Origin of the sequence: Furfurilactobacillus curtus (assembly GCF_045862785.1) — a bacterium.
Taxonomy (GTDB): Bacteria; Bacillota; Bacilli; order Lactobacillales; family Lactobacillaceae; genus Furfurilactobacillus; species Furfurilactobacillus curtus.
In genome coordinates, this window is the sequence record NZ_BQXO01000002.1 from 188,199 (window position 1) to 303,541 (window position 115,343).

At 43.7% G+C, this 115,343-nt stretch carries 99 protein-coding genes (2 of these 99 cut by a window edge); 55 read left to right on the top strand and 44 right to left on the bottom strand.

Going from position 1 to position 115,343, the window contains the following annotated elements:
- Both ACKTR2_RS03965 and ACKTR2_RS03970 read right to left on the bottom strand, forming a co-directional pair.
- Nucleotides 1-296 carry the 5' end (the start) of an amino acid ABC transporter permease gene (locus ACKTR2_RS03965; RefSeq protein WP_407882743.1) on the bottom strand. The gene continues 400 nt to the left of window position 1, outside the view, so 296 of the gene's 696 nt are visible here — the first part of the coding sequence; its start codon is at nt 294-296; its stop codon lies beyond the left edge, outside the window.
- A gap of 8 nt (nt 297-304) precedes the next feature.
- Nucleotides 305-1,171 carry a transporter substrate-binding domain-containing protein gene (locus ACKTR2_RS03970; RefSeq protein WP_407882745.1) on the bottom strand — a complete coding sequence of 289 codons (867 nt, stop codon included), beginning with the start codon at nt 1,169-1,171 and terminating at the stop codon, nt 305-307.
- A 238-nt stretch (nt 1,172-1,409) separates the two neighbouring features.
- On the opposite strand from ACKTR2_RS03970, the gene ACKTR2_RS03975 reads away from it, so the two are divergent.
- Together ACKTR2_RS03975 and ACKTR2_RS03980 are read left to right on the top strand one after the other, a co-directional pair.
- Nucleotides 1,410-2,624: an MFS transporter gene (locus ACKTR2_RS03975; protein WP_407882747.1), complete on the top strand. Its 1,215-nt coding sequence runs from the start codon at nt 1,410-1,412 to the stop codon at nt 2,622-2,624.
- Between the two features lie 414 nt (nt 2,625-3,038).
- Entirely contained in the window at nt 3,039-4,361 is a 1,323-nt protein-coding gene (locus ACKTR2_RS03980) for an ammonium transporter (RefSeq protein ID WP_407882749.1), read from the top strand.
- On the opposite strand, the gene ACKTR2_RS03985 is transcribed toward ACKTR2_RS03980, so the two are convergent.
- Together ACKTR2_RS03985 and ACKTR2_RS03990 are read right to left on the bottom strand one after the other, a co-directional pair.
- Nucleotides 4,339-4,926, bottom strand: coding sequence for a TMEM175 family protein (locus ACKTR2_RS03985; protein WP_407882751.1), 588 nt, complete (start codon nt 4,924-4,926; stop codon nt 4,339-4,341). The two genes, ACKTR2_RS03980 and ACKTR2_RS03985, sit on opposite strands and share 23 nt — an antisense overlap.
- A gap of 153 nt (nt 4,927-5,079) precedes the next feature.
- The gene (locus tag ACKTR2_RS03990) at nt 5,080-5,442 is read right to left on the bottom strand and encodes a RepB family plasmid replication initiator protein (protein ID WP_407882753.1); all 363 of its coding nucleotides are present in this window, start codon (nt 5,440-5,442) and stop codon (nt 5,080-5,082) included.
- Between the two features lie 204 nt (nt 5,443-5,646).
- Between ACKTR2_RS03990 and ACKTR2_RS03995 the strand changes: the two genes are divergently transcribed.
- Entirely contained in the window at nt 5,647-5,793 is a 147-nt protein-coding gene (locus tag ACKTR2_RS03995; RefSeq protein WP_407882755.1) for a hypothetical protein, read from the top strand.
- A 173-nt stretch (nt 5,794-5,966) separates the two neighbouring features.
- Here ACKTR2_RS03995 and ACKTR2_RS04000 read toward each other — a convergent pair whose 3' ends face one another.
- A complete protein-coding gene (locus ACKTR2_RS04000; protein WP_407882756.1) occupies nt 5,967-7,325 on the bottom strand; it encodes a DUF2252 domain-containing protein in 1,359 nt (452 codons plus the stop codon).
- A 93-nt stretch (nt 7,326-7,418) separates the two neighbouring features.
- A complete protein-coding gene (gene map / locus ACKTR2_RS04005) occupies nt 7,419-8,201 on the bottom strand; it encodes a type I methionyl aminopeptidase (RefSeq protein ID WP_407882758.1) in 783 nt (260 codons plus the stop codon).
- Nucleotides 8,202-8,504: 303 nt separating this feature from the next.
- Here map and ACKTR2_RS04010 point away from each other — a divergent pair, with 303 nt between their 5' ends.
- From ACKTR2_RS04010 to ACKTR2_RS04035, 6 genes are all read left to right on the top strand, one after another.
- Nucleotides 8,505-9,296, top strand: coding sequence for an alpha/beta hydrolase (locus ACKTR2_RS04010; RefSeq protein ID WP_407882760.1), 792 nt, complete (start codon nt 8,505-8,507; stop codon nt 9,294-9,296).
- A 276-nt stretch (nt 9,297-9,572) separates the two neighbouring features.
- Nucleotides 9,573-10,523: an L-lactate dehydrogenase gene (locus ACKTR2_RS04015; protein WP_407882762.1), complete on the top strand. Its 951-nt coding sequence runs from the start codon at nt 9,573-9,575 to the stop codon at nt 10,521-10,523.
- 210 nt (nt 10,524-10,733) lie between these two features.
- Complete coding sequence (locus tag ACKTR2_RS04020; protein WP_407882764.1) at nt 10,734-12,116, top strand: class II fumarate hydratase; 1,383 nt, start codon at nt 10,734-10,736, stop codon at nt 12,114-12,116.
- Nucleotides 12,117-12,139: 23 nt separating this feature from the next.
- Nucleotides 12,140-12,271, top strand: coding sequence for a hypothetical protein (locus tag ACKTR2_RS04025; protein ID WP_407882766.1), 132 nt, complete (start codon nt 12,140-12,142; stop codon nt 12,269-12,271).
- Nucleotides 12,272-12,282: 11 nt separating this feature from the next.
- Nucleotides 12,283-13,701, top strand: coding sequence for an anion permease (locus tag ACKTR2_RS04030; RefSeq protein WP_407882768.1), 1,419 nt, complete (start codon nt 12,283-12,285; stop codon nt 13,699-13,701).
- Nucleotides 13,702-13,873: 172 nt separating this feature from the next.
- Nucleotides 13,874-14,803, top strand: a complete 930-nt coding sequence (locus tag ACKTR2_RS04035; RefSeq protein WP_407882769.1) for an aldo/keto reductase — start codon at nt 13,874-13,876, stop codon at nt 14,801-14,803.
- 82 nt (nt 14,804-14,885) lie between these two features.
- Here ACKTR2_RS04035 and ACKTR2_RS04040 read toward each other — a convergent pair whose 3' ends face one another.
- Entirely contained in the window at nt 14,886-15,830 is a 945-nt protein-coding gene (locus ACKTR2_RS04040; protein ID WP_407882771.1) for a sugar-binding transcriptional regulator, read from the bottom strand.
- 243 nt (nt 15,831-16,073) lie between these two features.
- On the opposite strand from ACKTR2_RS04040, the gene citC reads away from it, so the two are divergent.
- From citC to ACKTR2_RS04065, 5 genes are all read left to right on the top strand, one after another.
- A complete protein-coding gene (citC, locus tag ACKTR2_RS04045; protein ID WP_407882773.1) occupies nt 16,074-17,132 on the top strand; it encodes a [citrate (pro-3S)-lyase] ligase in 1,059 nt (352 codons plus the stop codon).
- Nucleotides 17,122-17,415: a citrate lyase acyl carrier protein gene (gene citD / locus ACKTR2_RS04050; RefSeq protein ID WP_407882775.1), complete on the top strand. Its 294-nt coding sequence runs from the start codon at nt 17,122-17,124 to the stop codon at nt 17,413-17,415. Before citC ends, citD begins: the two co-directional genes overlap by 11 nt.
- Before the next feature lie 2 nt (nt 17,416-17,417).
- The gene (gene citE / locus ACKTR2_RS04055) at nt 17,418-18,332 is read left to right on the top strand and encodes a citrate (pro-3S)-lyase subunit beta (protein WP_407882777.1); all 915 of its coding nucleotides are present in this window, start codon (nt 17,418-17,420) and stop codon (nt 18,330-18,332) included.
- Nucleotides 18,322-19,860, top strand: coding sequence for a citrate lyase subunit alpha (gene citF / locus ACKTR2_RS04060; protein WP_407882779.1), 1,539 nt, complete (start codon nt 18,322-18,324; stop codon nt 19,858-19,860). Before citE ends, citF begins: the two co-directional genes overlap by 11 nt.
- Before the next feature lie 261 nt (nt 19,861-20,121).
- A complete protein-coding gene (locus ACKTR2_RS04065; protein WP_407882781.1) occupies nt 20,122-21,018 on the top strand; it encodes a LysR family transcriptional regulator in 897 nt (298 codons plus the stop codon).
- 94 nt (nt 21,019-21,112) lie between these two features.
- Here ACKTR2_RS04065 and ACKTR2_RS04070 read toward each other — a convergent pair whose 3' ends face one another.
- Entirely contained in the window at nt 21,113-22,981 is a 1,869-nt protein-coding gene (locus tag ACKTR2_RS04070) for an FAD-binding protein (RefSeq protein ID WP_407882783.1), read from the bottom strand.
- Between the two features lie 185 nt (nt 22,982-23,166).
- On the opposite strand from ACKTR2_RS04070, the gene ACKTR2_RS04075 reads away from it, so the two are divergent.
- Together ACKTR2_RS04075 and ACKTR2_RS04080 are read left to right on the top strand one after the other, a co-directional pair.
- Nucleotides 23,167-24,093, top strand: a complete 927-nt coding sequence (locus ACKTR2_RS04075; protein ID WP_407882784.1) for a LysR family transcriptional regulator — start codon at nt 23,167-23,169, stop codon at nt 24,091-24,093.
- A 71-nt stretch (nt 24,094-24,164) separates the two neighbouring features.
- Complete coding sequence (locus ACKTR2_RS04080; protein ID WP_407882786.1) at nt 24,165-25,166, top strand: tRNA dihydrouridine synthase; 1,002 nt, start codon at nt 24,165-24,167, stop codon at nt 25,164-25,166.
- A 102-nt stretch (nt 25,167-25,268) separates the two neighbouring features.
- Here the strand turns inward: ACKTR2_RS04080 and ACKTR2_RS04085 are convergent, their stop codons facing one another.
- Both ACKTR2_RS04085 and ACKTR2_RS04090 read right to left on the bottom strand, forming a co-directional pair.
- Entirely contained in the window at nt 25,269-26,498 is a 1,230-nt protein-coding gene (locus ACKTR2_RS04085) for an ABC transporter permease (RefSeq protein WP_407882788.1), read from the bottom strand.
- Nucleotides 26,495-27,388, bottom strand: coding sequence for an ABC transporter ATP-binding protein (locus tag ACKTR2_RS04090; protein WP_407882789.1), 894 nt, complete (start codon nt 27,386-27,388; stop codon nt 26,495-26,497). The genes ACKTR2_RS04085 and ACKTR2_RS04090 overlap by 4 nt, the downstream gene beginning before the upstream one ends.
- Nucleotides 27,389-27,664: 276 nt before the next feature.
- Between ACKTR2_RS04090 and ACKTR2_RS04095 the strand changes: the two genes are divergently transcribed.
- The 5 genes from ACKTR2_RS04095 (at nt 27,665) to ACKTR2_RS04115 (ending at nt 32,555) form a co-directional block, all read left to right on the top strand.
- Entirely contained in the window at nt 27,665-28,057 is a 393-nt protein-coding gene (locus ACKTR2_RS04095; protein WP_407882791.1) for a tautomerase family protein, read from the top strand.
- Nucleotides 28,058-28,363: 306 nt separating this feature from the next.
- Nucleotides 28,364-29,212, top strand: a complete 849-nt coding sequence (locus tag ACKTR2_RS04100; protein WP_407882793.1) for an aldo/keto reductase — start codon at nt 28,364-28,366, stop codon at nt 29,210-29,212.
- A 476-nt stretch (nt 29,213-29,688) separates the two neighbouring features.
- The gene (locus ACKTR2_RS04105) at nt 29,689-30,489 is read left to right on the top strand and encodes an alpha/beta hydrolase (protein ID WP_407882795.1); all 801 of its coding nucleotides are present in this window, start codon (nt 29,689-29,691) and stop codon (nt 30,487-30,489) included.
- A 284-nt stretch (nt 30,490-30,773) separates the two neighbouring features.
- Nucleotides 30,774-32,123 carry an MFS transporter gene (locus ACKTR2_RS04110; protein ID WP_407882797.1) on the top strand — a complete coding sequence of 450 codons (1,350 nt, stop codon included), beginning with the start codon at nt 30,774-30,776 and terminating at the stop codon, nt 32,121-32,123.
- Between the two features lie 3 nt (nt 32,124-32,126).
- A complete protein-coding gene (locus tag ACKTR2_RS04115) occupies nt 32,127-32,555 on the top strand; it encodes a MarR family winged helix-turn-helix transcriptional regulator (protein ID WP_407882799.1) in 429 nt (142 codons plus the stop codon).
- Nucleotides 32,556-32,682: 127 nt separating this feature from the next.
- On the opposite strand, the gene ACKTR2_RS04120 is transcribed toward ACKTR2_RS04115, so the two are convergent.
- The gene (locus ACKTR2_RS04120) at nt 32,683-34,089 is read right to left on the bottom strand and encodes a DHA2 family efflux MFS transporter permease subunit (RefSeq protein WP_407882801.1); all 1,407 of its coding nucleotides are present in this window, start codon (nt 34,087-34,089) and stop codon (nt 32,683-32,685) included.
- Between the two features lie 373 nt (nt 34,090-34,462).
- On the opposite strand from ACKTR2_RS04120, the gene ACKTR2_RS04125 reads away from it, so the two are divergent.
- The 5 genes from ACKTR2_RS04125 to ACKTR2_RS04145 all read left to right on the top strand — a co-directional run bounded on the left by ACKTR2_RS04125 (nt 34,463) and on the right by ACKTR2_RS04145 (nt 42,451).
- Entirely contained in the window at nt 34,463-35,761 is a 1,299-nt protein-coding gene (locus ACKTR2_RS04125) for an amino acid permease (RefSeq protein ID WP_407883442.1), read from the top strand.
- A gap of 288 nt (nt 35,762-36,049) precedes the next feature.
- Complete coding sequence (locus ACKTR2_RS04130) at nt 36,050-38,662, top strand: cation-translocating P-type ATPase (RefSeq protein ID WP_407883444.1); 2,613 nt, start codon at nt 36,050-36,052, stop codon at nt 38,660-38,662.
- A gap of 157 nt (nt 38,663-38,819) precedes the next feature.
- Complete coding sequence (locus ACKTR2_RS04135) at nt 38,820-39,527, top strand: response regulator transcription factor (protein ID WP_407882803.1); 708 nt, start codon at nt 38,820-38,822, stop codon at nt 39,525-39,527.
- Entirely contained in the window at nt 39,514-40,557 is a 1,044-nt protein-coding gene (locus ACKTR2_RS04140; RefSeq protein ID WP_407882805.1) for a sensor histidine kinase, read from the top strand. The genes ACKTR2_RS04135 and ACKTR2_RS04140 overlap by 14 nt, the downstream gene beginning before the upstream one ends.
- Nucleotides 40,558-40,858: 301 nt before the next feature.
- Nucleotides 40,859-42,451: an SSURE domain-containing protein gene (locus tag ACKTR2_RS04145; RefSeq protein ID WP_407882807.1), complete on the top strand. Its 1,593-nt coding sequence runs from the start codon at nt 40,859-40,861 to the stop codon at nt 42,449-42,451.
- Nucleotides 42,452-42,575: 124 nt separating this feature from the next.
- Here the strand turns inward: ACKTR2_RS04145 and ACKTR2_RS04150 are convergent, their stop codons facing one another.
- The 3 genes from ACKTR2_RS04150 to ACKTR2_RS04160 all read right to left on the bottom strand — a co-directional run bounded on the left by ACKTR2_RS04150 (nt 42,576) and on the right by ACKTR2_RS04160 (nt 46,228).
- Nucleotides 42,576-44,696, bottom strand: a complete 2,121-nt coding sequence (locus ACKTR2_RS04150) for an ATP-dependent Clp protease ATP-binding subunit (RefSeq protein WP_407882809.1) — start codon at nt 44,694-44,696, stop codon at nt 42,576-42,578.
- A 72-nt stretch (nt 44,697-44,768) separates the two neighbouring features.
- Nucleotides 44,769-44,990, bottom strand: a complete 222-nt coding sequence (locus ACKTR2_RS04155; RefSeq protein ID WP_407883446.1) for a helix-turn-helix domain-containing protein — start codon at nt 44,988-44,990, stop codon at nt 44,769-44,771.
- A gap of 176 nt (nt 44,991-45,166) precedes the next feature.
- A complete protein-coding gene (locus ACKTR2_RS04160) occupies nt 45,167-46,228 on the bottom strand; it encodes a TMEM175 family protein (protein ID WP_407882811.1) in 1,062 nt (353 codons plus the stop codon).
- Between the two features lie 143 nt (nt 46,229-46,371).
- On the opposite strand from ACKTR2_RS04160, the gene ACKTR2_RS04165 reads away from it, so the two are divergent.
- Nucleotides 46,372-47,766: an FAD-binding oxidoreductase gene (locus ACKTR2_RS04165; protein ID WP_407882813.1), complete on the top strand. Its 1,395-nt coding sequence runs from the start codon at nt 46,372-46,374 to the stop codon at nt 47,764-47,766.
- Between the two features lie 120 nt (nt 47,767-47,886).
- Here ACKTR2_RS04165 and ACKTR2_RS04170 read toward each other — a convergent pair whose 3' ends face one another.
- Complete coding sequence (locus ACKTR2_RS04170; RefSeq protein ID WP_407882815.1) at nt 47,887-48,801, bottom strand: DNA/RNA non-specific endonuclease; 915 nt, start codon at nt 48,799-48,801, stop codon at nt 47,887-47,889.
- A 258-nt stretch (nt 48,802-49,059) separates the two neighbouring features.
- Here ACKTR2_RS04170 and ACKTR2_RS04175 point away from each other — a divergent pair, with 258 nt between their 5' ends.
- The 6 genes from ACKTR2_RS04175 (at nt 49,060) to ACKTR2_RS04200 (ending at nt 54,876) form a co-directional block, all read left to right on the top strand.
- Nucleotides 49,060-49,929 carry a COG4705 family protein gene (locus ACKTR2_RS04175; RefSeq protein WP_407882817.1) on the top strand — a complete coding sequence of 290 codons (870 nt, stop codon included), beginning with the start codon at nt 49,060-49,062 and terminating at the stop codon, nt 49,927-49,929.
- A 90-nt stretch (nt 49,930-50,019) separates the two neighbouring features.
- Nucleotides 50,020-51,705 (top strand): hypothetical protein, encoded by a 1,686-nt coding sequence (locus ACKTR2_RS04180; RefSeq protein WP_407882819.1) that lies wholly within the window; start codon nt 50,020-50,022, stop codon nt 51,703-51,705.
- Nucleotides 51,706-51,740: 35 nt separating this feature from the next.
- Complete coding sequence (locus ACKTR2_RS04185; protein WP_407882821.1) at nt 51,741-52,442, top strand: response regulator transcription factor; 702 nt, start codon at nt 51,741-51,743, stop codon at nt 52,440-52,442.
- Nucleotides 52,432-53,817 carry a sensor histidine kinase gene (locus ACKTR2_RS04190; protein WP_407882823.1) on the top strand — a complete coding sequence of 462 codons (1,386 nt, stop codon included), beginning with the start codon at nt 52,432-52,434 and terminating at the stop codon, nt 53,815-53,817. The genes ACKTR2_RS04185 and ACKTR2_RS04190 overlap by 11 nt, the downstream gene beginning before the upstream one ends.
- 90 nt (nt 53,818-53,907) lie before the next feature.
- The gene (locus ACKTR2_RS04195; RefSeq protein ID WP_407882824.1) at nt 53,908-54,549 is read left to right on the top strand and encodes a DedA family protein; all 642 of its coding nucleotides are present in this window, start codon (nt 53,908-53,910) and stop codon (nt 54,547-54,549) included.
- 42 nt (nt 54,550-54,591) lie between these two features.
- Nucleotides 54,592-54,876 carry a hypothetical protein gene (locus ACKTR2_RS04200; RefSeq protein ID WP_407882826.1) on the top strand — a complete coding sequence of 95 codons (285 nt, stop codon included), beginning with the start codon at nt 54,592-54,594 and terminating at the stop codon, nt 54,874-54,876.
- Nucleotides 54,877-55,076: 200 nt separating this feature from the next.
- On the opposite strand, the gene ACKTR2_RS04205 is transcribed toward ACKTR2_RS04200, so the two are convergent.
- Nucleotides 55,077-57,806, bottom strand: a complete 2,730-nt coding sequence (locus tag ACKTR2_RS04205) for an HAD-IC family P-type ATPase (protein ID WP_407882828.1) — start codon at nt 57,804-57,806, stop codon at nt 55,077-55,079.
- Nucleotides 57,807-58,068: 262 nt separating this feature from the next.
- Between ACKTR2_RS04205 and ACKTR2_RS04210 the strand changes: the two genes are divergently transcribed.
- Nucleotides 58,069-59,439 (top strand): FAD-dependent oxidoreductase, encoded by a 1,371-nt coding sequence (locus tag ACKTR2_RS04210; protein ID WP_407882830.1) that lies wholly within the window; start codon nt 58,069-58,071, stop codon nt 59,437-59,439.
- A gap of 84 nt (nt 59,440-59,523) precedes the next feature.
- On the opposite strand, the gene ACKTR2_RS04215 is transcribed toward ACKTR2_RS04210, so the two are convergent.
- From ACKTR2_RS04215 to ACKTR2_RS04230, 4 genes are all read right to left on the bottom strand, one after another.
- Nucleotides 59,524-59,844, bottom strand: coding sequence for a DMT family transporter (locus ACKTR2_RS04215; RefSeq protein WP_407882832.1), 321 nt, complete (start codon nt 59,842-59,844; stop codon nt 59,524-59,526).
- A gap of 171 nt (nt 59,845-60,015) precedes the next feature.
- Nucleotides 60,016-60,465 (bottom strand): transcription elongation factor GreA, encoded by a 450-nt coding sequence (gene greA, locus ACKTR2_RS04220; RefSeq protein WP_407883448.1) that lies wholly within the window; start codon nt 60,463-60,465, stop codon nt 60,016-60,018.
- 112 nt (nt 60,466-60,577) lie between these two features.
- A complete protein-coding gene (locus ACKTR2_RS04225) occupies nt 60,578-61,324 on the bottom strand; it encodes a glycosyltransferase family 2 protein (RefSeq protein ID WP_407882833.1) in 747 nt (248 codons plus the stop codon).
- Between the two features lie 220 nt (nt 61,325-61,544).
- Nucleotides 61,545-62,393 carry an alpha/beta hydrolase gene (locus tag ACKTR2_RS04230; RefSeq protein ID WP_407882835.1) on the bottom strand — a complete coding sequence of 283 codons (849 nt, stop codon included), beginning with the start codon at nt 62,391-62,393 and terminating at the stop codon, nt 61,545-61,547.
- Nucleotides 62,394-62,541: 148 nt separating this feature from the next.
- Here ACKTR2_RS04230 and ACKTR2_RS04235 point away from each other — a divergent pair, with 148 nt between their 5' ends.
- The 4 genes from ACKTR2_RS04235 (at nt 62,542) to ACKTR2_RS04250 (ending at nt 70,976) form a co-directional block, all read left to right on the top strand.
- Nucleotides 62,542-63,648 carry an acyltransferase gene (locus ACKTR2_RS04235; RefSeq protein ID WP_407882837.1) on the top strand — a complete coding sequence of 369 codons (1,107 nt, stop codon included), beginning with the start codon at nt 62,542-62,544 and terminating at the stop codon, nt 63,646-63,648.
- Nucleotides 63,649-63,790: 142 nt separating this feature from the next.
- On the top strand, nt 63,791-66,583 hold the full coding sequence (locus ACKTR2_RS04240; RefSeq protein WP_407882839.1) for a type I restriction-modification system subunit M: 2,793 nt from the start codon (nt 63,791-63,793) through the stop codon (nt 66,581-66,583).
- Nucleotides 66,573-67,760, top strand: coding sequence for a restriction endonuclease subunit S (locus ACKTR2_RS04245; protein WP_407882841.1), 1,188 nt, complete (start codon nt 66,573-66,575; stop codon nt 67,758-67,760). The genes ACKTR2_RS04240 and ACKTR2_RS04245 overlap by 11 nt, the downstream gene beginning before the upstream one ends.
- 63 nt (nt 67,761-67,823) lie before the next feature.
- Nucleotides 67,824-70,976 carry a type I restriction endonuclease subunit R gene (locus ACKTR2_RS04250; protein ID WP_407882843.1) on the top strand — a complete coding sequence of 1,051 codons (3,153 nt, stop codon included), beginning with the start codon at nt 67,824-67,826 and terminating at the stop codon, nt 70,974-70,976.
- A 44-nt stretch (nt 70,977-71,020) separates the two neighbouring features.
- On the opposite strand, the gene ACKTR2_RS04255 is transcribed toward ACKTR2_RS04250, so the two are convergent.
- Both ACKTR2_RS04255 and ACKTR2_RS04260 read right to left on the bottom strand, forming a co-directional pair.
- Nucleotides 71,021-71,938 carry a site-specific integrase gene (locus ACKTR2_RS04255; protein ID WP_407882845.1) on the bottom strand — a complete coding sequence of 306 codons (918 nt, stop codon included), beginning with the start codon at nt 71,936-71,938 and terminating at the stop codon, nt 71,021-71,023.
- 58 nt (nt 71,939-71,996) lie between these two features.
- A complete protein-coding gene (locus ACKTR2_RS04260) occupies nt 71,997-72,596 on the bottom strand; it encodes a restriction endonuclease subunit S (RefSeq protein ID WP_407882847.1) in 600 nt (199 codons plus the stop codon).
- 10 nt (nt 72,597-72,606) lie between these two features.
- Here ACKTR2_RS04260 and ACKTR2_RS04265 point away from each other — a divergent pair, with 10 nt between their 5' ends.
- Nucleotides 72,607-73,071 carry a restriction endonuclease subunit S domain-containing protein gene (locus ACKTR2_RS04265; protein WP_407882849.1) on the top strand — a complete coding sequence of 155 codons (465 nt, stop codon included), beginning with the start codon at nt 72,607-72,609 and terminating at the stop codon, nt 73,069-73,071.
- Nucleotides 73,072-73,176: 105 nt separating this feature from the next.
- Here the strand turns inward: ACKTR2_RS04265 and ACKTR2_RS04270 are convergent, their stop codons facing one another.
- Nucleotides 73,177-74,073: an AraC family transcriptional regulator gene (locus ACKTR2_RS04270; protein WP_407882851.1), complete on the bottom strand. Its 897-nt coding sequence runs from the start codon at nt 74,071-74,073 to the stop codon at nt 73,177-73,179.
- 157 nt (nt 74,074-74,230) lie between these two features.
- Between ACKTR2_RS04270 and ACKTR2_RS04275 the strand changes: the two genes are divergently transcribed.
- From ACKTR2_RS04275 to ACKTR2_RS04290, 4 genes are all read left to right on the top strand, one after another.
- Complete coding sequence (locus tag ACKTR2_RS04275) at nt 74,231-75,553, top strand: MFS transporter (protein ID WP_407882853.1); 1,323 nt, start codon at nt 74,231-74,233, stop codon at nt 75,551-75,553.
- Between the two features lie 36 nt (nt 75,554-75,589).
- On the top strand, nt 75,590-76,021 hold the full coding sequence (locus ACKTR2_RS04280; RefSeq protein ID WP_407882855.1) for an HIT family protein: 432 nt from the start codon (nt 75,590-75,592) through the stop codon (nt 76,019-76,021).
- A 20-nt stretch (nt 76,022-76,041) separates the two neighbouring features.
- The gene (locus tag ACKTR2_RS04285; RefSeq protein WP_407882857.1) at nt 76,042-76,782 is read left to right on the top strand and encodes an SDR family oxidoreductase; all 741 of its coding nucleotides are present in this window, start codon (nt 76,042-76,044) and stop codon (nt 76,780-76,782) included.
- 129 nt (nt 76,783-76,911) lie between these two features.
- On the top strand, nt 76,912-77,622 hold the full coding sequence (locus tag ACKTR2_RS04290) for an N-acetylmannosamine-6-phosphate 2-epimerase (protein ID WP_407882859.1): 711 nt from the start codon (nt 76,912-76,914) through the stop codon (nt 77,620-77,622).
- A gap of 36 nt (nt 77,623-77,658) precedes the next feature.
- Here ACKTR2_RS04290 and ACKTR2_RS04295 read toward each other — a convergent pair whose 3' ends face one another.
- The 4 genes from ACKTR2_RS04295 to ACKTR2_RS04310 all read right to left on the bottom strand — a co-directional run bounded on the left by ACKTR2_RS04295 (nt 77,659) and on the right by ACKTR2_RS04310 (nt 83,580).
- Complete coding sequence (locus ACKTR2_RS04295; RefSeq protein WP_407882861.1) at nt 77,659-79,344, bottom strand: glycoside hydrolase family 43 protein; 1,686 nt, start codon at nt 79,342-79,344, stop codon at nt 77,659-77,661.
- Between the two features lie 45 nt (nt 79,345-79,389).
- Complete coding sequence (locus ACKTR2_RS04300) at nt 79,390-80,871, bottom strand: MFS transporter (protein WP_407882863.1); 1,482 nt, start codon at nt 80,869-80,871, stop codon at nt 79,390-79,392.
- A gap of 63 nt (nt 80,872-80,934) precedes the next feature.
- Nucleotides 80,935-82,005, bottom strand: coding sequence for an aldose epimerase family protein (locus ACKTR2_RS04305; RefSeq protein ID WP_407882865.1), 1,071 nt, complete (start codon nt 82,003-82,005; stop codon nt 80,935-80,937).
- 183 nt (nt 82,006-82,188) lie between these two features.
- On the bottom strand, nt 82,189-83,580 hold the full coding sequence (locus tag ACKTR2_RS04310) for a sugar porter family MFS transporter (protein WP_407882867.1): 1,392 nt from the start codon (nt 83,578-83,580) through the stop codon (nt 82,189-82,191).
- 403 nt (nt 83,581-83,983) lie between these two features.
- On the opposite strand from ACKTR2_RS04310, the gene xylA reads away from it, so the two are divergent.
- From xylA to ACKTR2_RS04325, 3 genes are all read left to right on the top strand, one after another.
- A complete protein-coding gene (gene xylA / locus ACKTR2_RS04315) occupies nt 83,984-85,324 on the top strand; it encodes a xylose isomerase (RefSeq protein ID WP_407882869.1) in 1,341 nt (446 codons plus the stop codon).
- A 68-nt stretch (nt 85,325-85,392) separates the two neighbouring features.
- Nucleotides 85,393-86,895 carry a xylulokinase gene (gene xylB, locus ACKTR2_RS04320; RefSeq protein ID WP_407882871.1) on the top strand — a complete coding sequence of 501 codons (1,503 nt, stop codon included), beginning with the start codon at nt 85,393-85,395 and terminating at the stop codon, nt 86,893-86,895.
- 125 nt (nt 86,896-87,020) lie between these two features.
- Nucleotides 87,021-88,181 (top strand): ROK family transcriptional regulator, encoded by a 1,161-nt coding sequence (locus ACKTR2_RS04325; RefSeq protein WP_407882873.1) that lies wholly within the window; start codon nt 87,021-87,023, stop codon nt 88,179-88,181.
- A gap of 276 nt (nt 88,182-88,457) precedes the next feature.
- On the opposite strand, the gene ACKTR2_RS04330 is transcribed toward ACKTR2_RS04325, so the two are convergent.
- The 4 genes from ACKTR2_RS04330 to ACKTR2_RS04345 all read right to left on the bottom strand — a co-directional run bounded on the left by ACKTR2_RS04330 (nt 88,458) and on the right by ACKTR2_RS04345 (nt 91,257).
- Nucleotides 88,458-89,243: a CPBP family intramembrane glutamic endopeptidase gene (locus ACKTR2_RS04330; protein ID WP_407882875.1), complete on the bottom strand. Its 786-nt coding sequence runs from the start codon at nt 89,241-89,243 to the stop codon at nt 88,458-88,460.
- A gap of 354 nt (nt 89,244-89,597) precedes the next feature.
- Nucleotides 89,598-90,122, bottom strand: coding sequence for a DUF1440 domain-containing protein (locus ACKTR2_RS04335; RefSeq protein ID WP_407882877.1), 525 nt, complete (start codon nt 90,120-90,122; stop codon nt 89,598-89,600).
- A 198-nt stretch (nt 90,123-90,320) separates the two neighbouring features.
- Nucleotides 90,321-90,935, bottom strand: a complete 615-nt coding sequence (locus tag ACKTR2_RS04340; RefSeq protein WP_407882879.1) for a cation transporter — start codon at nt 90,933-90,935, stop codon at nt 90,321-90,323.
- Nucleotides 90,925-91,257, bottom strand: a complete 333-nt coding sequence (locus ACKTR2_RS04345; RefSeq protein ID WP_407882881.1) for an ArsR/SmtB family transcription factor — start codon at nt 91,255-91,257, stop codon at nt 90,925-90,927. The genes ACKTR2_RS04340 and ACKTR2_RS04345 overlap by 11 nt, the downstream gene beginning before the upstream one ends.
- A 154-nt stretch (nt 91,258-91,411) precedes the next feature.
- On the opposite strand from ACKTR2_RS04345, the gene rihA reads away from it, so the two are divergent.
- Nucleotides 91,412-92,344 (top strand): pyrimidine-specific ribonucleoside hydrolase RihA, encoded by a 933-nt coding sequence (gene rihA / locus ACKTR2_RS04350; protein WP_407882883.1) that lies wholly within the window; start codon nt 91,412-91,414, stop codon nt 92,342-92,344.
- A 66-nt stretch (nt 92,345-92,410) separates the two neighbouring features.
- Here the strand turns inward: rihA and ACKTR2_RS04355 are convergent, their stop codons facing one another.
- From ACKTR2_RS04355 to ACKTR2_RS04365, 3 genes are all read right to left on the bottom strand, one after another.
- Nucleotides 92,411-93,184: a (S)-acetoin forming diacetyl reductase gene (locus ACKTR2_RS04355; RefSeq protein ID WP_407882885.1), complete on the bottom strand. Its 774-nt coding sequence runs from the start codon at nt 93,182-93,184 to the stop codon at nt 92,411-92,413.
- A 168-nt stretch (nt 93,185-93,352) separates the two neighbouring features.
- Complete coding sequence (locus tag ACKTR2_RS04360) at nt 93,353-94,042, bottom strand: ABC transporter ATP-binding protein (RefSeq protein WP_407882887.1); 690 nt, start codon at nt 94,040-94,042, stop codon at nt 93,353-93,355.
- A gap of 9 nt (nt 94,043-94,051) precedes the next feature.
- On the bottom strand, nt 94,052-95,119 hold the full coding sequence (locus ACKTR2_RS04365) for an ABC transporter permease (protein WP_407882889.1): 1,068 nt from the start codon (nt 95,117-95,119) through the stop codon (nt 94,052-94,054).
- Between the two features lie 267 nt (nt 95,120-95,386).
- On the opposite strand from ACKTR2_RS04365, the gene ACKTR2_RS04370 reads away from it, so the two are divergent.
- The 5 genes from ACKTR2_RS04370 to ACKTR2_RS04390 all read left to right on the top strand — a co-directional run bounded on the left by ACKTR2_RS04370 (nt 95,387) and on the right by ACKTR2_RS04390 (nt 99,819).
- Entirely contained in the window at nt 95,387-96,373 is a 987-nt protein-coding gene (locus tag ACKTR2_RS04370) for an aldo/keto reductase (protein WP_407882891.1), read from the top strand.
- A gap of 179 nt (nt 96,374-96,552) precedes the next feature.
- Entirely contained in the window at nt 96,553-98,010 is a 1,458-nt protein-coding gene (locus tag ACKTR2_RS04375) for an NCS2 family permease (RefSeq protein WP_407882893.1), read from the top strand.
- 493 nt (nt 98,011-98,503) lie between these two features.
- Nucleotides 98,504-99,013: a helix-turn-helix domain-containing protein gene (locus tag ACKTR2_RS04380; RefSeq protein WP_407882895.1), complete on the top strand. Its 510-nt coding sequence runs from the start codon at nt 98,504-98,506 to the stop codon at nt 99,011-99,013.
- A gap of 2 nt (nt 99,014-99,015) precedes the next feature.
- Nucleotides 99,016-99,195: a PspC domain-containing protein gene (locus tag ACKTR2_RS04385; protein WP_407882897.1), complete on the top strand. Its 180-nt coding sequence runs from the start codon at nt 99,016-99,018 to the stop codon at nt 99,193-99,195.
- A gap of 393 nt (nt 99,196-99,588) precedes the next feature.
- Nucleotides 99,589-99,819 carry a hypothetical protein gene (locus ACKTR2_RS04390; protein WP_407882899.1) on the top strand — a complete coding sequence of 77 codons (231 nt, stop codon included), beginning with the start codon at nt 99,589-99,591 and terminating at the stop codon, nt 99,817-99,819.
- Nucleotides 99,820-100,181: 362 nt separating this feature from the next.
- On the opposite strand, the gene ACKTR2_RS04395 is transcribed toward ACKTR2_RS04390, so the two are convergent.
- Complete coding sequence (locus ACKTR2_RS04395) at nt 100,182-100,865, bottom strand: TetR/AcrR family transcriptional regulator (protein ID WP_407882901.1); 684 nt, start codon at nt 100,863-100,865, stop codon at nt 100,182-100,184.
- A gap of 103 nt (nt 100,866-100,968) precedes the next feature.
- Here ACKTR2_RS04395 and ACKTR2_RS04400 point away from each other — a divergent pair, with 103 nt between their 5' ends.
- A complete protein-coding gene (locus ACKTR2_RS04400) occupies nt 100,969-102,396 on the top strand; it encodes an MDR family MFS transporter (protein ID WP_407883450.1) in 1,428 nt (475 codons plus the stop codon).
- Complete coding sequence (locus tag ACKTR2_RS04405) at nt 102,396-103,106, top strand: DUF4811 domain-containing protein (protein ID WP_407882903.1); 711 nt, start codon at nt 102,396-102,398, stop codon at nt 103,104-103,106. The genes ACKTR2_RS04400 and ACKTR2_RS04405 overlap by 1 nt, the downstream gene beginning before the upstream one ends.
- 270 nt (nt 103,107-103,376) lie before the next feature.
- Here ACKTR2_RS04405 and ACKTR2_RS04410 read toward each other — a convergent pair whose 3' ends face one another.
- Nucleotides 103,377-103,778, bottom strand: coding sequence for a MerR family transcriptional regulator (locus ACKTR2_RS04410; RefSeq protein ID WP_407882905.1), 402 nt, complete (start codon nt 103,776-103,778; stop codon nt 103,377-103,379).
- Nucleotides 103,779-103,878: 100 nt separating this feature from the next.
- Here ACKTR2_RS04410 and ACKTR2_RS04415 point away from each other — a divergent pair, with 100 nt between their 5' ends.
- Complete coding sequence (locus ACKTR2_RS04415) at nt 103,879-104,637, top strand: SDR family NAD(P)-dependent oxidoreductase (RefSeq protein WP_407882907.1); 759 nt, start codon at nt 103,879-103,881, stop codon at nt 104,635-104,637.
- Nucleotides 104,638-104,655: 18 nt separating this feature from the next.
- On the opposite strand, the gene wecB is transcribed toward ACKTR2_RS04415, so the two are convergent.
- The 8 genes from wecB to ACKTR2_RS04455 form a co-directional block, all read right to left on the bottom strand.
- Nucleotides 104,656-105,798 carry a non-hydrolyzing UDP-N-acetylglucosamine 2-epimerase gene (gene wecB, locus ACKTR2_RS04420; RefSeq protein WP_407882909.1) on the bottom strand — a complete coding sequence of 381 codons (1,143 nt, stop codon included), beginning with the start codon at nt 105,796-105,798 and terminating at the stop codon, nt 104,656-104,658.
- A gap of 337 nt (nt 105,799-106,135) precedes the next feature.
- Complete coding sequence (locus ACKTR2_RS04425) at nt 106,136-108,025, bottom strand: SpaA isopeptide-forming pilin-related protein (RefSeq protein WP_407882911.1); 1,890 nt, start codon at nt 108,023-108,025, stop codon at nt 106,136-106,138.
- Between the two features lie 138 nt (nt 108,026-108,163).
- On the bottom strand, nt 108,164-109,033 hold the full coding sequence (locus ACKTR2_RS04430) for a helix-turn-helix domain-containing protein (RefSeq protein WP_407882913.1): 870 nt from the start codon (nt 109,031-109,033) through the stop codon (nt 108,164-108,166).
- Between the two features lie 701 nt (nt 109,034-109,734).
- Complete coding sequence (locus ACKTR2_RS04435; RefSeq protein WP_407882914.1) at nt 109,735-110,964, bottom strand: hypothetical protein; 1,230 nt, start codon at nt 110,962-110,964, stop codon at nt 109,735-109,737.
- Nucleotides 110,965-111,099: 135 nt separating this feature from the next.
- Nucleotides 111,100-111,642: a hypothetical protein gene (locus ACKTR2_RS04440; protein WP_407882916.1), complete on the bottom strand. Its 543-nt coding sequence runs from the start codon at nt 111,640-111,642 to the stop codon at nt 111,100-111,102.
- A 160-nt stretch (nt 111,643-111,802) separates the two neighbouring features.
- Nucleotides 111,803-113,575 (bottom strand): ABC transporter ATP-binding protein, encoded by a 1,773-nt coding sequence (locus ACKTR2_RS04445; protein ID WP_407882918.1) that lies wholly within the window; start codon nt 113,573-113,575, stop codon nt 111,803-111,805.
- A gap of 130 nt (nt 113,576-113,705) precedes the next feature.
- Nucleotides 113,706-113,834, bottom strand: a complete 129-nt coding sequence (locus ACKTR2_RS04450) for a hypothetical protein (protein WP_407882920.1) — start codon at nt 113,832-113,834, stop codon at nt 113,706-113,708.
- Between the two features lie 816 nt (nt 113,835-114,650).
- A protein-coding gene (locus tag ACKTR2_RS04455; protein WP_407882922.1) for a helix-turn-helix domain-containing protein crosses the window boundary here: on the bottom strand, nt 114,651-115,343 show its 3' portion. It continues 102 nt past the right edge of the window; 693 of the gene's 795 nt are visible here — the last part of the coding sequence; its start codon lies off the right edge, out of view; its stop codon occupies nt 114,651-114,653.

Genomic DNA, 115,343 nt, shown 5'->3' on the forward strand with positions numbered 1-115,343 from the left:
AAGGCGTTTAGCTGAATACCAGCGTATGGTAAGCCAAAGTATAGAATGAATAGGAGGACCAACGCTGGCACACCACGCATAAAGGAAATGTAGGTGCGCGTTAACCAATGAATGATCCGCCGTGAACTGAGTTGGCCCAACGTTAAAATGAGTCCCCAAATAAGCGCACCGATAAAACTGACCGCTGTTAACTCAATGGTTAGTGGTAGCCCACCTAAAATAAAAGGTAACGCGTGCCAAGCAAAACGGGCATTAAAAAAATTAGGGATGGTTAGCCAGGATAGTAATTGATTCATGAGCGAACTCACTTAATCTTGATGTAGGTTGTTTTAACGGTTGGACGTTTAGAGACATTTTGACCACCGTAAAATTTTTTAGATAGCTTAGCAATCGTGCCATCAGCTTTCAGCTTTTTGATTTCACGATTAACTTCTTTTTGTAACTTTGAGTTACTCTTTTTCATCAAAATACCCGTACCATTTTTATCATCTTGTGTGGTGAAATAAAGGTTCTTCGGGATGGTTAATGGTAAGTTTGGCAAGGCTTTTAGGGCCATGGACTGAAGGTAATAATCATTTAAAATCACATCAGTACGACCATTGGCAACATCACGAAGATAGACGTCATTAGAGACATTATCGTAATTGACCTGTTTGGCACCCAATTGACTGGCCAGTTTTTGATAATTTGTGCCGGCTTCCCCAGCGGCCTTTTTTCCCTTAAGATCAGCAAAGCGATGGATGCCTGAGTCGTCATCTTTTCGTACAATCATGCTATCAAAGCTATATTTATAAGGGGTCGATAGTGCGAACTGCTTCTCACGCTGTTTGCTGATGCCGAAATCGTTGGCGGCCATTTGAACAGTGCCGTTATTAACGGCCGTCAGCATCCCATCAACGTCCATTTCCTTGAATTTAACTTGTTTATGTAGTCCTTTAGCAACGGCCTTAACGACGGCAACGTCGTATCCGGTCAATGCACTGCCTTTACTTTCGTGATATGAAGTTGGATATAAGGTACCTGAAGTGGCGACCGTCCATGTTTTTTGGGTTGCGACCTTGTCATTTGTTGTCGCTGCTGACTTACCACAACCGGTGAGAACAAACACTAGCAATAATGAACCGATCAATAATAAACCATGAATTGTCCTTAATCTGCGTCGCTGAATCACAAATAAAACTCCCTTTCAGAATAAGATGGGTTAAGCATAGACTTTATTGTGAAAAATGTAAACGCCTTCTTTTTACATCTTAATCCCTATAAATCAAAATGTTAGTAATGCGGATTATCTTGTTTTCACAAGCGGTTTTATAACAAATCGTTAGATGACGTGACAGTTTGTTTCAATTAATGAACTGGGGACGCGTGGTATAGTATTCATTATCAATGAAAATCGGGTGGCGAACGAAATGCAACATAAGCAAATGGCACAATGGCAAAAAAATATGTACGCACTATGGATCGGTAACTTTGTAACCGGTGCAGGTGCTAGCATGAGCTTGCCATTTTTGCCATTATTTATTAGTCAGATGGGTCACTATCCAAAATGGGAGTTAACGCTTTATGCAGGACTAGCTTTTTCGGTCACGTTTTTAAGTCAAGCTGTTGTTTCGCCGTTATGGGGTAAATTGGCCGACCGAACTGGCCGTAAACCGATGCTCCTGCGAGCGGCCGTGGGAATGACGATTACCGCAACCCTCACTGGATTTTCAACTAATGTTTGGATTTTAATTGGGCTGCGTTTAATTCAGGGGGCGTTTTCCGGTTATGTTAACAATGCCTATGCGCTAATTGCTAGCGAGGTGCCAATGGAACAAAGTGGCAAGACAATGGGCACATTGACGACTGGCTCAGTAGGTGGTCAACTGATTGGCCCAATTATTGGCGGATATATCGCTGGATTATTTGGGTTTCGAATTCCCTTTTTTATCTTTGGCTTACTAATGTTAATCGCCTCAGTCGTCACTGGTCTGTTTGTAAAGGAAGACTTTGTGCCGGCCGATCCAAGAAAGGCCGGGGCGAAAGCCAGTGCTTTTGCTGGGATCAAACATGTCCGAATCGTGTGGGCAATGATCGTTTCCTCGATGCTCATTCAAGGGGCGACGACCTCCATTAATCCGATTATCAGTCTATTTGTTAAGGAACTCATGCATGCGCAAGGAAATATTGCCTTGGCCAGTGGGGTAATTGCGGCCTTGCCAGGGATTGCGACGCTTATTGCTGCGCCACGACTGGGGGCTTTGGGCGATCGCATTGGTCCGCAACGGGTATTGGTGGCCGGTTTGATTTTTTGTGGGTGTGTTTTCTTGCCGATGTTCTTTGTAACAACGGTAATGATGTTAGGAATTCTCCGCTTTTTGGTAGGCATTTCCGATGCCGCTTTATTGCCAGTGACACAAACGGTGATGACGCTCAATACACCACAAGAAGCGGTTAGTCGAATCTTTAGCTACAATCAGTCAGCACAAGCTATCGGTTCGGTAATTGGGCCAATGCTAGCTTCTGGAGTAGCCGGAGTTTTAGATTATCGATATGTATTTTTGATGACGACTGGGTTAGTTTTAATTAATCTGGCAGTGGTGGTGTGGGCCTATCGAACCGATCCAGTGGCGTCAGTTAATTGATTGAGATAAAGAGATGTCTTGTAGGATTTGTGGGTGGGATATACGTCGGGAACTTCGCTTTAAGCGAGGTGCACACGAGGTATATCCCATCTTTTTGCCTGAGCCAGTCTGGCATGGGCTCGAGCAACAATGGACGATTGAAGTTAATGAGAATAAAACTGTGGTGTCGGGATTTCATGTACCAGACAGTTATTTTCGAAGTGACTTTGTTTCTCGACAAACTTGATAAGTTTTTCTAAAGCGGTTTTGATGGAAAAACTAGTATAGCAACCAATGGTGAATTAAAAGACCGTAACATGTGTCATAAAAGCTAACATTCACCTATACCAATTAGAGAATTTACCTTTACAGGTCGCAAAGCGACTTCTATACTGCTCAACCATAGGCAAAGAGAGATTAGAAAAGGGTGGTTAGATGAATGCAGCCAACACGGCCTTTATGGCCTTAGCAACCATTTTAGTGTTATTCATGACGCCGGGATTAGCCTTTTACTATGGCGGATTAGTCAGCAAACGTAATGTTGTGAATACGATGCTATCCGTATTTGTTATCTGTGGAATCGCAATCTTATTATTTATTGTCGTGGGCTATGAATTGGCGTTCAACGGTGACCTTGCTGGTGTGATTGGACACGTCAATCACTTCTTTCTACATGGCGTATCTTTAACTAAGCTCACCGCGACCGGAATTCCAGAAGGGTTATACTTCCTCTTTGAAATGATGTTTGCCATCATTACGCCAGCCCTATTTGTTGGTGCGGTAGTCGGTCGAATTCGCTTTAACTTTCTTCTTGCTTTTATCATCTGCTGGAGCTTATTGGTTTATTACCCAATGGTGCATCTAGTCTGGAGTACACATGGGTGGTTAGCTCGCTTAGGAGTGCTTGATTTTGCTGGTGGTACGGTTGTCCATATTAATGCCGGGGTCACAGCTTATGTCTTGTCGGCTTTTTTAGGACGTCGACTAAAAACGACTCAATCAACAGATGAGTCGCATCCGTACAATTTGCCGTGGGTATTGTGTGGAACAGCGATTTTATGGGTTGGCTGGTATGGGTTCAATGCAGGTAGCGCATTAGCCATTAATCAGATAGCTGTGACCGCCATGCTAACGACAACTGTGGCAACTGCGAGCGCAATGGTTGTGTGGCTGATACTTGAAATGACATTGCGAGGTAAAGTATCGCTCCCCGGAATTTGTACGGGAACATTGTGTGGTCTGGTAGGGATCACGCCGGCAGCTGGCTATGTTACGGTGGCTGGGGCCTTTTGGATCGGGATGTTGGCCACGCTAGCTAGTTATGGATTTGTCCATTATTTAAAGGCTAAAATTGGGATTGATGATGTGTTAGATGCTTTTGGATGCCATGGCGTTGCTGGTATTACCGGTTCAATTTTAACTGGTGTTTTTGCCACTCGGCAGGTCAATCATTCAATTTTGCGCAACGGGTTATTATATGGTGGTGGTTGGCAGCTATTTGGTCGTCAGTTGATAGGCACTGGGTTGACAGTTGTCATAGTTGCAGTGGCGAGCACGGTAGTCGTGATGGGTTTGCGACTGGTTATTTCAATGCGAGTATCACCCGCGGCCGAACGTCTGGGCCTAGATGAGAGTGAACATGGTGAACATGTTGACGATAGTGAAAATTCAATGCGTGAAATTGCCCAACATCAAACGGAATTCGCTGGTCAATTAGCCCGGTTGAACACAGAACCTAATCATGATTCGGACGATTAAGTTCTTCTTCCACCCGCCGTTCAGGAATAAACCAAATGAGGATGGCTAAGAAGGTACTGATTAAAATCATCGGTGACCACCAAAAGCCGATTCCAATTCCGATCAGTGGAATGAGAATGTAAGTCGTAATTTTACCAGGCCGTGAGATGGCGTAGCGCAATTTCTTGTTTTCAGGATCTGCTAAAACCAAGGTCCACTCTAAGGCAAAGTAGCCAATGGACAACAAAATGAAGACGACACCGTAAAAAAGTTCGGCCGGGAAAGCGTTGAAGTGTTCATCCACGAATTTACTGGCATACGGGAAAAATGAGGCGCTGAACAGCATGAACCCATTGGCCCACAAGACACTACCGTTAATTCTGCGAACAAGTTGGAAAATGTGATGTTGATTATTCCACATCACCAGCAAGGCGATAAATGAAATAAAATAGGCGATAAAACTTTGCTTTAATGCCCAAATTGCGGCCCAAGTTGCTGCGTCGGGTTGCTTAAGTTCTAAGACCAAAATAGTCATAGCAATGGCAAGAACTGCGTCTGTAAACGCGGTTAAACGTTCCTTATTCAATTTTAACTGCCTCCAATTTGATTTTTGAATTTATTATGACATAACTTATAGGACGGATTGCTGTCTAGGATGTTTCCATAAAAAAATGCTGACTTGAGCACCTTCAGGCACGAAATCAGCAGGGTGAATCTTAATTGTTATTAAGCTTAAAATTTATTTTTTCCAGTGCGCTTCGTCAATCTGCACTAGAAATTCAAAATCAGGATTAAGTTGAACCGAGACGATTTGTTGGTCATTAACTAGACCAATTTTACTGAAAAAGTCGTGTTTCACTGGTCCATCACCAAGATCGTAAGTCGTGCTGGTCTGACTGATGTGATCGATGACCGTAGTTAACAGTTGGTTAAAGTCGGTTGTAGTACCGCCAGTTAACCATTGCAGTTCGTCATAGTTAAAAACAACAGAAGTGGTTCGTAAGTGGTGCATTCGCGTCAAAATCGCAAAAAAGAGATTCAACTCATTTTTTGATAAATTGGCAAACGCTACCCCCTCAATGTGCATGTCATTATTTGCCATAATTACAGCTCCTTTCAAACATCTGCATTGCCATACTGTTACCATACGCTAGCCTAGTCGTTTTAATCAATTATTTATGACCATAATCGGTAATTATAAAGTTTTGCCATGCTTTGAGCACGATTACTGACGAATTGCCGTTTGAACCTGTATAATTACTTTTGTTGACTAGAACTCTGACAAGACTGAAGGAGTGAGCCACAAATGAGTAAGAGTAATGAACCACATAAACGCATCGACTTTGATAGTCCGAAGATGGATTGGGTTGTGGATCAGTTGTTTACTGATCCAACGGACAGTGAGACGAGTACCCCGCACAGTTTTGAAATTTGGATTAGTCCAGAAAAATAATGCGTGTTTCACGTGAAACAAGTTTCGATTAAACAGGCAATAGCATGCTGATTGGTAAGGAATACCAACAAAAAATGGCCATCTCAAGGGATGGCCATTTTTTGTTGGAAAATAAAGTTATTGAAGTTGATCCGGATAATCATGGAATTGCTACAACGAAAGAGATATTTTGGTTAGTGGTTAGGATGCTCCTTCAAAAATGCAGCGTAATCAGCTTCCACCTGTGGTACATAGGCTTCTGCCCATTGCGTCATCGCTAAATCAAAATCTTTGTCGTTATCAATGTACCCATCAATCATGGGAGCAGTTGGTGTTTGACAGTGATCGATAGCTAGCAAACGACCACAAGCTTCAGCGTAGAGGTGAAATTGCTGCCAATTTAGACTATGCAAATCAACGGATGTTTTCATATCCCGAAACTGACGAACATAAAAGCTATGATGACGACTTTGAAAGTAGCCGAGAAACGGGTCGGAAGCAGACTGGAGAATTTTTTGCGACTCAATAATCCGTTGACCTTCACTCTCTTCAAAAGTTGCGCTCAGATTCAATTGACGTTCTGCGCCTGTTTTGCGTGTGGGCAGAGCTTCCTTGATTTGTAGGACTAAATGGCTACCATCATTACTGGTGAGGAGTACTAAATAGCACCGTGAGCCAAAGCTGCCGACGCCGACACAGTGACGGGCTACATCAGTTAGTTCATATTGTGACAGCAATAATGCCACGTCGGATCGTACCGTGGTTCGATAGGCCGCTAAGTAATCGCTGATATGGCGAGTTACGTCATCATCGGTATGCCGAGTAATCTTGGCATTGTCGATAAAGCGTCGACCATGAGCGGTTAGTGAAGTGAACTTGTTAACGACTTGTTCGGAGTTACGTTTCTGGGCTTTGTCAATAAATGTTTGCATGAGTGAGCGAGCTGGGCTGGTCGGTGCCGCCGATAAAACGCTCTCCACATCATTTGCTGGATAGAATCGATCTAGTGTTGATCGTTGGCAACTAAAGTGAATCCCTTTACGATAACTTTTAGCGACATGGCGAACAGCTTTGTGGATCTTTTTTGCGGAGAAACCATTTTCTTGACCAGCTAAACTGACACTGACAAGTAGTCGTTTGACATCGCGTTCCCACGAGTTCACGCCAGCTTCGTCAAAATCGTTGAGGTCGAATACTAAGCGACGTTCCGGCGAGGCAAAAAAGCCAAAATTGCCTAAGTGGGCATCGCCAGAGATAACCACAGGAATGTGGGTACTGGCTTGATGATTTAGGTCATAAGCCATCAGTTCAGCGGTCCCCCGAAAAAAGGTAAATGATGAGACACCCATCCGCCGATAGCGTTCCGGTAATAATTCGGGGACTAGCATGTCAGCGATGCGTGACATGAGCAGGGTGGGGTCTCGTTGTTGGGGAACAAAACGGCCCAACTGAGCAAAGGAAACTTGTTGGCGTAGTTGCTGGCCTTGTTGATGTAACGCTTGTTGAGATTGTGTGACTTGAATGTTTGTGAGATTGAGTCCGGTCTTTGGCATGACCCTGCACTCCCTTAATTAGTTAGTGTAAACGCCTTGGTTCCATAACTTGTGAACCAAGGCGTTTGTGTGCTTTGCGCAAAATAGCAAAGCTTATAAATATTTAGCGTCAAATTCAGGATCTTGACTGGTTAAAATCTTGGGACCATCTTTAGTGACAACGAGTGTGTGTTCATATTGACAACTCAGGCTGCCATCTAATGTGCGAACGGTCCAACCGTCATCGGCCACCGGTGCACATCGCCAATCACCAATGTTGACCATGGGTTCGATGGTAATCGTCATTCCTTCACGTAATCGCAAACCTTTACCAGGTTCACCGTAAGCGGGTACCATCGGATCTTCGTGCATCGTTGGCTGAATACCATGGCCTACGTACTCACGCACATCTCCGTAGCCCATTTCATCTTCGACATAATGTTGAATCGCCCAACCAATATCGCCAATTCGATTGCCAATTACAGCCTGATCAATGCCGAGATAGAGCCCTTTTTTAGTGACGTCCATCAGTTTTTTGACTTCATCACTGACATCGCCAACGGCAAATGCCCAGCAAGAATCAGACATGTAGCCATCGACACTGATCACTGTATCCACTTTAACTAAATCGCCGTTTTTTAGGAGTAAGGCTTTTCTTGGGAAGGCATGACAAACTTCTTCGTTCACACTGACACAAGTCGCGTAGTCGTAGCCCTCGAATCCTTTCTCTTCTGCTTTTGCATGGTGATCGTCTAAATAGCGGAGCGCATAGCGTTCAATTTCCCAACTAGAAATGCCTGGTTTGATGATGTCGCGCAAACCGATATGCATGCCGGCTAAAATAGCGCCAGCCTTGCGCATCCCTTCAATTTCACGGGGTGATTTTAAAGTAATCATGACTAATTTTCTTCTCTTTTCTACAAGACTTAGTTACTCACTCGTCTAGTATACCCATTTATGGTAAAAAATGCAGGGTCGAGAAAGCCAGCGTACGTGTGAGAATGCTTTGAGCCTAAGTAGCCGTGCGAACAATCGCATTTTCGACAGGAAACCAAGCGTGAAGGCGATCATGTTCTTCGTGCAAGCATAGCCTGATACTTCCTTGAGTAAAGTTGTTACCCTTAGTGACTTATCTGGTGGTAGGCTAATTCTAGATTAGAATCCCAATGATGAAATGATAAGAAAGCATGGGTGAGATAAATGGCAAAAATTTCGCAAACGTTAGATGTCGTCTATGATGCGACTTTAGATTTGAAATTAGATGTTTATTATCCAGAAAATCAATCATTACTTGGTGGCATTATTGATGTTCATGGTGGCGGCTGGTTTCGTGGTGACAAGGCTAAAGATGCCGATTGGGCCACCCGATTAGCGAATGAAGGCTTTCTAGTGGTGGTGCCCAATTATCGGATTACGCCAGCTGGATATTATCCAGATCCGTTGACGGATATGGACCACGTATACGATTGGCTGAAACACAGCGATTACGACTTTGATAAAAGCAAAATTGCCGCTGTTGGTTCCTCAGCAGGTGGGAATATGACGGTTGAAATGGGGATTAAATTTGGCATTCCGATTGTCTCACTTTCTGGAATTATCGACATTGAAGATTGGTTACAGCATCATGAAGCAGTCGTTGCTAAACCGGACACGACGCAAGACTTTAATGCAGCTAGTGCTCAAATCGATCAAACCGGTGCGAATGATTCCTTCTATAAATGGTTCGTGACAAATTACTTTAATGGTCGAACTGATCAGTACAAGGATGCAACGCCATATTTACATGTGACGGATCAAACTGGACCAATGTATTTAGCTAATTCGCTCAATGAATTTGTGCCAACGTCTGGCGTAATTAGCTTGGCAGAAACGTTGAACGTGCATCAAATTCCGTCCACTAGTCGTTTCTTGACTGGTTCACGTCACGCTAAAGGTTACTTAGATGATGTGTATGACGAAACGGTGGCCTTTTTAAAACGAAATTTAGCCTAAAATTGGGCGGTATGTTACTTAAAACAACCATGATTGCCAAAGGGTGATCGTGGTTTTTTGTTGTCTTGATTGTTTGAAAAAATATTCACATAGATTATTTTAATGGTGACTACCTCGTTTGACTATAATTCGAGTCAACGGTTACGGTTACACCATCAGAATTGTGATGTTATCGCTACCAATGTTTCCGATGAGGTTCATTGCACATCCGTGAATTCTACGATTTATTTTTGTGCATAAATTCATTTATAGACAGCTACGGAAAGGAAGTTTACTTTGGCAAATCAAACCATACATCAAAAAGTTGTTTTGATCGGCGACGGGGCAGTGGGTTCTTCATATGCCTTTGCAATGTTGCAGCAGCAAATTGCTGACGAGTTGGTCATAGTTGATATTCAAACTGATCATGTTAGCGGGGACGCCTTAGATTTAGAGGATGTTCAGCCCCTAACAGGGCCATTAAATGTGCATCCAGGAACCTATCAAGATGCAACTGATGCTGACTTGGTGGTTATCACAGCTGGTGTGCCCCGCAAACCTGGCGAAACACGCCTCGATTTAGTTAATAAGAATTTAAATATTTTGAAAACAATTGTAAAGCCCATTGTCGAGAGTGGCTTTGCTGGCATTTTCATCGTCGCAGCTAATCCAGTTGATATTTTGACGATGGCGACCCAGAAATTATCAGGTTTTCCACGGGAGCGGGTGATTGGTACTGGAACCTCATTAGATTCCAGTCGATGGCAAGTAGCATTGGCTAACCGTTTATCAGTTGATTTGCGCACTGTGGACGCCTATATCTTAGGTGAACATGGTGATGGCCAATTTGCCGCCTATCAAGCAGCGGCAATTGCTGGACAGCCTTTGCTCGCAGTGGCCGCCAAACAAGGTGTTAGCCAACTGCAATTAACAGATTTAGAGACTACAACCCGCAAAAAAGGTGGATCAATCATTGGACTAAAAGGGGCCACCTTTTACGGCGTAGCGACAAGTCTGATGCGTTTGAGTCGTGCAGTGCTACATAACGAGAATATCGTGTTACCGATTGGTGCACCAGTTGATGGACAATACGGCCTGCATGACTTATACATTGGCACGCCAGCAGTGATTAACGCGCAAGGGATTGCGCAGATCTTAGAAGTGCCGTTATCTGCGGATGAGCAAGCAAAAATGGTCGCGTCAGCCAAGTCTCTACAGGCCATTGCGGCTGATGCCTTAGGGGATTAAAACTTCTAGAGATAGATATTTCAGCCCGGTTGAATCAGTGGTGATATTAAGATTTTTAATCAGTCGTGTAGGGTTTGACTATCGAGCTAAACGCGCGCTATCTTAGGCATAACAAAAATATCGTGATTCATTGAACAACGATAGAACGTTCAAAGCTGTTTTTTTAGCAGCTATTGTTAATAATTACACAAGAAAGTGGAGGGACCACTAATGTCAGATTTTCGTGTAGAAGAAGATACAATCGGGCCAGTTGAAATTCCTACTGACGCGCTGTGGGGACCGCAGACGGAACGAAGCCGAAATAACTTTCCAACTGGGCAGTTTATGCCAATTGCCATTATTCGCGCGTTATTGCAAATCAAAAAAGCTGCTGCAGAAGCGAACTTAGAGTTAGAGCAGATTGATGCTGCAAAGGGCAAATTGATTGTGCGTGCGATTGAGACGCTATTGGCCCTCAATGACGAAGAACTGCGGAAGGACTTTCCATTGCGAGTCTACCAGACAGGCTCTGGCACACAAACGAACATGAACACCAATGAAGTTGTCGCTCATCAAGCCGCAAAAATAGACCCAACAATTGAAATTTTACCTAATGATGATGTTAACAAGGGCCAAAGTTCCAATGATATTTTTCCAACAGCGATGAACATTACAGCAAGTGTTGCGATTGCCAATTTGGAGGAAGCAGCCCAACATCTGATCGATGAACTCAAGGTAAAGCAGGATCAGTATTGGCGAACGGTTAAAATTGGCCGAACTCATTTGCAAGATGCGACGCCATTGACGTTTGGCCAAGAAATTAGTGGCTGGGTCAGTGCATTGGAACATGATCGCGATTATTTGAAGTCTTTGGATCACACGTTATTGGAATTGGCGATGGGTGGAACTGCTGTTGGCACTGGTTTAAACGCGGCACCAGGTTTTGCTGATGATATTGCTAACCGGATGAAGCACGTTTACGGGCAATCCTTCACTGCGGATACCAACAAATTCTACGGTTTGGCGCATCATTCTAATTTAGATGTGGTTCACGGTGCTATGAAGACACTAGCGGCCGATTTAATGAAGATCGCTAACGATGTCCGTTTCTTGGCTAGTGGTCCACGGGCGGCTTATGCAGAATTAAACATTCCAGCCAATGAACCAGGCTCTTCAATTATGCCTGGGAAAGTTAACCCCACGCAAGCCGAGGCAATTACGATGGCAGCTGTGCGGGTGATGGGCAATGATGTGGTGGTTACGATGGCCTCCTCACAAGGGAATTTCGAAATGAACGTCTATAAACCTGTGCTCATCGATGCCTTTCTCGAATCGGCTGAATTGTTGCGGGGCACGATGATTGGTTTTGCGGATAAGATGATTCATGGATTGACCGTTAATGAAACACGAATGCAAGAACTCGTCGACAATTCCCTGATGACGGTAACAGCTTTATCGCCACACATCGGCTATCATGATAGTGCAAAAATTGCCCAAGAAGCTGATCAGGCGGGCACCACCTTGCGCGAGGCTGCCCTGAAATCTGGGAAGGTTTCCGCTGCGCAATTTGATGAATGGGTTGATCCGTTGAAGATGACGAACATCGATCGATAATCAGTCCAAATGGAGGAGTTAGCATGGCATTTCTATTCCTAAGTGGTCTAGGTCTGACATCTTTGCTCGTTGGGGTGATATTAGCGGCCTTACCAAGTGAGACAATGCGCTATCGTGATGTAGCAGTGTCTGACATACCGATGGACGAAAAATAAGGGGAATAATTATGGGTTTAGAAAAGGTGAATTATAAAAAATTTCTTTGGCCGATCATCATTGGTTTGATCATCTGGTTTATCGCGCCTGTTCGCCCAGCAGGAATTTCGCTGGCGGCGTGGCATGTACTAGCTATTTTTGTTGCTACAATCGTTGGTTGTATTACACAGCCACTGCCGATCGCTGGGGTTGCTTTATTGGGCATGACTTTAACCGTTCTGTTGGGACTTGTCCCGATGGAAAAAGCCGTGACCGCCTTTGGCACGAATGTGGTCTGGTTAATCGCCATGGCGTACTTTCTTTCCCGTGGCTTCATTAAAACTGGCTTTGGTCGCCGTGTCGCGTTAAATTTTGTGCGGTTGTTTGGTCGGCGGACGCTTGGACTAGCCTATGCCTTGATTGGCGTAGATTTAGTAACTGCACCGGCAACCCCGAGTAACACGGCTCGTGCCGGGGGAATCGTCTTTCCGATCATTGATTCATTGGCGACAACTTTTGGCTCAAATCCTAAAGACGGGACTGAACGAAAAATTGGCTCATTCTTGATGTTCTCAGAATTCCAGGGAGACATTATCACATCGGGGATGTTTATGACCGCGATGGCACCAAACTTAGTTGCTGTTGCAATGGCCAAAGCCGCCCACGTTAACATTACCTGGGTCGGCTGGTTCTTAGCAGCTTTGGTGCCAGGGATTATCAGCTTGATTGCGGTGCCATGGATCATTTATAAATTGTATCCACCAGAGGTCAAAGAAACGCCAAATGCAAAAGAGTGGGCGGAAAAAGAACTGGCTGAAATGGGTCCGATGAGCGTGGCTGAAAAGATCATGTGTGGTGTTTTCTTGCTCGCATTGTTCCTTTGGGTTATTTCTAGTTTTATCGGTTTAGATGCAACATTGGTGGCCTTCATTGCTGTGACGCTCTTATTAATTACCGGTGTTTTATCCGTTCAAGATGTCTTAAAAGAAACTGGGGCATGGAACACAGTGCTGTGGTTCTCAATTCTGATTTTCTTAGCGAACCAATTGACAGCTATGGGGTTAATTCCGTGGCTATCTAAGTCAATCGGAGTTGCGCTTCACGGTGTCAGTTGGTTGCTAGTGCTCGTTGTTTTATTCCTGTTTTACTTCTACACCCATTATTTATTTGCAAGTGGGACAGCGCATGTTAGTGCGATGTATGCGGCCTTGCTGGCGGTGGCCATTTCAGCACATGTACCGGCAATGCTAGCTGCAATCATGTTAGCTTTATGTGGTCCGTTGTTTAGTTCCACAACCCACTATGCAAGTGGTCCAGCGACTGTTATTTTCGGGGCTGGCTATGTCAAACAGTCTGATTGGTGGCGTCTAAATGCCATCTTAGGTGTCTTTTACATTATCGTTTGGCTTGGCGGTGGTCTACTCTGGACCAAAGTATTAGGGATGTGGTAAAAGCTTCCATTTGATAATTCAGTTAAACAAACCATTTTTTGAGTCTTTGAAAATGGCTTGTTTTTTAGTTAGCTTATTCGTTTGCTTGTTAACGGTGGACAGATTGTTTTACTTTTTTGTTGAAACTCCTATGATGAATTTAAAATGGTAAATCAACGAGGAGGATAACTAAATGACAACAAAAGTGACGATTGGGAAGAGTTCAGTGATGACCACTAAGTTAGGTTTAGGGACGAATAAAGTTGGTGGTCATAACTTGTTTAAGGATTTAGTTGATGAGGATGGCGCTGCGGTTGTGAAAAAAGCTTTGGATCAAGGAATTCAACTACTGGACACGGCATATATGTATGGCCTTGGTCGTTCAGAAGAAATCATTGGATCAGTGTTGAAAAAATATGATCGCGATCAAATCGTGTTAGCGACCAAGGCAGCCCAGGACCCGGAAGATGATCTAAAGCCCAATAATGATCCAGACTTTTTGACTAAAGCGGTGGATGACGCGTTGAAACGACTGCAGACCGATTACTTAGACATCTTTTACATTCATTTCCCAGATGACAAGACGCCTAAAGCGGAGGCAGTGGCAGCGTTGGCTAAATTGAAACAGGCAGGTAAGATTCGTGCGATTGGCGTGTCGAACTTTAGCCTGACTCAGATTAAGGAAGCCAATCGTGATGGACAGGTTGATATTGTAGAAGATAATTATAGTTTAGTTCATCGACAACCAGAACAGGATCTGTTTCCTTACCTCCGCGAGCAGGATATTTCGTTTGTACCTTATTTCCCATTAGCGTCTGGATTATTGACCGGGAAATATTCTGACAAGGATGCAGATAAGTTCGGACAGTTCACATCGACAGAATTTAAAACAATAATGACAGCGGTAACTGTCGTGCGTAATTTAGCCGAACAACATGAAGCAACAGTCGCGCAAGTCGTCTTAGCATGGTACTTAGCAAACCCAGATGTGGCGGTCGTTATTCCTGGCGCCCGTAAGCCAGCGCAGGTAGAAAGCAACGTTCAGGCGTTAAATGTGCAGCTTTCAGATGTTGAATATGCGGAGATCGATCAAGCATTTGCTGCATTTAAAACTAGAAAATGATGTTGAACACTTTTGTTGAATATTAATAACAGGGTGGTCCAAACCATTTTTATGGTTTAGACCACCCTGTTATTTTTTTGACTTATTCCGCAGCTTCCAATAGAACCCGATTGGCCACCGCTTCATCCGTAATGATATCCGTTAAAAAGCCACCACGTAGGGCACCTAATAGTGCACGACTCTTGAATTTGCTTTTAACGATAGCGACACGGCGTGGAATGGCTAATAAATCGGTCATGGACTGACCCATCGTTTTATCTTGGCGGTTAAGTAGTTGACCATTAATGTCGTATGGCCGGCCAAATAGGACTCCGGCAATGGCCTGACTGGAGACATCTGGAAACAAATCAGCAAAGTGCTGCTTCCAAACAGGAATACTATTGATTGACGCTAAAGTACCAATACCAGCAAAGATGAGATCCAACCGGTTAGCGGATGTGAAGGCCTCTTGAAAGGCTGGTTCTGAAGCCAATTGCTCGCGGACGTGGTCATTTTTAATATAGAGTGGCGCTGGCATGGTGACAAAATGAGCATCAAATTTGGCAGCTGCTTTTTGAACCAAAGGGACCGTGCTGGCCGCCGTGTTGAGCTTTAAATTATCCCCGATAAACTGGGTAAAGACGAGGTTTTCTTGAACCTCAGCTTGAAAATGATCAATGATGTTCCAAACGGTCCCACCCCAAGTCATCCCGACTGTACGACTGTGGTGGATTAATTCTTGAATTTCGCTAGCGGCAAAGTCAATGATGTTAGCCGAATCCTTATCTGGCGATTCACTATCACGTAGGATAAACATATGGTCCAATTTAAATTGACGTTTGAATTGTAATTCTAATTCCAAATTTCGGGAGACTGGCGCATCAATACTGATTTTAACCAGTCCAGTGGCAAGTGCTTCGTCCAAAGCCTTGCTGAGCAAATAACGACTCAATTGGTATTTTTTTGACAGATCGGTAATTGGTAATTTAGATAGGTAATAATCTTGGGCAATACTAGCCAGTAAAGCCCGATGTTTCACGTCATCCATGAATTATGCCTCATTCTTTTTGTTCATTTATATACATTTCATCACAAGTTTTAACAAATGACAAGTCAATTCGTATATTTTAAAAATAAGCTGATAATATTTTTATGAATTAAAAATAATTGACTATTATTTGCAAAATTTAGACAGAGGAATTACACTGTGATTGTAGAATTCACTGAGTGGAACGTTGAATTATCAGTTCAATGTGATTATTTGCACGATAAGCGAGGAGATGGTGCGTCGATGGCAGCAACGGTTGTGGATCTGCATCTGCACGATCCACAAGTACGGCAGACGTGGATGACATTTTTAACGTCATTGGGCATTACAGATTTTGATAATAGTGAAACCGCGCAAATCGACTTTACGCTAGGTATCTATGAAGGTAATCGGTTGGTAGCGACTGGCTCGGCGGCAGGAAACGTCTTGAAATACGTGGGCGTTTGCAATGAAGGAGAAACCAATGGTGCTCGCTTCAACACGATTGTTTCCGCATTGATCAACCGCTTAGCTCAAGCACAGATTTTTCATCTATTTGTGTTTACTAAGCGACAGTATCAACAGAGCTTTCAACATGTCGGCTTTAAGGAATTGGCCCACAGTGACGTGGCTGCTTTGTTAGAAACAGGCGATATAGGTGTCGATGACTTTTTAGCAGCTGTACCCCGGATCGCTGATCAGCAGACCAAACAAGTTGCTGGTATTGTGATGAACGCTAATCCATTTACCAACGGACATCGTTATTTAGTCGAAACAGCGGCTAAGGAAAATGACCTCGTATACGTGTTTGTTGTGAACACTGATGTTTCTTTATTTGGCACCGAACAACGTGTTCAGTTGGTCAAAGCTGGTACTGCTGATTTGAAGAATGTCAAAGTCATCAATGGTGGTGACTACATGGTCAGCTATGCGACTTTTCCAGCCTATTTTTTGCCGACGCCGGATCAACAGATTGACTACCAAACAACTTTAGACGCCCGGTTATTTCGCGAACAGATTGCACCAGCTCTGGCTATTTCAAGACGTTACGTGGGTAGCGAACCGCGCTCACATACGACAAATATCTACAATCAAGTACTCCAGCGAGAATTACCGCCTGCCGTAAAGGTTAAAGTGGTTGAACGTAATCACACGCCAAGTGGTGCATTGATTACCGCCACCGCTGTGCGCCAGGCAATTGCCGAAAATGCGCTGGAGTCCGTGCGTTCATTTGTACCAACAACAACCTTTACCTTTATTGAGCAACATCTTGATGAGCTGCAAGCTCGCATTCAGAAAGGAATGAACATTAATGGAAATTAAACAAACCGCGTTGGCGGGAACTGTGGAATCCTCTGACATTCAAATCATGCTTTCAAAAGGTAACGATGGGATTCAGATTGACTTAGAGTCAGATGTTGAAAAACAATTTGGCAAACAAATCCGCCAGGTGATCACCCAGACGTTACAAGCATTTGAGCTAACTGATGTGAAAGTCAAGGCAGTTGATAAAGGCGCGTTGGATTGTGTTATTAAAGCACGCACCATCGCGGCTGCGCAACGTGCTTTATCAACTCAGGATCAACCTGCGTGGGAGGTATTATAGACATGGCGGAGACAGAAGAACGATTACGAAGAACCATGATGTTTGTCCCAGGAAATAACCCGGCGATGGTTAAAGATGCGGGAATTTACGGGGCAGACTCGATCATGTTTGACCTAGAAGATGCCGTTTCATTAGCGGAAAAAGACGCGGCTCGTGATTTGGTTTACGAAGCCCTGAGCAGCCAAGACTACGGTGAAGCAGAACTGGTTGTGCGGATCAACGGGGATGATACACCGTTTTATCAAAATGATGTTCGTGCGATGGTTAAGGCCGGTATCGATGTCATTCGCTTGCCGAAGACGGAAACGGCTGAAATGATCACCAGCCTTGAAGCGGATGTCTTAGCAGCTGAAAAAGAATTTGGTCGCGAAGTGGGCTCCACACATTTAATGGCTGCTATTGAAAGTGCCAAGGGAGTTCTCAACGCGCCAGAAATTGCCGCTGCTTCTGACCGCATGATTGGGATTGCACTATCTGCTGAAGACTACACCACAGATATGAAAACCCATCGCTATCCAGATGGTGCCGAACTCGAATTTGCCCGAAACATGGTGCTCCACGCCGCTCGAGCAGCTGGGATTGCGGCGTTTGACACAGTCTTTACCAATATGGATGATACGGATGGTTTCTATCGTGAAACTCGCTATATTCATCAACTTGGCTTTGATGGAAAATCCTTGGTTAACCCGCGGCAAATTGCGATGGTTAATGAAGTCTATCAACCCACCCAAGCGGAAATTGATAACGCTCGTAATGTGATTAATGCGATTGAAGAAGCCCGTTTGAAGGGTTCTGGTGTTATCTCAATGAATGGGCAAATGGTAGATCGCCCCGTTGTCTTGCGTGCTCAACGGGTGATGCGCTTGGCAAAAGCATCTCACTTAGTGGATGAGGAGGGTAATGACCTTGAAAAATAATGTAAATCGTGACTTACCAGACGAATTGATGACGCAATTGCAATATCAGCCTTATCAAACGACCGAGATTGGTCATCCAGAAATTCAGCGGGTGGCACCTAAGGTTCGGGCCCAAACTGGTGACGATAAGCTAGTAAACTCGATTGAAGATGTTGTTAAAGCAACGGTTAAAGATGGGATGACCATCTCTTTTCATCACCACTTTCGTAATGGCGATTTTGTCTTTAATCAAGTGATGCGGGTGATTATTGATGCAGGGATTAAGAATTTAACACTGGCACCCTCGTCATTGACTGGGGTGATGAACGATATGGTGATCGAAGCAATCAAAGCCGGTACTGTCACGAATATTACCAGTTCTGGCATGCGGGGTTCATTAGGCGACTTTGTGTCTCATGGTGGTTTGAAGAACCCAGTCATTTTTCGTTCTCACGGTGATCGGGCGCGTGCCATTGAACATGGTGATATTAAAATTGACGTGGCTTTTCTTGGGGTGCCAAATGCTGATAAATTAGGCAACGCGAATGGGATGGATGGTAAGGCGGTCTTTGGTTCATTGGGCTATGCGTTAATGGACGCTCAATATGCGGATCAAGTGGTTTTGCTGACAGATAATCTCATGCCATATCCGAATACACCGGCTTCCATCAAACAGACGCAGGTGGACTATGTGGTTCAAGTTGATAAAGTTGGTGACCCTGACAAGATTGGTTCAGGAGCGACGCGGTTTACCAAAGACCCTAAGGAATTGAAGATTGCCGAAACGGTGAACAACGTCATTGTAAATTCCCCGTACTTCAAAGATGGCTTCTCATTCCAGACTGGTTCCGGCGGAGCAGCCTTGGCAGTTACCCGGTACTTGCGCCAGTCGATGTTAGATAATCAAATTAAAGCATCGTTTGCGCTAGGTGGGATTACCAAGCCAACGACCGATTTATTAAATGAAGGTTTGATCGACAAAGTGATGGACGTGCAAGACTTTGATAAGGGTGCGGCCGATTCGATGCACACCAACCCTAACCAACAAGAAATTGACGCCTCCTGGTATGCAGATCCCGATAACAAGGGCGCCATGGTTGATCAACTGGATGTTGTCATTTTAAGTGCGCTAGAAATTGATACCAAATTCAATGTCAACGTAATGACGGGTTCTGATGGCGTTATTCGTGGGGCCATTGGCGGGCACCAGGATGCGGCGACTGCTAAACTGACCATTATTTCTGCGCCCCTAGTTCGTGGACGGATTGCGACAGTGGTCCCAGATGTGACAACGGTAATTACGCCAGGGGACTCGATTGACGTTTTAGTCACTGAATATGGGATTGCGATCAATCCTAAACGTCAAGATTTGCAGCAAGTGTTAGCAAACATTCCGGGTGTGCCAGTTTATACGATTGAACAGTTACAACAGATGGCTGCGGATAAAGTAGGCCATCCTGAACCATTGCAATTTACGGATCGAGTTGTTGCGTTGGCCGAATATCGAGATGGCACGATTATTGATGCTATCCACGAAGTTAAAGATTAGTGTCGAATGGTTACGGCAGGAGCTGACTGAAAGTGGCCTCATGTGGTATGAGTGATATCAATTAAGGTATCGAATACTAAAGGTTCCGCCGTTCCAGTAAAAATCACCTATCTCCTGAAAATGGAAAATAGGTGATTTTTAATTGTCTGGATCATTGATACGGCCTTGAACGACGCCATTTTTGAAACAACGGACGGCCTGCATGGAAAATATGGTAATCTTACATTAATTAAAAAATTAGCTTGGTCAAAGGGGTGCCCCATGAATACACGTGATTTGGCTTATTTCTCGGCGTTAGTGACGCAAAAAAATTATACAGTGGTCGCCAGTCAGTTTAAAGTGAGTCAACCAACGATTACAGTGGCTATCCAGCGTTTAGAAAATGAGTTTGGGGCACCACTCGTTCAGCGTGATCGGGCCCATAATAAATTAGTCATCACTCGTGCGGGGCAACTTTTATATCAACGAGCACAACGTATCTTAAAGGATTTAGACCTGGCCTACCTTGAAGTTGAACAAGCGGAACAATCGACAATTCGTTTCGGCATGCCACCGATTATCGGGACAATGTGGTTTCCACTGATTGCCGGCGAATTATTTTCCAAGGGCTTGCTTCACTATTTGGAAACGCTGGAGGTTGGTTCTGATCAACTGTTAAAGGAATTAGAAGCTGGTAAGATTGACGTCGCTTTGTTAGGTTCAGTGCGACCGATGCATGAAGCTAATTTAGGTAGCACGTTGCTGGCAGCTCATCCATTTCGAGCCGTTGTCAGCAAGCAACATCCCTTAGCTGACCAATCGGCCATTGCGTTTGAACAACTCGCTAATGATAATTTTGTGACGATGACTGGTAAATTTGTTCATCCACAAGCGCTTAAAGCGTACAGCGATTATGCGGGCTTTACGCCCAATGTCGTCTATAGCACGCCGGTGTTGTCACTGATTAAGGGGCTTGTGCGCGCCAATCTAGGTGTTAGCTTATTGGTTGACGATGCCATTCAGCCCAGCGATGATGTGGTTGCGTTGCCGCTAACCGATCCATTGCCCGAACGTTTTAACATGTCATTAGTGATTCGCAAAGCATTCATGCCGAACCCGGTTCAACAGGAGTTTATTAACGTGTTGACTGGATTGAAAGATGCGGTGGGAAAGAAGTAGCGACTAAAATCAGCCGTCACTAGCCAATTTGGTTAGTGACGGCTGATTTTTATATTATCTCTTAAAGGACTAGAAGGGCTCCTCAGGAGATCAATTAGGCAACTGTGTTTGTTGCTTTATTGATGGCATCTTTGACGGCATCTTTAATCGCATGGCTAGTAACGGAGGCACCGGATACGGCGTCAACTTCATACGTATTCGCGCTAACTATACGATCCGGCATTTCTTTGACCGCACGACCACCAACTTCACTGGTTTCGCTTTGTGAAACAATGTCGACATTGATTAACTGCCCAGCTTTATACGTGATTCGAACGATAATTTGGCCACCGATACCGTTATCACTGATACCTAAATATTGATCTGGACCAAGTGGAATTTGATCAAGATCTGGTTGAGCAGTAATCAAGTCGTTATCGTTAGTTGCCACTGTTGTTGAATGCTGACTAGCCCCAGTGGTTGCGTCAGTCTCAGCCGATTCAACCGTGTTAACGTTGTCTGATTTTGGCTTTGCAGCATTTTCACCAGCAATTTTTCCGAAGATTAAGCATTCAGCCAAATTGCCACCACCTTGGTACTGATTGGCAGAGATGCCACCTAATTCGCCAGCACCATAGAGATGCGGAATTGGTTGACGATTGGCATCAAGGATTTCTGCTTGTGCATTGCGTCGTGGACCACCCTGAGTGTTAAGTACATCATGAGTGAGTTCGACTGCATAAAACGGTCCTTGGCTGAAGGCACGCATCGTTGTTGGATTCCGATGGAAGGCGACGTCACGGGCAGTTTGAGCAGCGATGTTAAAGTCAGTTACTGTTTCGGAAAGAATTGTAGGATCGGCTTCAATCCTAGTTGCTAACTCGGTTAATGAATCAGCCGTAATCAGGTCATCTAAAAAGGCTGGGTAAGGCAAGGCTTTAGCTGCCTTAAAATCCGCTAATTGGTCCTGATCAAAGACTAGGTGTGGATGGACATTGGTTTGTGGGACGCGCCACATGCCATGGTCATAAATATGGCCATGACGATTCAGCTCGTCCTCCTTAAAGTAACGGCTACCATCATCAGCGACGGTGATGACACTACCGGAGTACATGGCTGCACCTGGATTAAGCAATAATTGAGCTCGTTCACCATCTTTTGGCTTGAAGGCTAGTCCATGAAGAAAGCCCAATGCCTCGTAATTATGCATATGCCACATATCTGCGCCGACTTCTTCAGCCATCCGAATACCATCGCCTTTGTTGTAGAGACTGCCTAAGACGGCCAAATGATCTGCACCAAGATAATCTTGAATAGCTTGATGATCGTTTTCGAACCCCCCTACTGCTAGCACAACGCCGTTTTTAGCTTGAACATAACGTGTCTGACCGTTTCGTTCGATTGAGACACCAAGAATCACTTTGCTTTCTGGATCTTGGATTAAATGTTTAGCTGGTGAATTTAACCACACATCGATTGAATCAGAACGATCCAGCACCTTTTGACGTAAAATTTGCCAAAGAGCGGCGTCAAAGAGGCCTTTATGAACGGTTGTAAAGTCATAAGATTGGACACCGGGGAATTCTGGATATTCATGAACTGCGGGTTCAAGCGGTATTGGGGCAACGGGAGCTAGGTCTTTAACGCCACTTACTGGCACGACACCTAAATATCGTCGAACATAATCAGGAATGTCGACCATCCCTTGCACGTATGTGTCAATCATCGATTCATCAAGGTCCATCGGTGCAGTGAGCGCCTGATAGTATTGTTTAAGTCCATTAAAATCAGTGCCGGTACCAATTAATTGTGCGGAATACCGTGTGTTACCACCTTCATGGCCATTGGGTGCGGCATCAGTCAATAAAACCTTAGTGTCTGCATCGGCGGCAAATCGAGCAGCAGTTGCGCCAGCTCCGCCGAATCCAAGTACAATCACGTCATAAGTTGCATCCCAAGTGGGAGAGGTAAATTTTTCATTCATGAGAAAGGATCCTTTCTGCGTAATAAGATTCAAGTTAATTGTTGAGCAAGTCCTTGCATAGATTATGTAACCGCTGTCAATAAAAGTGAAATTCGAATTCGCATCAACGATCATGACCAAATTGTCATGATTTGTAATGCGGTAAAATAGGGATAGCACACTAAAGATCACGGAGGAAAGGGATCATGACAGAACGTTTAACCGAATTTCTGACTGCGATTAACCAATTTGACACGTTAACAGCCGCTGCTCAAAGTTTGTATGTTAGCCAATCTTACATCAGTCGCCGACTTAACAATGCTGAAAAAGAATATGGCGTTCGACTAGTTGAACGGCAGCGAATCCCGGTTCATTTAACTTATGCAGGTGAGCGCTTGCTGTCCTATCTACAGCGGGAACAACAGTTGCAACAAGCCAAATTAACTGAAATGAACCGATTAGGAGAATTTAAATTTGGATCCATTAGCATTGGGATTAACCAGCCCTTAGCCGCCACTTGGCTTCCACAATTACTGCCGGACTTTTATCAAGTTTATCCGCAAATTCACACTGATTTACGAGAGGTGACAACTTCTAAAGCTGAAGGTATGTTACTGGATGGACAATTAGACGTGTTTATCGGTAAGACGATCTATCATCCTCAGTTGGAATCTAATCCTTTGGGGGTGATGCCATTGTCATTATTAGTCCCACAAAATTCACGTTTATATCGAGCGGGAATGTTTCAGCGAACAGCAACGATCCAAACGATTAGCCAGTTAAACGGTGAAAATTTTATTGCAATAGGTAATGAATCTCGTTTCCAAGAAGTGGTTAATCATCATTTTCATGATAGTGGTATTCATGTTAACTCGCGAATTGAAGCGAGTGATTCACGCGTGGCAATTCAGCTTGCACTAAAACAGCTTGGCTGTGTTATCGTTTCTCAAAATATGGTTGCCTCACTAGATCAAAAACTACCGATCAATATTTTTAACTTTGATGAATCATTGCTAAGCCTGGATTTTAGTGTCGCTTATCGATTGGCAGAAATGCCTTCGCAAACAACGGCAAGGTTTGTCGAGCTTTGTGTGGAAAAGGCTCAGCGCCTCATCAATACCGTGCCAATGTAATCACGTGCACATCCTCCCAAAATCGTGGTAAGATACCCGATGTTACTAAACAAAGGTAAGGAGATCTTTTCGTGATTCAATCAAACTACTGGCAGACGATTGCGGCGCAGGCGCGTCAGGAACATCGGCCAATCTTACAGCTAGCGCCCATGGAAGCAGTGACCAATGCGGTGTTTCGACGGGTAGTTGCGCAAGCCGGCGCTCCCGATGTTTTTTATACCGAGTTTGTCAACGCTAAGAGTATTACACATGCACAAGCAAAATTTTCAGCGCAGGGTCGATTATATGTGGCTGATGATGAAGCGTCCACACCGATTGTTCAATTATGGGGCGATGAGGGGGAAGACTTTGTCAAAGCCGCTGCAGCTGTTAAACAGCGTGGATATGAGGCCATTGATATCAATACAGGCTGTCCAGATGCCACGGTAATTAAGAATCATGGCGGCAGTGACTTAATTCGACACCCGCAAGTTGCTGCAGAGGTGATCGCAGCTGCCAAGACGGCGGGGTTGCCGGTCTCAGTTAAAACACGATTGGGTTTTAGTAAAATCGATGAATTTAGGACTTGGATTCCATTCTTACTCGAACAAGATGTGCCCATGCTGACGATTCATTTGCGGACGCGACAAGAAATGAGTAAGGTGCCTGCACATTATGAATTAATTGATGAATTGGTCAAAATGCGCGATCAGATTGCGCCACAAACGCTTCTTGCCATCAATGGTGATGTTGCCGATCGTACGCAAGCCACTGAATTAGCCAATGCGCACCCTGGGCTAGACGGCGTCATGATCGGTCGGGGAATTTTTACCAATCCATTTGCGTTTGAAGCAAATCCGCAACCACATTCCACGACTGAATTGATTCAGCTATTGGAAACGCAACTGGATCTATTTGATGATTTTTCTGCTCGTTATGACAATCCACGCTTCCCGTCACTCAAGCGTTTTTTCAAGATTTATATTCGCAATGTACCTCACTCAGCTGATTTGCGTAACCAATTAATGGAAACGAAGAGTACTGATGAGGTTCGGGAAATTTTAGCTGCAAGTCCAATCATTCATGCATCATGAATTTTACTCTAAAAAAGACCTTCTTTGCCGCCTTTACCCCCTCAAAAAGCTGAAACATCTTTTGGGGCAAAGGTTGTTGAGAAAGTCTTTTTTAATAAGAATTTAAGCCTGTTTTTGACGTCGAAAATTAAACCAACGGCGACGCGTGCTGTAGTCTAGGACATGACGACGATATTCACGTAACGCAACCCATGTGAGTGCGATCAATGCCATAAAGGCTAAGCCGACGCTAATCCAAACCTCAGTTAGCGAAGCGTTGCCAACTGCATAGCGTACAGGCATCAGACTTTGGGAGAGAAATGGCACAAATGAGCCAATCCGAATGAGGAGACTGTTACTGTTCACTGCGATAAAGGAAATGATGTAGGCAATCATGCCAATAGTGGTGAGCGGTGAGAGCACTTGACCAACTTCTTCTTGGCGAGTGACCATTGCTCCTAGCATGGCCGCAATGACGGTATACAACATGATGCCAACTAAAAAGTAAGCAATTAGGACACTGATCATACCTGGCTGAATTTGTTCAAAAGAGAACTGTTTCAGTGCACCAACATTCTGATGAAGGATTTTGACACCAATCAGACCAGCAATACCAGTAACCATCACCTGAAGTACAATTAATGCCAACATACCAGTAATCTTGCCGAAAAATTGAATGTCTGGACTGACCGAGCTAACCAGAATTTCCATAATATGGGAACCTTTTTCAGTAGCAGTCTCCTGGGCAATTAAACTAGCATATAGATTAATAAACATGTAAATCAGTAGCGTGACTGCAAAAGCCACTGCTGTGTTGGTTCCCTGCTGGTTGGAACGTTGACGTCGAACGTGGCCGTTTTGATAAGCGACGTTTTGAGTATGATAACTGCTTGGCGTGAATAATTCCTGTAGTTGCTTGGCGGTTAAACCTAAGCGAATAGCTGTTTGACGAATTTTAAGTGTGTTCAAATTATTCTTGAGGGTCGATCCATTCAAGGAGTTCCCATTTGTACGTTGACGATAGGTGGCTGAAACATTGGTATCAGTAATTTTTACCACAAGGTAACCATCAATTTTTTCGTTGGCCAGTTGCTTTTCGGCCGCAGTTCGTGACGTCAGTTGACGATTAACGTGATAGTCCCCATGGGTAGGCGCGTTGATTAAAGCCTTACGAAAAGTACTATGATTACTAATCACAGCAATTTGCGGTGTTTTTTGCGTTTGCTGATTGATGAAGACGAACAATGCGACTAAGGCAATTAGAATCACCGGGAATAACAAGGAAATAATGTAGGCCCGTGATTTTAAATTTTTGCGGATGACTTGCCGGGCGACAATTAATAGTTTATTCATTGTGTAGCACCTGCCTCAATGCGGAAAATTTCATCTAAAGTCGGTGGTTCTTGGGAGAATTCCGGAATGTAGCCTTGAGCCGTGGCAGCCGTAAATATTTTTTTGCCCACTGATTCTTCAGCCAACGTGAGATAAAGGGCATTTCCCTGTGAGGTGATATGAGTAACTCCAGGGAAGGTTGCTAGCTGTTCTTTAGTTAATGGGGAACGTAAGCGAAGTCGGGTATTACCAAATTGTTCCCGAATACTGATGGGAGTCCCCTGTAATACTGTGTTGCCATTACGCAACATGAGCAAGGTGTCACTGACTCGTTCTACATTGGCCATATCATGGGAAGAAAAAATAATACTAGCCCCCTGTTGTTTCATTTGTAAGATACTATTCTCTAATAATTGGGCATTAACGGGATCGAGACCGCTAAAGGGTTCATCTAGAATAATAAGTTTTGGTTCATGAATAAGGGTAGCAATCAATTGAACCTTCTGTTGATTGCCCTTGGATAGGTCTTTGATTTTATCAGTTAAATTTCCTTTCACATTGAAGCGATCCATCCATTGGGGTAATTTTTGTTTGGTAATGCCTGCTGCTTGTCCGCGTAAGGCGGCGAAGTAAACAACTTGTTCTTGAATGGTCATCTGCGTGTATAAGCCTCGTTCTTCGGGTAAAAAGCCCACTGTATTATAGTCAGCAGGAGTTAAGGGATGACCGTTCCATAGTACAGTCCCTGAATCTTCTGGTAACAGATTAAGAATCATCCGAAAGGTGGTCGTTTTACCAGCGCCATTTTGGCCAATGAGCCCCATAATTTGCCCATCTGCGATGGTGAAGGATTCATCGGTGACCCCCCGATTTTGACCAAATTGTTTAGTTAAATGACTGACTTTTAGCATTGTGTGTACCTCACTAGAGATTAATCATGACAATTTTAGTATACGGGTTCAGGCTTGATAAACCAACAAAGTTCGGCACTACAGTTCCATGCATTGATGACGGATGGGCCAAGCTGAAAAAGGGCGGATTGTGTTCAGTAAACGTTCAAAGGGGCACTGGTACTACAGAACTATTCTATATTTTGAACCAAGTTTCGATGACAAACAGCTGTTCTTGTTTGCGAATTGAGTAGACCTGGCCTAGACTGAGCTCAACTAACTCATGGAGGGCTTAACATGCCATTAATGAAATTTGATTTAATCAAGGGACAGCGTTCAGAGACAGAAATAGATCAGTTACTAGAGATTACTTATGAAGTTATGTTGTCAACATTTGGAGCGCCAGTGGGGGACCAATATCAAGTCGTCAACCAACATGATTCTTACGAAATGAAGATTAAGGACACCGGTTTGGGTATCAAGCGGACGGCTCAAGTGATGGTTTTAACATTAGTTACACGGCCAAGAACGACCCAACAGAAGCAAGCCTTTTATCGACAGTTAGTTGACCGATTACATAGTGAAATGGCGATACGCCCTGAAGATGTGGTGATTAGTCTAGTGGTCAATCAGGATGAGGACTGGAGCTTTGGTAATGGTGAAGCACAGTTTTTGACTGGCGAACTTTAAGGCCCGGTATTGTACGATCCATTTTATAGTCAGATGGTGAACCTAAAGATTATTACCTGCTTAGCGTCAGGCCTGTTAAAGAATTTAGACGAGTTTAAAAGTGTGCTGACTGGGTCTAATCAATAATCTGTACTATTGTCAGTGTAACAATTAAGCAAGGCTAACTAACGTAATTTAACTTGGCATATGCAGCAGGAGGTCTAATTTGAGTAAAGTTAATCATTACCGTTCTCAGTAAAGAGGACAATAATCAGTAATAGAAATTTTGATAAAAATCACACAATTATAATAGGTGGAGGTTTTAAAATGGCAGTTTTAACAGATCCTTTTATGCTAAGTAACGGGCATCAAATTCCAAAAGTCGGGTTTGGTACCTGGCAAATTCCAGATGGAGATGCGGCGTATCAGGCAGTCAGCAATGCGTTATCTGTTGGGTATCGGCACATTGATACGGCCCGAAATTATCAAAATGAAGCGAGTGTTGGTCGGGCGATTCATGATGCCAAGGTCGACCGGAAAGATTTATTTGTCACTTCAAAATTGCCAGCGGACATTAAGACATATGATGGGGTGATGGCATCGTTTGAGGAGACATTTACGGCGTTAGATGTTGACTACTTGGACTTGTATCTCATCCATGCACCATGGCCATGGTCTAAAATCGGTCAAAGTGACGATGAAGGTAACATTGAGGCATGGTATGCCATGGAAGCGTTGTATCAAAGTGGTCGCGTCAAAGCGATTGGTGTGTCAAACTTTAATGTTCATGACTTAGAGAACCTCTTTACTAAGGCAACGGTTAAACCAATGGTGGACCAAATTCAATACTATGTTGGATTTACAGAACCCAAAATCACGACATTTGCTAAAGACAATGATTTACTGGTGGAAGCCTATTCGCCATTAGCTACTGGTGATTTGCTGAAAAATGAGATGGCCATCACAATGGCGCAAAAATATGGTGTTAGCGTGGCGCAACTCGCCTTGCGTTTCTGTATTCAAAACGAAGTCCTACCACTCCCTAAAGCGACGAGTTTGGCACATATTGAGGCCAATACAGAATTAGATTTTGAAATTCAACCCGCTGATATGTTGACATTGAACCAGTTTGCAGACCCAGCGCCGCAGCATTTTCATAACGAGACTCAAGGTTAGGTCGACTAATAATTTTGACTCAGCCGGAGAAGTTAACTGGACATCTTTAAATATTTGAAAAAACTCCCTTTAAAAAAAGCACCGCAGCTAATGAATGCTGACTTGCCTTAGAGGGAGTTTTTGTCGAGCAACACCAACCTGATCCTTGTGCTTAACTCATCGCAGCCAATTGACCAAGATCGTCAATCCGCTCCGATACGTTAATGCTCAGGATCACCCGGTTGGCTTTGCCCTGAGTTTTTGTCGAGCAACACCAACCTGATCCTTGTGCTTAACTCATCGCAGCCAATTGACCAAGATCGTCAATCCGCTCCGATACGTTAATACTCAGGATCACCCGGTTGGCTTTGTTCTGAGTTTATTGAGCGGCCGATTGATTACAAATAAGCCCGCTATATTTTATCGGAGTACAATCATTACCGCTTGGTCAAATGACGCTGTTATACTGCGGGCATCAATCAAGGGAGGCATTTGTCGTGGCGGAAATTAAAGTTGAAAAAGATGTTGAATATGATGCAAAAAATGGTTTACAGCTAGACGTGTACCAAGACGCTAGCCAGGCCAGCGATCAACGGCGCGCGATTATCGATATTCATGGTGGCGGTTGGTGGCTCGGTTATAAGGAAGAAGAGACTGATTGGGCAACTGATTTTGCTAAACACGGTTACATCGTGTTTGTCCCTAATTATCGATTAGCGCCGAAAGTTCTGTACCCAGCGCCAGTTGAAGATATCCTAAATGTTTTTAACTGGATTAAGCAGTCTGACTATCAATTTGACCGTTCCAAGATTGGCGCGGTGGGGATGTCTGCCGGCGGGAACCTTGCCATTGAATTATCACTGCAAACCGGAATCCCAATCGCTTCTTGGTCAGGAATTATTGATTTAGATACTTGGGTTGAAAAGCATCCTGATGTTGTTGCGTCGAATAAAAATGCGCCTGTGCCAGGTACACCAGTCGGGGATATTAATCAAGACGGCAGCAACGATCCATATTACAAATGGTTCGTGTTGAACTACGTGAATGGCGATTTAGACTTATTGAAAAAGGCTTCGCTGTTGAACCGGATTACGAAAACGGCAGGACCAATGTTTATCGCTAATTCATTAGATGAAATCGTACCAACAGATGGTATTCTACGCTTGCAGCAAGAATTAACTGACCAGCAGATTGAAACAACGGTTCAGTTTGTTACTGGTAATCGGCATGGTGAGGCCTTTATGTCACACACGCAGGCCGCAACGCTCGCGTTCTTTGATGATCACTTTACCGAATAGGTGGGATAAATCTAGCCAATAACTGGACGACTTGAACTGTAATCACCATAGTACTTTCGATATGGCACACGCCTTGTATCAGCAGAGGCGTGTGTTTTTGTGTTCGCTCATACATGATTAAATGAGATATATGTCATGGATAGTTGTGGTGAAAATGCTGTAGTTAAACAGGATGTTTCAAATTTTTTAAAAACCTCATTGACTTTATATGCATGTGCATGTATGATGATCCTTGCTGTTTTAAATGCATATGCATTTATTTTGAAAGAAAGTGAGATTTTATCATGACGCAACGTCAACGATTATTAACGGCGACAATTTTGCTCTTAACCGCTTTTACGGCTCTTTTAAATCAAACGCTGATGATCACGGCGTTACCGATTATGGCAACAACGTTACATGTTTCGCTAAACTTGGCTCAGTGGCTCACGGCAGGTTATGTATTGATGATTGGGTTAACCACACCTTTATCAGCCAATCTTGCAGAAAAATATACTAGTCGGCAACTATTTTTAAGTATTGTCGCAGTCTTCATACTGGGAACGATTATTGGTCCCTTGACGACTAACTTTGCGGTTATTCTCCTTGGTCGACTTATTCAGGCGATGGCAGGTGGCGTCCTTACGACTTTTGTGATGACTAGCATGATCACGATTTTTCCGCCAGAGCGGCGTGGAACAGTGATGGGCTATGTTTCACTTGTTATTTCAGCAGGACCAGCGATTGGTCCTAGTCTTAGCGGGTTGATCATGGCTCGTTTCCCCTGGCAATTCCTTTTCTACTTAATCCTGCCAATTATGGTATTAGCCTTTTTGGTGGCTTGGCGCTGGCTACCCAATTATTCCGAACCGCATCTAGTCAATATTGATACACGTTCGGTTATTAGCTCAATGTTAGGTGTTGGGTTAATGCTGACTAGCATGACCGTTTTTGGTCACCATGCTGGCGTTGCAGCCTTGATGTTGTTGGCCGGGTTCATTATTACTTGGGACTTTTTAAGACGACAGGTACGCATCAAAAAACCACTATTAGATGTCAGCCTATTTAAAAAGCCGAGCTTTTCCCTCATGATTCTCATTACTATGCTGATCTTTGCTATTTTAATGGGAACGGAGGCGCTCATTCCAATTTATGTCGAAAATGTGGTTCATAGTTCCAGTTTGATGGCTGGACTAGTCATGTTACCTGGGGCTGTGGCCAACGCAATCACTGCGCCACTTGTTGGCCGATATTACGATACGCACGGAGTTCGTGGACCTTTGCTATGGGGTCTGGGAATTCTGTTGATTTCATCACTCCCGTTTTTGATGATGACGGCGACAACCTCACTAGGTTGGTTAGCAATTGTTTATGTTGTGCGGATGATTGGTGTTTCGATGATTATGTCTATCACGGCGACGGAAGCACTAAAGGATCTGAATCCGTCTCAGATTGGGTATGGTACCGCTTGGACCAATGCGCTACGGCAAATTAGTGGTTCGGCGGCCAATACATTGCTCATTATGGTATCTTTAATTCCGAGCCAACTAATTATTGGTTATCGATTGGCCATGGGTGTCACACTTGGTGCAGCCGTGATTTTAACTGGTGTCTGCCTTGGCTATTTACGAAATTATCGAACAAGCGAGGCGTAGGCAATGGCACAAACGACGGATAAAATCGAAAAATGGGCTTCAATGTTTAACCGGGCAATTCGCGATTGGCTAAATCATGAACTCCGCGATTTTTCAGATTTAAATGACAGTAATTACTACTATATTTTGATTGTGGTAGAAACGCCTGGTGTGTCACAACGTGAGCTGATCGCGGCCATTGATCGCGAACAAAGTATTGTAACTAAAGCCGTTCGCCATTTAGTTGCTAGTGGTTGGCTGCGGATTGAACGTGATCCAAGTGACCGGCGAAAATCGGCTGTTTATGGCACTGATAAGGCTATGGCTCAGTATCCAGTGATCAAGGATATGGCCACTCGAGCAAATTATTTTGCAACTCAAGGGTTGACGCCTACAGAAGGTCAAGAATTGGAACGATTACTTAAAAAAGCAATTGATGGTATCCAGCAATAATTATTAAAAATTATTGTTTTTTCATGCAAATAGACCCCTTGAGTTAGCTTTTAGTGATAACTCAAGGGGTCTATTTCAATTCAATAAATACGGCCGAGTAGCCTCAATGGTTCTTACTATAGCTGATTTATCTTTTAGTACGTTGCTGCTGATTCAAATGCAGGCCAACAGCCAACACGATAAAATTAATGAATAAAATACCGCTCAATACGATGAAAGCTCGATGGGTTCCCAATTGTGTTCGATAGGTGAAGCTGGCCTGATGCGAAGCCTGTGTTAACGCGACAATCGCCGAAGCAATCGCAGTTCCGACCGCGCCAGCGAATTGTTGGACGGTATTATAAATTGCGTTGCCATCACTCTGTTGACTAGCTGACAGTGCGCTGATGCCAGTTGTCATGATGTTACCGAAGGCTAGTCCAGTGCCAAACATAAAGATTAAGTACCATAGTAGCAAGTGATTAGCGGTTAAAGACATGGTAGTTATCGCGAGGCCGGCAACAGCGATTAATTGTAACAAGGCACCTGTTAAGATGGGAAAGCGGGGGCCAAAGTGATCTAATATGCTACCGCTCAGGGGTGCGAATAAAGCGCCAATGGCAGCACCTGGAAGCACGATTAACCCAGCCACCAATGCGGTCTTATCATTGACAAGTTGAAGAAAATTAGGCAACAAAAAGGAGAGCCCAAGCGAGGTTGCCTGTAACAAAAAGAAACCAAGTAGATGCCAATTAAAGACTGGTTGTTTGAAGACAGCAACATTAATTAATGGTTGATTGACCCGTTGAACGTGCCTAAAGAATCCGATAATTGCCAAACTACCGACGACGAGGCCAGTGATGGTGAACCACGGTTTAATTGTAATTAGGGTCAATTGACTGATACCTAAAATCAGACTGATAAATGCTAGAGCAATTAGTAGCCAACTGACAGTATCTAAACGGACATTCTTAGTCGGGCTGACTTGCTTAATGGCCGTTAAGCCAAGCAAAAGCGACAGTAATAAGATGGGAATTAAGAAAATGAAGATATCGCGCCATTGTAAATTACTGACAATTAAGCCACCATATGTAGGACCTAATGCCGGCGCAACAGCGGTCACCAGTGTACCAATCCCCATCAATAAGCCAATCTTATCCAACGGAGCTTGTTCTAAGATGATGTTGAACATCAAAGGAAGCGCAATTCCGGTTCCAACCCCTTGGATGAGGCGGCCGACTAACAGTAGGGAAAAAGTGGGGGCAACACTGTCTAAGAGAAGACCACTTAAGAAGAGTAAATTAGCGGTCAGAAAAAGTTGGCGTGTTTTAAAGCGCTGTTTTAAAAACGCGGAAATTGGTACAAAAGTTGCGACAATCAGTAAATAACCAGTTGTTAGCCATTGAACAGTACCCGTCGTGATGGCAAATTGCTTCATCAATACGGGAAAAGTAATATTCATGGCCGTTTCCACCACTACCCCGGCAAAAGACATCAGGCCAGTGGCAAAAATTGCAAGAATCAAGTTGACGTTTAAAGTGCGTGTTGGCGCCAAAAGAAAACCTCCTAAAAATTGAACCGCTCACGAGGATGCGTGAGTACACTTTTGTTTATAGCATAGTCACCGTAAAGGAGTAAGCTTTATTTTTGAAAAATCAGGAAGGAATCCTTACAGCCTAAGTGATTGTTGCGGGCTAGTGACAGTGTTACCATGTTTTTTGTCGAGCTACACAAGCCTGCAGTCTTTGCCTAGCCCAGCCCGAGCAATTGGCTAAACCCGCCAACCGCTCAGTCTCAGCTAGTGCTCAGGATCACCCGGCTGATTCCACTCTGAGTTATATAATAATAAATTTATGAAAGGTGGTGACGAGTTGGCAGACTCACAGACCGGACATCTAGTACGTAAACTCACTCATCGCCATATTCAAATGATTGCCTTGGGCGGCACCATTGGTACGGGACTATTTTTGGGTTCTGGTAGTGCAATTCGCCAGGCAGGTCCAGCCATCATTCTCGGTTACGCCATCGGAGGTTTCTTTTGTTACCTCATGATGCGGGCGCTGGGAGAACTATTATTGTCCGATTTACATAAAACATCGTTTTTAGATTTTATCGAAACGTATTTTGGCCCGCGGACCACCTTTGTGATGGGTTGGATTTACTGGCTATGTTGGTTGAGTTTAGCGATGGCTGATTTAACTGCAACAGGAATCTATCTTCACTATTGGTGGCCAACGTTGCCACAATGGGTCGCTCCGCTTGTCATCATTGGTTTATTGGTTGGTATCAATTTACTTTCGGTTGGGGCATTTGGTGAACTAGAATATTGGTTCTCAATGATTAAAGTGCTCACCATTGTAGCCTTAATCGGCTGTGGTTTAATCATGTTAGTACCAGGGATTTCATTAAACGGTCATGCGGCTAGCATGGCTAATTTATGGCAACATGGCGGTTTTTTTGCGACAGGCTGGCATGGCTTTCTAGCTTCATTTACATTAGTGATCTTTGCCTTCACTGGGATCGAAATGTTAGGGATAACTGCTGGCGAGACGGCCAACCCAAAGCAGGAACTACCACGCGCCATTAATAGTCTGCCACTGCGAATGATTTTATTTTATGTCGGCGCGCTGTTTGCCATGATGGTCATTTACCCGTGGAATCAATTATCATCACACGGTAGTCCGTTTGTTCAAGTGTTCAGCGGTTTAGGGATCAAAGTTGCGGCTGGTATCATCAACTTTGTCGTGCTGACGGCGGCTGTTTCGGCTGCGAACAGTGCCTTATTCAGTACTAGCAGAACTTTATTCGTATTGGCCAACATGGGGGGCGCTCCGAAACGATTAGGGCGCGTTAACCGTTACAATGTTCCCCGTGGAGCAATGCTGGTTTCAGCAATAGCGCTGTTGCTGACGGTCTTACTAAACTATTTGCTACCCGCGCAGGTTTTTACACTTGTAGCGAGTGTGTCGACCGTAAATTTCATTGTGGTGTGGCTCATGCTAGTCGCCTGCCATGTTCGCTATTTAAAGTTGCACCGAACTGAACCACGTCTTTTTGCGTTACCTTTAGCGCCGTTTACAGATTGGCTAACGATTGCCTTCTTTGTGCTGGTGTTGTTAGGCCTAGTGCTAGATGCCAATCGTTGGTGGATGGTCGTTGGTTCTGGGGCAGGAATTATTGGCTTGAGTCTACTAAGTCGGATCGTGATTAAAGCGCCGACTAAATAGGGAATGTTTGGCTGGTTATTCCTGGCTAATAGCAATAGCACGCTACTTTTTCGTCGAGTTACGCGAGTTCGATATTTGTGCCTAGCCTGCCAACACTAATTAGCAAAAGCGTAAATCGGTACTGACCAGCGAGCACTCAGAATTATTCAGCTGGTTCAATCGGCTCATATAAGCATCTTCTTTGCGTTACAATAATATTTATTGATAAAATTGATATACGAGTCGTGCATGACAGGCGGTTATGTCGCGATCGATTCCACCGAAGCCAGTATAGAAAGGACTGAGGCGATGAACCAGATTGCACAAACACAATCACCACACACGTTGATTGAAACCGGACTTAGCCAAGCAGATGTGACCAAACGGCAAGCCGCTGAGGGCCAAAACGTGTTGCAAGAACAACGACCACCGAGTCTTTGGCAGAAAATTGGACGTCAATTAACTGAAGTGACGACGATTATTTTGCTAATCGCCGTGGCGTTATCAACATACATGGCCATTGTTCTAGATGGCGGTTGGACAAAACCAATTGTCATCGGAGCCATCGTGTTGCTTAATGTGGTCATTGGATTATATCAGGAACGCAGCGCAGAACGAGCGTTAGCGGCTTTGAAACAAATGAGTGTCCCAACGGCGCGCGTGCGGCGGGATGGGCGTGAGCAAGAAATTCCGGCGTCTGAAATTGTCGTTGGCGATATTGTCTTGTTAAAAGCCGGTGATCAGGTACCGGCCGATGGTATTTTAGAATCAGTGACCGCTTTAGCGGTTGACGAGGCAATTTTAACAGGTGAAAGTGAAGCCGTTGAAAAATCCGTGACGGGTAATGGCGCAGATGTCCAATCAGTTGGCGACCAAATTAACCGCGTCTTCTCAGGGACTTCCGTCACGCGCGGTTCTGGTATTATGCTGGTGACTGCGATTGGGATGCGGACCCAACTGGGAGAAATTGCTGATTTATTGAATGCCACGAAACCACACGAAACATTGTTACAAAAGCGGTTATCAAAGTTAGCGTTAATTTTAACGGGTGTAGCTGTGGCTGGTGGTGCGTTAATTTTTGGTCTGAGCATGGTTCAAAATCTTGGCTCAACGGCTGACAATCTAATGATGGGCATCTCGCTAGCGGTGGCAGCCGTCCCAGAAACATTGCCGGTTATCGTGACGATTAGTTTAGCGGTTGGTGTGCAAAAGATGGCGAAAAAAAACGCGATCATTCGCCAATTGAATGCTGTGGAAACGATCGGCAGCGTGGATGTGATTGCGTCTGATAAGACTGGGACATTGACGCAAAACAAGATGACCATTACACGGCTGTGGGTGCCCGGTCAAACGCCAGAAATGGTGACGGACCAGCCACTGAGCGAAAGTGGTCTAGCGCTAATTAAATATTTTGGGCTATCCACCAATGCGACAATTGATCAAACGGATGCTGGCGAACAGACGAGTGGAGATGCAACGGAATTAGCAATTGTGCGCCTGCTCGCTCAACAAGAACTCACGCGACGGCAATTAGAAGCGACTCGACCGCGAGTGGCTGAACGGCCCTTTTCCTCTGACATTAAATCGATGGCGACCTTGCACCAGGATGAAGATGGTCACTATTTACTCATTGTCAAAGGGGCGCTTGACCGGTTACCAGTAACACTTAGCACCAGTCAGCGCGATCAGTTAGACCAAATTCACCAAGCGTTTGCCAAAGATGCGTTGCGCGTGTTAGCGGTCGGGTATCGACAATTTGATCAAGATCCGGGCGATGATTTGGCAGCGTTGGAGACAGACTTAACGTTTGGTGGACTCATTGGGCTGATTGATCCGCCACGACCAGAAGCAGCCCCAGCGGTTAAAAAAGCGCGTGCGGCCGGGATTAAACCAGTTATGATTACCGGTGATCATCCGGAAACGGCGCAGGCGATTGCCCAACAGATCGGGCTGTATCAACCAGGAGATCTGACTGTAACGGGCGCGCAGATGGCTAAATGGTCCGATGACAAGTTACAAGAAAAAGTCGATCAAGTCAGCGTGTTTGCTCGGGTATCTCCAGAAGATAAGATTCGGATCGTAAATGCTTGGCAGATCCAAGGCAAAGTGGTTGCGATGACTGGTGATGGGGTCAACGACGCCCCAGCACTAAAAGCAGCTGATGTCGGGATCGCAATGGGGATTACTGGTACTGAAGTCGCTAAGGGCGCTGCCGATATGATTTTAACCGATGATAACTTTGCTACGATTATTGATGCGGTTGCCTCTGGTCGAACAATTTATCAAAATATTTTAAAAGCCGTTGAGTTCCTAGTTGGGGTCAATTTTGCCCAGATTTTCTTAATGCTTGGTAGTGTCCTATTTGGCTGGGGTGCCCCGTTAATTGCGGAACAGTTATTGCTGATTAATGTGCTGGCTGACGGGATTCCTGGTTTCTACCTCGCCCGCGAGCCTGGTGAAGCCTCAGCGATGCAAGCACCACCAATTCCAAATGATCAGAGTATTTTTGCTAACGGATTGGGTAAAAGAATGGCTTGGCGAGCTGGTATTTATACGGGATTAACGCTCGGTATTTATGCGCTCGGTCGGTTTGTGCTCTCGGATAATCAGGCGATCGTTGGTAGCACGATGTTGTTTATCGTCTTAGCCATTGGCTCAATGATCGACATCTATCCAATCAAGCGCCGTGAGCCGTTGACTTGGGCCGCAATCAAGAGTAATCGTTCTTTAAACATCGCCTTAGCAGTAGCAGCGCTGTTAATTTTGGCCGTTGCCATACTCCCAATGCTTCAGCAGATGTTCGCGCTGACCAGTTTAACGGCGGGGCAGTGGCTAATCAGTTTGGTCGCGCTGTTGATACCGACGTTCTTGTTGGAGGCTTTAAAGCGCTGGCGTCAAATAGGTAAGCAAACGATCAGATAGCTTTTAGATGGTTAGCTTGAAACTAATGAATTTTTCCGTTTTGGCGTACGATTATGCCAAAACGGTTTTTTACTGTCATTACGAAGCCCTTCTGGTTGCCTTTTAGATGAAGCGGGGTTTATGGTCAATTTATCTATTTACGCGATGGAGGAGAGTTATGGTAAAGGGCGCCATTTTAGTGGTCGATGATGAAGCAACGATTGTTGACGTGACCAAACGTTATCTGGAACGTGAGGGCTTCGAAGTCGTGACAGCTAATGAAGGAAAAACGGCATTAAATGTCGTGAAATCACGAATGATTGACCTGATTATTACGGATGTAATGATGCCCGAAATGGATGGGTTTGATTTTATGGAGGCGGTTTTAGATTATCGGCCTGAACAGCCATTTCTATTTATTACTGCTAAAACCGAAGAGCGTGATCGACTATATGCATTGACATTAGGGGCGGACGATTATGTGACCAAACCATTTTCGCCTCGTGAATTGGTTTTGCGGGTTAAAAACATTTTGAATCGAATTAAGCGAGGCGCTAGCGAAACGAAGATTCAGTTGGGACCATTGACCATGCAGTTTGAGCAACGGACAACAAGGTTATATCAGACACCGGTGAGCTTAACTAATAAAGAATTTGACTTATTGTGGCTATTGGCTAGTGAACCCAATCGTGTATTCTCAAAAAGCGAATTATATCATCAGGTATGGGACGTTGATTATTTCGACGATGCTAATACGCTCAATGTGCATGTGCATGATGTGCGTGATAAACTGCAGCAGATCGCCGGTGACCGGCCGGTACCCTCAATTAAAACAGTGTGGGGGTTAGGCTACCGATTGGAGGATCAGACCCGTGAAATTACGTAATGTATTGATTGTTGCCTTTTTCACCCCGGTCATATTATCAGCGGTAATCGCGTGGTTGGCGGTACAACGTATGCTGTTAACGGGTAGAGAAGCCCTTGAATTGGTCGTGGTGATGGTCGGCACGAGTATCATCGGGTTGAGTGTTAGTTATGTTATGTTACGTCCAACCTTTCGTGGTATTCGTCAGTTAAGTCGGCAAACACATGCGATTGCCGAACAAGACTTCACGACGTCAGTTAAAATTGAACGTCCTGCTGAGTTGCGTCAATTGGCGAATGATTTAAATCAAATGGCTGACCAATTACAACAAACTTTCGTCGATTTAAAACGAATTAATGATGAACGAACGACGATGGTAGCCCAATTGTCCCACGATATTAAAACACCGTTAACCTCTATCCAATCACAGACTGAGGCAATTTTGGATGGCGTTGTGTCAGATGGCGAGGTATCAGATTATCTGCGATCAATTGAACAGCAAGTGACGCGTTTAAATGGGCTTACGGACGACCTACGTGCATTGGCTTGGATGGATCAGCCAATGGAAACTTTACGTCAAACAGATCAGATTTATGTCGATCAGTTATTGGTGATGATCATGGACGGTTTTAAACCACAACTTCATCGTGAACAACGTCACGTAAAAATTGATCTTGACCCAAGCGCAGAGCGACTGATGTCAAATCGACAAGCCGTGGAACGCGTTTTACAGAATTTAATCACGAATGCGATCCATTACTCGCCCGTTGGTACTGATTTAACGATCAAGGTTACCCGGTCAGATGATGTTTGGCGTTGTGCCGTTATTGATCAAGGCATTGGCATTGCGCCAGCTGATCAAGAAAAAGTCTTCAAGCGCTTGTATCGGGTAGAAAAATCGCGCAATCCACGGACGGGCGGAAGCGGGTTGGGACTATATATTGCTCGCCAATTAGCTCGCCAATTAGGTGGTGACGTGACCTTAACGAGTACCCTCGATCACGGCAGCACTTTTGTTTTTTCATTGCCACAGTCAATGCGAGTGAGTTAGTTCATGAGCTACGATCGTATCGGTTGCTTATTCAAATGCTGACTAAAAGTTGAAATGGACCTGCGAAATTATCATAAATTCGCAGGTCCATTTGGTTAGTGGAAAATTTTGTTAAGGGCAAGACATGACTATTTTTGCAGAAGTCCGTTTATGATCAAATAATTTCTCAGCACGTGTCGATTTAAGAACTAAATAAGAATTGAATAAGAGACGCTTTAGAGCCAGTTGTTATGCTGTTCATTGTCCAATGAAGTAAATCATTCCAAAATATTGTCTTGGTACAAATCTGGAGGGAAAATTCATGATCAAAAATAAAGTTCAGTCTACAAATCAAGTCGTTTCGACTCGCTTTAAGATGTATAAAGCAGGTAAAGTCTGGTTATTTAGTAGTCTTGCTGTTGCAGCTTTCTATACCGGATTTGGTGGCCAAATTACAACCGCCCATGCGGATGCGCAATCAGTGACTGAAACCCAAATCGTGACACCGTCATCGGCAGCTCCAAGTTCTAATGCTGCAGCGGTCGCGTTAACACCTACTTCATCAGCGGCTACTACAGTAGGGGTGATGTCGGCCAATGTGACTTCATCTAACTCAACAGTTAAAGCTTCTTCTGCAGCTAGTTCACCTGTCAGTGTGGCGCCAGCTCAAACGACAAGTACAGCAACCGCAGCAACATCGGCGGTGCCAACGGCTGCTCAATTAACGACTAATATTAAAGATAACGTCACTGTGCCAGCAAGTTATTTGGCCAACGCACAATATCCTGGTCCTTTCACAGCTGGCGTAAACCAGCAAATTCCATTTAACGCCTTTGGTGGTGATGGGATGTTGACCCGATTATTATTGAATTCGTCTGATGGTGCACCATGGTCAGACAATGGAGTGGCTAAAAATTCCGCTTTGTTGCCAATCTCTGCAAATGCAGATGAATTTACCTATGAAGTTGATTTAAATGGCAATACAGTTGGAAAGGCTGGTCAAGCTTTATTAAATCAACTGAAAGATAATGGAAAAACGGCTTATGCTGCAACGGTTAAGGTATTTGCTAAGGGTGATACGACAGCACCGGTTGCTACCAAATCGGTGACCATTAATTTAAATGGGCTAACAGATCACATTAAATCAACGATTAACGTACCTGCTAGTTATCTGTCTGCCGCTAATTACCCAGGCCCATTTACAGCTGGGGTTAATCAAGTCATTCCATTTAGTGCTTTCGGTGGCGACGGCATGTTAACCCGATTGCTGCTGGATTCTGCCGATGGCGCTCCATGGTCAAATAATGGTTCAGATAAGAATGCTGCTTTGTTACCAATCGGAATGAATGCAGACGAGTTTTTCTATGAAGTTGATTTAAATGGTAATACAACAGGCAAATCAGGTCAGGCATTATTGGATCAGTTGAAAGCTAATGGAACGATGACTTATAACGCTATCGTTAAAATATATGGCGTAAAAAATGGACAAGCAGATTTGACTAATGTTCTTGGAACGAAAACAATTCAAATTACGCTAAATGGCGCTTCAACTGTGTCTAGTGATAGTCAGGCTGGTTCTTCAGATAAAATTGGTACGACAGCTACTAATGTGACGGGTTCAATGGCAGCTAGTTCGATGAATTCTGGAAATCCAAGTAATAGTCAAGCAACAAAAATGCAAGCGCAAAGTGCTTCAAACATGGATCAATCCATGTCGATGATGGCGGCTGCTAAGGCGGGTACCAGGGCTCACGCAAAGATGGACGTTCAGCAAAAGTCGGCGGCTAAGCATTCGATGCAGCAATTACCTCAGACAAGTGCTGATCAAATGACAGGTTGGGCCGCAATTGAGGTAGCGATCTTGGCGAGTTTAGCAGGTTTAGCAGGCGTTTTAGGCTTACGTAAGCGTCAGTAATTTTCTAAAATATGTAAAACAAAAGGCCACGGAAATCGTTTCATTTCCGTGGCCTTTTGTTTTTGAACTATCTAAAGTGGCGGCTTGAGTTAATCAGGCTATTTAACACGATGCTATTAAAAGACTAGTTGTCCAAGTCACGAATTTTAATCTGATCATCTACCAAATCAGCTTCGAGGTGTTTAGCATCCAAGTGATCCAAGTAGAAGTCAGTGACTTGGTCGCGAATTTGCTGTTCAATGACGCGCCGTAGCGGACGAGCGCCCATTGCTTCATCATAACCTTGGTCAATAAGCCAATTCTTAGCCGCTTCGGTAACTGTTAAGGTGATGTCTTTCTTAGCCAATGTTTGATTGACGTCATCGATCATTAGGTCGACGATTTGATGCAAGTCGGTTTTAGTTAAGTGGCTGAATTCCACGATTCCGTTAAAGCGGTTCAGGAATTCTGGGCGGAAGAACGGCGCTAATTTGTCCATCAAAGTCTCATCATGTTTCGCGTCATCGGTCAGGCTTTCACGACCAAAGCCCGCATTGGAAGTCGCGATAATGATCGTGTTTTTGAAGTCCACCACGTTACCTTGACCATCAGTAAGCCGACCGTCGTCCATCACTTGTAACAATAAGGTTAGAACTTGTGGGTTAGCTTTCTCAATTTCATCGAGCAAAACAATCGAATATGGGTTTCGACGAACCTTTTCCGTCAGTGTGTTGGCGTTATCTTCATAACCGACATAACCAGCAGTCGTTCCGATCAACTTGGAAACAGCGGTCGTGTCCGTGTATTCACTCATGTCTAATCGGATGATCGCGTCTTTACTGCCAAACATATCTAATGCTAATTGTTTGGCCAGTTCAGTCTTCCCGACACCGGTTGGCCCAACGAACAGGAAGCTCCCAATTGGACGGTTGCCTTCGTCAAATCCCGCCCGGTTTCTCCGGATTGCCCGAGCAACCATGTCGACAGCTTCATCTTGACCAATGACCTTGCCTTTCAGCCGTTCATTAATTGTCTTTAACCGTTCAATGTCACTGGCGCCCATTTGTGACACCGGAATGCCAGTTAAACGTTCGATGGAGGCCGCGACATCATTGACTGTTGCAACTGGCCGTTTGGCATCGCCATCCGCGTGTTGTAGTTGTTTGGTGAGGTCGTCTACCTTAGCCTTGGCCGTTGCGGCTTGTTCGAAATCTTCTTCTTCAGCAGCCTTTTGCTTGTCAGCTTCGGCTTGCTTCAATTCAGCTTCCAGACTAACTTTGTCAGTGACGGGATGTTGCGCGGCTAAGTGGGCGGCGGTCATGTCCAATAAGTCGATAGCTTTATCTGGCAAAGAACGTTGTGGAATATATTGAATTGAATAATCCACAGCGGCCTTTAAGACATCATCAGGAAGATCAACATGGTGGTGCTTTTGATAGAGGTCGCGGATCCCCTTTAAGATGGCGACAGTGTCGGCGGCACTTGGTGCGTTCACTGTCACATCGTTGAATCGTCGTGCTAAGGCCGCGTTTTTCATGATGGTGTTGCGATATTCGTCTTGAGTCGTGGCACCGATCACGGTCAATTCGCCGCGACTTAATGCTGGTTTAATGATGTCAGCTAAACCTTTGCCACCATCCTCACCGCCAGTTGAGCCAGTCCCCAAAATCTGATGGATTTCATCAAAGAAGAGAATCACGTTACCAGCGGATTTAACTTCCTTAATCAAGTTTTGAATGTTTTCTTCAAAGGAACCACGATATTGCGTCCCGGCTTCCAGGGAAGACAGATCAATTGACCATATTTCTTTGTCCTTGATGGCCGCCGGTACGTCGCCACTGATAATCGCTTGGGCTAATCCTTCAACGACGGCGGTTTTACCAACACCAGCGTCACCAACAAGGATCGGATTATTTTTAGTTCGCCGGCTGAGGATTTCAGCGGTCTCTTGAATTTCTTTATTTCTGCCGATGACTGGATCAAGCAGACCATCTTTGGCGGCTTGAGTTAGATTGCGACCAAGCTTTTCTAGAATGCCGGCTTGCTTTTGAGCCTGGGCCGGGCGTTTTGAAGTGGCCGTCGCTTGGCTACTAGTCGGTAGTTTACCCGTTTGCCGATACTGGGCAAATTCTTCGGGAGTCATTTCACGACCGTTGACTAAATAGCGAGCTTCAGAGTTGAGCCCGTTCATGCGACCCATGAGTTGGTTAAAAATGTCGTCCATGTTGTTACCAAATGGATCGTTGGAAAAGTTTTGTTGTGCCATATTAAGTACCTCCTCTGTACTAAACATCCTGTTCAAAGGTTAATTTAAAGGTTATCTGGCCAAAAATAAAATTTACTGCATGTAGCGATTTTCTAACTCACGCAATATTTCCCACATCTGGACGTGTTGCGCTTGGGCAAGTGCGTCTAAATCACGAATGTTAAGGGGTGTTGCGTCAGTCTGTCTTTTATTAAATGATTTGTGCAGGGTGGTATAGCCATAGCCGCTACGTTTAGCAACTTCATAAATGGTCAGATGATGTTCTGATAAATACGTCTTGATGTCAATTTGCATCATGAGTTCAATAACCCTCCCTTCATGTAATTACTATAGCACATATGTGGATGTTCCACAAGAGTAAATGTACCACAAATGTGAAATAGTTTTTAATTGATTGGTGGTGAAGCGTTCGACACAAAACCCGTGGAGTTTCCAAACTGAGGATTCCACGGGTTTTGTATCGCAATCGCTTAATTGTGATGATTAGACTGGTTTGACCGATTTGGCCGTTGATGCATTTGTTGCCGCTGTTGTTTAAACCAAGCGGCCCACTGTTCCTTTTGTTCACGCGTGAGTCCTTGATGGGCGTTTAATCGACTGGTCACATTTTCACGCACGTCAGGGTTCGAATCTAACCATTGCTGCCAATAATTTTGATGGCGATTTTGTTGATGAGGATTAGGTTGGTTGGGCACGTGAGGATTCGGTGAAGTTGAACGAGGTGTGCGCGGACCGTTTTCAGATGTTGAGGTAGCTGGTTGCCTAGTGGCTGGTGTTGATGCTACTGATTCGTCAATTACTTCTGGGGATGAATCAGTTGGCGTATCAGCGGCTAGATTTTCTTGCGCCAAAGCGGCAATTTTTTGTTGCTGCTGACGGAAAGCCTTACGACCAGCGGCGTCAAAGGTTAGAAAATCGGCGCGTTGTTCAGGCGTGAGTTGTTCTACGTCATACATTTCCTGACGATCACCACTATTAATCAAGAAGTCAAAAATTGGGAAGCCTAGATAGAAGATGACCGCCCAGGTGGGTCTGATCAACGCTAAAATAATGACCCCAATGTTGATGGCGAACAAACCTTGATTATGTGTACCATAAATTTTAATATACACATTTTGCATATCTGTTTTATTGACATATTTGAGGTGAATGATGGTTTTGGCAAGCCCGCGAAAAAGGAAATAGATCGCAACTGATAATAGACCGTAGATGATGACGTTAACTTGCGTCGTGTTGTTAGCCATTAGACTCGTGGCAATTGGCATTAATGACAGGCCTGAGAGAAAGATAAAATCGAAAATAATGATGCGATAGTTAATCGTGTCGATTTCATTGAAGACGGTTGCGTGTTGATACCACATGTTGGCGACGTAAAAGAAACTGATGAGATAAATACCAATTTCTTTAGCCAAATTGAGGTAGGCGTTTAGATCGTTGCTGATAAACGTATGTAAGTTCAGAACCATGATCGTAATAATGATCGCGATAATGGCGTCGCTAAAGGCATCTAATCGATTTTTTAATTTTTTCATGATTACTCCAAACAATGCTTTATAATGGCTTTCATTTTACTGGTGGTTGGCTGATTTGGCTAGTTGCCGACACAAATAATTGCGCTTTGATGAGTAAATCCTTATGGTAAGTGTGTTCATAAATAATCGGAGGTGCACAGATCATGGCAGTGTTTAATGCATATTCACATGAAGAGATGATCGCAACGTTAAAACAGGCCGCACCGCATGCTGACATTTACACGGATGCCGACACGTTAGCGCAGCATAAAAATGATCCAAATGGCATTGGCGATGCCGATGGCGACTTATTGGCCTACATTGAGGTTAGCGATGTTGATGATATTAAAGGCGTTTTGGCGACGGCCAGAAAGTATCATCTGCCCGTTATTCCGCAAACGACGGCGACGAGTACTGTTTCCGGTTCGGATGCTGAAACCAACGCTCTTATGTTATCAACAGTCAAGATGAATCGAATTTTGGACATTAGTCGTGAAGATCAAGTAGCCGTGGTGCAACCTGGCGTTATCAACCAGACTTTGAATGAAGCGGCCAATAAAATTGGGATGTTTTATGCCCCCGATCCTGGATCGCGACCTATTTCAGGCATTGGTGGAAATGCCTCAACCAACGCTGGCGGTATGAGCACCGTGAAGTATGGCGCCACGCGTGATGCCGTGTTGGGGCTCAAAGTTGTTTTGGCTGACGGTCGCGAGTTAAAACTTGGCGGTCGTACGTTTAAACAAGCTTTTGGTTATGACTTAACGCATCTGTTTGTCGGTTCAGAAGGGACACTCGGAATTATTACGGAAATTACCGTCAAGCTGTTACCAATTCCGTTAGGCAAAGCAGTGATGGGATTAGCATTTTTTGACAATATGACTGCATTATCAAAAGCGGTCACTGAAGTACGAGCTTCAGGTGTTTATCCTGCCATGTTAGAAGCATTAGATGCTAAAACGGTGGCAGCACTTGACGTCTACGAAGGCACACATTACGCTGAAAATAATGGCGCAATGTTGATTCTACGGTTGGATGTCGGCGGTGATGAGGCGTTGGCAGCAACGGAAAAGATTCTCGATCAGTATGGCGCAAATCACTTACATGTCACCACTGATGATACAGAGATGGCCAGCATTGAAAAGTTACGTCAAGACATGTTGCCCGCCGTTTTTGCCGGCAATAACCATGTGATGGAGGACATGGCAGTCCCAATGTCACAGCTGGCACCAATGATGGACTATATTACTGAAGTGGCTGATCAATTGCACGTCAACGTGTTCACGGCTGGGCATGCTGGCGATGGTAATGTTCATCCCACGCTAACGTGGCCCAAGGACCAGACTGCAGTACCCGACAACGTGATCCAAGCTTTACAGTTGATGTTTAGAAAGGCCTTGGCGTTAGGCGGCACGATTTCTGGCGAACATGCGGTAGGAATGTTGAAAAATCAATGGGTTAACGAAGAACTAGGCGATAACGTCGACTATGTGCAACATCAAATCAAATCGTTATTGGATCCGATGGGGATTTTGAACCCGAAACGCAAAATCAACTAGTTGGTTGCACTTTGATAACCATTTTCTAATAGCTTAAATGACATAAAACGACCCAATTCTCCACGGATTTTCGTGAAAATTAGGTCGTTTTTGTTTGTGAATTATGAAGGTAAGCTGACTTTAATTCTGCGTCCAGCTGCCTGTTGCATAGTTAATTGTGGCACCATTTTGGTTGTTAAACACGTATACGTTGATGTTTAGTGCCGCTCCATTATCGGAGGCACTGACCGCTTGGACGTGCGTTCCACGTGGAACAATTTCGTTACCTTGATACAGTGGGGTAACCACATAGTAGACGGGAATATTGGGGCGTGAACGGACAAAGTTTCGTATCGCGGTTTCTGCGTAAGCCATTCCCCCGGCGGTATGCGTGCCTCGTCCGTTAGTCCCAACATTTTGCGCTCGCGTTCCGGTTGTGAGGTTAGGCCGTTGCATGATGGTATTGGCCGACGAGTCTGGGCCACCGAGATTACCGACTAACGACCAAGCAATCGTATGTGAGCGATTATAGAAATAGCCGCGGTAACCGACGAGTTGTGCAATGCGGTTATTGCCTCGGTAGCCAGTTGGATCAGCACTTTCAGCAAATGGTGGCCGTTTCATTCGTGAAGTTGATTCCACGGAATCATAGGTTACCAATGCTTGCCCAGTACCACTACGCCCTAACGCATCTAGGGGATCGATACTGACCCACGCGCGCTCATGATTATGGGTTAAGGCGTCGTGAATTTGTAAATGGGTTAACGTGGATTTGCCTAAATTGGCATAGTTTTCAGGGTACTTGGTCGGATCAAATTGTAACGCGAGTAATTGGGTATCTGTCGCATCGTGAGCAACCTTGGCGCCGTGAGGTTGTGGTGCTGAGGAAGTGCCCGCTAATTGGCTAGCAGATTTCGCCAAATGACGCGTTGCTTGACGAACGGAACTAGTCACTGGCGATGAGTCAGTAGTTTTAGAGTGATTAGCAAAGTAGCCACCGCCAACAACGATGAGCAAAGCAGTGAGCAATGTCAGTAGTGGATGTTTTTTTGTCATGGAATATGTGCCCCGTTTTTTTGAATGTCAGTCGATAGATTTAGTTTACCTGATGATCGATACTTTTTGGTGTTTAAAATGTATTTTGACAATTTGCTGGATTTTTATAATAAAGATTGTCGTCGATCGGCCATATCTGAACTAACTGGATAGTTTTTATGAGAAAAATTCAGATGTTTTTAAGCAAACTTGAGTAGAGGCAACTGTTCGGTGGTGGTGTAATACAGGCATAGCTTATGAATAATGCAGTGAAATTTTATGAAAGAAGTGATGAGTATGGATCGACAGTTTGCGTACAGTAAAGTCCCATTGATTACTGGCGGGTTCTGGCTAGCTAAATTGATTTCAACTGGGTTAGGAGAATCTGTTTCTGATTTTTCTGTTGGCATTTTTGGGCAAAAGAATCAAGTTGCTGGAGCTATTTTTACCGTCGTCTGGTCACTGGGTTTGTTTAGCTTCTTTCTGATTCGACAGCTACGCAATGATCGTTATCAGCCCATTAATTATTGGTTGTCCGTTGCCTTACTGGCAGTCTTTGGTACCTTTTCTGCTGATGGCTTTAAAGCAGTCACTGGGCTACATTATTTTGAAACCACGATGATTTTTTTCGTGTTGATGTTGGCTAGTTTTGCCGTCTGGTATTCACAAAGCCATGATTTATCAATTCATCACATTACCAGTCGTTTAAATGAAGTTTTTTATTGGTTGACCGTTGCGTTCTCCTTTATGTTAGGAACTGCAGCCGGTGATTGGATGGCCAGCTCTCGATCTGGAGCCTACAATATCGACACGAGTAGTTTAGGGTTAGGTTTTTTAAACACAGGGCTCTTATTAGGCGCCATTTTTTTGGTACTTGTCGCCTTTCGTCGCTTTGGCAAACCAACTCAAAATGGACTACCAGAAATCATTTCCTTTTGGGCCGCCTATGCGCTGACACGGCCGATTGGGGCAAGTTTTGCAGATTACTTTGGTTATGATTTTCACGGTGGTGTGCTCGGTAATCGTGGTATGTCACTGATCTGGTTCGTTGCCTTTGTGATCGTTTTAACGGTCATCGTCAAAAAATCCGGCTCTACGTCGGTTCAACTTGAACAGCCAGTCGAGGAAACAATGGCTCATCAAAAATAAGGTTTAGCTCAAAATCGTCGACGGGTCAGATCGTTGGCGATTTTTAAAATGATGAAGGCATCCGCAACTAGATGAAAATAGGTGAGAAGCATGCAGACAAAATCTCGTTGGCAGACGACACTATTGATCAATCTCGGATTTTTGGTGATTAGTCTAGTAATGTTTATGGCACTGGTTCATGGTTCGCAAGTCTTTGCGACAGGTGATTACCACTTTCATCAAAATCGGATTGAAAGTCTTTATGAGGCTATGCGGCATGGCAACTTTCTGCCACGGGTGGATGCCTTTTTTGCCGGTGGCTACGGTTATGCTGCTAGTTTATTCTATCCAACTTTATTCATTTATTTGCCGGCTAGCATGCGATTGATCGGTTTTAGTTCGGCGCAAGTTTATTTTGGCATGCTCATTGGTGTTTTGTTTGCGACAATGTCGGTTACTGAATGGGCCGGTCGCCAATTGAATTTATCTCGTCAACGCAGTGTTATCTTTGCCTTGTTGTATGGGCTAAGTACTTATCATTTGCAAGATTTATTCAGTCGTCAAGATTTAGGTGAAGCCGTGGCAATGGTCTTCTTTCCACTGGTGCTAGCTAGTTTGATCAAGCTTCGCCGAGGTGATCATCGGGCTTGGTTGTTGTTAGCGATTGGAATGGCAGCGATTGGTTACGCACATATGCTTTCGTTAGAAATGATGACGCTTTTTTGTGGGTTGTACGTCCTCAGTCATGGTCGGCAACTTTGGCGGCAGCATCGAGTTCGGCAGTTCTTTTGGGCAGCTAATCTTGCAGGTTTGCTGTTAGCCGCATACTTAATTCCTGTTGGTGAGCAACTACTATCCCAGACTTTTCAAGTCACTTCAACACCGTTAGTTTATATTTCACATGAAGCGGTTCCATTAAGTTCATTAATTGAAAATTCGCTTTCTAACCAAGTGTTTCACGCATCGACAGTTAATGTCGGCCCCATAATCTTATTAGGGAGCTTATTGACGTTAGTAATGGCCTTCCGCCAGGATAAGAATCGTGATTTAGCATTGATGGCAATGGCTCTTTTGTTCATGACGACAACGTTGTTTCCGTGGACGTTAGTTGACCACACATTTTTTAACACTTTGCAATTTCCATGGCGCTTATTCTCACTGATTAGTCTCCTTGTCGCCTTCGATTTAGCTGATTTAAACGTGGTTCACGTGCGCTATTATACGCGTGGACTCGTAATTTTGACGGGGCTAGTTACAATTTTACTAGGGTTACGCCTTAGCCAAAATACTGTAGCGGCCAGTCCTAAACGAGTTGAATCCGCGACTGCCTTTAATCGAATCGATTCTTACTACATCGGGTCGGGACATGAATATTTGCCCAAAGGACTTTCTTACAGCGATATATTAGATCATAAAAAGCGCGTTTTGATTTACGATCAGGAAGATGTCACCATCACGGCGGCCAAAACATCGGCTGGACATGTTGTTTTCCGATATCAAGTGCATAATCAACGACAACGAGCAACGATAACGTTGCCGCTAGTGTATTATAAGGGTATGCAAGCGATTAACCAATTTGATCATCAATTGGTTACAACGACGGAAAATCAACGTGGATTAACTAAGGTGAACGTTTCTGGCTCTGGTGTACTTAAAGTTGGCTATGCAGGCACGAATTGGCAACAGGTTAGCGGCTTGATTTCGCTGGTGACGAGTCTTTTCATCGGGCTAGAGTATTGTTGGCATCGTTGGCATCGACGATTTCGAACTCAAGGACAACTAGTGTGGTCAAGCTAATTCACCAACAGCATTACTTAGTGGAAGGATAAACGATGAGTAATCAAATTTTGATTGTTGAAGATGAGGCCAGTCTAAGTGCCTATTTGAAAACGGAATTGACTTTTGAGAACTACAAGGTGCTAGTAGCTGCAGATGGTGAGGCGGCATTGGCCTTATTTAAGGACCATCAGCAAACTTTGGGTGTGGTTTTACTCGATTGGATGATTCCCAAATTAAATGGATTAGAAGTGCTTCGGCGCATTCGTAAACAAACCACCACACTGCCAGTGATCTTTATGACTGCTCGTGACTATATTGGTGATAAAGTCGCTGGGCTTGATAACGGAGCGGATGATTATATTACGAAACCTTTTGAGATCGAGGAATTGTTAGCGCGCTTACGGGTGATCTTTCGCCGAGCTGCACAGCAAAACACGATTGCACCACGGTATCAGGTTGCTAATTTGACGTTAGATACGAAATCACATCAAGTAACTCGTGGTGATGGCGTTATTCAATTAACTCAGCGAGAATACACGTTGCTCTTATATTTGATGCAACATCAGAGCGAGACGGTTACGCGCGATGAATTACTCGACCACGTCTGGGGTGTTGACTTTGTGGGGCAAACTAACATTGTGGATGTGTACATTCGTTATCTGCGTAATAAAATTGATCGGGATCAGCGCCCGCGACTGATTCATACAATTCGCGGGGTCGGCTATACATTGAAGGTGATCACTGATGACGCTTAGGCAACGGTGGCGAATTGATCGTCATTCCAGCGCTGGATTGATTATTCGAACGTACATTTTGATTATGTTAGTGACGACTGGACTTAGTGCAGTGTTTACGGCAGGTGTTGTGAGTACCCTATTGATTCGTAACCGAGAAACAGCCGCGATAAAAGTCATTCAGTCACTACAAGCGTCTTTTGTCCATCAATCGCCCAATTGGGATGCTTGGCAAGCGACTAGTGAAGAAGATTCATCGCGAACCTACGTTAAAATCCAAACGATTACGAAAACTGGACGAACGGATGCAATTTTTTATGCGCCAGGAACGCGAGCTTATTTGGCGGCTAAACATCGCAATGCGCCAATTTTTTCAGCGGTTCGCTTTGTGGATGGGCATGGGGTTTTTTATTACCGTAGTAAACTGACGAAACGAGCGTACTATCAAGTTTGGCTAAGCTTAAATAGCATTTTGCAAGTTGTGCAGCTGACATTATTAAGTGTGTTGGTAGTTGCACTGATTAGCTTTGTCATTGGCATCACTTTGATCTTGTTGATGACACGACGGTTGACACGGCCGTTAACAGACCTGACAACAGCGACTCAAACCCGTTTAATTCGAGGTTGGCAACAACAAGCGTTATTACCTGTACCCAGTGCGCCCACAGAAGTTAAGCAGCTAGCAGATAGTTTTAATCAATTGCTGACTTCGTTGAATGACCAAATGGCACGCGAACATCAATTTGTCGCGGATGCCTCTCATGAATTGCGGACGCCATTGGCAGGTATTAGGGGCCACGTGAGTTTGTTACGCCGTCGTGGACAAGAACATCCCGAGATTATTGCTGACTCCTTGAAATATTTAGATGAAGAATCACAGCGGATGCAACATTTAGTGGAAAATTTATTGGCGATCAGCCGAAATGATCAGATGAAGTTAAGTTTACAAGCGGTGGACTTAAGTGACATTGTTAAAACGACGGTGATGGGTTACACAACGGAAATTCAACGCCGAATTCAAATTCAGGTTCCTCCGACCTGTTTGGTTTTGGCTGACGCGGAAAGCGTTCGACAAATCCTGATGGGATTGTTAGATAACGCTTTAAAGTATGCACCTGAATCGAGCAATATCACCTGTGCGTTGACCCAGCAAAACGATAAGATCAATTTGAGTATTAGTGATGAAGGTCCTGGTCTCACTGATGAGAATAAGAAACATGTGTTTGAACGTTTTTATCGAGTTGATGAAGCTCGCTCCAGCCAGGTTCCTGGGACTGGTTTAGGCTTAGCGATTGTGCAACAACTAGTGACATTGAACCACGCCAAAATTATAGTGGCAGATAATCAGCCACATGGAGCGATTTTTACAGTCAGTTTTGGGCCCTTGGTTTCATGAGAAAAACTAATTTATTCTTCAGGTGATGTAAGTAGTGCCACCTCAGCTGACCGACTATGATGAGATCAAGTTGGAAGGTGAGGTGGTTTTTTGACAACTTTATTGCTTACATTCAGCCACGTGACAACGTGGCTACCGGCACTAATGATCTCACATTTTGGACTCGTCAATCTCGTGTTATGGTTATTAGTTTTTATCGAAACCGGCGTTGTGATCATGCCCTTTCTTCCAGGCGATTCAATCCTGTTCCTAACAGGTTCATTGGCTGTCACAATTCCTCATGAAACACCATTACTGCTCATTTTACTACTCAGTTCTGCGGCAATCTTAGGTGATTGGGTCAATTTTGAAATTGGTCATCGATTTGGTAATTACGTGGTGAATAAGCAGCGGTGGCAACGGTTGATTAAGCCCAAGTACTTAAAGCGAACACAACATTTTTTCAATCGGCATGGTAATTTAGCGATCTTTTGGGGTCGTTTTGTGCCAATTGTCCGTACGATGGTGCCCTTTACCGCTGGTATGGGACAGATGCGTTACCAAGACTTTCTTAAGTTCAACGCTCTGGGTGGATTCACGTGGGTGAGCGTTGTCATTGGCACTGGCTATCTATTGGGTAGTATCCCTTTTGTCAAAGCGAATTTTGAAATCATCTTAGTGGGAATTGTGGGAATTTCACTTATTCCCATGGGATTAACAACACTGCGAACTTATTTTCGTCATCAAGTGTAGCAAAGTACAAAGTAAGCAACAAAATTGTCAGGAGATGAACGCATGGATCAAGGAAAGCTTATTGAAAATGTACTTACATTTGTTCTCTTGCGCACCAAGGCTGGTGACGTGGGGATAATGTTAAATGTTTTAGATGAACAAGTTGTCGTGGCCAGACAAGCGCAAAACATTGCGTTATTAGTTGAACTTCAGGCGATTCCATTGACGTTAATTCGACCTGAGTACGTTACAGAAATTGCGACAATCAAGCATTATTTCAAGTTACATCCTTTGCTGACTGTTCCAATGGTTTGTACAAATAGTGATGTCTTAGCGCCGTCGTATTAATCACAGTACAGACAATTCACGATCGTTAGGGGTTATTAAGCATGAGCACAAACGAAAAAGACAGTTTCCATTGAGGACTGTCTTTTTCGTTTTACACTATAGTTTGAGACAAAAGTAAAAGCAAAATTTGATTTTAAATCAAATTTGCTAAAGGGTGGGACATCAATAGCCAGCTAGTGCTCAAGCTTCATTTGGTTGATCTAATTGATGTTGGTTGAATGTTCCTTAAACTGTCGCCGTCGTTTATTCAGAGCTAGGCGAATTAGTTTATCAATTTCTGTGACAACTAATGTTACAAACCCGGCCGCAATGGCTAATCCCCATTGATTAAGTGACATGGGGCCTGTTTTAAAGATCGCTTGCATAAATGGTAGATAGGCTTGGGCGATTTGTAAGAGTAGTAATAGGCCAATCACGACAAAGGCCATCGGGTTGGTCCAGAAGCTCCTAGAAATGACGGGATGTGGCGTGCGAATGTTAAATAGATAAAAGATTTTACCCATGATGATCACATTGACGGTAATTGTGCTAGCGATGACTTGGCTGACGCCTTGACCAGTCAACAGATCAAACATCCATAAGCCCATTACGGCAATCAGCACTGACACATAAATCATCTGAAAGACATCGTGACGATTCATTAACGCGGCCCCAGTACGACGCGGTGGGCGATGCATCAGTCCATCTTCTTCTGGTTCAAAAATGAAAGCAAATTGAATCGTGATCGCTGAGACCATGTTAATCCACAACAACTGGGTTGGGACCAGCGGCAATTCTTGTTGCATTAAAATACTAAAGGCCACGATTAATCCTTCGGCAAAGCTAGTGGGTAGGAGAAAAGCAATTGTCTTTTTGATGTTGTCGTAGAGCCGGCGACCTTCGCGAATCGCTTTAGTCATCGTGGTAAAGTTGTCATCCACTAAGATCATATCTGCAGCATCTTTGGCAACGTCGGTTCCTTTGATCCCCATGGCGACCCCGATATCCGCCTTTTTTAGCGCCGTCGCATCATTGACGCCATCACCGGTCATGGCCGTGATTTTACCAGTTTCTTGATAAGCCGAAATAATGGCCAATTTGTTACTAGGGGTTGTGCGGGCAAAGACATCATAGCGATTGATCGTTGCTTTTAATTCCTCAGGAGAAAGTTGGTCAAGTTCAGTTCCAGTGATCGTTTGAATATCCGCAGCTAGGCCGAGTTGGCGGCCAATCGCGGTGGCAGTGTCTGGGTGATCTCCAGTGATCATCTTCACTTTAACGCCGGCGGTCCGCATTTCTTTTAACGCGGCGATAACTTCTTCACGTGGCGGATCAATAATCCCCACGATGCCGAGAAAATCGATACCTTGCGCGAGCGTGTCATGGTCAATTTGGTTGACGGTTTCCGGCACCAGCCGATGCCCCACTGCCACAACCCGTTTGCCGGCTTGGGTTAAGTCATGAATGGCAGTATCCCACTTAGTACGATCAAACGTAGGATCAGCAGCCTGCGCCATTTCATAAACTTTGTCTGGTGCTCCTTTGATGAAGATTTCATGTTGACCTGTGTCATTTACGGACAAACGGGCCATGTAACGATAATCGGAGTCAAAGGGAATGCGATCAAGCTCTTGATAAGCGGGGGCTGACTGGCCTAATCCCTTGTGGTACAGGGTTAAAAACGCACCATCAGTGGGTTCGCCGTTAATTAACCACTGCCCAGCCTCTTCGTATAACATCGTGTCGTTGGCCTCAAAGCCACTGATGAGCAGTTGCTTTAAAGCTGTTTCGGCGGAGACATCAACCGGTTGACCCGCTAAAGTAATGGTTCCACTAGGCGCATAGCCAGTCCCAGTGACTTGGTAGTGCGCCGTTTGGGTGATAATATCTTGAGCCGTCATTTCATTTTTGGTCAAAGTCCCCGTCTTATCAGTTGCGATTACGTCGACGGCGCCTAACGTTTCAACAGATGGTAATGTCTTGACGATGGCATGATTCTTAGCCATTTTGTTGACACCCATGGCTAAGATGACTGATGTCGAAGCGGGGAGGCCTTCAGGCAATGAACCGACAACCATCGTGATCACTGCTAAAGCCAAGGTTGGGAGCGCATAAAGGTGACGAAGCCATCCAAAAATAAACAATGCGATGGCGACCGCAATGATGAAGTAGGAAATCCACGTGCCTAAGCCGTCTAGTTCACGCATGAGCGGTGTTTTAGTCTGTTTGACATCGGTCACATCTGTCGCAATTTGACCAAGTTCGGTCTCAGCACCAGTGGCAACCACCACCCCAGTAGCACTCCCATTAGTGACCGCGGTACTGGCGTAGGCCATGTTGGTTCGGTCGGCCAACGGTGTTTTTTGGTCAATCAACGGCGCAAATGTTTTGGTGACCGCGTCTGCTTCCCCAGTTAGTGCCGCTTCTTGAATCCGTAAATTGTCGGCATCTAACAAGCGTAGGTCGGCGGGAACATTGTCACCAGCTTCTAAATAAACGATATCACCAGTAACTAAGTCTGCCGCGGGTATGTCAGTTCGCGTGCCATCACGAATGACGGTCGCTTCAGTCGAGAGCATTGATTTAATTTTGTCGAGCGCATTGCTGGCGTTTACTTCTTGGAAATAACCGATTAATGCATTGATAATCACCACTAACCCGATTACAACGGCATCTGAGTAATGACGAATCACGAGGGTAAAGGCCGCCGCAAATAGCAGAATGTAGATAATCACATTGTTAAATTGGCGGAGAAAAATCACCCATTTGGGGGTGACGGTGGTGGTTAATTCATTTGGCCCATTTTTTGCCAGGCGATCGGCAGCCATCTTAGTGGTCAAGCCTTGTTCAAAATCGGTTTGATACTGAGCTAGAACAGTTGCGGTGCTGGCGGTAAAGAGCGGACTGGGTCCAGGTTTAGCATCAGAGGCTACGTGTGTTTCATTTTCCATCGAAAGTAAACTCCTTTTTGTTATAAAGATTATTTTGGTCCAACTAGTATAGCATGGTGAGCAGGTTCCGTTAAAGTGACATCAATTGAAATGATAATATTTACCTAAAATTTATTGGTAGGTTTGTTAACGATAAGTTGTCCACAATTAAATTGTGTTGAAATATGCTTGCATCCGTTGGTAGGCTGTCGTATGGTTAGTATGTTGGTGATCAATTAGAATAATTCTAAACTGACAAAAAATAAACGGAGGCTGAAAGAAAATGGAAAAGACCAAGGTTGTTATTGTAGGGGCATCTCATGGTGGTCACGAATCAGCGATTGAGATTTTAGACAAGTATGAGAATGTTGATGTAACAATTTTTGAAGCCGGTGACTTTGTTTCATTCATGTCGTGTGGCATGCAATTATTCTTAGAAGATCAAGTCACTGCACAAGATGATGTGCGCAATTTCCGGCCAGAAGACATCACTCAAAAAGGCGGCCATGTGCTAAATAATCATGAAGTGACAGCCATTAACGCGGACAAAAAAGAAGTTAGTGTGAAGGATGCCATTAGTGGGGAAACAACACAGGTGGCTTATGATAAGCTGATTTTGAGTTCTGGGGTGACGCCAACCACATTGCCAGTCCCAGGGCATGAGTTAAAGAATGTTTACTTGATGCGTGGTTACGACTGGGCTTCCAAAATCAAAGCTGCTTTGACCAATGAGCAAATTCAAAATGTAGCGGTTATTGGCGCTGGCTATATTGGCATTGAAGCCGCTGAAGTCTTTGCCAAGGCTGGTAAACATGTCACGTTACTCGACATGATTGATCGTCCACTGGGTAACTACCTTAACCAGGAATTGACGGATTTGATCGCACCAGAATTAACCGGTCATGGGATTGAATTAGCCATGGGTGCAGCCATTCAGAAATTTGAAGGAACTGATACGGTCACTGGTGTTACGACCAAGTCAACGACATATCCGGCAGATCTCGTGATCAGTGCGGCAGGTGTACGACCGAATACTGGTTGGCTACAGGATACGGTGAACTTAACCGACCGCGGCTTCATCGATGTGGATGAATACTTACAAACCAACTTGCCAGATGTTTACGCCATCGGGGACGCGATTTTACCGTTATCGATTCCGGCTGGGCAAAAGATGCCAATTGCCTTAGCAACGACGGCGCGGCGTGAAGCACAATACGTGGTCGATCATTTGTTTGAAACAACACCAGCAGTGCCATTTAAGGGTGTAATCGGTGCTTCAGCGTTGAGCGTCTTCGATTATCATTTTGCAGCAGCTGGTTTGAACACGTTTACTGCAGATAAGGCAAATATCACCGTATCGACAAGCTATTATCAAGATTCATTGCGGCCCAACTACGTCCCAGAAAGGGCGGGCAACACGGATGTTTACGTTAGTTTGACGTTTGACCCATTGACCCATCAGTTGTTAGGTGGCGCAGTGCTGTCTAAATACGATATTACCGCGCAAGGTAATGTGATCGCATTAGCGGTAGCGCACAAGTTGACGGTTGAAGATCTGGCGACGGCTGATTTCTTCTTCCAACCTGGTTTTGACCGGCAGTGGAGTATCTTGAACCTGGCTGCCCAACATGCATTAGGCCGAGCGCGTTTCTAAAATAATTCAAATCAAATTCAAATGAAAATACGGTTTCATCACTGTAGTCAAGGATTGCAGCTAGATGAAACCGTATTTTAGTGGTTAATGAGACGTCGTTAGTTTGATCCCGATCAGTCCCACTACGAGTAGGCCGACAAACAGCCAGGTGAGTGGTGAGAATTTATCTTGAAAGATCAGTGCGCCGACAATGATTGAACCAACGGCGCCAATACCAGTCCAGATCGGGTAAGCAACACTTAACGGGAGATCCTTTAGGGATAATGACAGCATCACAAAACTAAGAATCATGCCGACTACGGTAGTGCCAGTCCAAAAAATCTGAGTAAAACCGGCACTTAATTTCATGGCCGACGCCCAGACAACTTCAAATAAACCAGCAAAAACTAGATAAATCCATGACATACATAAACCTCCAAAAAAATAGACAACCGTCAACATTTCTTCTCAGACCTAACGAAATGTTGATGTTGTCTTCATTGACAAATTCCCGGTGGAATCATTTACTTTATTAGCTACAGCATAACATGGCAGCTGTGGAGAGAAAAGTTTTGAGTGATGAAAAAAAGCCAGACCTCAAAGCGCCAGGTTAGTGATCGTTACCTGATAGTTGCCATTGGGTGCAGCGACCGTTTGGGTGGCGCCCACCGATCGGTCTAAAACGGCCCGACCAAGTGGTGAGTCAAATGAAACTTTACCTTCGTCCAAATTAGCCTCAAATTTACCGACTAGTTCATAGGTCGCCGTATTGGTGGGATCAGCATCAAACATCACGGTAAAGGTGCGGCCTAATTCAACGTGGTCGGTGGTTTGTGGTGTGATGACTTCAGCGTACTGTTGCAATTTATTGAGATAATGAAGGCGACTTTCCAACCAACGTAGATCACGTTTAGCGGCACTATATTCAGCATTTTCTGAGCGATCGCCTAGCGCGGCTGCGTCCGCCAAACGTTTGATCCGGCGAGGCCGATCGGCAGTTAACGCGTCAATATCAGCTTGGATTTGGTGATAACTGGCTGGCGTCATGGCGTTTTCGTTTAATTCCAAAGGCACACCTCCTAGATTCACTAGCGTCATTCTAGCGTAAAGGTGGTATCGCGTAAACGACAAAATCAGGGTGCGAAAAAGTGACGAATCTTTATTGGGCAAGATGGTTGCGTAGATCATCAATGCGTTGGTCGATCTCCCATTCGCGGTCTCGCATTTGACGCGTGGCTGAGTGAATGGTACTGCCTGGACGGCTGACCTTGTCGTAAAGAATCGCAGGATTAAAGAGAAACTTGTGGGTGGTGCCAGCTTCGTATTCAGCGGTAAATAACAAGTCTTCTGCTAACGCCAAACTGGTGTCAAAGCGCAGTTTCAGCTGATTAATTACGCTCATTCGAAAGGCTTTGTTCCACGTGTAACCACCAATTTGAGTACCATGTTCAGTTGCTTCTGCCAGCATGTCTGCCTGTGAAATCTCATGCCAACCTGAAAGTTGCCGCACGGCGCCGCGCGCCCAGCCGCCCCAGCTTGAGCCGACGGTGACTAAATCGATATTCGGATCAGCTAAACCTTCTGCAAAGGTGGCCAAGTATGCTGGCTCACACTTGTCATCGCCATCGACAAAGACAATAATCGCGCCATTAGCATGTTCAATGCCATAGTTACGCGCAACGGAAACGCCACTGTGCTTGGAAAGGTGAGTCACCGTGAAGTTTGTTTCCTGCTGTGCCCATTGATCAGCGACAGTCGCTGATTCGTCAGTAGAGTGATCATCGACAAGGAGCACCTCATAATTCTGATAAGTTTGATTTCTCAGGCTGGTTAAACACGGTGCCAAAAAGTGACCGAGATTGTAAATGGTGACAACGACGGTAATGAGTGGTGTTGGATCTGCCATGGCGAGTGCCTCCTAGATGTTGTTACCGCTAGGATACAAGGATTTGACGAAAAAAGGGGGAAAAGGGACTTGAATATCTAAGCAAATGAAGACTACGACGAAAACGCAGGCGGATTTTTCGGTAAAAGAGTGGATCACGAGAACTAATGTGGATAGCAAATAACTGAGAGCCTTGTCAGTAATATCTATAGCAAAATAGTGCGATAGCACAGGTTAGTCGCTACTTGCCCCACAAAAAGTTGATCACCAGTCGATTAACTTGAGCGTTATTGTGTAATTTACTGTGTTGGGCATCTTTGCCCTTAATCATGTGTTCTTGGTAGCTGATGGGCCGGTTTCCTAGTAGGTACTTGAGGGAACGTGATGAAACATTGCTGACCCGTCCATCGGAATTGCTGCCATCCTCTAAGTTGCCGTAAATATTCAGCACGCGAACTTGGTGGCTGGGATAGTTATTGATGTGTGCCAATAGATAGCGATAGTTTTGATCCATCGTTTTGGGTTGTCCGTTCGCTAGTAAGCGATTTTGATTCGGCTTGTCGCCACGGCCAAGAATGCCATCAAAGTGACCGGCCAAATCCACTTGTTTATTCAATTGTGGTAAATTCTTGTTTTGTCCATTGGCCGTTTCATAGTACATGACGGCCATGTTGCCCATTGAGTGAGCGACAACGTTGAATTGCTTAATGTGATAACGCGATTGCAGCGTCGTCAAGATGTTTTTAAGCCACTGGCCATCGGTTTTGAAGTCAGAGTTACGGTTATTTTCAAAGATAACTTGGACTAATGGATTCACTTTGCCCGAGCGCCAGTGACCACTGAGTTTGACGTGCCCCGTTTTCGTCACGCGAGCAGTCAACACTTTGGTGGCAGCGCCGGCTTTTTCAGCAGCGGCAATCTGATGATTAGATGCTGACGCGCCGCCACCGTAACCATGTAAGTATAAGGTCGGCACATTACTGTAGGTATAATTGTTCGTCGCTTGATGGGCGGTGAAGGTTGTCCATGAGATAACTGCCGTAACGACAGCGATCATCGCGATTAGGCCGCCCCAAAATTGCTTTCGCATATAAAAGTCCCCCCGACAAATTAAACTATTTGCCGTTATTGTAGGCACCTGCTGAGAAAGAAGCCAAGCAAGAGCACTTTTGAATACCAATTATCAGATTCTGCCAGACATGGTACAGTGAAGGCATTGGTGACTGGGAGGTGAGTGAATGACCAATTATGATACTCAGCTTGATCCGAATCGAACGGATTTAGGCGATTTTTTGAAAGTTGCCGCTTGTAGCGCCGTTATGTTGCAAACGGTCTTAGGTCTGGCAAGCAAATTAGCGCTACCTTGGGCAATGCAACGTAGCCTGATTCCAGTGTACGACGCCGTTAAATTCACCGCCCCAGCGTTTATATTTGGTATTTTATTTACGACGCTGCGGACGACACCATTGATGAGTCGTCGCGAGTATGGTCCTTATTTGCAAAAGCAATGGCACGCGTTGATGATGCCAACGATTTTGTGGACCGCAGTGTACTTAATCTTTATGCCAGGTCAGCAACAGCACACACCTTATCACAGTATTGCGACCTTCAACTGGCAGTTTATCAATGGGAATGCTGCACCGCATCTGTGGTACAACACGATGATGCTACAATTTATTATATTAATGCCACTTTGGTTGGCACTTTCACGTTGGTTAAATGGTCACCCGCAGCGGGAAATTGGCGTTTTAATCATGCTCGCAGTCGGATTTAGTTGGTGGTTGGCCGTTTATGACCTCAGCATCTTTAATGGACTGCACCAACATCAATGGTATTTAGCCGATCGATTATTCATCAGCTATTTACCCTATGCAATTTTAGGCATATCAATGTGGTTATTTTACGAGCCCATGATGCGCTGGCTTCGGCGTTGGTGGTGGGGACTATTGATTGTCGCAATTATGGCGTGGCTACGGGCCAATACAGAGCTGCGCAGCTTCGGTGCCCCAGTAAAGCTGGCAAATGCGCCCTATCTGAAACCGTCCATAACGATTTACGCGCTATGTATGATTGGACTCATTTGCGTGTTAGCCGATTGGTGCATTCGCCAGCAAGTGCGTTGGCTAGGCATCATTCACTTCCTCGCGATTTATGCCTATCGCGCCTTTTTAGGCAACGTCTTCTGGCTGGTTCTACTGTGGCAAATCGAGCGCTGGCTTGGTTGGCGTGATTGGATCTGGATTCGGATCGGTGTGACCGCTGTTGTTGGTTGGTGCCTGGCGTTCGGGTTCGCGGTAAAAGGACATCGGGTGGTGGATGGTAGGAGAGATTCAAATTTAAGATGAAGATACCGGCAGAACTTTTGTCGGTATTTTTTAGTCTGGGACTAGGCTAAATACCTAAATGGCAAGGATCTAACCATCACTATTTATGCTAAAATTAAGCATAGTTTATTTAGTTATAACGAGAACGATAAAGGAGCTATTAATGGCAATTCAAACCAATCAAGAACTTTATGGCCGATTGTGGAATGGCGCAGAGCAGCTGCGTGGTTCGATGGACGCGTCCAAATACAAAGACTACATGTTAGGGATTATGTTTTATAAATTTCTCAGCGATAAAACATTAGCCTCTTTTTCGTCATATAACCAAGTCCCAAGTGAGCAGGCTTACGATGTATACATGTCGATTTTGGATCACCCTGAAGCCCAACAACAGGTTTTTAAAGGACTCATTGCAGATCTCGGTTATTATGTACAGCCACAAGATTTATATCAAACGTGGATGGTTAAAATCGAACAAAATACATTTGAAGTTGCCAATATTGAAGATGCATTTAATAACTTTCAGCGAAATGTCCAAGGATCGACCAATAAGGATGACTTCGATGGACTCTTTAGTTCGCTGGATGTTTCCAGTCCTGACTTAGGTAGTGATCTTCACAAACGTAATGAGAATCTGCGAGCATTGGTACGATTGTTTGCCGACTTGGATATGAACGAACTTCAGAAAACTGACGTACTTGGGGATGCATATGAGTATTTGGTGGGACAGTTTGGTATGGAAGCCGGTAAGAAAGCTGGCGAATTTTACACTCCACGACAAGTTTCTGAAGTTATGGCGCAAGTTGTGACAAATTCCACTGAAGATATCCATAATATTTATGATCCAACGGTTGGTTCTGGCTCATTGCTGTTAACGGTGGCAAAACATTTAAAACAGGCAAGCCTTGAGACATTAAATTATTTTGGTCAGGAATATAACACCGCGACATATAACTTGACCCGAATGAATTTGCTGCTACATGGGGTTCAACCGGATCATATGACGGTGCGAAATGCGGACACGTTGAAGGAAGATTGGCCTGAAGACCCTCGTAACCCTCAGCAAAGTCGACAGTTCGACGCCGTTGTCATGAATCCACCCTATTCTTACAATTGGAGTAAAGGTGATAACAGCGCGTATGCCATGGCGACCTTAACCGATCCTCGATATCAGGATTATGGCGCGTTGGCGCCTAAAACCAAGGCTGATTTTGCCTTCTTACTACATGGTTTATATCACTTGGACCAGGATGGTGCGATGGCAATCGTCTTGCCACATGGTGTTCTTTTTCGAGGTGGTGACGAGGGCACGATTCGACAAAACCTCCTCAAGAAAAATCAGATTGATGCCATCATTGGTATGCCAGCTAATTTATTCACGAACACGGGAATTCCAGTCATTGTAATGGTTTTAAAAAAGAACCGGACAGATCGACAGCTGAATGATGTTTTGGTTATCGATGCCTCAGATGGATTTATTAAGGACGGTAAACAAAATCGACTACGTGAACGTGATATCGCTAAAATTGTTGACGTTGTGCGGAATCGTCAAGAAGTCGCAGGATTTAGCCATTTAGCAACGTTAAAGGAAATCGAACATAATGACTTTAATTTAAATATTCCGCGTTATGTCGAAAAAATTGAAGCAGAAGATGTTCAAGATGTCGATGCACATCTACATGGCGGCATTCCTGAATATGCGTTAGAACAATTGACGGTCTTGAATACGCTAGCTAAAGATGAATTAATGGGTAGCTTCAAGACAATCCGACCAGGTTATTTGGAAGCAATTCTTGATAAAGATGAATTGCGAACGAAGATTTATCAAGCGCCCGCTGTGTTAGCTAAAAAACAAAACTACAGTGAACTTGTGCAAGAATTTGCTGATGAATGGTTTTCTAAGTTAGTTGAAGTGAACGCTGATGCCGATTTAGAACAGGTGAAGCGGGAAATGACTGAAGATGCACAGCATCGGCTAGGATTGCCCGGCATTGTGGATGTCTACGATGCGTATCAAGTCGTTGCGGATCTGTGGACTGAAAACCTAACGCAAGATGTGGAATTGATTGCGAAATTTGGTCTGTTAACAACCGGTCGGGCGCTACGACAGCTTTATAAGACGAGTAAGAGTAACGGTCGTACGGTGACGAAAGAGGCTGGTCAGGAAGGACAACTTCTACCAATTGATTTAGTCACAAGCGTTTTGTTTGAAGATCGAGAAAAAGAGCTAGAACAGCTTCAAGACAAAATATCTGATTTAGACGAGCAATTTAATGAGCTGATTGAAGAGGCCGCCAGCGATGAAGATCTTGAAGACTATGTAGATAATGGCAAATTATTGCTTACAGAGGCTAAAAATGATCTGGATGAACTAGCTAAGGACGCAGAAACACCAGAAATCATTATCTTGCGAGAATATACGGATCAGAAGAAGAAAGAAAAGCTGGCGACAATTGCAGATCATCCAAATGCCTTCAAAGTCTTTCAACCCACTGATTGGGATAAAAATCATGAAACGGTCAAAAAATCAGCTGTCTTGAATGAAATCAGTAGTCTGCAGCAGGATGCACTGTTAAATTCGACTGATGGGGATGATCCCGTTGGCACATTTTTAGCGAAGGTTCTTGATCTTGATGCTCAGCGTAAAGAAATTAATGAACAACAAAAGCAAGCAGCAGCAAGCCTTTCAGCAGCGGTGTTGGCACATTTCACTAATCTTGATAAAGATGAAATTTTGACTGTCTTGCGGCAGAAATGGTTCGGTTCGTTTACTCATGATGTCACTAAATTATTAGATCATGCGTTGGATAGAGATCTGGACACCGTATCGTCGTTAATTGAGCGATATCATGACACACTAGCTGATATTCAACGTGAAAAAGCTGAAATTGAATCTTCTTTCAATGAAATGTTAGCTCAACTAGTGAAGACAGAGGATTTTGGCGATGATGAATAAAAAAAGTAACAAACCCTATCTACGCTTCCCTGGATTCACTGACGCTTGGGAAAAGCGTAAGTTGGGAGAAATAACTCAAGTAATAATGGGAGTATCCCCAAGTTCAAAGAATTATTCATTAGACTTGTCAGATCCGATCTTAGTTCAAGGAAACGCAGACATGATTGATGGGCAGGTTGTTCCAAGAATTCATACTAAACAAATAACGAAAACTGCGAAAAAAGGAAGCTTAATTCTTAGTGTTCGGGCGCCAGTTGGAGAAGTTGGAAAGACTGAGTTCGATGTTGTTCTAGGTCGTGGTGTGGCAGGAATTTCAGGTAACGAATTTTTGTTTCAGTATTTAAATAATATTCATTCATCTGGGTATTGGAAGGTTTTAAGTTCTGGGTCAACATTTGATTCCGTCACTACCACGCAGGTGTTAAATCTTTTGGTCTATATTCCAACGAAGCGTGAGCAACAACAAATCGGCACCTTCTTCCAAAAATTAGATTCCCTCATCGCAGCAAATCAGCGTGAGTATAAGAAATTAACAGATTTGAAAAATGCATATTTGCATAAAATGTTTCCAGCCGATGGAAAAGATGTTCCAGAGCTACGTTTTCCTGGATTTACTGACGCTTGGGAAAAGCGTAAGTTGGGAGAAATGACGAAATTAGTTAGTGGGTATTCATTCAAAAGCAGTAACTTTGGTATCGGATCTTTTCCAGTCATTCGAATAACGAATATTTTGGAGAATGGAAGTGTTGGAGGAACCTTTGTCACTTACGAAAAAAAAGAATTGGCTGATAAATATATTGCAAAATCAGGACAACTAGTTATTGCCATGTCGGGTGCCACTACGGGAAAAATTGGGCAAGTATCTGCTACAGCACTAGTTAATCAACGTGTCGGGTTGTTTGCAGAGCTAGCTATTAATGTTCGCCTATTGAAGGTGTTTTTAGCGAGTTCCTCGTTCAAGAAATACATTGGGAATCTTTGGGGTGCTGGGGCACAACCCAATGTTAGCGTGAAGCAAATCAATTCATATGAAATATCAATTCCAGCCACAAATAATGAGCAACAACAAATTGGCATCTTCTTCCAAAAACTAGATTCCCTCATCGCAGCAAATCAGCGTGAAGGGAAGAAATTGGAAGAATTGAAGCAATCGCTACTGAAAGAGATGTTTGTTTGACGAATAAAATACAATTTTACGAATAAATAATGAATAAATATACAATAATGGGAGGTGGCATGCTTGTTAAGCGATAAAAGCTTATCAGAACGTCGGTTTCAAGATGGAACAGTTCGTGCATTGGCTGGCTATGGCACAAAATCGTGGACTGCTTCGCCTGAGCTAGACGGTACTAAGCGAAAAGTAACCTATGACACCCTACTTCAGAATTGGCGAACAATTTTAAATCGAATCAACGCCATTGAATTAGAACAAGTCGATCTGACTGACCAAGAATTTGATCAAGTGATGGGTAAAGTCAATGGAATCAGTAATTCTTATGAGGCAGCCAAAATATTATCCGCCGAGAATTCAACTGGGAAAATTGACGGCATTATCCGTGATGCGCCGGGTGTAACGAAAAAGCGGATTACCTTACAGATTTTTAAAAAGGCCGAAGTGAATGGTGGCGACACCAGTTATCAGATTGCTCGAGAAGTTGTGTCAAAATCTGGTCAAAACCGTTTTGATTTAATCTTGCTAATAAATGGGCTGCCATTAATAAATATTGAACAGAAACGAGTTGATCACAGCACTGACGAGGCTTTTGGTCAATTTCGTCGCTATTATCAAGATGGCGAATACACGCATAACTTTTTCGCCTTTTCACAAATGATGGTTATTATGAGTGACATTGATACACGGTATTTCGCAACGCCAAAGAGTTTAGAGGCCTTTAACCCAGCCTTTCAATTCCATTGGGCGGATATTCATAATAATCCGTTAAACCGGATGGAAGACATTACTAAAACCTTGTTAAGTATCCCCATGGCACACCAAATGGTTGGCGATTATCTAGTTCTTGATGTGGAGCATGAAATTCATATGCTAATGCGTCCATACCAGGTGGAAGCTTTGCGAGCCATTGAATTTGCGGCAAACGGGATTGATAACAAGGAACATCAGCCTCACGGTGGTTACGTATGGCATACAACTGGGTCTGGTAAGACGATTACTTCGTTTAAAGCAGCGACATCATTGGCTAAATATTTTGACAAAGTGATCTTTTTGCTAGACCGAAAAGATTTGGATCAGCAAACGAGCGCTAATTTTAAGGCGTATTCGCAATATGAGAGTATTGAGGTAGATGATTCTCCTTATACAGATTCATTGCGACAAGCTTTGCAAAGTGGTGGTAAAGGAATTGTGGTGGCAACCACTTTCAAGTTAAATAATGTGATCAATGATTTACTCAATAATGGCGATGCAAAGGACATTTTGGGCAAGCACATGGCCATCATTATTGATGAGGCTCATCGTACAACCATGGGAACAATGATGTTAACCATCAAAAGTGCGCTGAAAAACACATTGTTCTACGGCTTTACAGGAACGCCGCTGTTTGATGAAAGTGATGTTAGTGGTGTCATTAATGAAAAATCCGAGCGAATTCGGACGACAGAGCAGATGTTCGGGCCGGAGTTACATCGCTATACGATTGATCAAGCTATCAAAGACCGCAATGTTTTGGGATTCCATGTGGATTACATTGATACCGGTGAAGTGGGCAGCTATGAGAAATTGTCTGAACGCTGGGTTGAGCAAAAGATGCATGAGTTGCCTGATCCTGATGAAGATGATTTAAGGCGACAAGCCAGAGAATATGAGGGTAATCATAGTAAGGACACTGATGGCATTGAAGATGGTCGGATGCGATTAGAAGAAGTTCTTCATTATGATGATGAATCCCATATTCCTGTTGTAGTCGAGCGGATTTTAAAGAATTGGGAAAAGCATTCTACGGGAATTGTTCAAAATCAGCGAGTTCCGTATAAGTTTAATGCGATTTTGACAGTTGCTCGTAAATCTCGCGTGATTGCGTATTATGAAGAATTTAAACGTCAACTAGCCGATCATCCTGAAATCCACCTAAATATTTCTGCCACTTTTTCTGAGGATAATGAGAATACTGATAGTGGGGCAAATGATAAGGCTCAACTCGCTCGTTTATTTTACGACTGGCATGCGATGGGGCATCCACAATACTCAGTCGATGGTAAGAAGGAAAATGGTGAATCGGGCTTCTTTGCGGACATAACGAGTGTCTTCAAAAGAGGTGGGCATGCGCTGGATGAAAAGAATATTGATTTGATGATCGTTGCGGATCGTTTGTTAACAGGTTACGATTCAAAACTATTGAATACGTTATATGTAGATCGTCAACTTCAACTTCAAGGCTTAATCCAGGCCTATTCACGAACGAATCGGGTTTATGGCTCAGATAAAGAATTTGGTACGATCATCAATTACTATTACCCGGCTACGAGTCGTTATGAACTAAGCAAAGCGCTTCATCTCTATGGTGCTGGTGGATCTAGTACGGGAGTTGTTGTAGCTCCATATCCTTTAGCAGTCCAAGGATTAGAACCACTATATGCCGCATTACAGGCCGCTTTGTCTGACCCAACGAGATGGCCGGAGTTAGTTGGCGATGAAGAAGCGATAGCGTCATTTCTTAGTAACTATCGTCAAGTCTCGAAATATTTAAATTTATTATCCCAATATTATGAATTCGATTGGAATGGCACTGGTGATCGACAGCTTGCACTAACAGAGGACGAGTGGCTACAGTATCAGGGTGCCTATCGTGCTTTACGCCCGCAAACTGAGGCGAGTGATGATCCAGAAGAAGTTGAATTGGGTGCTGTTAAACTGATTGATACGCAAGATGTCACTTTTGAAGAAATTATTCGATTAATTGGACAAGTTGTTAATGGTCAAGAAGGCGGTAGTGATTCAAACGAAGAAAACTTGCGATTGATTAATGATGGCATTTTGAAGTTACGCACGTACGGTGATAATGACAACGCTACGCTATTACAACAGTTTATGAATGAAGTGGTAGATCCAGGAACATTGAACAATGACGATGCAATTGAGGATAAATTTCATGAGTTTGCTGTTCAAAAAGGACTAACGGCGTTAAAAAAGTTTGCATATGAATGGGCAATTGATTGGCAAATTCTGTTAAAGGTTTATCAAAACTATCAACCAGACGCAGAGACGATTGATTATTTAGATGAGTTGCGTGAATCGGGAAATTATCAGGAATCGGAGTGGTACAAGATCCCAGAAAACCAAGCAGGATTTTTGCCGGCTGGTAATTATAAGACGGATCTAGGAACTGCTGTTCGACAGTGGTTACCAAAGATGCAAGCAATGTACGGTGAATTATAAGGATTAAAAAGATGCCAGCGCTGAAAAAATCGCTGGCATCTTTTTTATAAAGAACTTAGATAACGCATAATTTTGTCATTGTCGACATTTTCTAGTTCTTGAATGACATGAAGATATACTTTCTGAGTTGTGGTCATATTGGCGTGACCTAAACGTCGGGATACTGAGGCGAGGGAAACACCCGCATATAGCAATAGTGAAGCATGGGTATGACGGAGCGCATGAACTGAAATGGCTGGTACACCAGCCATCATGCATTTCCGGCGAAGAAAGTCATTAACGGTCGCGTTGAAAATTGGTTTATCTGTTGAAGCGAAGATTGGCTGGTCAGACGGTAGATCTTGAGTAAGTCGAGAAAACATTGTCAGTGTTTGCCAGTCAATGGAAACTTTACGAACAGAACTACGATTTTTCGTTGGTGCGAAACCACCTGTGCGGCTCTTATAGTTCCAAGTTTTATTAATAGTGAGCATTTGACGTTTAAAATCAAAATCTTTGGGCGTTACTGCTAGCGCTTCGGAAAATCTGATCCCAGTTTTGGCAATTAAGGCAATGAGATAGTTATTATCAGCTTCACCGGTGAAAAACAAAGTATCCATTAAACGACCGAATTCCTTTTGATTTAAGAACTTAGGCTTGTGGCTGCGCTGAACAGTACCCTTGATGACGACCTTTCTGGTGGGATCGCGTTTGATTAAGCCATCGTCTAGTGCATCCATCAATGAGGCTTTTAAGTGATGATGGAAATCAGTCGTTGTCACTCGTTCGTGCGTTTCTGCGTATGTATTCAGTAGCTGTTGATAAGAAAGCCGGGTTAATTCATCTAAGCGAAGATCCGGAACTAAAGTCACCAGATTTTGATAACACATTTTGTACTTATCGTAGGTAACTGGCCGAACAGCGCCAGCCTTGTAAAGTCTGATCCATTGCAAATAGTATTCGTGAAATTTTGGTGATGTCATAGATTCTCTCCCGTTGATTTTTTAGATGGTGCTATGGCTTAAAATACGCAATTTTTCGTCATAAAGATAGAAAAATTACTAATTTACGCTGATTTGCTGCGATGAGGGAATCTAGTTTTTGGAAGAAGGTGCCGATTTGTTGTTGCTCATCTAAAGATGGAACCAATACCGCATATTTTAAGAAGTGACGATCGTCTAATTTATTCGAAGAATTTGCCGACGATTTAATTGATTTGGAAAAAATTGGCGCCATTACCCAATCTAACTGAATGGCATATTTCCAATAAAACAAATTCATTTTGGCTATAGGCCTGTACACAGGAAATAACTCGGATACAACACCGTCTCCAATATCATTTAAAACGAATCTTCCAAATTCAAAATCTGCATTAGGGTGACCTTCAAAGGCGATATCTCCTTTTCTCATGACATAAGTTCTAGTATCTAGGTTATTAGATGTAACCCTATCTGCAGTTTGAAAATACATTTTTGCAACAGAAATCCATCTAGAACGACCAAACTGGCCATTGTTTCGTTCATTAACCCTTTCAAACAATTCTGAAAACTTACGCTTTTCCCATGCGTTCGTTTTCAATCTGCTCACTTGGGAAAAGCGTAAGTTTGATGAAATTGTCACCAGAAAGTCTGAAGTCTCCAATAGTTATTCCTTGCCGAATTTAGAATATGAAGATATTAATTCAGGATCAGGCACTCTAAATAAAGACATTACAAAGAAGCACGATGTCCGCCGAGGAATAAAATTCGAGGCTAACGATGTTGTTTTTGGAAAACTGCGTCCATATCTAAAGAATTGGTTGCTAGCTGACTTTTCAGGTGTCGCTCTCGGTGACTTTTGGGTTATGAAGCCGACAAGCATTGCAACAGCTGCATTCGTCTACTGCATTCTTCAGACAGAAAGCTTTTTTAAATCTAGTAACCACTCGGTCGGAACAAAAATGCCAAGATCTGACTGGCATACGGTTGCGAAATCAGAGTATTTTGTGCCCGTTTTGTCAGAACAAAAGTTGATTTCCAACTTCTTCCAAAAGTTAGATTCCCTCATCGCAGCAAATCAGCGTAAATTCAAAAATAAAGGGCCTCCAATAAAAAACTTTCATCTAAAACTAAGGTGAAGGGCCGATCTTTATGGAAGATGATCGTTTAGTGTAATAAAAGCACTCGCAATTTTTTTGCGAGTGCTTTGGCAATGGGATTAAATTTTCGTGGCTTTGATTTTCCTAATCCATCGAGTACCTCCCCGTCTGTCTCACAGCGGGTTCGTTCTGCTGGTTAAATGATTGAACGAGGGTGATGTTTTGTTCGTGCTCGGCACGGCTGGTTTTGCGATAGGTTAGGGGGGCTTGGCCGACGAGTCTGGTGAAGAGCTTGGTGAGGTAGTTGGGGTCAAGACCGACCTTAATGCCGATTGTGTTGACGGAGAGGTCAGTATACTCTAGGTAGTTTTGGGCATGTTTGATGCGGATGCGTTGTAGTAGATTTGCCGGGGTTAGGCCAGTATGTTGCTTACAAATGCGAATTAAATAATTTTTGCTGTAGTTGAAGTGTTTGGCTAAACTTTCTAAAGTTAAGGGTTCGTCATAGTGTTGTTGCAAATATAATTGCAGCGGAAAGGTCGCATTGGGGTCGGTAGCGGCCGAAAAATCATTAGGTAAGTCGGTCATGTGGGGTGTCGTGGCAAAGATGGTTTTGAGTAATAGTTGCTTGAAGTCGACATCGAGTTGAAGTGCTGAATATGCGTGAGTCCCCAACTCGGTCGGCACGCCTTCATTTAGCAAGTGGCGAAAGCTTTCGATGGCGAGAACAGGAAAAATTTCTTGGTTGCTTGCTGTTGTAATGAGCTGTTGAACATCTTCACTTAATTCAAATTTAATGTCGATAATCACTGTGTCGTGTTCAAAATGAAAACTGTGCGGGGTGTGCGGCTGGATGAGGACCAGTTGGTTAGCAAAAACGGTGAGTTGATGGTGATTAATTTCAATATACTCTTGGCCATTGAGCACAATTTGGGCTTGAGCAAACATATGTTGATGCTCTTCGACCACTTCATGACGGTGATAAAGCCGACCACTCATCCATAAGACTTTGATTTGTGGGTCACGAACTGCTAGTTGCATGAGAGGGATTCTCCATTTTGTGTGATATTTTCCAGAAAATGAGCTGGTTACGGCCAAATGTAAACGCTTTATTCAAGCTATACTATCGTCAGAAAGATGGATATCTGGATGGTTACTTTGTAAGGAAATCACAAACACAGGTGAGGACGTGGCTTCAATGACAGATGCAAAGCATAGCGCACTATCAAAGGTCTCTTGGCACATTTTGCCGTATCTATTCGTTATTTATTTTATCGCTTTTTTGGATCGTAGTAGTATCACTTATGCCTCGATTGGTGGCATGGATAAAGAATTAGGTTTAACCGCGACGACATACGGCTTCATTGCCGGAATTTTCTTTATCGGTTATTTCCTGTTCGGTATTCCGGGCAACATGATGCTGGAACGCATCGGAGCTCGCCGCTGGATGGCATTTATCCTCGTGTTCTGGGGCACGGTGACTTTGATCACTGGTTTTGTTAGTTCAGTATCAATGCTAGTTGTTTTACGATTCCTGCTTGGGGTGTCTGAAGCAGGATTATTCCCAGGGATGACATTGTACATTACGTACTGGATTCGCAGTAAAGACCGGGCACGAGCCATTGCCGCATTCATGATCGCACCGCCCGTTGCCAACTCGATCGGAGCGCCCATTGCAACATGGATTATCACGAGTGTCCACATGGAACTTGACTTAGCTGGTTGGCGTTGGTTGTTTATCATCATTGGGATTCCAGCCGTTTTGATGGGAATTTATACCATTTTCTTCCTAGCCGATGGTCCAGCAAAGGCTCGTTGGCTCAATTCAGACGAGAAGAACTGGCTCATCAAAGCCTTAGCTGATGACGCTGAACAGCAGAAAGAAAACAAAGTTGTCAATGCGCCATTTATTGATGCGTTCAAAGACGCCAAGATTTGGAAAATGACCGGGGTTAATTTCTTCTATTGTATCGGACTATACGGTATTACATTTTGGATGCCACAAATGGTTAAGTCCTTGTCGAACAATATCACAACGATGCAGGTCGGCTTAATCAGTGCCATTCCGTATTTGTTAGGAGCGATCGCCTTAGTCGTTAACAGTCGTTGGTCAGACAGTTCTGGTGAGCGAATTTGGCATACGGCCGGTGGAGCTATTCTCGGTGGTATCGGTTTTATCGGCGCGGCTTTAACAACTGGCATTCCTGTTTTGTCAGTCGGCTTTATCTGCCTTTCAGCGATTGGTGTCTATGCTTACTCTGGACCATACTGGGCGATCACGACCACCGTTGACCCGCGAATTGCGGCGGTTGGCTTAGGGATCGTTAACGCTGTAGGTAACTTCGGTGGTTTCTTTGGGCCATACGCGATTGGCTGGTTGAAGTCAGCCACTGGCAGTACCGAAGTTGGCATGTACTTTTTAGCGGCCACCTTGATTATCACCGGTCTAATTGTCATCAGTTTGCATGAACACAAGCCGGTGGTGAAACAACCAGATACGACGATGCCTAAAGAGGCTTAACTTGGTTAACTAATTATCTTAAAGGAGATCTTGACCATGGTAGAACGGTATCAACCAGATTGTTTATATTGCGCACACACGGAAAAACTAGCTGCAAACTATATTGAAATTGAACCATTGCATGTAGCCACGGTTTATCTGAGCCGCGATCAAACCCATCCCGGTCGCGTGGCGGTTGTTTTGAATTGGCACGTGGATGAACCATTCCAGTTGTCGGAAGTTGAACGACATGAATTTTATGATGACGTGGCTCATGCAGCTGAAGCGGTTGAAAAAGCATTTAACCCAGGGAAAATTAACTACGGTACTTATGGCGATACCGTTTCTCACTTGCATGTTCACGTGGTACCAAAGAAGCCAGGTGAAGCAGATTGGAACGACTCATTTGTCAACAATCCAGCTGATCCTAAGTATTTATCAGACGCTGAATATCAAGATATTGTTGAAAAAATCAAAGCTAATCTTTAAATTATAGGAGGTCATCTATCATGACAGTAGCAGGAAAAGTTGTTGTAATCGCTGGGGCTTCATCAGGAATTGGCGCTGCCACGGCAAAAAAGTTAGCTGAACACGGGGCCAAGTTATTTATCGGGGCTCGACGTGAAGATTTACTGAAGCAACAAGTTGCCGGCATTGAAGGCGCCGGTGGAGTAGCTGCCTACAAGACAGTTGATGTTACAGATAAACAATCGGTTCAAGAATTCGTCGATGCAGCCCACGAAAAGTATGGCAAGATTGACGTGATGTATAACAATGCTGGAGTGATGCCGAACTCAGCCTTGCGTGACTTGCGCGTAAATGACTGGGAACAAGCTTTCCAGATTAACGTGATGGGCGTTCTGTATGGAATCGCTGCAGCATTACCGATTATGCGTGAACAAGGATTCGGTCACTTTATTGCAACCGACTCAAACGCTGGCCATGTGATTAATCCAAACGCCGCCATTTACTCCGGAACTAAGTTTGCGTTACGGGCAATCATGGATGCTTTGCGTCAAGAGGAAGGTCCGAACATGATTCGCTCCACGATCGTATCACCAGGCAACGTCAATACGTCACTATGGAAGACGGTTGGCGATCCTGAATTGCAAAAGAAGGCTCGTGCTCGTGAAGAAGCGATCGGCTTGAGTCCGGATGACCTAGCCAATGCAGTTCTTTACGCAATTGATCAACCAGAAAATGTCGGCATCGACGAAATTCTCTTGCGGCCAACAGTTCAAGAAAACTAATTATCGTGTTAAAAAAGTGTTCCCTGTAGTAAGTGCAGGGAACACTTTTTTACATAGGGCCAACTTGTGAACAGGGTTAGTTCACGTTATGCTTAATGTAAGCGATTACTTAAGCTGAGGAGTGATGAAATGCAAGCAGATTTTTTAAAGCAGATCAAAGGTAAACTGATTATTTCTTGTCAGGCATTATCAGACGAGCCATTACACAGTTCGTTTATCATGAGTCGAATGGCAAAAGCAGCGGCGATGGCTGGTGCCAGTGCAATCCGAGCCAATTCAATCGTCGATTTACAGGCGATTCAAGATGTCGTTGATTTGCCGTTGATCGGCTTGGACAAAGTTGATTATCCAGATTCGCCAGTTTATATCACGCCGACACTTAAGGAAATGCGGGCAGTGGCGGCCACCGGCGTTGCTGCCGTCGCTTGTCAGGTGACAGGACAGTCGCGGCCACATGACGAACATTTAGCCGACATTGTGGCAGCTATGCACGCTGAATACCCCAATACGCTGCTAATGGCTGATACCGCCACTGTCAGCGATGTTATTGCCGCCGATCAACTTGGCTTTGACCTTATTGGTACGACGATGCATGGCTATACGTCGGCTACCCAAGGACAAAATATTGCCGATAATAATTTTGCTTACCTAAAGGATGTGCTAAAGACTGCCCAGGCGCCAGTAATTGCAGAAGGGAAAATTGATACACCGGCAAAAGTAACTAAAGCGCTTGAATTGGGCTGCTATAGCGTGGTTGTGGGGTCGATTATCACACGCCCCCAGTTGATCGCGGTACCGTTTGTGGAGGCGACGGCAGCGGTCGAAAAAAGGGATGAATGATTTTAATATCATTCATCTCTTTATAGCAATCAATTATTATGAATTAGTTGGCTTGTCGAACGTAAAACTGCCATCCGCAGTGATTTCATCACCAAGCTCAAGGTAATCAAATGATTCAAATTCAGCCGTAGATTGATAGCCAGAATAATCGACGGCTGCCAAACCAACAAAAGCACCGGTAAAGAAACCACCATACTCTTGCACAACATAATCATCAGAAAGAACGGCAGCATCTAACTGAACCCCAGTTTCGTTCCAATCCGATCCATCGAACGAATATAGATAAGTGTAAGATTGTTTTCGTACTTCTGTCTTGAACCAAACATACTCTGTACCATCGGGAATAATTGGTGCCTGGTCCTTGAGGTAAGAAGTATACATACCATTACGCAGCCCGCCTTTGTTTTCAGCAACTTCTACGACTCGCTTTCCATCATCATTTTTCGTAATAAAGATCCATGACCAATTGGAATGGTTATAGTAATTAGTTAAACCAGCCATCGATTGATAGGAATAAGGGTCGAATTTGACCTTTGTTTCAGCGTCGAAGTAGAATGCCTGCCAGCGCCGTGCGATTAAGGATAAATCAAAAGGATTTGCAAGTGATCCTCGGCCGATAAGTTCTAATTTGCCATGTCCGGCTCTTCCCATGTGTTGACTGAAAGGCACTCGCAAAGTATTCCAATTAATATCAAGCATGCTGTTTTCAAATTCATCGTGTTGCGAGTGTGTTTTAGGAGCGACGGTTTCAATGGCATCTTTTGGCGCGTCAACGAGGGTTTGACCACCGTGTCCTCCGACAATTCTTGGCCAACCTTCTTGGTCCCAGGTTACTTTTTGGATAGATGTTTCTCGACCAAGTGTCGACCAGCCACGTGGATCAGTCGACGATTCGTTTTGATGATGCCATGGGCGAGCTGATAATGAGGCATAATAATACTCGCCGCCAGGGGTCGTGACTAACGCGCCATGACCTTGCTTTTGTAAGTAGGTCTTTGGCGTATCAAAATTAGTGATAAAGGGTGCATCAGGTTCAGGTTCAAATGAAAGTTCACCAAGCGATTTTGATCGGGCGACGACCTCTTGGTGTGTGAAAATTGTGCCACCTTCAGCCGCGAATAGATAATAATAACCATTGATTTGATAAAGGTGAGGGCCCTCAACTAATTTGACTTCATCGCCATTCCAGATTGTTGTGGCAGTTTCGGGTTTGAGTTGCATAGTTGCCACATCGAACTCTGTTAAGGTGATCCCATTAAACGGGTGATGGTATTCACGATGATCCCACGTTTGTTGGACTAAGTATTTGCGTCCATTTTGATCGTGGAAAAGGCTGGCGTCAAAACCGACGCCGTTAACGGTGATGGGGTCAGACCAAGGTCCTTCGATTGTCGGAGCCGTCGTTAAGTAATTGGTCATATCCTTAAAAGCACCATCGGTAATTTTAACGTCGGTAAAAATTAACCAGAATTTACCATCGGCATAGGATAGATCTGGCGCCCAAATGCCGCCAGAAGACGGATTGCCTTTCATATCTAAAAGCGTTGTCGTATCTAAAACATTTTTTACTAGGTTCCAATGAATCAAATCTTTTGAAGCATGAATACGCACACCAGGGAACCATTCAAAAGTGGAAGTTGCTAGATAATAGGTGTCGTTAACCCGAATAAACGAAGGATCTGAATTAAAACCAGGTAAAACAGGATTCTTAATTTGTGACATGATCTTATTTCCTTTCACTGATTCGTAGCAAGCAAGATTGATTAGTTATTGTGTAACAGAATCTTTAGCTTTTAACTCAGCGTTCATCTTGGCAACGTAAGCATCTGACAGTGGGTAGCGACTCATAATAATTGCTGCCAATACTGCAAAGATAATCGGTAACCAAATCATTGAAAATTCGATACCACTTTGAGCTGACGCAGATTGAGTGGTAGAGCTTGATTTAAATTTTGCAAATTGCAAAATAAATCCGGGGATAATACCACCTAGGGCTAGCCCAATTTTAAAGAATAATCCCATGATGGCATTGATGATTCCCGCAACGCGCTTTCCTGAAATATATTCACCATTTGAAACAACTTCTGGAACCAATGCCCACATGAATCCGGTTGCAGACGTTAAACCCCACTGCTGCAAGAATCTGCCAAGAAATCCCATCCAGTTAGCAGAAGGCGCTTTAGACCAACCCCAAAGTAATAACGTACCCGCGGTGAAAATAATTAGGAAGGTGTAGAAAAATCCTTTTTTACCTAGGACACGTCGAAGCCAAGGCCAAAGTGTTACAAGAAATATTCCAGGAATGGAGCCGATAAGCCCAACTGAGGCCATCATGGCAGACTTTCCAGTACCACCGCCGAAGTTAAATTGCATGAAGTAAGCCCAAACAGTATTTTGGAAAAACATAAATGTGAAAGCAACTAGGAAGAACCCACCGAGAACTCGCAATGCTGTGTTCCGACGCAATTCTGCAAATAAGTCTGAATATTTAACTTGGTCAGATTCTTCATCTGAGGCGATAACTCGCTCTTTAGTCCCACGGTAAGTAATAAAAAGTAAAATTGCGCCTAAAATCATATAGACACCGAATACTTTAAACCAAGCTCCAGCTGCCGATGGGTCTGCCCAATTTCCCATGTGTAGTTTTAGGCCAAACAGTCCTGTATCGGTTAGCTTATTATCTTTTGGAGCCGCCATTTGAACAAGTAGTGGAAAAAGTGTGTAAACCAATAAATTGCCTGTATTGGCTAACATCATTCGAACAGAGGTTAGTTTGTTAACTTCTTCTTCATCGCGTGTTAGTGAAGCATTTAATGCACCATAAGGAATGTTAACAAAGGAATACACTAATGCCGTAGCTGCATAAGAGAGCGTTGCATAAGAAATGGTGGCCACTGTGTTAGTTCCTAAAACCTTTCCAACAGGTAGAAATAATAAAGCTGCCAAAATAACTAGCGGAATTCCGAAATTAAGCAGATAAGGCCGGTATTTACCGTTCCTTTTAATTTTGGATTTATCAATGACGGCGCCGACCCATGGATCCCAGAAAACATTAATCCATCGAACGACTAAGAAAATTGTGGCCCCAACTCCGGCTGAAATACCGTCAATACTAGTTAAGTAAAATAGTAACCAACCACCCACAGTTCCAAAAATCAGGTTTTGAGCGAAATCACCGGAACCATAAGCTAGTCTGTCACCAGTACTTAGATGAGCAAACTCATTTGGATGTTTTGCATTTGCCGCCATAAGACAGAGCTCCTTAATTATTATGTGTTTTATAAAGTGATGCGAGTCGCTTCAAAAAATTGATTAAATTGAGTTTTGAGTTTTCTCAAAGCTGAGATGATATTTAATTTGTTCAGTTTTAGTTTCTCCTGCCCGAAGAATTGTCGTACCAAATTGAGCATGTTTAGTTGCATCAGGCAGATTTTGAGCTTCAAGTGCAACACCTAGATAAGGGTTGCCAGTACCGTTGGTTCGGATGAAGTTCATGTGTGAATGTGTGAAAGAATTTGCCGTAAAAACAACGAGACCATTACGTGCTGATTCAATGGCAACACTCGTATTGCTGGTAGGATCATTTAAAGTTGCGACAATATTGTTGTCGTCTGGTTGAACATCAAAAACATCATCTAGTCCTTTTTCCTGAGTGTTCTTTAGTTGATTAATGGCGAAACCAAGTTGACGCGATTGGTGAAAATCAAAGGGTGTAGAAGTGGTTGATAAAAATTGGCCTGTCGGGACTTTGTTGGGTAAAGTTAACAATCGTCTTGTGCTATTAATTTGTAAGGTATGTTGCAGAATTGTGTTATCGGAACCAAGATTAAAATAGGTATGCAGGGTTGGATTGAAAAGCGAATCGGCGTCACTGGTACCAACAAATTCAATAGTAATTGTATTGTCCTCTGACAATTGGTAGTAAATTGAGGTTTGCAAAATACCAGGGAATCCATCATCTTCAGGGCGTTGAATCCTCGTTAAGTGAATGGCGGGAATTCCATGCCGCGTTGTTAATTCTCCAGACCAGACCTGAGAATTAAAACCGTGCGGTCCACCGTGCAATAAGGTGGTTCCTTCATTTGGGAGCAATTTATAAGAATGACCATTTAGTTGAAATTCAGCGTTGCTGATACGCCCCGCAGTTCGCCCAATTGCCATGCAGACATAGAATGGATTATCAAAATAGTCGGTACTATTAGGATAATTTAAGACGAGATTACGCGGGCCTTTTTTTGTTGGAATCGTGATTTCATACAGAATTCCGCCAAGATTGAGTACTGAGATACAGACGCCATTGTCATTTTGAAGCTTATACTGGTAAATCTGTTGATTATTAAAAATGTCAAATGGTCTAATTGAAGTTTGATAACGTTTTTTCATTCAATGAACCTGTCTTAAAAATTAGTTTAGTAAATCGTATATATTCGGAGTTACCACCAAAGTGGTGTGAAAAAAGGTGGTTGGACCGGATCTTTCTTTGTTAAAGGACGATTGGCCCAAATACAAAGTGTTTTAAAGAGCTGTTTGAGCAGCATATAAATCCACTTCCTTTAAAAGAAATATTTAGTTAAGGCTGTCTGAAGAAACTGTTTTGTCAGTTGATGTTTCTGGCTCTCCGGCACGTGCTCGTAAAGACATTTCAATATCTTCGAGTGAACGATTGCGAGTTTCGAAGACCCTAGCATGAACAAACCAAATTGCCACAAAACAAAGTATGCCGTAACCGATGAAAAGACTGCCGGTACCAAATAGGTTAAGCAATGGTGGAAATGTAAGTGAAACAATCATGTTAGCACCCCAGTTGACCACACTGCTGAAAGAGTTCCCTAAACCACGTATATTTAGCGGGAATACTTCACCAATCATGACCCACATTACTGGACCCCAAGTTGCTGAGAAAAATGCAATATAAATGGTTAGTGCGATGACACAAACGATTGCGGCAGTGGTTGATCCATGAGAAAACTTCATTGCAATACTCATGATTAAGAGGCATACACCCATTCCAATACCACCACCAATAAGCATTTTTTTACGGTCAATTTTATCCATGACAGCAACGGCAATTGCCGTGACGATGACGTTAAAAATGCCAATGCCGATATGAGCGAGTAAAGCTGCCGAGACACCAAAACCAACATCAGTGAAAATAGTCGGGGCGTAGTAAAGAACCGTGTTACAACCCATTACTTGTTGAAAAATGGCTAAACCGACGCCAATGACTAGGGCTGGTCGGACAGTTTTGCCAAATAACTCATGCCAACCACCACTTTTAATAGAAGCTTGTTGAGTAATTTGCTTAAGCTCTGTGTCAACGGCTGCTTGGTCGTGATGATTCATTTGATCTAAAACCTGCTTAGCAGTCTCAAGCTGTCCTGTCTTTACTAGGAAACGTGGGCTTTCAGGTAACAAGAGTCCTCCTAAGAAGAGAATTGCCGCTGGAATCGCCGCAAAGCCTAGCATCCAGCGCCAACCATAATAGAATCCGGAGAAACTGTAATTGGTAATATAAGCTAATAAAATGCCTGTCATTACCATGAGTTGGAACAGACTTGAAACCGTTCCACGTTTATCCGCCGGTGATAATTCCGACAGGTAAGTTGGAATGAGTGCAGAGGCCGCACCAACACCCATTCCTAAGACGATTCGAGAAAGGATTAGCGTCCAAAATTCAGGTGAAAAAGCTGATCCTAACGCTCCCACAAAGAAAATGACGGATGACAGTAGAACTAATTTACGCCGTCCATAATGATCAGACATAGGTCCGATAATTGCGGCACCTAGTACAGCACCTAGAAGGACAGCACTGACAACCCAACCTTGTTGCCACGAACCCAAACGAAGCTGTTTTTGAATAAATAAAATTGCTCCAGAGATGACACCAGTGTCATAGCCAAATAGAAGACCGCCTAAGGCACCAAAGAAATAAACGAAACCGGTCGATACTTTATGCATAGCAGCAAACTCCTCATGTTTATAGTTAGTCTGTAACGCCTTTGTAAGTTGGTCTAATAACACGAAAGAAACGAGTTAGTAGAACCGAAAAACTAACTGGTGACATTGTGGCGCGTTTGCTGAAATAATGCAAGCGCTTTCTCTAAAATAGTGATTTTTATCACAATCATTATTAGGACGGTAAACCGTTTTATTAGTTGGTGGAGACAGATCCCGGCGTAGCAAGCATAGATGTATATTTGATGATTTTAAAGTAGGTATATAAAGAAGCAATTGTCAGGACGTGGTCGATAATAAAATAAAATTAATGAAAGGGGTTGCAAAAATAGAAACATGCGAATATAGTTTGATTCGTAAGTTGGTTGTTTAGGAAAACTAACATAAAAAATGGAGGTTCATAATCATGGCTTATTGGAATGTTGACAAGGTGCCTTATGTAGGTACAAGCAATTTGAAATCTGGACTAGGTTTTCATTACTACCAGCCAGATAAAATGGTTGGTGGCAAAAAGATGCGGGACTGGTTGCGTTTTGCAGTTGCCTATTGGCATACTTTTGACCAGCGGCTAGTTGATCCATTTGGTGATGGAACTGCTCAGCGTCCCTACGATAAATTCACGGATCCGATGGACCTTGCTTTAGCAAAAGTCGATGCAGCATTTGAGTTTTATGACAAACTTGGTGTTGATTTCCTGTGCTTCCATGATCGCGATTTAGCGCCTGAAGGAAATACATTACGGGAAACTAATGCGAACTTGGATAAAGTCGTTGATAAGATTGTTGAGTATCAAAAAACATCTGGTATGAAAGTATTATGGAATACGTCTAATTTATTCAGTAACCCTCGTTTTGTTGAAGGTGCTGCAACTGCACCATACGCCGACATCTTTGCTTATTCTGCTGCACAATTAAAACACAGTCTCGAAATTGGTAAGCGTGTGGGTTCGGAAAACTATGTTTTCTGGGGTGGCCGTGAAGGTTATGAGTCACTTTGGAACACAAATATGAAGGAAGAACAAGAACACGCGGCCAAATTCTTCCATATGGCTAAGGATTATGCGAACGAAATTGGTTTTGATGCACAAATGTTGTTGGAACCAAAACCAAAGGAACCAACGACCCATCAGTACGATACTGATGCCGCGACAACGATTGCCTTTATGAAAGAATATGGCTTGGAAGACGATTTTAAGTTGAACTTGGAAGGCAACCATGCCAATCTTGCTGGCCATACTTATCAACACGAAATTAAGACCGCGGTTGACGCAGGATTACTTGGTTCACTTGATGCTAATCAAGGGGACAAGTTAATTGGTTGGGATATTGATGAATATCCGTCTGATTTGTATGAAACAACTGCTGCGATGTATGAAGTAATTCTAAATGGGGGAATCGGTCCTCACGGTGGATTAAACTTTGATTCAAAACCACGACGCTCATCGTTTGAACCAAATGATTTATTCTACGGGCACATTGTGGGGATGGACAGCTTTGCTGCCGGTCTCTTAGTGGCTCAAAGAATGTATGAAGATAAAGTATTGGAAGATCTTAAAGACAACCGATACGCATCATATAAATCTGGCATAGGCGCAGATATTGAAAGCGGCAAGGCAGACTTTAAATCACTGGAAGCATATGCAATCGATAAACCACAGTCTGAATTAATTGCTGCAACTCACTCTGACCATTTGGAACAAATTAAAGATACTATCAACCACTACATTGTTGATACCTTAGGCAAGTAATTATGTTATAAAAGTTAAACAGAGAGGGTGAGGCAAGTCCTCACTCTCTTTTTTTAGGAGGATGAATCATGAGTTATGTATTAGGTGTTGATTTAGGAACCAGCGCCGTTAAGGTATCAGCCGTTGATCGTCATGGTAAAATAGTGGCCCAAGAAAGTTATGCGTATGATTTGCATCAGCCAGCACCCGGTTATAGTGAACAAAACCCTGAAGATTGGGTTTCTGGAACGACGGTGGCTATCGTGCGGTTGATATTAAATGATCATATTCGATCTGAAGATATTGACGGGATCAGTTATTCAGGACAAATGCATGGGTTAGTTTTATTAGATGAAAACAATCAAGTTTTGCGACCAGCAATTCTCTGGAATGACACACGAACTAGTGAACAGCGAACAGAAATCATGCGGGCAATGGGTGATGACTTTGTTAACATTACTCGAAATGAACCACTGGAAGGCTTTACTTTACCTAAACTATTATGGGTTAAAGAACATGAACCAGATATCTTTAACCAAGCGACTACCTTTTTACTTCCGAAGGATTACTTAAGATATCGAATGACAGGAAAATTAGGAATGGACTATTCAGATGCTTCTGGCACTGTAATGATTGATGTCATCGGCCATCAATGGAGTGAAGTTATTTGCGATCGTTTTGGAATTCCTCGTTCAATGTGTCCGCCGTTACTTGAATCTGTTGACTACGTTGGCAATATTTCGACAAGTTATGCAGCTTTTTCAGGATTGGATAATCATACAAAGGTTTTTGCTGGTGGGGCAGATAATGCCTGTGGGGCAATTGGCGCTGGAATCCTTAAATCAAATATGGTTTTATCCAGCATTGGTACATCGGGCGTTGTTTTGAAATTTGAGGATGATCCTACTGTGAATTATCACGGTCAATTGCAGTTTGAAAACCATGCGATTCCAAATGCTTATTATTCGATGGGAGTCACACTTGCGGCCGGATATAGTTTAAATTGGTTTAAAAAAACGTTCGCCCCCGATGAAGACTTTAGTGATTTTGTATCAACTGCGTCGAGTGCACCTGTTGGTAGCCATGGATTGTTGTTCGCACCTTATATTGTTGGTGAACGGGCACCATATGCAGATGCAGATATTCGCGGTAGCTTTATTGGTTTAGATGGCACGCAAAAAAGAAGTGATTTTGTCCGTGCCATCCTTGAAGGAATTGTCTTTTCATTTCGGGATATTTTGGATCTGTTTAAAGAACAAGGCAGCCAATTTGATACCGCTGTTTCGATTGGTGGTGGGGCCAAAAGTGCGGTGTGGCTACAAATTCAAGCAGATATTTTTAATACAAAAGTAGTGAGCTTAAAAAACGAACAGGGTCCAGGAATGGGAGCTGCAATGTTAGCTGCAGTCGGCTTAGGGTGGTTTGACACTCTAGCAGATTGTGCGAAAGAATTTGTTCATTTTGATAAGGTTTATCGGCCGATTACAGAAAATGTTCGAAATTATCAAAAATTACATGAAATTTATCGACAAATCTATGGGAAAACAGCGGATTTGAGTCATCAATTATTGAATTTTAGACGTGATTTATAGAAGTTCGACAGCGATCTGTTTAGGCGGCAGATATCGAACTATAAAAGGTACCATTTTTCGTTTTTGAGCTGATAGCTACTATTCTGGTTTATACTTATGATAAAAAAGCAAGGTAGGAACAACTATTGGCGAAAAAAGTTTTAAATCAAGATGTGATGCGGGATGTGAACCAAAAGTTGGTGTTGCAGCAAATTTTCAACGAGGGACCCATTTCTCGAATTGACATTTCCAAACGGCTTAAACTAAATAAATCGACTGTATCTACGCTTTTTAATATGCTTCAGGATGAAAACCTTGTCGTAGAACTCGGTGAAGGCGAGGCGTCCGTCAATGGTGGTCGTCGGCCTCGTTTCACTAAAATAAATGGTCATTGGGGGTATACTGTTAGTTTTGAAATTGGCTACCGGCATTTGCATATGATGGTTAATTATCTTGGCGGAGAAATTATCTCATTCAATAATTACGACATCGTTGGCTTTGATATGTCGGCAATTTTAGAATTAATGGTGGCAAAATTACATGTTCTAAGGATTTCTGATACTAGTCGTGGCTTATTGGGGATTTGCGTGGCTGTTTCTGGAATTGTTGATAACAATCGCATAACTTATGCGCCTTTTTTAGATATGTCGCACGAAAATCTTCAAACAGACTTGGAAAACGAGTTTTCGGTCCCAGTTGTGATTGAAAACGAAGCCAACCTGTCGGCCATTTATGAACGAGATTTCAATAGTGCTGGGGATTTTAATAACACCTTAACGGTTAGTATCCATAAAGGAATTGGTGCGGGAATTATCATTAACGGCCGGCTGTATCGTGGCCTCCATGGTGAAGCCGGTGAAATCGGACGAAGCATTATGATGGATGCTAATGTAGGTGTGATGGATCAATTTCGCAAGGTTGAGGATTATTGCTCTGAAGATGCGATTATTGGGCTAGCACAGTCGATTAAGGAAGATTCCACTATTCAACGACAGGACTTAGTCACCTTGTTTTTGGCAGATGACGCGGATATAAAACGGATTTTAAAAGAATTTTGTGCCGCTATTTCAAAAATTTTATTTAACGTTGCTGCAAATTTTGACCCAGAAGTTATTTTTCTTAATTCACCACTTATTGAGGCTTTACCAGAATTGTTGTCCGAAATACGTCAGGATTATCGGCAAATTGCAGAAAACCGTTCTCTGATTCAATTGGCACAAAATTCACAGTATGCAACATTGCTGGGAGGATGCTCGTTAATCACTCATGAATTTCTAAATATGACGGATTATGTACTGAAATTTTAGTGAGATATTCTCAATAACTGGCAGCAATGATGTGAGTATGTTGCGGTTGTGATGGTTAGCCGAGTCATTGATGAAAGAAGATGTATTCTTTTTAAAAAGTTGTCAGTTAATTCTGTTTTGACGATTGAAGGTAATGTACAAGCTCAATTCATGTTCGTGATATCAGTTGATTTCGATCGCTGACTGAAAAAATAAAAGCTAACTTTAAAAAATTGTGTCACATAAAAGTGCCTGTAAATGAGAGATTTAAAGCTCATTTACAGGCACTTATTTTACCTAAAAATTTCCAGAATAGTCGTACAAAAAGTGGCTGGCGGTAAAGGTCCATAAGTTGCGTGTTCGTAACCATAGGCAGCCGTCAATGATGGTGGGGAGGCCAACTTCAAAAACAGCTTCCGGCAGGTTGTAACCGTAAGAACTATAATGCCAGGCACCAAATAGTAGGGCGGTCATGAGAAATGCCAACCAATATCGTAAGGTAGGACGGTTAATCCACCACAAGGCCACAAATAAAATCGTGAACAGACTCAGGCGGAAGACATCTTCACTAGGCAGTTCATACCAGTTGTTGATCATATAGGTGACAAAGCGTTGCCAGATGGTTCCATGAACAGTGACCAAACCTTCAGCGGCGTCTGTCACATCTTTAATCTTCGCTGCAGCACCGATTTGGCTAGCCCAACTATCTAAGACACCACCTAAATAAGTAATGATGATAATGGCCAAAATTGATTCGATGATTCCGGTCCGTCGAGGCGGTGCAGGTCGTTGACGGCGGTGTAACCAGCGGCTTAATTGCCAGAAAAAGAAAAACACAATTCCCGCGATATAATAGCTATACCAACCACCGAATACGACGATATTATTTAACCAAGCAGGGAAGCCTTGGGGTAGTAGGTGAGTATGCTGTAAATCCGGCAGTAATTCACTCAGTATGCCACAGACAGCAGTTAAAATAATCAGAAACCATGATAACCAAGGAGACTTCCCTAGCCAAAAGACTAGGGTGATATCTGTTTGGTCATTAGGTTCAAGAACGAAATAACGTTTCAAACGTTGCATGAAACCAACTCCTAAAGGTCGCTAACCAACCGAGTTAACGAATCAAGTAATGCCTAATTCTGCCAGGTAACGGTTAGAAGTGCAAGGCGATGGTCTTAAAGAGCGCCCAATAACTCAAAGTCGTTGAATATTACAGGAAAAGTATACAAATTTGGTCATTAATAACCATGGTAAATTTAGCAATAAAACAATTGTTATCTTTGCAAGATTGCAACCAATCCTGTTTAGTTAAGCAAGATACGTAACATTAAACGAATTGCTTCGAGGATGCCAGTTATCATTGCGAGGGTTGCTAACCCGCCGGCAACGTACCAGCAGGCGTGGTAAAAAGTTTGTTTTGTCATGAAAATATCCTCATTGTTTGTGATTTAGGGTTTGGTAGAGTTGGCTGATGAATACGTCGTTGGTCCACATCCAAACTGCGTGACCAAAAGATTCTGAGAGATGCTCTGCTAGTGGCTGATCTTTTGCGGCCGGAATGGTATGCATTTTTGGCAATAAGTACAGGTGATAAGCTGCCCATACACCTAAGCCAAAGATAACACCATGGCCAGCTTTTACTTTTGGCAGTCGTTGTCCGGCTAATGCGTAGGCAACAGCAAATGTTGTCGAGAAACCAAAATGCATGAGAAAGCCAGCAATGGGCATTTGCTGTTTTGAGTAAGTGTAACTTGCATTTAATAGGCGTGGTGGTAAGCGCAATTGTTCCAGCAGATGTTGCGGTGGGTTGGGATTATCACGCTCGGGTGTGCGCGGTGGCAATAGCGCCTCCCAGCCAATCTTGACCATGCCAGAGATAACGCCAGCGATTAAACCAGCTTCAATGGCAGCTGACATGTTGGTTTTGTGTTTGTTTGGTTTAGACTTATATTTTGCCATAATGATCAAGCTCCTCACGTTTTTGGCTAGGTTAATTATAGGCTGTGGCTGGCTAAAGTGCGAGTAATGGATGTGGCTAACGCGGAAAATAATTTTGCGATCCTTTATAAAAAGGGGGAGCGGATGATTGCGTACAAATTAGAACTAATTTAAAAAGAGGTGGTCCTCAAAAGGCCATCTCTTTGTCTTGCAGCGATTCTAATCCTCGCCGTGAAAAGCTTCCCAACCTTCGCTAGCGATGAAGTAAACGAGGACTAATGCACCGATCGAATCGGCCCACCACCAACCTAATAGGGCTGTGACCATAGCACCGATCAGAACGGTAGCCGCCATATAAGCGCAGGTAATATTGCACATGCCGTCTTCAATTAAGGCCAGTGAATTAATTTTCTTGCCCAACGATCGTTTGCGAATGGTCAAGATCGGCATCAGCAGAACCGAAGCGATTGCAATGGCCATCCCTGAAAAGCTTGATTCAGGGGCTTGGTGAGTCAAGAGATTATAGCCAGCCGTCAAGGTGACATAAACGGCCAACAGTAATAGAATACCGCCGACAATGCGACCGGAGCGCCGTTCAGCTTGTTCAATTCGTTCCTTACTAGCGCCGGCTTGTTCTTGCCGTAACCGCCAGACGAGCGTGATGCCAGCGATAATTTCCAGGAAGCTGTCCAAACCAAAAGCGACCAATAATATAGAACCGGCCTTAATTCCGGCACATAACCCGACTAAAAATTCAAATGCCATCCAAGCGACCGAAAAGTACTCGGTGTGCAAACCCTGAGTGATATAACGTGTTTTGACATTAGTGTCCATGCTTTTCTCCCCTAATAACGTGATCAACGTGCTCGAGTGCCTCATTTAAAACATCCAAAATATGCGGGTCGTCTAAGCGATACACATTTGTCTTGCCTTGTCTGGTTGCACTAATAAGCTGGTGTTGGCGCAATTTGGCCAATTGATGCGAAGCAGCTGACTGTTCTAAGCCTAATTGAGCACTGATTTGCGAGACCGTTAAATCTTGTTGTTCCAGCAGATACAATAATTGCATCCGAGTCGGGTTACTGAGTAATTGAAATAATGTATGAGCCTCATTGAGATGTTGTTCTTCGATGAAGCGAGGTGACGGAGATGTCATCAGATGATCATCCTTTCATATGATGAAATCATCATATAACCGTTTGCTCTAAATTGCAAACGGTTAAGTTGCACTAGTGTAAGCGTTTTCTAATATACTATCGTCTGATACACTATTGTTAAGTGTTCTGATAATAAACACAAAGGAGTTCCTAATGAAGAAAATTATTCTGGATTGCGATCCCGGCCACGATGACGCCTTGGCGATGATGTTGGCGGTCGCCTCACCGGAGATTGAGTTGGCGGCCGTAACGACTTCGGCGGGCAATCAAACGCCTGAAAAAACGCTAAATAATGCGATGCGGATGTTGACCCTTTTGCAACGGCAAGATATCCCGGTCGCCAGTGGTAATAAAACACCACTGGTGCAACCATTGGCGACTGCCGGAAATGTTCATGGTAAGACGGGGTTAGATGGAGCGGACTTACCGGATCCGGACTTCCAACCCCAAGATATGACGGCAATTGAGTTGATGGCGAAGACGATCCGGGAAGCAACTGAGAAGGTAACTTTAGTTGTGACTGGGCCGATGACGAATGCCGCCTTATTTTTGCGCGTGTATCCAGAATTGGCCGCACGTATTGAACGAATTGTCTTTATGGGCGGTGCGATGGGATTGGGTAATTGGACCCCATCGGTGGAATTTAATATTTATGTTGATCCGGAAGCCGCTAAGATCGTTATGAATTCAGGGATTCCGTTAACAATGGCCCCATTGAACGTCACACATCAAGCGCAAATTATGAAAGATGAAATTGCGACAATTGGTACGATTAATAATCCAGTGGCACAAGCTTTTAAAGGCCTTCTAGACTTCTTTGAAATTTATCATGAAAATCCAAAATGGGGCTTTTCTGGCGCACCGTTACATGATCCGTGCACAATTGCCTGGCTGATTGATCCGACGATGTTTGAAAGTGACTTGATGAATGTCGATGTAGAAACAACAGGGGATTTGGTCAAAGGAGAAACGGTTTGCGATTACTATGAATTAACGGGTAAGCCGAAGAATACAGATGTTTTGCTAAAAATTGATCGATCACGTTTTATCGAATTAATTATGCAATCGTTAAAATCATTCAACTAACTAAATGAGCAACCAAAAAGCCACCGATATCAAAATCGATGGCTTTTCAGATATAGGATTTAAATTTTAGTGGAAGACCATGCCACCGTCGACAGTGATTGTCTGACCGGTGATGTAATCAGAGTCAGTTCCAGCTAAGAAACTAACAACATTTGCAACATCTTCTGCCTCAGATAAGCGATTTAATGTGATGTCTTTTGTGAAGGTTTGTAGTCCCCACTCGTCATCTTTACCGGCATTTTGACCAACTTCATGAGCAATGTCCATCATCATCGGTGTCCGGACAATTCCCGGTGCATACGCGTTAACGGTGATTTGATCGGCTGCTAATTCTTTAGCCGTGGTCTGGGTAATACCGCGAATGGCAAATTTAGTTGAGCCATAAACGGTTAAATTTGGATTGCCGACTTCGCCAGCTTGAGAGGTGGCGTTAATGATTTTTCCACCGTGACCCAACCGTTTCATGGCAGCATGAGCAGCTTGCGTGCCCCAAACGACACCACCGGTGTTAATCATCGTCACGTTGGTTAATTGTTCTGGTGTCACGTCATCAATCGGAGTGGTTGGTGCCACACCAGCGTTATTGACGATGACATTTAAATCGCCTAACTGGGCAACGGTATCATCAACCGCTTTGAAAACCTGATCGCGGTCAGCAACATCGGCAACAAGTGCGATTGCTTTACCACCATGATTTGTAATTGTAGCAGCGACATCATCTAATTTAGATTTGGTGCGGCCGATAAGGGCAACGGCAAAACCATCACGAGATAAACGATCAGCAATGGCAGCGCCGATTCCTTGACCAGCACCGGTAATAAAAGCGACTTTTTGAGTCATGTGTAAGAACCTCTGTTTCTTGTGAAATTATGAACTAAAAATCAGTATACCGAACTCGACCAATAAAAACTAGTCCTAATTTAATGAGATGTATGCTCGAAAAAATTGATTTTTAGACAATAAAAAGCCAAGCCTTTTGGGCAACCTAAGGCTTGGCTGGGTGATTGGTTAAGCGTTGTTGACTGGAGTTTGACGTGTCATTTGTCCATCTTCAATTTTGTAGATTACATCACTTTTAGTAATCAGTCGTTCATCATGGGTCACCATGATGATGGCTTTATTCAGGTCATGAGCTTCACTAACTAAGCGATCAACCACATCGAATGACCGTTGTGAGTCAAGGCTAGCAGTCGGTTCGTCAGCCAAAATGACGTCGGGATTATGGAATAATGCTTTGGCGATAGCTACTCGTTGACGCTCACCACCGGACAATTCGTTTGGTAACGCATTATCCATATCGCGTAAATCTAAGCGGTCGAGTAATTGCCGCATTTCATCTACTTGGAATTTTTGATGAGCAAGGCGATCGATGAGCTTAAATTGTTCACTGACAGTTAAGAATGGAATTAAGTTTGAGCTTTGTAAGATAAAGCCCACGTGGTCAAATCGATATTGAAGGCGTTGTTTTTCTGTCTGTTGAGCGATATCAACGCCATTGAGTAGGACTTGCCCACTCGTTGGTCGTTGTAAACCGGCCGCAATTGTGAGAAACGTACTCTTTCCTGAACCTGAAGGCCCAATTACTGAGACAAATTGTCCAGGTTCGATTTGAAAATTGACGTTGGTTAGAGCATTAACGGCCACGTGACCGCTACCGAATTGTTTGGTGACATTAACAAGTTCCATTACGTTTGCCATGTGAACCTCCTATTTAATCGCGATAACTGGGTTAATGTGAGCAATGGTGCGCCATGATAACAAGGAACCGAGAATCGAGGCGACCACCAGTGAAATACCATAGATGCCGAGCTGACCATAATTTAGGGCAAATGGCATCCCACTTGGGGCCACGTTACCGATTAGAATCGTGACAGCTAGCCCGATAATGACACTGATGAGACTCATCACAGTGGCCTGCGTGACAACGCTAGCGAGAATATGATTGGTCCCAATACCTTCAACCTTCATGACGCCGAAGAGGGACTGCTTTTGTAGCGTTAAGACGTACATGAAGATCCCGATAATCGCTAATGACATGGCAAACAAGAAGTAAATCATCGTATTTAACGTAGTCTGTTCAGCACTGTAACCAGGTAAATTTTGAATGAACGTGTTGATTGGTAATCGCTGTAAGTTGTGATCATTTGAAGTCAACTTGCTGCTTTTTGAAATCAGCGCATTGATCGGTAGTGGCTTTGTGACTGGTTGGCCACCGACTGATTTGATATGAGCCAGCGTACTGATATCGGTATATAACGTTGGCGCAATGCTGTAGGTACTTTTCCCATAACTACCGACGACCTTCAGCAATTGGGTGTTAGAACCTAAGCGAATCTGATCGCCAATCTTAACGCCCTGATCCTTCAGATTCTTAGAAATAATCACTTGGTTCTTGCCATTAACTGCATGACCATGCGTAACCTTCGGCATGACGAACGCATCGCGGTTGGTTGCTAGTGCAGATATGTTAATTTTGGTCGATTTGCCGGCTTTTTGTAAAGCCGTGTTAGTCAAACTAACCGGCACAACTTTGCGACCTTTAACGTCATTCTTGGCTGCCGTCGTGAGTTGTGAGGCCGAGATGTTCTTATTGGCGTCTTTATTGAGATAGACATATTTTGCTTGCCACTGGTCGATTGCGAGGCGATTTCCTTGCGAAAGCCCATTGGCCAGTCCAGCCAAGACAAAGACGACTAAGGCGATTAGTACCATAACACCAGTGAGTAGACTGAAACGGAGTCGTTCACGGCGCATTTCTTTTAATCCTAAGTACATTTTATTTGCTCCTTAAGTTTATTTATCAAGTGATAAACGAATGACTTTATTATAACCAATGCTGATAAAAATACAACGATTAAATTTATCCCGAATGAAAATAACCTAATCCTGTTAGCTACTAACTGAGATTTAATGTGTGACGCCTGCTGCCAAATTGAAAGTCTAGGGAAGGTACAGGAGGCTAATCTTATTCGATAATCAAACAATCTCTGATGAGGCGTGCAAAAGCCGTATACTAGAAGAAACACGAAATGAGGGATGGTCATGTATCTGGCAAATGAACAACGTTATCAAATAATGCTTTATCGCCGAGCTGGTCATAGTGGACTAAAATTATCCGCATTAGGACTGGGACTGTGGCATAACTTTGGCAGTGTTGATGTGTTCGAGACGCAAAAAAAAATCGTGCGGACGGCTTTTGACGCTGGGATTACCTATTTTGACTTAGCAAATAATTATGGGCCAGAGCCAGGGAGCGCGGAAACAAATTTCGGACAAATATTAGCTACGGATTTAAAACCTTATCGTGATGAAATCGTGATCGCAACTAAAGCAGGTCATCGAATGTGGCCTGGGCCTTATGGCGATGGCGGTTCAATGAAAAATGTTTTGGCGAGTGCCGACCAAAGTTTGCATCGGCTGCAAACAGACTATGTGGACATCTTTTACTCTCATCGTCCTGATCCTGACACGCCGGTCGAGGAAACCGCGTATGCTTTAGACAAATTAGTGCGACAAGGCAAGGCTCTGTATGTTGGGATTTCAAAATATAATCCACAACAAACAGCGGCAATTGAGGCTGTTTTTGCAGATTTACATACGCCTTATGTTGTTCATCAGGATCGATACAATTTATTTGATCGACATGTAGCGGATGGTCTGCTGCAAAAATTGCGACAAGATCATACGGGATTAGTGACGTTTAGCTCTTTGGCACAGGGGTTACTGACGGGACGCTATTTGCAAGGGATTCCTGCTGATTCACGTGCACATCGGTCTGATAGCCCATTTTTACATGAAGATCAAGTCGAATCGTCCTTGACTAAGATTCGCCAGCTCAACGAAGTGGCGCAAGCTCGCGAACAGAGTCTGGCTGAAATGGCGTTGTCTTGGCTGATTCGTCAACCTGATATCAGTAGTGTGCTCATTGGCGCTAGTCGACCAAGTCAGTTGTTGGATAACTTAAAGGCGTTAGATCGACTTGACTTTACATCGGCAGAATTAACGAAAATTGATGAAATTACTGCATAACATAAAAATAGCCGTGGAAATCCGAGAAATGTTCGGAATTTCCACGGCTATTTTTATGTTAGATTCGTATTTCAAGAAACTTGTGGCGGTTCAATGCTGTTAGTGATATGATTTACTCGTTTTAAGGGAACTTTTTTCTTTACATTTGCTTGTATTGTTCGTATATGGAGGAAGAAATTGTGACTGACTATTTTAAACTGAAGCAAAATGGTACCACCGTAGGAACTGAAATTGGGGCAGGGATCACAACTTTTTTTGCCATGTCTTACATTCTTTTTGTTAACCCACAGATTTTGGGACAGACGGGAATGCCTGTTCAAGCAGTTTTTTTAGCCACAATTATTGCCTCAGTGACTGGTACATTAGTCGTCGGTTTGTTCGCTAATGTTCCTTATGCTTTGGCACCAGGAATGGGACTGAACGCTTTTTTCACTTACACCGTCGTGATGGGATTGGGGTTCAGGTGGCAACAGGCGTTGGCGCTCGTGTTCTTCTGTGGCGTCATCAACATCCTCATCACGGTCACTAAAGTTAGAAAAATGCTGATTTCGGCGATTCCCCTCAATTTACAGTTGGCAATTAGCGGTGGTATTGGTGCGTTTATTGCTTATGTCGGGCTGAAAAACGCGAATTTTCTGCAATTTACCAGCGATGCGGGTAATATACTGTCTGTTAATGGCACGACATTTTCAGCGACACAACACCATTTTGGCCATGGTATTGAAACTGTGGTCACCGGTGGTGGCATTGTGCCAGCGCTGCAGGCATTCAGTTCACCGAGCGTTTTATTGGCCTTGATTGGTTTAATCATTACCGTCCTGCTCAAAGTCAGAAAGATCCCTGGCGCTTTGTTAATGGGCATTTTGCTCACAACTGTGATTGGGATCCCAATGGGCGTAACAAATATTCATCCATCCAGTGATTTCTCCTTTGCAGCATCGTGGCATTCACTCAGCACGACCTTTTTAGCTGCTTTTTCAGATAAAGGAATGGGATCGTTATTTGCTAGTCGAAATCGAATTATGCTGGTGTTAATGACGATTTTGTCATTTAGTTTGTCTGATATTTTTGACTCTTTAGGCACTTTTATTGGGACCGGCCGCCAAACAGGCATTTTCGCTGGTAAAGAGGAGCTAGCATTAGAAGCTCAGTCAGGCTTTAAGTCGAAGCTTGATAAAGCGTTATTTGCGGATTCAATTGCGACTGGTGTGGGTTCGATTTTTGGGACGTCTAACTTAACAACTTATGTAGAGAGCTCCGCTGGCATTAGTGCGGGTGGCCGAACTGGTTTAACGAGCGTCGTGGTTGCAGGACTGTTCCTTCTTAGTTCACTTGCTTCGCCATTACTTTCGGTTATTCCAACCGCAGCCATCGCACCGTCATTAATTCTGGTTGGAATTATGATGATGAGTTCATTCAATCAGATTCCATGGAATGATTTGGCCGAGGCCATTCCTGCGTTCATGACCGCTTTCATCATGGCCTTTGCTTACAACATTACTTATGGCATTGCAGCTGGTTTTATCTTCTTCTGCTTAATCAAGACTGTCTTGGGTAAGCCGAGAGAAGTTCACCCATTGATTTGGATCGTTTCGTTACTGTTTGTTGTGAACTTTGTCGTCTTGGCCGTGGTGTAATCGTTGCTTTAAGGACAGGCTAGTTTGTAAAACGTAAACCTTGGCGTAGTCGGGATTAGCTGTCTATCATTTCAAATGACCCAATCGTAGTGAATTTGTGCTTGCTTCGAGTCTGCGAAATGCTGGCTCAATTAAAATGGCACCATCTTCTAGTTTTTGGAAGATGGTGCCATTTTAATTTGACCAGATTAGCTTGGCCGGAAGAGTGGTCGTGCCCGTTTTACGAACTGAGCCAGTCAATATGCTAAAGCACTGAACTATGGGCCGATAACTGATTTTATTAGTGAAAGTCGGTAAATACAGCGTGATGGCGGGTTGATTTCGTGTCAGTGTCGGGTTAATGGCGTAGCTTTTATCTTCAGGGTTTCTTATGCTAGAAGTATAAATCAGAACAAAGCAAGCTGAGTGATTTCAAGCAGTAACGAAGTGGCCACAGTTGGCTGGTTTTGGTGTTCGATGGTGGTGTGGACTAACAAAGATGAGGAGCATAATAATGAAAAACAAAACATTAATTGCAGCTTTACGGAAGCAGAAAGGTTGGACCCAAGAAATTTTAGCCGAAAAATGTAATCTAAGTGTCAGAACGATTCAACGTTTAGAGTCAGGTGAAGATGGAAATATTTCCACTCTAAATGTTATTGCTCAGGCATTGGACGTCAAGATTGGTGATTTATTTGATTCAATTGCAAATCACGATAAGGAACAAGAAATTACCAATTATGCTGAATTACAGCAGAATCAAGTGACTCAACGTAGAAGTGCACATAAATTATACGTTATTGCAAAAATTATTTTTGGTCTGGCCATGATTTGTTTGACATCGTTCATTCAAACCGGCTTGCTGTGGGTTTTCTGGCTATTTATGTGGCCAATTGGGTTCATTATCTTTAGTGTTGTTAACACGATTTGGCTACAACCGAAGTTAGATACGAAATATCCGTTAACGAAGGGTATTGATCTTAAAGCTTATAAAGAGGCTCATCAATCAGTAGAAGGAGACTAATCATGAAGTTGCGAAGATCGAGGACTAATCGAATTGTGGCAGGAATTCTTGGTGGAATAGCAGATCGGTATCATTGGAATACTAGTGTTCTACGGGTGGTGTGGGTACTACTGACTTTAACGCCATTCCCGGGATTGATTGTCTATTTAGTGATATGGGCCATTATTCCGAGTGATAATTGACGTAATTAAGGGTATCGGTTTGCTTCTTTCTGACAACAAACAAGTTTCATCAAAGTCGTTTTAGGTAACTCACGCGAGGTTCATCCGCTGATTTGGATCGGTTTCGCTACTGTTCATCGTGAACTTCATGGTGTAAAGGAAATTAGCAGGTCTAAAAGTATAATAATGTTGTTTATATCTCCTCTAACTAACTAAATAAGCCCTCTTCATGCATTTTGATCGTTCACCATTATGGCGCGCAATTTTTTTCTGCCGAAAATGTTAATCGATCATTAGTCACTCAATTAGCCTGCACATTGCGCAAATTGCCGAAAAAATTCAAGACAACAAAATAATACTTTTAGGTGTACCTACAAATCGTCTGTTGTTACAATGTAACCGGAGGTGAGTGAGATGACCCAGATTTATGTTGATCCACAGCAAGCAGACCAAACGATTACCTTATCAGATATCTCGCATTGCCAGTTATCAGTTGACACACACGACGGGGAGGTTCGCTATCGATTTAGCTTTGCTGAACACAAGCACACCAGTTTTTGGATAATGGGGCAACTAACCGATAAAATGCAGGTTAATGTCCAAGGAGTCGAAGGACTGGAACATTTCCAGATTAATTTTCGTTGATGGCCTTATCTATTTGCCAGGTTCTTAGTCCGAAGGGTGACAGAACGTAGCCATAGATAATGCTGGCAGGGATAATGGTGGTCAAGTCAGTTAATATTATTTGCGATGAAAAGACAAGGTTGTTGAAGAGCTCAAACGTCTGATGTGACTGGTGTTTAGATTAATTCAAACACCAGTTTTGTTAATGAATTCGCCGTTTTGAATTTTAAAAATGTCCAAAAATCGTGACGGTTGCCCGATTTTTGGACATTCTAATTGAAATACTGTAATGAAACTAAGCGAGTGATTTTTTGATTTAAAAACCCCTGTTTACTGATGAGCTTACAGTAATCTTTTATTGATCATATTCAGTTGTTTTACAGTTAGTTTTGCTTCTTTTGCGTCAACAATGGCATCAAAATTTGGTCGACAATTTCACTAATGGCTGTGTCATCTAATGATCCTTTGGAAATGGCTTCATTCAATAAAAGTAGGAGTGGCAGTTCTAATACGCGTTCAGGTATTGTGGCGGTAGTCAACTCACCGCGAGACTCAGCCTGTTCTAAAATGGTGTTTAGCATTTGGGTTAGCATAGTTGAACCATTGAGGGCACCAAAAATTTGGCCTGTATCTAGTTCCTTGATACGATCAGCCATTAAGCCAGTCATTTTGCCGGTTGTTAATTGTGCTAACGCCTTTTGAATTTGGTCTAGTAATGCGCGAAGATCTTCACGCAAATTACCTGTATTGGGTACAATGATGTCTGGGTGTGAACCAAATTGGCGGAAAGCTGCTGCGACTAATTCAACTTTATTGGGCCACCTTCGATAGAGGGTGGCTTTATTCGTGCCGGCTAACTTTGCGACATCTTGAATCGTCAATTTTTCATAACCAATGGTATTTAACTGGTCCCATGCAACTGACAAAATCGCGTCTTCAAGGGCCTTTCCCCGTCGCCGTGATGGTCGACCTTGTGAATTTTTTGGACGCCCCGTGGCTCGATGGTGAGGTGAGCGAGTCGCGGAGTATTCACTTTTTTCAGCGGATTGTGCGTTGTTTTGTGACATTTTTAGGGCTCCTACTTGCTTTTTTTTAAAGAGGGTTTATTATTAAGACACTCGAGTTCCTTAATAAAAAAATGAGGTTACAATCATGAGTGAAACAGAGCAAATGACGAAGCAACAGCATCGAGCGTTAGTTAAAGTGGCGGCAATTTTAGTAGTTGGCGCGATTGCCCCCATGTTAGATACCACTATGACCAATGTCGCAATTGCCACGATTATGAAAAGTTTAAACAGTACAGTGGATATTGTCCAATGGGTGACCACCGGCTATGTACTGGCGATGGGCGTGGGCGTGCCCTTCACTGGATGGGCGGTCGATCGCTTTAACGGAAAAATGGTGAACCTAGTTGGGCTGGCCCTGTTTTTAATTGGCTCAGTTATTTCCGGAACAGCCACGACAATCACCGCATTAATTATCGGCCGATTAATCCAAGGGGCCGGTTCAGGAATTATGATTCCTTTATTAACCACTTTAATCGTCCGAGCGGCTGGCGGCAAGAACCTTGGTAGCTTGATGGCAATTATTGGTTTGCCAATGGTATTGATTCCAATTTTAGGTCCAACCATTGGCGGCTACATTATTCAACAGCTAAATTGGCACTGGATTTTTTATGTCAATATTCCAATTGCAGTAATTTCAATCGGTTTAATTATGTGGTTAATGCCAGATTTTAAACCACCATTTCCAAACAAAAGATTTGACTGGCTCAGTTTCTTGATGCTTGGCGGGATGTTTTCAGGTCTTATTATTGGAATTGTTCAGTATAGTACGCATGACAATTTGGCGGCAATGGGAGTCCTTCTTCCGATCTTTGTCGGTCTTGATTTGATGGTCGCGTATGTTCTTTACGCACGCCGATTTCCTGATCGCGCCTTGGTTAATCTGGATATGTTTAAATTTCCCAACTTCTCAGGCTCCATGTGCATTTTGTTGATGTCGGGGATCACCGTGAATGGTGCAATGTTCATTCTTCCTTTATACCTGCAAAATGTTCGGGGGCTGAGCGTTGCTTGGGCCGGAACGTACTTGATTAGCCAAGGAATTGGCATGTTCATTAGTCGAACGCAGGTCGGAAAGTTAACTGATCAAATTGGTGCACGATGGGTCGTCATCGTTGCCGTTGTGATATCAGTGCTTAGCACGTTACCCTTTGCTTATTTTGATGCCAACACTAGCAAATATTTAGTCTTAGTCGTCTTATTCTTCCGCGGGATAGCACAAGCAGGAATGACAATTCCAGTAATGTCAGACTCATATGTAAGTTTGCCAAAGGAATTGGTTTCTCAAGCGACCACCGCAACACGGATGTTACAAAACGTTGGTGGTGCCTTTGGGTCGGCAATTTTGGCCACGGTAATTCAAAATCAAATTAACGGAGTTGTACCAACCGTCACTAAATTAACAAATGCTTATCACATGGCGTTTATTTGGTCTGTTGTTTTTACTGGTCTAGCAATAGTGCCGGCCTGGTTCTTGACTCACCATCGTTCAACTACCTCGGTTTCAGAAAAAACGAGTAAGGAGGCAGCCTAATGTTAATTGGATTAAATTTGCTTTGTATAACTGGGCTCATTTTAGTTGGTCTAAAAGTTGTTGTTAAACATCGCCGCTTTTGGTTAATCTTGATGGGAATTGTTTTGATTGGGTCGCAAGGTATACTGATAGCCAACGTGAATCAACATTGGGGTGCCCATATCCAAACAACCCAAACCACACAATCGTTATATTCCTTAGCAACGATGCCAGGTGATAATCATGTCTTAGTTTTTCGCAATGTTGGCTCGGGGAAAAATCAAAAGCAGATTTATGTGGCGACCAACAAATCTAATGGGAAGCAGAAAGTGATGACATATTCTGATGGTGCTACGATTCAGATACGTCGTAATGTTAGTGAGCGTGCGAAGCGCGTTAAATCAGTACAAAGATGGGTATATGATAATCGATTTGCTCAATTTCTCTTTGCTGGTGTCATGAATAATCAGCAAGTTAAGCGCACTACCATTAGTTATCGCCTACCAAGCAATTGGTACTTGATGACCAGCCAACAATTGGGTCAAGCGGCTAGTGAACTTAAACAGCAGCAAGCAGCATTGAAGGCTAGCGTAACTGAGCAGGTCAAACTGGCCGCTCAACCAGGGTTGGCTGCCAATCCTGCCGCATTAAAGCAGATCAAAAATCAGGCAATGCAACAATTTGTTGGGAAAATTTTAGCCAAAAATGCGGTTATGCGGGGGACACATTAGTCTAAGTAGATTTAGTCATATTAGCAAAGAGCCAAAGAGCCAAAGAGCCAAAGAGCCAAAGAGCGGGACATAAGTCGGTAAGTGACGAGCACTAAGGGTGACCGGCGAATGATGATGGTTTATTCATCGTTCGCCGGTCGCTTTTAGGTAGAGTCACTTGATTTTTTATGTCCCGTATTTGACTATCTAGATTGGAAATGAAATTTAGATTTTACTCTTATTCCAGTCGCTCATTTCTTAGGCAAGTTGCTCAAAGATCATCCAGAATTGTTAGCTTCTGTTTGGCTTAGTTGTTGATGACAGTAACTTGGAGCGTTGGGTGTTAAGATGAGTGACCTTTTGATCTAAAAAGATCTTCTGCTGCTGGATCTCGGTAAGCCGATGATCTAGCTGTTTATTTAATTGATTTAAAAAAGCGATGCCTTGATTCAATTCATCTATGGTTGGGGATGAGCTGTGAAAAAATGACATCATCTGCCGACTTTCTGCTATCGATGCACCAAGATGACGCAAATGAATGAGACGGTTCAAGTCATCAATGTCGGCTGACGAATAGACCCGTCGGCCTTGGGAATCACGGTTAATTGGTCGTAAGAGCCCTTCCTTTTCATAATAACGAAGCGTGTCATAGGTAATGTTGAATTGGTCAGCAACTTCGCGAATAGAATGCATGAAATCAGTCCTTTCACATGAGGTTTAGTTGATCCTTGCGCTAGTGTAACACCAGCGTGGTAGGCTAACTACATATTGATTTAGAAAGGAGATTTTAACAATGACAGAAACACAAATTTTAACGTTAGTAACCGGTGGTAACCGTGGTATGGGGCTCGAATTGGTTAAACAACTGAGTCAGGCTGGTCAACGGGTGTTGATGGGAAGTCGCAATTTGGATAACGGTGTGGCTGCTGTCAAACAGCTAGGACTAACTGATGATCAAGTCACGGTGATTCAGCTTGATGTGACCGATCCTGCGTCGGTAACCCAAGCTGCACAAACGATTGAAAACAAATTCGGCTATTTGACCACTTTGATTAATAACGCGGGTGCTGTATTTGATGGCAGACAAGCGCCATCCCAAGTTAATTTGGACGATGTTCGAGCGGATTTCGAGTTAAACTACTTTGGCTTGATTGATGTAACAGAAAAAATGATTCCATTGCTTGAAAAGAGTTCGCAGGCAAAAATCATTAACATTTCCAGCATGATGGGGTCTAAAACGGCCGCATTAGATCCAACCACGAATGTGTATCAGGCGGTAGCCGTTGGTTATCAATCGGCTAAGGCCGCCGCTAACATGTATACCGTTCAACTGGCCAAAGAATTTCAACGTCGTCAGCAACCAATTACAGTCAACGCGACTGATCCCGGGATGATTGCCACAGCGTTTGGCTCAGGTGACCCAGAAAAATCAAAAGCGATGGGAGCGTTGCCGATTGAAGACGGTGTTGTACGAACCATGGAGTTAGCCACCGATTTCACGAATCAAGCGACGGCGACCTTTACGAATAGTGATGGAGCTGTTGGTTGGTAAGCAGTGGAAATGTGATGATCAGTCCTTCTCCATTTGATCACCTTGTTGCGCAAAGTATTTTGCGATGCTATTAGCGATGCGTTCGCTAGCATGGCCATCTCCGTAAGGATTCTTTGCCGAACTCATGCGTTTAAATTCGGTTGGATCATTGAGCAGATGCGTCATCGCTTGATAGACAGCATGTTGATCTGTACCAACAAGTTTGAGTGTGCCAGCGGCAACGCCTTCCGGTCGTTCAGTGGTGTTGCGTAAAACAAGGACTGGTTTACCTAAAGCTGGTGCTTCTTCTTGAACCCCGCCGGAATCGGTCATGATAAAGAGCGCTTTAGCAGCTAGATTGTGGAAATCAACTACATCTAACGGCGCGATGAGGTGAATGCGGGAGTCATTTGCAAATACTTCTTTCGCCACGGTCTGAACGCTTGGACTCAAATGTACGGGATAGATGACATCTAAATGATCGTGTTGATCAACCACGTGTTTAATCGCTTGAAAGGTATCGCGCATTGGATTACCTTGATTTTCACGACGATGCATCGTTAATAAGATGTATTGGTGATCAGTCGGAATCTGATTTAAAACGTCGTGATGATAGTCTTCATTGACGGTTTCTTTTAAAGCATCAATTGCGGTGTTCCCAGTGACGAAGATGTTTTGTAACGGTAAATTTTGTTTGATCAGATTAGTGGCGCTAGTTGTGGTCGGTGCAAAATAGAGATCACTGAGGATATCTGTCATTTGGCGGTTCATTTCTTCTGGGAATGGCGAATATTTATGCCAAGTTCGTAAACCGGCCTCGACATGCCCAATGGGAATTCGGTGGTAGAAGGCACTGACTGCTGCAGCGAATGTTGTTGTTGTGTCGCCATGAACTAAGACAATATCCGGTTGTTCCTTCGTGAGGATTTCGTCGAGCTGATTGATAACATTAGTTGTGATACCGGCTAAGGTTTGGGCAGTGCTCATGATGTTTAAATCATAATCCGGCGAAATATGAAAGATGGCCAACACTTGGTCCAGCATTTCCCGGTGTTGTGCGGTAACGGTGACGACGACTTGAAAACGTTCATCACGTTGCAATTGTTGGACGACCGGCGCCATTTTGATGGCCTCAGGACGAGTGCCAAAAATCAGCATCACTTTAAGTTGATTTGATTGCATAATAACTTCCTCCAAAGGGTTCATTTTCGAGCCATTCTGACTAAAAATTGTAGTTTTTGAGACAATGTTGGTGGGATGAGTGAAACGGACAATAGCGAGTTCGTTCATTTTCAAACTGGTCGTTAAGTTGTTTGAATTCGGCATTGACCGGATTCAAACGCTGATGACCGGTTTTTTTGTTGATTTTTGATGTATTGGATTCTAAAAGATCCCCATCCCGAACTTTGGGATAGGGATCTTTTGGTCTGAACAAAGTTATCCGTTGTCACAGATGTGCTAAGGAACATTGTTTAATGATCAGCTTCGATTTGAAAAATTATCGTTAGCGACTGTTTTACTAATGCCGCCGTTGTTGTTTGGCAGCTAAGGTCGTGATCAAAGCAAGGATCAGTAAGGCTAATACTGCTGCAAAGGTGGCTTGTTCATCCGCGCTTGTCTGTGGTAACAATCCCTTTGTTTTTGTCTGCGGCGTTGTCTGTTTAGCCGGCGTTGATGTGTGCGGCTTGATAACGCTTGTGACTGGTTTAGTTAATGTGGGCGTTGTTGGCGTGATTGGCATTGTTTGGATGGTTGGGGTATTCGGAGTCGTCGGCAATGTCGGTACCGTTGGTTTCATTGGCTTAGTTGGTGCGGTTGGTTTTGTAGGATTAATCGGCGGCGTTACGATAGCCGGAGTCTTACGATCAACCATGGTGACTTGCTGGGGTTGGGCGACATTGTCGCTGGTGATTTGGAATAAAGCAGGTTGTGTGTTCAAGTCGTAACCCTGTGGAGCGATCATTTCAATAAATTCATAATGACCCAACGGTAGGTCATTGATCGCAACTTGGCCACGGTCATTTGAGACCAAATTGGTTTCCACAACCGCACCAGTATCAGTATTAACGACTTTGAAAATGGCGCCGGCCAATGGTGTCTTGGTGTCGGCATCAAGTTTGGTTAGCGTGGCTTGTCCAGTTTGGTGTTGATCTGCGATTGTAATGGTTTGTGTTTGTTGGTTATCAGAGACGGTGATTGGTGTTGGTTTGGCCAACTGATAACCGATGGGCGCCTTAGTCTCTGTCAAAGTGTACTGGCCAAGCAGCAAGTCCGTAATGGTGATTTGGCCATTGGCATCTGTTGTATAAGTGCCAACCACTTTGCCAGTCGTGGCGTTGGTTAGGGTGAAGGTGGCATTGGCAAGCGCTTGCTTGGTTTGCGCATCGATTTTGGTTAAGACTAAGGTACCAGTGTCGCCGGTTAGTGAACCGCCGGCAGTGGTCTTAGAAGTTGTGACAGTAATTGGGCTGGTGGTGGAAGAACCGGTTAGCCAAATGGTATTCGCGTACTGGCCACCTGCTTGTTCAGCTGTGATTTGACTGTCATATTGCACCAAATAAGTCGCGTTGATGTTACCAAAGGCAATGGTGAAACCCGTTCCATCATCACTGCTGGTTACTTGAAATTGATTTGTCACATCCTTAGAACTCGTGATATTGCCTGCTTGGTTATGGGTGACCTGTAAGATTTTGAGCGAGCTGGCTTTAAAGGATTGGCCAGTACCTAAAGTATCGTGCATGGTCACGTTGTTTAAGCTTTTACCTGCGTAGTTAACACGAGCAACCCAACTAATCGTGTTACTCGTTGTGTTTCCTTCAGCCCATTTGTAAATGAGTTCGTTAGGATCAGGAGCGTCTGTTGTGGAGCCACCATCGCCGGTTATATTAGTGACGACGGAGTTAGAACCAAGGTTGATCGTGACGTTTTCACCAGGTTTGACAACGTGAGTGTTAATTGTCGTCTCGAAATTTAATTGGCCACCGACATTACTATGTGTGGCCAGATAGTTATTTGGATCAGTAAAGTTGACGGTAACGGTACCATCTGCAGTTAAGGCAACCGTTCCAATTACAGTGCCGTCACTGGCCTTCAAGTCAAAATTAACATTATTCGCAACTTGCAAGGCGGCGGGTAATTTGAATGTCGCCGCATCACCTTTCTTCAAGGTGCCTAATTTCCAGTCATAGCTTAATTTGATGGTGTCATTGACATCAAGTTCATTGCTACTTCCCGTCTTTTCATCGGTTAATTTTGCATTGGATAGATTGTTAGAAAAATCTGTGGTCGCAGCGTTGACCGACGTGGTGCTAAATGTGAATAGTAATAAAAATATTGCTAGCAGCGTCGTCAAGAAAGGCAAAACTAATTTGACAGACATACTAGGATCTTTTTTTGAACTAATCGACATGTAATTCACCTCCGAATGAATTTATATCGTTATTATCCCGTCTAACCACCATCAAGCGGGTTAAATGATTCAAAACTGAATCGCGGACAAGTTAAATTAGACGCGATTAGTTACTGTATCAATGATGTTGGCGATGAATTAACTTGGTGTCATGGCAAGCACCCGCTGCAAAATAGCTTGATGCTGGGTTGCCGCATTAGTCATTTCCAGGGATTCAAAAATGTTGATTGTGCGTTCTGCCTGAGCGATGCCTTGATTTCGTTGGCCATGAAAAATCTGATCAATACCTTCGTAAAACATCAGGACGCTACGTGAAAACATATCGGTCACGTTGCGTTTGCGATGTTTTAATAACACAAAAAAGCGATTGGCGACGTTCATTGCGCCATCTTCAATGGCCTTCAAAACAATATTACAGATCATTAGTGTCACTTCATCATGCTCGGTATTGAGTTGTTTGTAGAAATCCATACGTTGCAGGACGCGTTTGAATAACATATCAACCACATTAATATCGAACATAAAAAAGCTGTTATTAAATAAAGTGAGTTCGTAATACATCCAATTTTCGTTTTTGAATAAATAATTCAAAATTTCAGTACTTTCTGGTTCAAAATTTGTTTCACGACGTAAGCGTTTAATTAGACCAGCTCCAAGCAAAGCTAGGTGTTTAAATTTTAGATTGTTGGTTTTGAGGTAGTGTTGATTAGCCTCTTTCACAACCAACTGGATTGTTGCTTCATCGCCTGAGATAAAAGCGTTGTTATTACGAACAACTAAGCTTTGGTAATCTTCGCGTTCGTGATCTTGGTCGTTAAACATGAGTTGAAATTCATCTAGAGTTACGTTTAAACGCTCCAAAATTTCCAAGAAGCTAGCGGCGTTTGTTTCCACCTGGCCGTGTTCGTATTTGTAATACATTGAACGGGAAAGCAAGTTGTCGTAAACAGTGTTCGCTTTGAGCTGTTTATCTAAGCGAATTTGTCGAATGGTGCTTCCAGTGTGCATAGTCAATTTTTTCCTCCTCCTAAAATTAGGTTGCGATTTAGCTAGGAAATTACAATTTGAAAATTTAAAAGGTCACAATTTAGTTGTGTGTAAGTTATGAAGCATCTACTCACGGAATTCGACTGCACCGGTACGCTGATCGTAGTTAGTGAAAGGATCAGTTCAACGCTGCTCCTCGGACTAGCTCAATTAGTTAGACGAATGGAGGCGTAACCATGTGGTACTTGATTGGAACCCGTGAATCCTAATGATGATCGTAATTAGATATGACACTATAATTGACGCCAACTGTATGTGGCAGTTTTGTGTTGCAAGCGGTCATGCGTTAAATGAGCGATGCAACTTGTCTTCGACGAAGGACGGTTCTGATCAGGAATCGTTCTTTTTGTTGCCATAAATGGCTCGCTTTTCATCGATTAACGAGGCGACGAATCGATTTGGTTAATGGTTTCAATAAAGCAACCATTAAGATGGTAACCATTGAAAAATGTAATTGATAGGCAAAAGCAGGGCTTGGATTGTAATGTTTTTGCTGATGATCGTGGTTAGGTAATAAAAACAGCAAATTAAAAAAATAAAACGGTTCCGTATCCGAATTTGGAGTGCGGGACCGTTTTAATTACGCCACTTGGTGGGATATGCCCGCTATGTGTGCTATGACTTGATCTTCATCATCAGATACTTTGACTAATAACTGTGAATTAAACGTAAGCGACTAAACCATGTGGATGTGGGATTTCAGCTAAGTTCATTCCAGTCGCCGCTGTGTCCCAAATAGCATTGGCTAATGAATCGGCGACTGCGCCTGTGATGCAGATTAGTGTGTGACCGACTGTTTTGCCGTTATTAGTGAGCTTAGCGATTGCGGAATCACAAGCCTGTAAGAGATCGTGAATCGTTTGATTGCACGTAGTGAGGATTGAAGCTGTTGCACAAAGAACCACACGGTCGGGTTCATCACTTAAGATTGGATACTTAATTTCGCCGTTGATCGTGCGAACGAGTCCATTGCCTACAGCGCCAATCAAATTAAATACGCCACTGCCGAGCGTTGCGGCGGCACTAGTTAAACCGATAATGACACCGCTGCCATCAACTAACGCAGGGGTGTTATTCGCATTTTGAATCGCATTAACAACACTTGTCCCAAGATTAGTCACATTACCCAAGATAGCGGTAACACCGTTGCCAACAATACTGGCAACATTGTTAATATTGAGCGAAGAGATGAAACTAATTCGCATGTCGGCCATTTGTTCATTGGAAACAAAGACATCATTTTCTTCTTTAGCTGTTGGGACTCTGGATCCAGATTGTGAAACATTCCCGTTGACGGCAACCGGCGTTGAAGTAGTTGCATAGGTTGTTTGAATGCCCTTGGCGATTTCATCAACTCGAGGAATGTTATTTACAACAATGGTTGAGACGGCCTGTTGCAACATCCCACCATTAATGGGGTTGTTGGCAGAGGCTGATTGATCAGGACCTAGACCAATTTCACCAAGCAAAGCACCAGCAGGCGTATTATCATGATCGGTTGGTGTCACGCTTGTATTACTAGGAGCCTGGGTGTCACTGCTTGCTGGTGACGTGCTCACTGAGTTGGTTGGTTGCGTTGCCGTGGTCGATGTGGTCGTCGATGAATCAGTTGAGTTAGTAGTTGATGTCACGGGATTCGCTGGCACAACGGTTGGCGTTGTCGTGGCTGATGGCACACTAACAACGGAGGAAGAGTAGAAGCTATTATTAGATCGTGGTGAGTTCATCGACAGATTTGAACTGGTCGAACCAGAGTAGCTAAATGAAGAGCCAGCGCTAAACACGTCGGCAGAAGCGTTAGTCGTCAATTGAGTGGCAGTTAGACCGCCAAATGTCATCGCTAAAGCGAGTGCAGTCGCAAACCGCACCCCATGGACCTGTGATTTATTCATGAGTAAATCCCCTTTTTTTAAAACGTCATTGCTAAGTAAAAAGGCTTGGAAACACCGTATAATGTGATTTCCAAGCCTTTGATGGCAACCTTTATCCCAATGTTAACGTGCTAGATCACGAGTCAATAGGAAGAATTACCAAATAATTGAGCTTGTGAAGAATGGGTTGTTTTGATAGTGACCATAGTCGAACCCGTTGCTCCCATTGGAACCGTTACTTCCATTGGAGCCATTACTCCCGTCAGAGCCGTTAGTTCCGTCTGTGCCGTTAGAGCCGTTAGAACCATTAGTTCCGTCCGTTCCGTTAGTACCAGCAGTACCGGCAGTACCAGCAGTACCGGCAGTACCAGCAGTACCAGCAGTACCAGCAGTACCAGCAGTACCGGCAGTACCAGCAGTACCAGCAGTACCAGCAGTACCGGCAGTACCGGCAGTACCAGCAGTACCAGCAGTACCACCAGTGCCAGCAGTACCCCCACCGTTGCCACCATTATTGTTGTTACCTGGGTTGCAACCATTACCATAGTGAGGTGTGATTACACTAGAGGTCCATAGGTTTTGGGTTGTTCCCTGGTCAACAACGGCGGCGTTGGCACTTAAACCACCGCCAGCTAAGACCAAAGCACCACTGAATAAAGTGGCACCAATTAACTTCATGGTATTTTGTTTAATTGACATAGATCGACGCTCCTTTTGAATTTTTAAGGGGTTTAGCCCTCATCGTCATTGTAATTTTCGACCCTAACTGTAATGTCGAAAGGGTCAGAAGTTACCCGTCTAGATTGGAAACATTCAAATTTTTCACAAAATAACGTTCAACAATCATCCTTGACACAATTTATTTAATGATCTGATGGTCCACGAATTCACGATAAAGTTCATGAGTTCGATATAACTGAGCATGAGTACCACGGCCGGTAATCCGGCCTTGTTGGATAAACAAAATCTCATCGGCTTGTTGAACCGTCGCAAGACGATGAGCGGAAATTAGTGTGGTCCGATCGTGCATCAGGCGGGTTAGGGCGACTTGGATATGGGCTTCGGTATTACTATCTAAACTGGCCGTAGCTTCGTCCAAAATTAACAATTTCGGATTTCTTAAAAAGGCTCTGGCAATTGCAATTCGTTGTCGTTGCCCACCTGAAAGTTTTAGCCCGCTTTCGCCGACCTGAGTCGCTAATCCATGCTCAGTCTGGCGAACAAAATTAGCAGCGTCGGCAGCGGCCAGTGCTGACCAAATAGCTTCATCCGTTGCATTTGACAGACCATAGCGAACATTATCGGCGATGGTTCCTGTGATCAGACTATTTTCTTGAGCGACGTAACCAATCTGTTGTCGCCATTGGCTTAATGATAGACTGGCTACATTTTGATCACCGGCCATGAATCTACCGAGCTTGTCAGCTTGACGAATATTCGGGTAGTAATAGCGTTCGATGATGGAAAGAATGGTAGTTTTTCCACCACCAGAAGGGCCAACTAGTGCATACACACGACCTGGTTGAAAAGTGAAGTTCAAGTTGTGTAAGACAGGACGTTTGTCGTAGCCGAAAGAAACATCACGAAATGTTAGCGGTATCTTGTTCAGCGCTACCGTCGCATGACGATCACCAAGCTGCTCACTTGCTAGTTGGAGCAAGTCATAGACGCGAGTCGTTGCGCCGTTGACCCGTTGCATTTGGTTACCAAATGAAGCAACCGTTGTGATTTGGGGAACGACTTGAAATAAATATAAGAGAAAAGCGACAAACGTCCCACTGGTCATGACGTTTTGACGAACCAAAGCACCGCCGTAGCTAATGACGCCAATGATGATGACCATCATCACAATCGACATAATTGGATTGATGATGGAAAAGAGGCGAGTTTCACGCATCCCCAAGTTAAATAAGCCATCAATGCGTTGATTGCCCCGATTTTTTTCGTAGGCCTCAGCATTGGCCGATTTAACGAGACGCATGTTGCTAAGGACTTCCTCAGCATAGCCGTTCAGGTTTGCTAAACCATCTTGAGTTAGTTTAGAGATATGGCCCATCAATCTCCCTAACGGCCACATGACCAAAAAAGTTACGGGAATCGCCAGCAAGATCACGAGCGTTAGATGCCAGTCCATCCACAATAAAATGACAAAACTGCCCGTTACCATCACAACGGCGGAAATAAACTGCGGCAGATAGCTGGTGGCGACATCCTTGATCAGTGTCGTGTCGTTAATGAGCCGGCTCACGCTTTCACCAGATGAGTGGTCGGTAAAGTAGGATAACGGTAAGTGTACATACTTCGCCCACAGGGTTTTACGTAGGTTGGCCACGATCTGGTTACCCACGTAGCCAAACAAATACATTCCCATCATTGATAGAACGCCGGATAAGAGAAATAACAAGGCCAAAGGTCCCAGCGCTGATAATGAAAATGTTTGGTGGGCCAAACGATCAATGAGTCGTTGAGCAATTAGCGGTAACACTAAGCTGGCACTGGTTGATAACAGGCTAATGAATAAACCTAAAGATAGGCGCCAATAACTCGGTCGAGTCTGCGCGATTAATGCACGTAGATGTGTCGAACGTTTATTCAAAGAATGAGTTGAGTGAGTTTTTTGTGATTGAGTCATTGAATGCTCCTAGTGATGAGAGATTGACTAGTTAACTTTTGGGGGATGCTAGCCATTCTCATAAGGTGTTGCAAAAAAACATGGGGGATGAGTGAAACTTTGATGATATAAAAATCACAGGCATATTGGCTTAGCGACAACCACAGGTACTACTTGTTTGTAGCGTGTTGCTGGTCGCCCAAGGCAGCTGTAAGCCACCGCCAAATACGATCTGCAAGCCTAGTTGTAGCCAATACGAAAGCTGTGCAATCCAAGACATAAGCGAGTCCTTTCCGCGGAATTACCGCATCATTGAAGTAAACCAGTTTTCAAGAAAAGTGGTAAATCCTGTCCACCAAATTTTAAATTGATCAATCCAAGAAGGCATTTGTATCTCTCCTTTCCACTAACGTTGCGTCATATTGATTTAAAAAGGCCGTCATTTCCACAGTTGGAAAATGACGGCTGAATTTAACAAGGCGACTGATCGTCACGCGGTTAAACTAATTCTGTGGGTACCATGGTAATGGAAGCCCGCCGCCAAAGACACCTTGGAAGGCGAATTCAACCCAGTAAGATAATTGTGCAATCCATGACATGATGTTCACCTCTTTTGTCATTAAATTTTTTGCGGCTTCAAATTGTCGCTAGTTCTTTGGGTACCAAGGTAATGCAAGACCACCACCAAAGACAATTTGGAAGGCCATCTGAACCCAGTACGATGCTTGTGAGATCCATGACATGAGGCTTCACCTCCTTTGTGTGACTGAGTTGTGTACAACTTGTGAAGCAGCTGTCTGTTTGCCACAAACTAAAAGATATCGCTGTTTGATAGCGCTTCACGAAAGTGGGTCAAAATTGAAACGCCCCGACGCTTTTTTACAATTTTTGACAAAAAAGACAATTTCGAAATATTTAATTATAGGTGGGGCTGATTTTTAAGCAGCTTGCACCTCAAACTATGAGACAGGCGCGGAATCTGAGTCACTACTCAATTGGCAACAACTGGCACAGTTCAGTAGAGCAAAAAAGCCTGTCTTTTTGGCAGATTCACCAAAGACAGGTTATAACGCAGGATTAATTTCATTAAAAATGATTAGCTGAAGAGATGTAATGACGGTAATGTAGGATCATATTTTGTATTCACAATTTCAAATTGATGATTTTTACGGTAATGAGAAGGGGTTTCATGACATGTTTTCTTAAATGCGTGGATAAAGGCGCTGCTGTCATAAAAACCGAGAGTTGTCGCAATATCAGCGATACTTAGGGCCGATGTTGTGAGTAAGTGTAACGCTATTTTGATCTTATTCTTGGTAATAAAGCTCATCAGAGATTCACCAGTTTCTTGTTTGAACAGTCGTGAAATATAAGATGTCGAATAACGCAGTTGTTTACTGATAGCACTGGGTGTTAGTTGGTCGATAGGGATCGTATCAGCAGCTTCAAGGATCATCAAGGTCACCTTAGAATATGGACGATGCTGTTGTTGTTCACTGGCGAGTTTATTTCCAAATGTCAGCATGATCTCTTTAGCGATCGCCAGTAGATTAGCTTGCAGATTTTGTTGGCGATGTAACTGGTTAATGAAATAGTCACGTAGATACATGTAAGGAACATGGCTGACACCAATTGTTAGTGCTGCATCACTACAACAACAGACAATTTCAATCAAAACATCTTCAACCTGCTGGTGTGACAGGTTGTTCAGCTGATCTTCATAAGTTGTGGTGAGCTGGTTAAAAGAAAATAACATCTCGTCGATCCCACCATTCGGTAACTGATCCAT

What these genes read in the sequence shown, in the direction of transcription:
- ACKTR2_RS03975 (WP_407882747.1), top strand. Translation starts at nt 1,410, where the DNA reads ATGCAACATAAGCAAATGGCACAATGGCAAAAAAATATGTACGCACTA.
- ACKTR2_RS03980 (WP_407882749.1), top strand. Translation starts at nt 3,039, where the DNA reads ATGAATGCAGCCAACACGGCCTTTATGGCCTTAGCAACCATTTTAGTG.
- ACKTR2_RS03990 (WP_407882753.1), bottom strand. Translation starts at nt 5,442, where the DNA reads ATGGCAAATAATGACATGCACATTGAGGGGGTAGCGTTTGCCAATTTA.
- ACKTR2_RS03995 (WP_407882755.1), top strand. Translation starts at nt 5,647, where the DNA reads ATGAGTAAGAGTAATGAACCACATAAACGCATCGACTTTGATAGTCCG.
- ACKTR2_RS04000 (WP_407882756.1), bottom strand. Translation starts at nt 7,325, where the DNA reads ATGCCAAAGACCGGACTCAATCTCACAAACATTCAAGTCACACAATCT.
- map (WP_407882758.1), bottom strand. Translation starts at nt 8,201, where the DNA reads ATGATTACTTTAAAATCACCCCGTGAAATTGAAGGGATGCGCAAGGCT.
- ACKTR2_RS04010 (WP_407882760.1), top strand. Translation starts at nt 8,505, where the DNA reads ATGGCAAAAATTTCGCAAACGTTAGATGTCGTCTATGATGCGACTTTA.
- ACKTR2_RS04020 (WP_407882764.1), top strand. Translation starts at nt 10,734, where the DNA reads ATGTCAGATTTTCGTGTAGAAGAAGATACAATCGGGCCAGTTGAAATT.
- ACKTR2_RS04025 (WP_407882766.1), top strand. Translation starts at nt 12,140, where the DNA reads ATGGCATTTCTATTCCTAAGTGGTCTAGGTCTGACATCTTTGCTCGTT.
- ACKTR2_RS04030 (WP_407882768.1), top strand. Translation starts at nt 12,283, where the DNA reads ATGGGTTTAGAAAAGGTGAATTATAAAAAATTTCTTTGGCCGATCATC.
- ACKTR2_RS04035 (WP_407882769.1), top strand. Translation starts at nt 13,874, where the DNA reads ATGACAACAAAAGTGACGATTGGGAAGAGTTCAGTGATGACCACTAAG.
- ACKTR2_RS04040 (WP_407882771.1), bottom strand. Translation starts at nt 15,830, where the DNA reads ATGGATGACGTGAAACATCGGGCTTTACTGGCTAGTATTGCCCAAGAT.
- citC (WP_407882773.1), top strand. Translation starts at nt 16,074, where the DNA reads ATGGCAGCAACGGTTGTGGATCTGCATCTGCACGATCCACAAGTACGG.
- citD (WP_407882775.1), top strand. Translation starts at nt 17,122, where the DNA reads ATGGAAATTAAACAAACCGCGTTGGCGGGAACTGTGGAATCCTCTGAC.
- citE (WP_407882777.1), top strand. Translation starts at nt 17,418, where the DNA reads ATGGCGGAGACAGAAGAACGATTACGAAGAACCATGATGTTTGTCCCA.
- ACKTR2_RS04065 (WP_407882781.1), top strand. Translation starts at nt 20,122, where the DNA reads ATGAATACACGTGATTTGGCTTATTTCTCGGCGTTAGTGACGCAAAAA.
- ACKTR2_RS04070 (WP_407882783.1), bottom strand. Translation starts at nt 22,981, where the DNA reads ATGAATGAAAAATTTACCTCTCCCACTTGGGATGCAACTTATGACGTG.
- ACKTR2_RS04075 (WP_407882784.1), top strand. Translation starts at nt 23,167, where the DNA reads ATGACAGAACGTTTAACCGAATTTCTGACTGCGATTAACCAATTTGAC.
- ACKTR2_RS04085 (WP_407882788.1), bottom strand. Translation starts at nt 26,498, where the DNA reads ATGAATAAACTATTAATTGTCGCCCGGCAAGTCATCCGCAAAAATTTA.
- ACKTR2_RS04090 (WP_407882789.1), bottom strand. Translation starts at nt 27,388, where the DNA reads ATGCTAAAAGTCAGTCATTTAACTAAACAATTTGGTCAAAATCGGGGG.
- ACKTR2_RS04095 (WP_407882791.1), top strand. Translation starts at nt 27,665, where the DNA reads ATGCCATTAATGAAATTTGATTTAATCAAGGGACAGCGTTCAGAGACA.
- ACKTR2_RS04100 (WP_407882793.1), top strand. Translation starts at nt 28,364, where the DNA reads ATGGCAGTTTTAACAGATCCTTTTATGCTAAGTAACGGGCATCAAATT.
- ACKTR2_RS04110 (WP_407882797.1), top strand. Translation starts at nt 30,774, where the DNA reads ATGACGCAACGTCAACGATTATTAACGGCGACAATTTTGCTCTTAACC.
- ACKTR2_RS04115 (WP_407882799.1), top strand. Translation starts at nt 32,127, where the DNA reads ATGGCACAAACGACGGATAAAATCGAAAAATGGGCTTCAATGTTTAAC.
- ACKTR2_RS04125 (WP_407883442.1), top strand. Translation starts at nt 34,463, where the DNA reads ATGATTGCCTTGGGCGGCACCATTGGTACGGGACTATTTTTGGGTTCT.
- ACKTR2_RS04130 (WP_407883444.1), top strand. Translation starts at nt 36,050, where the DNA reads ATGAACCAGATTGCACAAACACAATCACCACACACGTTGATTGAAACC.
- ACKTR2_RS04135 (WP_407882803.1), top strand. Translation starts at nt 38,820, where the DNA reads ATGGTAAAGGGCGCCATTTTAGTGGTCGATGATGAAGCAACGATTGTT.
- ACKTR2_RS04145 (WP_407882807.1), top strand. Translation starts at nt 40,859, where the DNA reads ATGATCAAAAATAAAGTTCAGTCTACAAATCAAGTCGTTTCGACTCGC.
- ACKTR2_RS04150 (WP_407882809.1), bottom strand. Translation starts at nt 44,696, where the DNA reads ATGGCACAACAAAACTTTTCCAACGATCCATTTGGTAACAACATGGAC.
- ACKTR2_RS04155 (WP_407883446.1), bottom strand. Translation starts at nt 44,990, where the DNA reads ATGCAAATTGACATCAAGACGTATTTATCAGAACATCATCTGACCATT.
- ACKTR2_RS04160 (WP_407882811.1), bottom strand. Translation starts at nt 46,228, where the DNA reads ATGAAAAAATTAAAAAATCGATTAGATGCCTTTAGCGACGCCATTATC.
- ACKTR2_RS04165 (WP_407882813.1), top strand. Translation starts at nt 46,372, where the DNA reads ATGGCAGTGTTTAATGCATATTCACATGAAGAGATGATCGCAACGTTA.
- ACKTR2_RS04170 (WP_407882815.1), bottom strand. Translation starts at nt 48,801, where the DNA reads ATGACAAAAAAACATCCACTACTGACATTGCTCACTGCTTTGCTCATC.
- ACKTR2_RS04175 (WP_407882817.1), top strand. Translation starts at nt 49,060, where the DNA reads ATGAAAGAAGTGATGAGTATGGATCGACAGTTTGCGTACAGTAAAGTC.
- ACKTR2_RS04180 (WP_407882819.1), top strand. Translation starts at nt 50,020, where the DNA reads ATGCAGACAAAATCTCGTTGGCAGACGACACTATTGATCAATCTCGGA.
- ACKTR2_RS04185 (WP_407882821.1), top strand. Translation starts at nt 51,741, where the DNA reads ATGAGTAATCAAATTTTGATTGTTGAAGATGAGGCCAGTCTAAGTGCC.
- ACKTR2_RS04190 (WP_407882823.1), top strand. Translation starts at nt 52,432, where the DNA reads ATGACGCTTAGGCAACGGTGGCGAATTGATCGTCATTCCAGCGCTGGA.
- ACKTR2_RS04200 (WP_407882826.1), top strand. Translation starts at nt 54,592, where the DNA reads ATGGATCAAGGAAAGCTTATTGAAAATGTACTTACATTTGTTCTCTTG.
- ACKTR2_RS04205 (WP_407882828.1), bottom strand. Translation starts at nt 57,806, where the DNA reads ATGGAAAATGAAACACACGTAGCCTCTGATGCTAAACCTGGACCCAGT.
- ACKTR2_RS04210 (WP_407882830.1), top strand. Translation starts at nt 58,069, where the DNA reads ATGGAAAAGACCAAGGTTGTTATTGTAGGGGCATCTCATGGTGGTCAC.
- ACKTR2_RS04215 (WP_407882832.1), bottom strand. Translation starts at nt 59,844, where the DNA reads ATGTCATGGATTTATCTAGTTTTTGCTGGTTTATTTGAAGTTGTCTGG.
- greA (WP_407883448.1), bottom strand. Translation starts at nt 60,465, where the DNA reads ATGACGCCAGCCAGTTATCACCAAATCCAAGCTGATATTGACGCGTTA.
- ACKTR2_RS04225 (WP_407882833.1), bottom strand. Translation starts at nt 61,324, where the DNA reads ATGGCAGATCCAACACCACTCATTACCGTCGTTGTCACCATTTACAAT.
- ACKTR2_RS04230 (WP_407882835.1), bottom strand. Translation starts at nt 62,393, where the DNA reads ATGCGAAAGCAATTTTGGGGCGGCCTAATCGCGATGATCGCTGTCGTT.
- ACKTR2_RS04235 (WP_407882837.1), top strand. Translation starts at nt 62,542, where the DNA reads ATGACCAATTATGATACTCAGCTTGATCCGAATCGAACGGATTTAGGC.
- ACKTR2_RS04240 (WP_407882839.1), top strand. Translation starts at nt 63,791, where the DNA reads ATGGCAATTCAAACCAATCAAGAACTTTATGGCCGATTGTGGAATGGC.
- ACKTR2_RS04245 (WP_407882841.1), top strand. Translation starts at nt 66,573, where the DNA reads ATGATGAATAAAAAAAGTAACAAACCCTATCTACGCTTCCCTGGATTC.
- ACKTR2_RS04255 (WP_407882845.1), bottom strand. Translation starts at nt 71,938, where the DNA reads ATGACATCACCAAAATTTCACGAATACTATTTGCAATGGATCAGACTT.
- ACKTR2_RS04270 (WP_407882851.1), bottom strand. Translation starts at nt 74,073, where the DNA reads ATGCAACTAGCAGTTCGTGACCCACAAATCAAAGTCTTATGGATGAGT.
- ACKTR2_RS04275 (WP_407882853.1), top strand. Translation starts at nt 74,231, where the DNA reads ATGACAGATGCAAAGCATAGCGCACTATCAAAGGTCTCTTGGCACATT.
- ACKTR2_RS04280 (WP_407882855.1), top strand. Translation starts at nt 75,590, where the DNA reads ATGGTAGAACGGTATCAACCAGATTGTTTATATTGCGCACACACGGAA.
- ACKTR2_RS04285 (WP_407882857.1), top strand. Translation starts at nt 76,042, where the DNA reads ATGACAGTAGCAGGAAAAGTTGTTGTAATCGCTGGGGCTTCATCAGGA.
- ACKTR2_RS04290 (WP_407882859.1), top strand. Translation starts at nt 76,912, where the DNA reads ATGCAAGCAGATTTTTTAAAGCAGATCAAAGGTAAACTGATTATTTCT.
- ACKTR2_RS04295 (WP_407882861.1), bottom strand. Translation starts at nt 79,344, where the DNA reads ATGTCACAAATTAAGAATCCTGTTTTACCTGGTTTTAATTCAGATCCT.
- ACKTR2_RS04300 (WP_407882863.1), bottom strand. Translation starts at nt 80,871, where the DNA reads ATGGCGGCAAATGCAAAACATCCAAATGAGTTTGCTCATCTAAGTACT.
- ACKTR2_RS04305 (WP_407882865.1), bottom strand. Translation starts at nt 82,005, where the DNA reads ATGAAAAAACGTTATCAAACTTCAATTAGACCATTTGACATTTTTAAT.
- ACKTR2_RS04310 (WP_407882867.1), bottom strand. Translation starts at nt 83,580, where the DNA reads ATGCATAAAGTATCGACCGGTTTCGTTTATTTCTTTGGTGCCTTAGGC.
- xylA (WP_407882869.1), top strand. Translation starts at nt 83,984, where the DNA reads ATGGCTTATTGGAATGTTGACAAGGTGCCTTATGTAGGTACAAGCAAT.
- xylB (WP_407882871.1), top strand. Translation starts at nt 85,393, where the DNA reads ATGAGTTATGTATTAGGTGTTGATTTAGGAACCAGCGCCGTTAAGGTA.
- ACKTR2_RS04330 (WP_407882875.1), bottom strand. Translation starts at nt 89,243, where the DNA reads ATGCAACGTTTGAAACGTTATTTCGTTCTTGAACCTAATGACCAAACA.
- ACKTR2_RS04335 (WP_407882877.1), bottom strand. Translation starts at nt 90,122, where the DNA reads ATGGCAAAATATAAGTCTAAACCAAACAAACACAAAACCAACATGTCA.
- ACKTR2_RS04340 (WP_407882879.1), bottom strand. Translation starts at nt 90,935, where the DNA reads ATGGACACTAATGTCAAAACACGTTATATCACTCAGGGTTTGCACACC.
- ACKTR2_RS04345 (WP_407882881.1), bottom strand. Translation starts at nt 91,257, where the DNA reads ATGACATCTCCGTCACCTCGCTTCATCGAAGAACAACATCTCAATGAG.
- rihA (WP_407882883.1), top strand. Translation starts at nt 91,412, where the DNA reads ATGAAGAAAATTATTCTGGATTGCGATCCCGGCCACGATGACGCCTTG.
- ACKTR2_RS04355 (WP_407882885.1), bottom strand. Translation starts at nt 93,184, where the DNA reads ATGACTCAAAAAGTCGCTTTTATTACCGGTGCTGGTCAAGGAATCGGC.
- ACKTR2_RS04360 (WP_407882887.1), bottom strand. Translation starts at nt 94,042, where the DNA reads ATGGCAAACGTAATGGAACTTGTTAATGTCACCAAACAATTCGGTAGC.
- ACKTR2_RS04365 (WP_407882889.1), bottom strand. Translation starts at nt 95,119, where the DNA reads ATGTACTTAGGATTAAAAGAAATGCGCCGTGAACGACTCCGTTTCAGT.
- ACKTR2_RS04370 (WP_407882891.1), top strand. Translation starts at nt 95,387, where the DNA reads ATGTATCTGGCAAATGAACAACGTTATCAAATAATGCTTTATCGCCGA.
- ACKTR2_RS04380 (WP_407882895.1), top strand. Translation starts at nt 98,504, where the DNA reads ATGAAAAACAAAACATTAATTGCAGCTTTACGGAAGCAGAAAGGTTGG.
- ACKTR2_RS04385 (WP_407882897.1), top strand. Translation starts at nt 99,016, where the DNA reads ATGAAGTTGCGAAGATCGAGGACTAATCGAATTGTGGCAGGAATTCTT.
- ACKTR2_RS04390 (WP_407882899.1), top strand. Translation starts at nt 99,589, where the DNA reads ATGACCCAGATTTATGTTGATCCACAGCAAGCAGACCAAACGATTACC.
- ACKTR2_RS04395 (WP_407882901.1), bottom strand. Translation starts at nt 100,865, where the DNA reads ATGTCACAAAACAACGCACAATCCGCTGAAAAAAGTGAATACTCCGCG.
- ACKTR2_RS04400 (WP_407883450.1), top strand. Translation starts at nt 100,969, where the DNA reads ATGACGAAGCAACAGCATCGAGCGTTAGTTAAAGTGGCGGCAATTTTA.
- ACKTR2_RS04405 (WP_407882903.1), top strand. Translation starts at nt 102,396, where the DNA reads ATGTTAATTGGATTAAATTTGCTTTGTATAACTGGGCTCATTTTAGTT.
- ACKTR2_RS04410 (WP_407882905.1), bottom strand. Translation starts at nt 103,778, where the DNA reads ATGCATTCTATTCGCGAAGTTGCTGACCAATTCAACATTACCTATGAC.
- ACKTR2_RS04415 (WP_407882907.1), top strand. Translation starts at nt 103,879, where the DNA reads ATGACAGAAACACAAATTTTAACGTTAGTAACCGGTGGTAACCGTGGT.
- wecB (WP_407882909.1), bottom strand. Translation starts at nt 105,798, where the DNA reads ATGCAATCAAATCAACTTAAAGTGATGCTGATTTTTGGCACTCGTCCT.
- ACKTR2_RS04425 (WP_407882911.1), bottom strand. Translation starts at nt 108,025, where the DNA reads ATGTCGATTAGTTCAAAAAAAGATCCTAGTATGTCTGTCAAATTAGTT.
- ACKTR2_RS04430 (WP_407882913.1), bottom strand. Translation starts at nt 109,033, where the DNA reads ATGCACACTGGAAGCACCATTCGACAAATTCGCTTAGATAAACAGCTC.
- ACKTR2_RS04435 (WP_407882914.1), bottom strand. Translation starts at nt 110,964, where the DNA reads ATGAATAAATCACAGGTCCATGGGGTGCGGTTTGCGACTGCACTCGCT.
- ACKTR2_RS04440 (WP_407882916.1), bottom strand. Translation starts at nt 111,642, where the DNA reads ATGTCAATTAAACAAAATACCATGAAGTTAATTGGTGCCACTTTATTC.
- ACKTR2_RS04445 (WP_407882918.1), bottom strand. Translation starts at nt 113,575, where the DNA reads ATGACTCAATCACAAAAAACTCACTCAACTCATTCTTTGAATAAACGT.
- ACKTR2_RS04450 (WP_407882920.1), bottom strand. Translation starts at nt 113,834, where the DNA reads ATGTCTTGGATTGCACAGCTTTCGTATTGGCTACAACTAGGCTTGCAG.